Source organism: Pantoea sp. 9140 (genome assembly GCF_000745295.1).
GTDB lineage: Bacteria > Pseudomonadota > Gammaproteobacteria > Enterobacterales > Enterobacteriaceae > Pantoea > Pantoea vagans.
On the sequence record NZ_JQNO01000001.1, the window covers coordinates 909256 to 1024598 of the forward strand.

Below are 115343 nucleotides of genomic sequence, written 5' to 3' on the forward strand. Positions count from 1 at the left end.
AGACGGATTTGAGTATGTGATTAGTCTGGTACGTGCTGACATCCAGGCTTTTACTCTGGCAGTTAAACATGACGCGCAGCATTGCCGGGCGCAGCCCAATAAAAAAGGCCAGACTTTCGTCTGGCCTTTTTGCATGTCAGCGAGAAATTACTTCGCTTTACCCTGATTCGCAACGGCGGCGGCTTTCGCAGCAATCTCGTCCTGGTCGCCCAGGTAGTAGCGTTTCAGCGGTTTGAAGTTTTCATCGAACTCATACACCAGCGGAACGCCGGTAGGGATGTTCAGCTCGAGAATTTCATCTTCGCTCAGGTTATCCAGATATTTCACCAGCGCACGCAGTGAGTTGCCGTGTGCGGCAATGATCACTTTCTCACCGCTTTTGATGCGCGGCAGAATGGTGTCATTCCAGTAAGGGATAACGCGGTCGATGGTCAGCGCCAGGCTTTCGGTCGTTGGCAGCTGCTCCGGGGTCAGTTTCGCGTAACGCGGGTCATGGCCCGGGAAGCGCTCATCTGAACGATCCAGCTCTGGTGGGGTAACGGCAAAGCCGCGACGCCACTGCTTAACCTGCTCGTCGCCATATTTGGCAGCAGTTTCCGCTTTGTCCAGACCCTGCAGCGCACCGTAGTGACGCTCGTTCAGACGCCAGGTTTTCTCAACCGGCAGCCAGGCCTGATCCAGCTCATCCAGCACATTCCACAGCGTATGAATCGCACGCTTCAGTACGGAGGTGTAAGCGAAATCAAAAACAAAGCCCTCTTTCTTCAGCAGCTGACCTGCTGATTTGGCTTCGCCACGACCTTTCTCAGAAAGGTCAACATCATACCAACCGGTAAAGCGGTTTTCGTTGTTCCACTGGCTTTCGCCGTGTCGCACCAGAACCAGCTTAGTTACAGCCATAGCTTAACTCCTTAATACTGTGATGTTTCTGTGAGATTGGAAACCTGCTGCTGCCCGCCTGAAACACGAGCTGATTGCGCCATACCATAACGGAAAAGCGGGCAGCGCGTAAGCCTGTGTGTGACGCACTGCGCGTTTTTCAGCCGGAGGCTCAGCGTGGCGTGAAGCGATACCGCGTCACGGATTCCCAGCGATCTCCCGGCTGCAGCCAGCAATCCGGCTGAGGCCACTCAGCATGATTAGGCGAATCCGGTAAAAATTCACTCTCCAGCGCAATGCCCTGGAATGCAGTATAGCTCGCCTGCTCACGGGCACGCGTACCGGCCAGGTAGTTGCCGGTGTAGAACTGCAGTGCCGGTGCCGAGGTGGTCACGCTGAGCTGTAACCTGCCATCTTCTGACCAGAGTTCCGCCGCAGGCTGACTATCGTCGCCTGCACTGTTGAGCAGAAACGCATGGTCATAACCCTTCACCGCCCGCTGATCGTCGTCTGTCAGAAAATCCTGCGCCACGACTTTGGCGTTGCGGAAATCGAAACTGGTATCGGCGACGGCTTTCAGCGGGGCATTCGGAATCCCTTCGCTGTCGACCGGCAGATACTGGTCGGCGTGCAGTTGTAAGCGATGCTGGCGTGCGTCGCCATGATGCGCATCAAGGTTAAAGTAGGCATGGTTAGTCAGATTGACCGGGCAGGGCTGGTCGCAGCGCGCTTCATAGCGGATGCTCAGGCAGTTCTGGTCATCCAGCTGATAGTGCAGGTCGGCAATCAGATTGCCCGGATAGCCTTGATCGCCATCCGGCGAATCGATGCGGTAATGCACCTCGCTGTCGGACTGGCTGACAATCTGCCAGCGGCGTTTATCAAAGCCTTCCGGCCCGCCATGCAGCTGATGGGCACCCTGGTTTGGCACCAGCTGGCGGTTCAGCTTATTGAGCTTTGCTCCGGCGATGCGGTTGGCGTAACGGCCCACCGTGGCACCCAGATAGGCATCCTGATGCAGATAGTCAGAGGGTGTGGCGCAGCCGAGCAGCGCTTCACGCACGGTGCCATCCTGCATCGGGATGCGGGCAGAAAGCCAGGTTGCGCCCCAGTCCATAAAGGTCGCCAGCATGCCGTTGGCATTGCGCAGTACCGTTATGCGCCACGGCTGACCGTCGGGCGCATGGGAGTTGACGTCATTCAGCATTGGCCCGCTCCTTCAGAGGCTTTGCAGACGTAGAAGGTCTCTTTGATGCCAGTCGCGGCTTCATACTGCTCAGCAACGGCGGCTTTCACCTGATCGACGAGATCCAGTGGCATGAGTGCCACGATGCAGCCACCAAAGCCGCCGCCGGTCATACGCACGCCGCCGCGTTCACCGATCTGCGCTTTCACGATCTCAACCAGCGTATCGATCGGCGGCACGGTGATCCCGAAGTCGTCACGCATCGAGGCGTGTGATTCGGCCATCAGCTGGCCCATACGGGTCAGGTCGCCCTGAGTCAGCGCATCGGCCGCTTCCAGCGTACGGGCGTTCTCGGTCAGGACGTGACGCACGCGTTTTGCCACCTGCGGGTCGAGCTGCGCCTGCGCCGCTTCAAACTCGGTCAGTTCAACGTCACGCAGCGCCTTCTTGCTGAAGAAACGCGCGCCCGCTTCACACTGCTCGCGGCGGGTATTGTATTCGCTGCCGACCAGGCTGCGACGGAAGTTGGAGTTGATGATCACCACCGCAATATCTTCCGGCATCGACACCGGACGCGTGCCCAGCGTGCGGCAGTCGAGCAGCATGGCGTGATCTTTCTGCCCCAGTGCGGAAATCAGCTGGTCCATGATACCGCAGTTACAGCCAACAAACTGGTTCTCCGCTTCCTGACCATTCACCGCGATGGCTGCGCCATCCAGCGGCAGGTTATAAAGCTGCTGCACCACGGTGCCAACCGCGACTTCCAGCGAGGCGGATGAACTGAGGCCCGCACCCTGCGGCACGTTGCCGCTGATCACCATATCGATGCCGCCGAAATCAGCATGACGCTGCTGCAGATGTTTCACCACGCCGCGCACATAGTTAGCCCACATTGGTTCCTGCACGCTGACGATCTCTTCGTCCAGCGAGAAGGTGTCCTGCGCATTCTCATAATCAGCCGCGACCACGCGAATCTGGCGATCGTCACGGCGGGCGCAGGCGATCACCGTCTGGTAATCGATGGCGCACGGCAGCACGAAGCCGTCGTTATAGTCGGTGTGCTCGCCAATCAGGTTAACGCGGCCCGGCGCCTGAATGGTGTGGGTGGCGGCGTAACCGAAGGTGTCAGAGAAAAGCTGCTGCGTGATGGTTTTTAAGCTCATTGTTGTGCCTCACGGAAGTGAACGTCGCTGACAGAACGCAGACGTTCCGCCGCCTGTTCCGCCGTTAAATCGCGTTGGGTTTCGGCCAGCATTTCATAGCCAACCATAAATTTACGTACCGTTGCTGAGCGCAGCAGCGGCGGATAGAAGTGCGCATGCAACTGCCAGTGATCGTTGGCTTCGCCGTTAAAAGGCGCGCCGTGCCAGCCCATGGAGTAGGGGAAGGAGCACTGGAACAGGTTGTCGTAGCGGCTGGTCAGCAGCTTGATGGCTTTCGCCAGATCGGCACTCTGCGCTTCACTGAGATCGGTTAGCTGTTTAACGTGCGCTTTCGGCAGCATCAGGGTTTCAAACGGCCAGGCGGCCCACCACGGCACGACGGCCAGCCAGTGTTCGGTTTCCACCACGGTGCGGCTGCCATCCTGCTGCTCACGTGCCAGATAATCGACCAGCATCGGCGAGCCATGTTTAGCGAAATAGTCGCGCTGATGATCATCTTCGCGCTGCGCTTCATTCGGCAGGAAGCTGTTAGCCCAGATCTGACCGTGCGGATGCGGGTTAGAGCAGCCCATCGCCGCGCCTTTGTTCTCAAACACCTGCACCCACGGATAGTGCTGACCCAGATCGGCGGTCTGCGCCTGCCAGGTGCGCACCACTTCTTCCAGCGCGCTCAGTGACATCTCCGGCAGAGTTTTGCTGTGATCGGGCGAGAAGCAGATGACCCGACTGGTGCCGCGTGCGCTTTCACAGCGCATCAGGATATCGTCGCTCTCGGGCGCGTCAGGCGTGTCGGTCATCAGTGCAGCAAAGTCATTGGTAAAGACGTACGTGCCAGCATAGTCCGGGTTTTTGTCGCCGGTGATGCGGGTATTTCCGGCACACAGGAAGCAGTCCGGATCGTGCGACGGTAAGGTATTAACCGCCGGTGTTTCCTGCGCGCCCTGCCACGGACGTTTGGCCCGATGAGGTGAAACGAGAATCCATTGATCAATCAGTGGATTGTAACGGCGATGCGGGTGATCGACCGGGTTGAATTTTTCCATGTGAGATCCTGGTAAGCGTCAAAAGCCAGAGAGGCATCAGTAAAAAGTAGCACATCAGCGCGCCTGAAAGCGTGATCAAGTCTGGATAAATGGTATCGTTTACACAAGCTGAATATTCTTATTTCGTGGCATTGTATGCGGTAATGCGGCGTCGAAGGCAGGCAGGAATGGTAGCGATTACACAGATGTGTTTTTAAAACGCCGCGATGGCGGCGTTGAGGGGCGTTGTTAACGCGTTAGCGCAGCGTTTCCTGCTGAAAAGCGTAGCCGCCATCATCGGGAACAAAGCTCAGGCGATGCGTGATACAGGCGGGGGCATCTTCGGCATGGTGCGATACAAACAGCAGCTGAGTGCGTCCCTCGCCAATCAGCACGTCGACGAAGCGCCGTACCAGCTGACGGTTAATCGGGTCGAGGCCCTGGAGTGGCTCGTCCAGAATCAGCAGCGTCGGATGCTTAACCAGCGCGCGGGCAATCAGCACCAGCCGCTGTTGTCCCCATGAGAGCGAGTGGAACGGCGCATCGCCCAGCCGGTTATCCATTCCCAGCAGTGTCAGCCACTGTTGTGCCAGCGCTTTCTGCCGATCGGACGCCGCCTGATACAGACCGATGGAGTCGAAGAAACCCGACAGGATCACCGTCCGCACATTGGTGCTGACGCGATAATCGAGGTGCAGGCTGCTGCTGACATAGCCAATATGCTGTTTGATATCCCAGATGGTTTCGCCACTGCCGCGACGACGGCCAAACAGGGTGAGATCATTGCTGTAGCCCTGCGGATGATCGCCGGTTACCAGACTCAGCAGCGTCGATTTTCCGGCGCCGTTCGGACCGACAATCTGCCAGTGCTCGCCCACGTTAACTTGCCAGTTCAGCCCCTGAATCACCGGCTTATCATTGTAGGAGACGGTGCCGTTGCGCAGGATAACGCGCGGGGCATCATCCGCCAGTGAAGGCAGCTGATCCGGCACATCCGCTTCGGGCAGCGCCATACCCATCAGCTGCTCACTGTGTGCCAGCTGTGCCACCAGCGCTTCCGTTAAGATCGTCTGGCGCGGGCCACTGTGCGTGAGCGTGCACTCCGCCAGCACACCCACCTGCTGAACGAAATCGGGAATATCGTCAAAGCGATTAAGCACCAGCACCAGCGTAAACGCCGGATGCTGCAGATTGCGTAACGTGTCGGTCAGGCTGGCACGCGACGCCACATCCAGTCCGTCAAACGGCTCATCTAAGATCAGCAAATCTGGCTGGTTCATCAGGGCCTGGCAAAGCAGGGTTTTGCGGGTTTCGCCGGTTGAGAGATATTTGAAGCGGCGTGACAACAGCGGTTCGATGCCAAACTGCTGTGCCAGTTGTTTGCAACGTTCCGGCTGCTGCACTTCCGCCTGAATCACCTCTGCCACGATCAGCCCGGTATCCTCTTCGCCTTCGCTGAGCATATCGGTGTTGTTGCGCTGCCACTCCTGCGCCACCAGCGTCTGTAACTGCTCCAGCGACAGACGGACCGGCCTTGTGAAATCGCTGCTGACTGAACCCGCAAGCGGCGGCAGTTCACCGGAGAGTGCGCGCGCCAGTGAGGATTTACCGCTGCCGTTTGCACCGACAAAGGCCCAGCTTTCGCCGCGCTGAAGTTCCACCTGATTCAGCGTCAGTATCCGGGTATCGCTAAGTTGAAACGTGCCTTGCAAAATATGCAATGAAGCCATGATCTGTTCCATTTTCTGCATCGTGTCACTGAGTTGTAATCATTGGCTGTAATGATGTCAAATCAGCTGCTAGAGCAGGGTGGCGACGATGGCGTTCTCCGCATTGAAACTGGCGATCACCGCGTCGCCGGGCTGCAGCTTCAGCTGCTGTAGCTGTTCATTAGTAAGAGTGGCACACAGGGTTTCGCCACTGGCGAGCTGCATCAGCACCTCACTCATCTGCTCACCCGGTTCGATGGCAGTGACGGTGGCGGCCAGCTGATTGTCTTCCTCTGCGGCGTCACGACTGATGCGGATCCACGGCGCTTTGATCAGCACCAGCACCTCTTTACCCGCCGCCAGCTGCAGACGATCGGCGCTGCGCTGGGTCAGCGCCACATTGAGCTGAGTGACGCCATCAGCCAGCTGAATCAGCAGATGCTGAACCACCTGCTGCGCATCGTTGCTGACCACGGTGCCGAACAGCTGGTTGCGGGCGCTGGTCTGCAGTGAGAAGCGGGCGATGGCCGCCAGCAGGCTGTCGAGCGGCAGCGTATCCTTCTGCAGCGCATCGAAAGCTTTCTGCTGGATCTGCTCCATCAGATGAAACAGCTGAAGAAGGCGTTCACCGTAGCGGGTCAGCGTGGCACCGCCGCCGCCTTTGCCGCCGGTTGCCCGCGCCACCAGCGTTTCATCCGCCATCTGGTTCATCTCATTAATCGCATCCCAGGCACTTTTGTAACTGATACCAGCCAGTTTCGCCCCCTGACTGATCGATCCGGTCTGCTGGACGCGTTTCAGCAGCTCAATACGCCGCGGATCGGCAAACAGTTTCTGTTGTAAACGGATATGAAGGGATAGTTCAGCTTCCATGACAGCTCCGGCAAAGGGTTAAGGCGAAGGCCGATGATAGCGGCGTTTTATGACCAAAGTAAAAGCACGAAAAGGGCTGCGCAAAATTTTACTGACCCGTTACAATCACTTTTTTGTTAGCAGAGTGAGACTCTCCATGCTGGAATTACTGAAAAGCCTCGCCGTGGCCGTACTGATGGTCCCTGTGGTAATGGCGCTGATGCTGGGTATGATTTATGGCCTGGGTGAAGTGTTTAATATCTTCTCTAAAGTGGGTCATCGCGAAAAATCTTCAGCCCGTTCGCATAATTAATTTCTGCCACGCCCGCCATCCAGGCGGGCGTCGTCATTTTTGTCCCGCACCGATTCAACCTTCTCTGACGCCTGCCGATAATTTACTGAACCTCCCTGATATTGCGTTATATTATCCGCTACACAACGAATAGCCGGAGAGAATCATGTCATTTAATTACACCCGCTGGAGCGTCGCGGCGCTGGTTACCGTGTCGCTGGCCGGACAGGCCGTGGCCGCCGATAACATTACCGTGTTTGCCGCGGCTTCTCTGACCAATGCAATGCAGGATATTGCCAGTCAGTATCAGAAGGAAAAGGGCGTAACGGTCGTCTCTTCGTTCGCCTCATCCTCCACGCTGGCGCGTCAGCTTGAACAGGGCGCGCCTGCCGACCTGTTTATCTCTGCCGATCAGCAGTGGATGGATGATGCCGTAGCGAAGAAAAGCGTGATAACCCGCACCCGCTACACCCTGCTGGGCAACGACCTGGTACTGATTGCGCCACGCAGTGCCGCAGCTAAAGCGGTGACGCTGGATCCGCAGACCGACTGGAAAACATTGCTGCACGGCGAACGTCTGGCGGTTGGCGATCCGGACCACGTTCCGGCGGGAATTTACGCCAAAGAAGCGCTGCAAAAACTGGGCGCCTGGGACGGCGTTGCGCCCGCGTTAGCGCCCGCTAATAATGTGCGGGCAGCGCTGGCGCTGGTCGAGCGTAACGAAACGCCTTATGGCATTGTCTACGGTTCGGACGCCGTCGCCAGCGACAAAGTGCAGGTGGTGGGGCGTTTTCCGGCAGACAGCCATAAACCGGTGGAATATCCGATGGCGATCGTAAACGATCACGACACGGCTACCGTTAAAGCCTTTTATGATTACCTGAAAGGGCCGCAGGCTGCGGCGATTTTCAAACATTACGGATTCACACCAACGAAATGATACTCAGCGATCCCGAATGGCAGGCAGTACTGCTTAGCCTCAAAGTCTCTGGCATAGCCGTGCTGGGCAGTCTGCCGTTTGGCATCCTGATGGCCTGGATTCTGGTGCGCTGCCGTTTCCCCGGCAAAGCGCTGCTCGACAGCCTGATTCACCTGCCGCTGGTGCTGCCGCCGGTAGTGGTGGGGTATCTGCTGCTGGTTAGCCTGGGACGACGCGGGATCATTGGTGAAAAGCTGTTTGACTGGTTTGGTTTCAGCTTTGCGTTCAGCTGGCGCGGTGCGGCACTGGCGTCTGCCGTCATCGCCTTTCCACTGATGGTACGCGCCATCCGGCTGGCGCTGGAAGCGGTGGATAGCCGGCTGGAGCAGGCAGCGCGTACGCTGGGTGCCGGACGCTGGCGGGTCTTTTTCACCATTACACTGCCGCTGACGTTGCCGGGTGTGATCGCCGGAACGGTACTGGCGTTTGCCCGATCGCTGGGCGAATTTGGCGCCACGATCACGTTCGTTTCCAATATTCCCGGTGAAACGCGCACGCTTCCGCTGGCGATGTTTACCCTGATCGAAACGCCCGGTGCAGAGGGTGCGGCGGCGCGACTCTGCGTGATCGCTATCGTGCTGGCACTGGGTTCACTGCTGGCGTCGGAATGGCTGGCACGGGCAGGCCGTAAGCGGATGGGAAGCTGATGCTATCACTCAACTTTATGCAGCAGCAGGGCGATCATCAGCTTGAGGTCGATCTGCAGATCCCGGCCAAAGGGATCACCGCCATTTTCGGTGTTTCCGGTGCCGGTAAAACCTCACTCATCAACGCCATCAGCGGACTGACTCAGCCGCAGCGCGGGCGAATTGAGCTTAACGATCGCCTGCTGTTTGATGCAGAGCAGAAGATTGCGCTGCCGCCGGAAAAACGCCGCATCGGTTATGTGTTTCAGGATGCTCGGCTGTTCCCGCACTACCGGGTCCGGGGCAACCTGCAATATGGTATGGCGCCGTCAATGAAAGCGCAGTTCGACAGTCTGGCCTCGCTGCTGGGGCTGGAGGCGCTGCTGTCGCGCTTTCCGCTGTCGCTGTCGGGCGGTGAAAAGCAGCGGGTCGCGATTGGCCGGGCGCTGCTGACCGCACCGGATATGCTGCTGCTGGATGAGCCGCTGGCGTCGCTGGATCTGCCGCGCAAACGTGAACTGATGCCTTATCTGCAAAAGCTGGCGAAGCAGGTCGATATTCCGATGCTCTACGTCTCGCACAGTCTGGATGAAATCCTGCATCTGGCTGATAACGTGCTGGTACTGGATGCGGGCAAGGTTAAAGCCTTTGGTCCGCTGGAGCGGGTCTGGAGCAGCAGCGCGATGCGGCCGTGGCTGCCGGTGAGCGAACTGACCAGTGTGCTGCGGGTGCAGGTGCTGGAGCAGCATCCCGACTATCCGATGACCGCGCTGTCGCTGGGCGATCAGCACATCTGGGTCAGCCGGGTGAATCAGCCGGTGAAAACGCCACTGCGTATTCGCATCGCCTCATCCGATGTTTCGCTGGCGCTGCAACTGCCGCAGCATACCTCCATCCGCAACATTTTACCGGCACAGGTCGTTGAGCTGCTGGAGGTCGGAGACCAGGTGGAGGTGAAGCTGCGTATCGGCATCAGCGAACTCTGGGCGCGCATCACGCCGTGGGCGCGCGATGAACTGGGCATCCGGCCCGAACAGTGGCTCTATGCCCAGATTAAAAGCGTCTCCGTGACGCCCTGATTACAGGACGAACTGACGGAGAGTATCGGCAATACCGGTTTCAAGGTTAGTGCCGATCACCTTTTTCGCCCGTGCTTTGATCGCCTCGTCGGCATTGCCCATCGCCACGCCCAGTCCGGCCGTTTCCAGCATGCTGAGATCGTTGTAGTTATCACCAAACGCGATCACATCGGACATGCTCAGCCCCAGCGATTCAACCCACTGCGCCAGCCGTTTGCCTTTGCTGTTGCCGCCTTTGGCGATGTCCACCTGATCGTGCCATGACCATTCGCAGGCCAGCCCCAGCTCCGCCTCCACCGCAGTGGCGAACTGTTGCAGCTCCTGATGATTGTCGTGCGACAGGGCAAACTTCCAGATCGAACCGGCGTCACGTGCCGCCTGGGCTAAATCAGGCACCTGACGGAACAGCGGACGCTGATGCTCAGGCAGCGATTCGGCCCATTTCAGCGTGCGCATCACGTGACCGGTCGGCGTCTGATAGAGCATCGCATCATCCACGTAAAGCAAGCCGTGAATCTGCTGCTGATCCAGCCTCTCAATGACCTGTAACGCCAGCTGCGGGTCGAGAGGATCAGATGCCAGCACCTTTTTCGCCTGGTAATCATACAAATAGGTGCCATTACAGCAGATTGCGGGTGTATCCAGTTGTAGTGCCTGATAAAAAGGGTGGATAGCGCAGTGATGGCGTCCGGTCACAATAGCGACATGAACACCCGCCTGGCGGGCCTGGTTCAGTGCGTCAATTGACTGCGGCAGAATCGTTTTGGCTGGAGTCAGCAGCGTGCCGTCGAGGTCGAGGGCAATTACCCGGTAGCTCATTCATCCTCTCGTTTTTTCAGGTTTGCAGAGGCTGAAGTCTACACCTGTCCACGGTCCGGAGACAAAAAACAGGGCACAAATGATTCCAGCGCAGGCCAATAAAACACGCTACAGTGATTCACAGATCATGATCAGGCAGCAAAAAAGGAGAATGCATGAAACAGGTTGTTTACACCGCCAGTCCCGAGAGCCAGCAGATTCACGTCTGGCAGATGAATGATGAGGGTGCGCTGACGTTGCTTCAGGTGATTGATGTCGCCGGTCAGGTTCAGCCGATGGTGGTGAGTCCGAAACGCGATTTTCTCTATGTCGGCGTGCGTCCCAATTTTCGCGTGCTGGCGTTCCAGATTGCCGCCGATGGCACGCTGACCGAAGCCGGTCAGGCACCGCTGCCGGGCAGTCCGACCCACATTTCCACCGATCGCGAGGGTCGGTTCCTGTTCTGCGGTTCCTACAATGATGCCTGCGTCAGCGTCAGCCCGATTGGCGATGATGGCATTCCGCAGGCCCCGCTACAGGTGATCAACGGCCTGGATGGCTGTCACTCGGCCAATATCGATACCGATAACAAGACACTCTACGTACCGGCACTGAAGCAGGACCGTATCTGTCTGTTTGCGCTGGGCGCAGACGGTCAGCTGACGCCGCGCAAACAGGCGCAGGTCACGACGGTAGAGGGCGCAGGTCCGCGTCATATGCAGTTCCATCCGGGCGGGCAGTTTGCTTACTGCGTCAACGAGCTCGACAGCACGGTTGATGTCTGGGCATTAAATACCGGTGAAGGCGAAGCAGAAAGCGTGCAGACGCTGGATATGATGCCGCCTGACTTCAGCGGTACGCGCTGGGCAGCCGATATTCATCTGACGCCGGATGGCCGTTTCCTCTACGCCTGCGATCGCACCAGCAGCACGCTGGCAATTTTCAGCGTCAGCGAACTGGGCGATGAACTGACGCTGGAAGGGTTCCAGCCGACGGAAACGCAGCCGCGCGGGTTCAATATCGATCACAGCGGACGTTTTCTGGTGGCGGCGGGACAGAAATCGCATCACATCGAAGTGTATGCGATTAGCGAACCGAAGGGGCTGTTACAGCCGCTGGGACGTTATGCGGTAGGGCAGGGCCCGATGTGGGTGGTGATTCATCAGCTGCAGGCGTAACGCATCCTGAAAAACGCCTCTCCTGAGCGGGAGAGGCATTCAGACGATTGAAAAACTCAAATCAGGGTGCATCGGACAGCGATGGATTAGCTCAACACGCAGGGAATACAGTCAGAGGAGGAAAGCGTCCCGCGCCATGGACAAAAACGCCGGGAGCGTTTTTGAACAACGCAAAGCGTTGGCCCATTTACGGGCGCACCTCAGGGATGAGGTGCGTAATCACGCGGGCCGAGCGAGCCAGGGATTGGCGTAAGCGACTTTCCGATTTGACCGAATTTCCTGCGCTGGCTCGGTCTCACAGCTAACCGGGACAGACTTTTAAGTACATCTCTCCCGGGCGGGAAAGATATACTGAATTACTGATAATTCACGGTCAGCGAGGCGCTCGCCAGGGCGTGGAAATGCACATTAAAGCCGACCATTGCGCCACTGGCGCCTTCATCCACCTCAATCGTCTCCACATCCAGCGCATGCACGGTGAAAATGTAGCGATGGGTTTCGCCCTGTGGCGGTGCCGCGCCACCATAGCCCGCCTGACCGAAATCGGTGCGGGTCTGGATTGCGCCTGCTGGCAGTGACGCTTTGCCGGAACCGGCACCCTGCGGCAGTGACGTGGTGCTGGCCGGAATATTCGCCACGACCCAGTGCCACCAGCCGGAACCCGTCGGCGCATCAGGATCGTAGCAGGTCACCACAAAACTTTTGGTGCCTTCCGGTGCTGCTTCCCAGGCAAGATGGGGAGAAATATTCTCGCCCTGATAACCCATGCCGTTGAAAACATGCTTTTCTGGCATCTTCTCGCCGTCATTAAAATCCTGACTAAAAACGCGCATCACATCTCCTTAACTGTCGATGAATAGCCTTTCATCATAACCAAAAGCGCCACCAGTGCCAGTGGTCAGCCCGCTTCAGGCGGCAAAATGTTGCAAATGTTCCAGCGCACTGCCAATCGCCTGCACCAGCTGACTCAGTGCCTGGGGCGTGATGATGTAGGGCGGCATCAGGTAGATCAGACGGCCAAAAGGCCGGATCCAGACGCCCTGTTCAACAAAGAACTGCTGCAGGGCCGCCATGTTGACCACCTGATGGGTTTCCACCACGCCAATCGCTCCCAGCACGCGCACATCGGCCACCTGTGGGGAACGGCGCAGCGGCAGCAGCTCAGCCCGCAGTTGCTGTTCGATTGCGGCCACCTGACGCTGCCAGTGACCTTCCGCCAGCATGCTCAGGCTCTCCGCCGCCACTGCGCAGGCCAGCGGATTCCCCATAAAAGTCGGGCCATGCATAAAACAGCCTGCCGCGCTGCGGCTGATGGTGTCGGCGACGTCGCGGGTGGTCAGGGTCGCTGCCAGCGTCATCATGCCGCCGGTCAGCGCTTTGCCGACGCAGAGAATATCCGGGGTAATGCCTGCATGTTCACAGGCAAAGAGCTTGCCGGTGCGGCCAAAGCCGGTAGCGATCTCATCCGCTATCAGCAGCACGCCATAGCGGTCGCACGCTTCCCGGACCTGCTGCAGATAGCGCGGATGATAGAAACGCATCCCGCCCGCACCCTGCACAATCGGCTCCAGGATCACCGCTGCCAGCTGCCGGTGATGCTGTTCAATCAGCCGGGCAAAATCATCGAAGTCGCGTTCGTCCCATTTATCATCAAAGCCGCAGGCCGGGGCTGCCGCAAAGTGATGTTCGGGCAGGTAGCCGCGCCACAGGCTGTGCATCGAGTTATCGGGATCGCACACCGACATCGCGGCAAAGGTATCACCATGATAGCCGCGCTTCAGTGTCAGGAACTGCTGGCGCGTCTCACCGCGGCCCAGCCAGTACTGCAGCGCCATTTTCATCGACACTTCCACGGCCACCGAGCCGGAATCGGCCAGGAAGACGCACTCCAGCGCCTCGGGCGTCATCGCCACCAGCTGACGGCAGAGCGCCACTGCTGCCGGATGGGTAATGCCACCAAACATCACGTGCGACATCTGCGTGACCTGCTCCGTTAGCGCCCGGTTCAGTCGCGGGTGGTTGTAACCATGAATCGCCGCCCACCACGATGACATTCCATCCACCAGCTCACGGCCATCGGCCAGCTGCAGCTGAAAACCCTGCGCGGCGACGACCGGGTAGCAGGGCAGCGGATCCTGCATGGAAGTGTAGGGATGCCAGATATGCTGGCGATCAAAACGGGCATCATCGGAGGAGAAAACGGGGGTAGTCATCGGAGTTGTAAACCAAAATAAAAAAATATAGTTTACAAGTATACCCCTGCTTTCTGTCGGGATGACACCCTTTTCTGGAGTACGTAATGGCTCAACGCTGGACAATTGCACAGGCGCAAGCACTGTTTGATCAACCTTTTCTTGAACTGATGTTTAAAGCGCAGCAGGTGCATCGTCAGCACTTCGACCCGCGCCAGGTGCAGGTCAGTACCCTGCTGTCGATCAAAACCGGGGCCTGCCCGGAAGATTGCAAATATTGCCCGCAGAGCGCGCGCTACAAGACCGGCCTGGAGTCGGAACGTCTGATGGAAGTGGAGGAGGTACTGACCTCCGCGCGTCAGGCCAAAGCCGCCGGTTCGACCCGTTTCTGCATGGGTGCCGCGTGGAAAAACCCGCACGAGCGCGATATGCCCTACCTGGAAAAGATGGTCGAAGGCGTGAAGGCGATGGGAATGGAAACCTGCATGACGCTCGGCACGCTCAGCGATCAACAGGCGCAGCGGCTGGCGGGCGCGGGCCTCGATTACTACAACCATAACCTCGACACCTCACCGGAATTCTATGGTTCCATCATCACCACCCGCAGCTATCAGGAACGTCTGGATACGCTCGGCAAAGTGCGTGACGCCGGAATCAAAGTCTGTTCGGGCGGCATCGTCGGCCTGGGTGAAACCGTGAACGATCGCGCCGGTCTGCTGGTGCAGTTAGCCAATCTGCCGACGCCGCCGGAGAGCGTGCCGATCAACATGCTGGTCAAAGTCAAAGGCACGCCGCTGGCGGACAACGATGACGTAGAGCCGTTCGATTTTATCCGTACCATCGCGGTGGCGCGCATCATGATGCCGACCTCGCATGTGCGTCTCTCCGCGGGTCGTGAGCAGATGAGCGAGCAGACTCAGGCTATGTGCTTTATGGCCGGGGCGAACTCGATTTTCTACGGCTGCAAACTGCTGACCACGCCGAATCCGGAAGAGGATAAAGACCGCGTGCTGTTCCGCAAACTGGGGCTGAACCCGGAGCATACCCACACCCAACACGGCGATCAGCAGCAGGAAGAACACCTCAGCGAGCAGCTGTTCCATGCCGATACAGAACAGTTCTACAACGCGGCGCTGTAATGAGCTGGCAGCAACGACTTCAGCAGGGGCTGGCGCAGCGCCGTGCGGCCGATGGCTGGCGACAGCGTCGAATCATCGATCAGCAAGCCACCCGCACGTTAGAGAGCGGTGGCCGCCGCTATCTGCACTTCTCCAGCAATGACTATCTCGGTTTAAACCGCCATCCGGCGGTGATTGCGGGCTGGCAACAGGGTGCGGCGCTGGCGGGCGCGGGGGCGGGCGCCTCAGGTCACGTCACCGGTTATCACCGTCAGCACGCCGAACTTGAGGCGCAGCTGGCCGACTGGCTCGGCTATGACCGTGCGCTGCTGTTTATCTCCGGGTTCGCGGCCAATCAGGCGGTGATTCATCTGCTGGGCGAGAAAAACGATCGCATCCTGGCCGACAAACTCAGCCATGCCTCGCTGCTTGACGCCGCCAGCCACAGCCCGGCGCAGCTGCGCCGTTTCAGTCATAACGATCCGGAGAGCCTGACGGCACGGCTCGCGTCACCCTGTGAGGGGGAAACGCTGGTGGTGACCGAGGGGATTTTCAGCATGGATGGCGACAGCGCACCGCTGGCTGCGCTGGCGCAACAGACGCGTCAGGCACAGGGCTGGCTGCTGGTGGATGATGCGCACGGCATCGGCGTGGCAGGTGAGCAGGGGCGGGGCAGCTGCTGGCAGCAGGGCGTTAAGCCGGAACTGCTGGTGGTCACTTTTGGCAAAGCCTTTGGCGTCAGCGGTGCCGCGCTGCTGTGCGATGCGGATACCGCCGACTATTTCCTGCAGTTCAGCCGGCATCTGATCTATTCCACCGCCATGCCCGCTGCGCAGGCTGTGGCGCTACAGGCGGCACTGCGCGAAATTCAGCAGGGTGATGCGCTGCGCCAGCAGTTGCAGCAGAACATTGCGCATTTCCGGCGTGGCGCGGCCTCGCTGCCGTGGCAACTAATGGACTCAGCCAGCGCGATCCAGCCGCTGCTGATCGGTGAAAATGGCGATGCGATGGCGCTCTCGGCGCGGCTGGCGGAGGCGGGTTGCTGGGTCAGTGCGATTAGGCCACCTACCGTGCCGCCGGGAACGGCCCGGCTGCGCATTACCCTGACGGCGGCACATCACCCGGAAGATATTGATCGGTTACTGGAGGCGCTGCATGACGCTGCGGGTTGATAAGCAGGCGGTTGCGCGAGCCTTTGGCCGGGCGGCCAGCCATTACGATGCCCATGCGGCACTGCAACGACTCAGCGGCGATGCGCTGCTGGCACGCGCACCGGCTCACAGCGGGCTGCAGCTGCTGGATGCCGGGTGTGGCACCGGCTGGTACAGCAGGCTGTGGCGCGAACGCGGCAAACAGGTCACGGCGCTGGATCTCTCACCGCAGATGCTGCAACAGGCGCGGGACAACGACGCGGCGCAGCGCTATCTGGTGGGCGACATCGACGCGCTGCCGCTGGCGGATAACAGTATCGACATGGTGTGGAGCAACCTGGCGGTGCAGTGGAGTGAGGATCTGCCCGGCGCGCTGCGCCAGTTCCGACGGGTGCTGCGGCCCGAGGGCACGCTGCTGTTTTCCACGCTGGGCGACGGCTCGCTGCAGGAGGTGCATGAAGCCTGGTCCCATCTGGATGCGTTACCCCATGCTAACCGCTTTCTTAGCGAGCCGCAGATTGCGGCGGCCTGCCACGCAGAGCAACTGATTTGCAGCGCGGAAAGGGTGACGCTGCATTTTCCCGATGCGCTCAGTGCCATGCGTTCGCTGAAAGGGATTGGCGCGACCCATCTGCATCAGGGTCGCGACGGGCAGATACTCACCCGACAACGGCTCAACCAGTTAGAGGCACACTGGCCGCGCGATCGGCACGGCTATCGCCTGAGTTACCATTTAATCTATGGAGTCACGCTTTCATGAAACGGCTTTTTATCACCGGCACCGACACCGAAGTCGGTAAAACGGTCGCCAGCGGCGCACTGTTGCAGGCAGCCGCCGCAGCGGGCTACCGCTGTGCGGGCTACAAGCCGGTTGCGTCAGGCTGTGAGATGACGCCTGAAGGCATTCGCAACAGTGATGCGCTGGCGCTGCAGCGCTTCAGCAACGTGCCGTTAAGCTATCAGCAGGTCAATCCGCTGGCGTTTATGGAGCCGACCTCGCCACACATCGTCAGCGCCGAAGAGGGCAGGCCGATCACCCATCTGGCACTGTCAGCGGGTCTGGCGGCGCTGGAGCCACTGGCGGACTGGATTCTGGTCGAGGGTGCGGGCGGCTGGTACACCCCGCTGTCAGAGACGCACACCTATGCGGACTGGGTGGTCAGCGAACAGCTGCCCGTGATTCTGGTGGTGGGAATTAAGCTCGGCTGCATCAACCACGCCATGCTCACCGCCGAGGCGGTGCGTGCGTGCGGCCTGCCACTGGTGGGCTGGATCGCCAACACCGTCGAACCTCCCGGCAAACGCTATCAGGAATATCTCACCAGCCTGAAGCAGCGACTGCCTGCGCCCTGTCTGGGCACCATTCCGTATCTCACCGATGCGGCACAGCAGGCCTCCTGTGGACAGTATCTGACGCTGCCAGAGTAAAGCCTGACCCAACGGGCTTTATGCTTTGTCAGTCTGAGCCTGTGCAGTGCTCACCAGCCTGAACGTCAGGTTGTTGCGCGCTGCCTGCAATCCTGACGCCTGCCGTGGCAGGGACTCAGCGTCAGGCCACCGTCAGCCACTTATCCAAGGTGTGGTCATCGAGCTGCTCCATGCTGCCCTGCGCCACATTACGGCCACGGTGCAGCAGCAGGAAATAGTCCGCCACCCGCCGAATCAGCGACAGGCGCTGCTCCAGCAGCAGGATGGTCAGCCCGTAGTCGAGGTTAAGCCGGCGGATCAGGTTGCCCATCTCCTCTTCCAGCCACGGCGACATCCCATCAGTCGGCTCATCCAGAATCAGCAGTTTGGGCTGCAGCACCAGCGCGCGCGCCAGGGCCAGCTGTTGCTGCTGATCGATGGGTAGATCGCCGCTGCGTTGCTGGCGCAGGGAGTAGAGTGCCGGGAACAAATCAAAGACCATTTCGGGAATGGCGCGATGACGATCGCGCTGGCTGGCACCCGCCAGCAGGGCAATCAGCAGGTTATCTTCCACACTCATCTGGGTAAAAATGTGGCGGCCCTGTGGCACATAGCCGATGCCCATCTGCGCCCGCTGTTCGGCCGGTTGCAGCAGCAAATCTTCCGGCGGCGAGCCATCCTCTTTCCAGGAAATGGTGCCGCTGTTAATCGGCAGTCTGCCCATGATGCAGTTGACCAGCGTGGTCTTGCCCATGCCAGGACGGCCCAGAATGCCGGTGCAGGTGCCAGGCGACAGATCCAGGTCCACATCCCACAGGATATGGTTCTGACCGTAAAATTGATTTACCGAACGTAGACTCAGCATCTGACACTCTCCTTCCCGATCATTAGCCTGATTGCTTCCGCTCTTTGTCGTCTGGCAAACAAGTCATCAGCAACGGCAGCCTCACCATTGCAGCACAGTGCGCGTAAAGCGCGGTGACGTTACTGACTCCTGCAATTCCCAGGCCAGATCTTAAAACGGCCCTGTTTCCTGCTGAAGTGCGCTGTATCAGGGAGAAAAGGTGAGAAAAACTTATCAATTACCCATGGTCATCACGCGCCTGCACTTTTACAGTGCCTGCGGGCGCTGTTTGTGGTGCAGACGTGCTGCGGTAACGCAGAATGTCTGATTAAGAATCTTAGTGGAATGATGAAAATTTGCGTGCCACGCCAGGCGACAGATTAAAAATGCAGAATAATCCGTCAGCAGCCGACGCGAAATTTAACGCAAAAAAAATTATTTTCAACGAGGCGGGACGGCAGGGAAAAATTATACACAGCTGATGGCGGCGGGGCTGCCATCACTTATCCACTATTCCTGTGGATAACCTTGTGCATTAGGTAATGAAAACCGGTTAGAAGCGAGGAAATACGCGGCCTGGTAACATAATGACGAGATTCTGGCCTTATTAGCTTAAACCAGTAAAATCAGCTGGTTATCAAAAAACAAGCCTGCGAATTTTCTGTCAGATAACCGAACTGTAATTTTGTGACGTTCTATTGACAAATGTTAAATCCGATCCCGGTCTGGGGATAACATTGCGCAACAGGTTTTGCGATATCACGTATCTGAAGCAGGCGGGCTAAGTCTTACCCTGATAGCATAAACCTTGCACGATTACTGTTTTTATATCCAGTATTATTTTCTGGCAAAATCACCATAGCAGAGTAAAATAAGTGGCTGCCCGCCGACTTCTCCAGCAGGAACTGCATTCATGACCAAAGCTTTTAAACTCAATTCCGCCTTTAAACCTTCGGGCGACCAGCCTGAGGCGATCCGTCGCCTGGAAGAGGGGCTGGAGGATGGACTGGCCCACCAGACTTTATTAGGCGTGACCGGCTCCGGTAAAACCTTTACCGTCGCCAACGTCATTGCCGACCTCAATCGCCCGACGATGGTGCTGGCACCGAACAAAACGCTGGCGGCGCAGCTCTATGGCGAGATGAAAGAGTTTTTCCCGGATAACGCCGTCGAGTTTTTCGTCTCTTACTACGACTACTATCAGCCTGAAGCCTATGTGCCGAGCTCCGACACCTTTATTGAAAAAGATGCGTCGGTGAATGAACACATCGAACAGATGCGTCTGTCAGCGACCAAGGCGCTGCTGGAGCGGCGCGACGTTATCGTGGTGGCGTCGGTTTCGGCGATCTATGGTCTGGGCGATCCCGATCTCTATCTGAAAATGATGCTGCACCTGACACGCGGCATGATTATCGATCAGCGCAGCATTCTGCGCCGTCTGTCAGAGCTGCAGTACACCCGCAACGACCAGGCGTTTCAGCGCGGCACCTTCCGCGTGCGTGGCGAAGTGATCGATATCTTCCCGGCGGAGTCGGATGATATTGCGCTGCGCGTCGAACTGTTTGACGAAGAGGTTGAGCGTCTGTCGCTGTTCGACCCGCTGACCGGGCAGATCGATTCAGTAGTGCCGCGCTTTACCATCTATCCCAAGACGCACTACGTCACGCCGCGTGAGCGCATCCTGCAGGCGATGGAAGATATCAAAGTCGAGCTGGCGGACCGCCGCCGGGTGCTGCTGGAGAACAATAAACTGCTGGAAGAGCAGCGTATTACTCAGCGTACCCAGTTTGATCTGGAGATGATGAGTGAGCTGGGTTACTGCTCCGGCATCGAGAACTACTCGCGCTACCTCTCCGCACGCGGACCGGGCGAAGCGCCACCGACGCTGTTTGACTATCTCCCTGCCGATGGCCTGCTGGTGGTGGATGAGTCGCACGTCACCATCCCGCAGATTGGCGGCATGTACAAAGGGGACCGGGCGCGCAAAGAGACGCTGGTGGAGTATGGCTTCCGCCTGCCGTCGGCGCTGGACAACCGTCCGATGAAGTTTGAAGAGTTTGAGGCGCTGGCCCCGCAGACCATCTATGTCTCGGCAACGCCGGGCAAATATGAGCTGGAAAAATCGGGCGACGAAGTGGTCGATCAGGTGGTGCGTCCTACCGGTCTGCTGGATCCGATCATCGAAGTGCGTCCGGTCGGCACCCAGGTTGACGATCTGCTGTCGGAAATCCATCAGCGCGTGGCGATCAACGAACGTGTGCTGGTGACGGTGCTGACCAAGCGCATGGCGGAAGATCTCACTGAATATCTGACGGAGCATGGCGAGAAGGTGCGCTATCTGCACTCCGACATCGACACCGTAGAGCGTATGGAGATTATCCGCGACTTACGTCTGGGTGAGTTTGATGTGCTGGTGGGCATCAACTTACTGCGTGAGGGGCTGGATATGCCGGAAGTGTCGCTGGTGGCGATTCTGGATGCGGATAAAGAGGGCTTCCTGCGTTCCGAACGATCGCTGATTCAGACCATTGGTCGTGCGGCGCGTAACATCAACGGTAAAGCGATTCTCTATGGCGATAAAATCACGCCGTCGATGGCGCGTGCCATTGAAGAGACAGAGCGCCGCCGCGAGAAACAGCAGTTGCACAACGAAAAGAATGGCATTGTGCCGCAGGGCCTGAACAAGAAGATCACGGATATTCTGGAGCTGGGCAAGAATGTGGTGAAAACCCGCGGCAAAGCGAAACCGGCTCGTCCTGGCGAGGCTCAGGCACTGGCCGATTTCCAGCTGTTAACGCCGCAGGCGCTGCAGAAGAAAATCCACGAGCTGGAAGGGCAGATGCAGCAGCACGCGCAGAACCTGGAGTTCGAACAGGCGGCCAGCGTTCGCGATCAGCTGCATGAGCTGCGAACGCTGTTTATCGCGGCCTCGTAGTGCCGTCAAAGCTCTGAATGGCGTGTTCCAGCGCCACCCGTAACAGCTGGCGGTCGTGACGATATTTAATGTCGGCGGCCTCCAGCGGTTCACGGACAATCAGCCGGTTTTCAATGCCCTCTGTGGCGACCGACGGTCCGACCACTACGGCATCGATCACCCGCTTGCCGATATAACGTTCCATCATCTGAAGCTTGTCAGCCACTGAAAGACTGGCCGCGGCGGGGCTGAGCTCACGGCCCAGATTGCCGATAAACACCATAGTGGCAGGCGTGCGACGCAGGGCCTGTGCCATCTCTTCCATCAGCAGAATCGGCATCAGGCTAGTGTAGAAACTGCCTGGACCAATCAGGATCAGATCCGCTTCTGCAATGGCCTGCAGCGCTTCCCGCGTCGGCTGGACGTTGGGATGCAGCATCAGCTCCTGCGGCGGCTGCTTCATCTCATCGATGGCGGTTTCGCCGTAAACCATATTGCCTTCGGCATCCATCGCCACCAGGTCCACCGGCTGCTCCGACATCGGGATTAAAAAGGCGTCGACCTTCAGCAGGTTACGGATGATGTTGATCGCTTCCAGCGGGCGAACGCTCAGATGATCCAGCGCCCGTAGCATCAGATTGCCGAGGTTGTGACCGGCCAGTTCGCCGTTACCGGCAAAACGGTACTCGAACATCGCGGAGGCGACGCTGGGTTCTGCAATCAGCTGGTTAAGACAGTTGCGCATGTCGCCCCAGGCGATACCGCCTTCGGATCGACGAATGCGGCCGGTCGATCCGCCATTGTCGGTGGTGGTGACGATGCCGGTGAGACGGGAGCCCAGCGGGGAAAGGGCCGACATCACGCGGCCTAAACCGTGTCCGCCGCCCAGTGCCACAACGCGATCAAGATCGGCCAGTGTGCGATTCATACTTCTCCTTAACATCTCGTCGCGTAGCGTGGCTCTAAACGCTAATCCCGCGCGGATGACTTGCGTCAAAATCTGGATCGCATTTTAACGTATCCTGTCGCGAAAATGCGGTGAAAATTCGATATGTATAAGAATATATAGCGAAAAGAGCAAATGGAAGAGTGAGGAAATTCACGCTACCATCATGTTTACCGCGCTGATCAACGGGTCAGCGTACACTCAAGCCTGAATGCCTAAGTCTGCGGATAGGGGGTTCAGGCCGTAGCCATCGTGCTGCCAGGGTGCAGGAAGAAATGACTGCATCTCCCAATCTGGAAAGGTGTTCTGGTGTCACAATTTACTGATGCATACGCGCGTAAGTTCTATTACCTGCGCCTGTCGGTCACGGATGTCTGTAATTTCCGCTGTACCTATTGTCTTCCTGACGGCTACAAACCGCAGGGAATTCGTAACAAAAGCTTTCTCTCTCTGGATGAAATCCGCCGCGTCACGCGGGCTTTCGCCGCAGCCGGAACCGAAAAAGTGCGGCTAACCGGTGGTGAGCCGTCGCTGCGCCGTGATTTCACCGACATCATTGCGGCAGTGCGTGAAAACGCCTCTATCCGCCAGATCGCGGTCACCACCAATGGCTACCGGCTGGCGCGCGACGTGAAACAGTGGCGCGACGCGGGTCTGACCGCACTCAACGTCAGCGTCGACAGCCTGGACGCCCGTCAGTTTCACGCCATCACCGGCCAGGATAAATTCCATCAGGTGATGAGCGGCATCGACGCGGCGCTGGACGCCGGTTTTCGTCAGGTCAAAGTCAACAGCGTGCTGATGCGCGATCTCAACAGCCGTAATCTGGCCACGTTCCTCGACTGGATCCGCACCCGTCCGATTCAGCTGCGCTTTATCGAACTGATGGAGACCGGCGACGGCGGCACGCTGTTCCGCGATCAGCACGTTTCCGGCATGGTGATCCGCGAACAGCTCATTGCCCAGGGCTGGCAGCGGCGCGAAAGCGGACGCAGCGACGGCCCGGCGCAGGTCTTTTATCATCCCGACTATGTCGGCGAGATTGGCCTGATCATGCCTTACGCCAAAGATTTCTGTGCCAGCTGCAACCGTCTGCGCGTCTCGGCGCAGGGTAACCTTCACCTGTGCCTGTTTGGTGACGGCGGCATACCGCTGCGTGACCTGCTGGCGTCCGATGAGCAGCAGGCCGAACTGCAGGCGCGCATCGCCAGCAGCCTGGGACAGAAGAAGCAGACGCACTTCCTGCATCAGGGCAACACCGGCATCACACAGAATCTCTCTTACATTGGCGGCTAATTTCAGGAGGAAGTATGGGTAAACCAGCCAGCGAATTTCAGGCCGTGCAGATTGCGGTGATGACGGTGTCAGACCGTCGCGATGCCAGCAACGACACCTCCGGCGACTATCTGCGCGAGGCGGCGGCGGAAGCGGGCCATGAGGTGGTCGATCACGCCATCGTGCCGGATAACCTTTATCGCATTCGCGCCACCGTGTCGCGCTGGATCGCCAGTGACGATGTCCAGGTGGTAATCATTAATGGCGGCACCGGTTTTAACCTGAAGAACAGCACGCCGGAGGCGCTGCTGCCGCTGTTTGACCGCGAGATCGACGGGTTTGGCGAACTGTTCCGGATGATCTCCTATGAAGAGATTGGCGGCTCGACGCTGCAGTCGCGCGCCATTGCCGGTCTGGCTAACGGGACGCTGATTCTGGCCGTGCCGGGTTCGACCAGCGCCTGCCGCACCGCCTGGGAGCGGATTATCGCTGACCAGCTTGATGCGCGCACTGCGCCCTGTAATTTTGTCTCACATCTGAAGAAACGGTAAGTATGTCTCAACTCACACACATTAACGCCGCGGGCGAAGCGCACATGGTGGATGTTTCCGCCAAGGCTGAAACCATGCGCGAAGCGCGCGCCGAAGTGCTGGTGCTGATGCAGCCGGAAACGCTGCAGATGATTATCGACGGCAGCCATCACAAAGGGGATGTCTTCGCCACGGCGCGCATCGCCGGGATCCAGGCAGCAAAACGCACCTGGGAGCTGATTCCGCTCTGTCATCCGCTGATGCTGAGCAAAGTGGAAGTGAACCTCGAAGCAGAACCAGATCATAATCGGGTTCGCATCACCTCGCTCTGCCGCCTGACCGGCAAAACCGGCGTCGAGATGGAAGCGCTGACGGCAGCGTCAGTAGCCGCGCTGACCATCTACGACATGTGCAAAGCCGTGCAGAAGGATATCGTCATCGATCAGCTGCGCTTAATCAGCAAGAGCGGTGGCAAAAGCGGCGATTTCCAGGCGGTCACGCATGATTAAGGTGCTGTTTTTCGCCCAGGTGCGCGAGCTGATCGGCACCGCATCCCTTGAGGTTAACGCTGACTATCCGGATGTGGCGGCGCTGCGCGCTGCGCTGGCCGAACGCGACGATCGCTGGGCGCTGGCATTGGAGTCGGGCAAACTGCTGGCGGCTGTCAACCAGACGCTGGTGCCGATGAGTCACCCGCTGCACGCCGGTGATGAAGTAGCTTTTTTCCCGCCCGTAACCGGAGGCTGAGATGGAAACGCAGATTCGCGTCGGTCCCGAACCCTTTGATGTGGCGGAAGCGTATCGCTGGCTGGCGACCTGTGATGAAGATGGTGCGGTGGTGACCTTTACCGGCAAAGTCCGCAACCACAATCTGGGTGATAACGTGGCGGCGCTGACGCTGGAGCACTATCCCGGCATGACCGAAAAAGCGCTGCAGGAGATTGTTGATGCGGCGCGCGAACGCTGGCCGCTGCAGCGCGTCACGGTAATCCACCGCGTCGGCGAGCTGTTTCCCGGCGATGAGATCGTGCTGGTGGGCGTTACCAGCGCCCATCGCGGCAGCGCCTTTTCTGCCGCGGAGTTCATTATGGATTACCTGAAAACCCGTGCGCCGTTCTGGAAGCGCGAAGCGACAGAGCAGGGCGATCGCTGGGTGGATGCCCGCGATAGCGACCATCAGGCTGCCCAGCGCTGGGACTGAGGCATTTATGGCGCAAGCGGGCAGAAGTTTCTCCGCCCGCTGCGTTACCCTTACTCACCCGCGTCACAGCCCGCTAACACGCATACACAACGCCTACGGCTGCTTCAGCTGCTCTGCCGGACCAAAGCCGGTCTGACCGTGGCTGTGCTCACCGCCGCCATGAGTGCGCTTAAGCTGAATAACCTGACCCTTTTCCCAGGCGTTAGCACCCGGCGCCGCCGGATTGGCTACGATATCCGCCCGATCGGCACGGATTTGCTTGCTGTCCACGTCAAAACGGCGATCGCGATCCGCCAGCAGCCGTGAATCCATCTGACCATCCTGGGTAAAGCCCATCATCAGCGCCGGAATGCCGATCGGCAGCGTTTTGTCGCGATCGGTATGCCAGGTGTGCCAGGTTTTGCCATAGGTATTCACGATGCGGGTCATCAGCGCGTGGTCGGCAACTTTCGGTAAACCTGGCGCAATCAGCGTGCCCGATTTCACCTCATACTGATGGCTGTGCCACAGCTTTTTCTCTTCGGGCGGCAGGGTCTTAAACAGCCGTTCGCTGATGATGTACTCCACGCCCATCAGCCGCGCGTCGCGCGTGTTGCCGTCGTAAATCACCGCCTGCATCACATCGTCGTTCAGCACGGTGACATAGTGGTGCGCCTCCATCTGACCGTTTTTATCGCCGTTATAAAAATGGAAGCCATCGAGATAAGTATTGATGGCGTCGATAGGCGGACGGGACTGCATCACGCTGGCGCCGGTTTCCAGCACTTTCAGTGAGGAGGAGGTCGGCGCGCCCGGTGACTGCACCTGAGCAGGGGTATTACTGGCGCCGCAGCCGGTTAATAACAGGCTGAACGCCGCAACAGGCCAGAGTTTAAACATCGTAAGTTCCTTTAACGTTAAAAAAGGTAACCTTAGTTCAGTTCTCTCCTGCCTGTGAAACTCTGGCAATGGTAGAGTAGGGCTTTGGTTCATTCTGAGGACAGGCATGTCATCTACCCCGATTCTGCAACGTCTGACACTGGGCGCCGCCCTGGTGCTGGCGGGTTGTAGCAGCAAGAAAACTCCGGAGGCGCCGGTACGGCAGCCTGAAGATGTCAAAGCGCAAATCCAGCGGCTGCTGCCGTCGCACGTCAGCAATAAAGCGGCCTGGAGCGACGATATCTACACCACCTTCCGCACGCAGCAGATCGACCCCAGCGCCAGTAACCTGTGCGCGGTGATCGCCGTGGCGGATCAGGAGAGTAACTTCAGCGCCGAGGCCGCGGTGCCAGGCCTGCCAAAAATCGCCTGGGGCGAGATCAACCGCCGTGCAGCGCAGGTGCACGTCCCGGCCTTCCTGGTGCGCACCGCGCTGCTGATCAAATCGCCGACCGGAGAAAGCTACGCCGCCCGGCTGGACAAGGTGCGCAGTGAAAAAGACCTTAGCGCCATCTTCGATGATCTGATCGATATGGTGCCGATGGGCCAGACGCTGTTCGGCAATCTCAACCCAATTCACACCGGCGGGCCGATGCAGGTCAGCATCGCGTTTGCCGAAGCGCACGCCAAAGGCTATCCGTGGCCGATCGATGGCACCATCCGGCGTGAAGTCTTTACCCGTCACGGCGGGATCTACTTTGGGACGATGCACCTGCTCGGCTATCCGGCTGACTACAGCCAGCCGCTCTATCGCTTTGCCGACTACAATGCAGGCTGGTACGCCAGCCGCAATGCGGCGTTCCAGGCGGCAGTGTCAAAAGCCACCGGCATGAAGCTGGCGCTGGATGGCGATCTGATCCTCTATGGCTCAGACGCGGCGGGCGGCACCGAACTGGCGGTGCGGACGCTCTCGAAGCAGATCGACATGAGCAACAGCGCCATTCGCCGCGATCTGGAGAAAGGAGAGAAAGAATCGTTCAGCGACAGCGAACTCTGGAAACAGGTCTTTGCCCTGGCGGATAAAATGGCGGGTCGTAAGCTGCCGCGTGAAATGCTGCCGGGCATTAAGCTGGAAAGTCCGAAAATTACCCGTAATCTGACGACGGCGTGGTTTGCGCAGCGCGTCGACAGCCGTTATCAGCAGTGTCTGTCGCGGCGTTAACCAGCATGTTGTGGCACAGTTGAGCTGAGCTGTGCCACACTTAAATCTGGCATGGCTCCCGGCAGGGAGCTGTTCATCCGTTTAACAAGAGGTGCATCATGGACCGATATCCACGCAATGATTCCATCGTTCAACCCGCATCTCGCGGTTTACAAGCCTATATGGCGCAGGTCTATGGCTGGATGACCTGCGGTCTGTTACTGACCGCATTTGTCTCCTGGTTCGCGGCGCGTACGCCCGCAGTGATGGAGCTGGTGTTTGCCAATCGCATTACCTTCTTCGGGCTGATTATCGCGCAGCTGGCGCTGGTGTTCTTCCTGTCAGGCATGGTGCATCGTCTAAGCGGAGCCGTAGCCACCGGGCTGTTTATGCTCTATTCGGCGCTGACCGGCATTACCATGGCGAGTATCTTCCTGGTCTACACCTACTCCTCCATCGCCAGCACCTTCTTTGTCACGGCAGGGATGTTTGGTGCGATGAGCTTCTACGGCTATACCACCAAACGCGATCTGAGCCGTTTTGGCAGCCTGCTGTTTATGGCGCTGATAGGCATTGTGCTGGCGTCGCTGGTGAATTTCTGGCTGAAAAGCCCGGCGCTGATGTGGGCGATTACCTACATCGGTGTGGTGGTGTTTGTGGGATTAACCGCTTATGACACGCAGAAGCTGAAAAACATCGGTGAGCAGATTGATGCCCGCGACACGGAAAACCTGCGTCGCTATTCGATCATGGGCGCGCTGACGCTCTATCTCGACTTCATTAACCTGTTCCTGATGCTGCTGCGGATCCTCGGTAACCGCCGCTGATTTTCAGTGTAAAAGGGGAGGCGCGAAGGTTGCGCCTCCCTTTTTTTATTACGATTTCTGTAACTTCTGCTCGTTCTTCTGACGCAGATGCTTCGCCCGACTCTCCAGGCCCAGATAGAGCACCAGCGCTAACAGCAGCGGCAGGATAAAGTAGAGCACACGATAGGCCAGCAGCGCCGCAATGATGGTGCCATGCGAAGCGTGCTGACCGCTGAGCAGCGCCAGGAAAACCGCTTCCAGAACGCCAATGCCCGCCGGAATGTGAATGATTACCCCGGCAATACTGCTGATCAGCAGGACGCCCAGCACCATCGGATAGCCCACGTCGCGTCCCAGCAGCAGCCAGATAATCGCGCCCATCACCATCCAGTTGGCACAGGAAACCGCAAACTGCAGCAGCGCCATGCGCAGTGAAGGCAGCTGCAGCGTCTGGCCTTTAATCGTCCAGCGACGCTGTTTTGAGAAGGCACAGGCCCAGAGGTAAATCGCCACCAGCACCAGCAGAACCACGCCAATCAGCCGCAGCGTAGTCTCACCAATAAACCAGCCGCCGGGGATCGAGACCATGCCCGCACTGAACACCACGCCCGCCAGCAGAATATAGCCCAGCCAGTTAGTCGCGATGCTCAGGGAGAAGATGCGGGTGATGGTGCCGCTGTCGAGGCCCAGCCGGGAATAGAGCCGGTATCGCATCGCGACGCCGCCCACCCAGGTACTCAGCGTCAGGTTAAAGGCGTAACAGATAAACGACACCAGCATGACCTGCCGCTTCGCCAGCTTATGGCCGCAGTAGGCGCGGCCAATCAGGTCATAGCAGCCATACACCAGGTAACTCAGCACCACCAGTCCGGCGGCGGTCAGGACCACAAAGCGGTTGTAGTTAACGATGACCTCATAAACATCTTCCCAGTTCACTTTGCGGGCATAAACCACCAGCAGAACCACCACCGCGACGAAAAACAGCACGGTGAGGATTTTTTTTGCCAGCTGCCAGCGTGGATGTTTTTTTGCCATCAGGATTTTGCTCCCGGGTTGTCTGCTTCTATACGATCCTGCGTTTCCATTTCAGGCTGTACCGGCGCACTGACCTGAGCCAGCAGCGGCGTATGTGCCGGAAGCCAGCCCGCGATGGCCGGGAAATGACGCAGGAAATGGAATACCACCACGCTTTTGCTCAGTTGCCACCAGTTGCGCGGCGGCAGGCGATCCTCCTGCACGCGCTGGCAGTCGTTGGCCAGCAGCGCTTCGAGGTTGTCACGCAGCGTCTGGTTAAAAGGTCGGTCGTGGATGATCAGGTTAGCTTCCAGGTTCAGAGAGAGGCTCAGCGGATCGAGGTTGCTGGAGCCGACGGTCGCCCAGTAATCATCTTTTACAGCGATCTTGCCATGCAGCGGACGACGGATATACTCGTAGACTTCCACGCCACCATCGACCAGATAGTTGTAGAGCAGCTCTGCGCCCACTTTCACAATCGGCATATCCGGTTCGCCCTGCACAATCAGCCGCACCCGGACGCCACGCTGCGCGGCATTGCGCATCTCACGCAGCAGCCGGTAGCCCGGGAAGAAGTAGGCGTTGGCAATAATCACATCCCGCTTCGCCTCGCGCAGCATCTCCAGATAGTGCACTTCGATGTCGTCGCGGTGCTCGTCATTATCGCGGTAAACGTAGAGTACCTGAGCATCGCCGGGTTTAGCATTCACCGCCGGACGATGAGAACGCGATCCCCACCAGCGGCGGGTATGCTGTTCGCTGCCAATGGCCTGTTGCAGATAGCGTGCGATGTCAGCCACGACCGGGCCTTTGACCTGTACCGCGTAATCCTGTTTCGCCTCCGGGCCATAATCAGTGTTGTGTTCAGCCGAGAAGTTGATGCCGCCGACAAAGGCGACCACGTCATCCACCACCACCGTTTTACGGTGCAGGCGGCGGAAGACGTTGGTGCGCATCCCCATCACCAGCGGGCGCGGATCGTAGTAGATGAAACGCACACCCGCGCTGGTCAGGCTGTTCACAAATTGGTCGGAGAGTTCAGCGGAGCCGTAGCCATCGACCATCACTTCGACCCGCACGCCGCGCTGGGCCGCTGCCAGCAATTCGCGGTGCAGGGCGTTGCCGACGTCATCCTCAAACAGAATAAAGGTTTCGATCAAAACTGAGCGTTCTGCCCGCTGAATCGCGCCAAAGACGCGCGGGAAAAACGCTTCACCATTTTCCAGCAATAGCAGCCGGTTGCCTTCCTGCCAGTTAAAATTCATAGATGAATCTCCACCGCCAGCGGCGCGTGATCGGAAAGATGGGACCAGGGCTTACGCGGCAGCGCCCACGGATGACTCACGGTGGCGTTGCGGACATAGATGCGGTCAAGCCGCAATAGCGGGAAGCGCGCCGGGAAGGTGCGCGCCGGGCGTCCGGTCTTCATACTGAATACCTCTTTCAGGCCTGCGCCCTGTTTTAAAATGGCGTTAGCGCGTCGCTGCCAGTCGTTAAAATCGCCTGCTACGACGACCGGCGCGTCGGGCGGCAGCGAGTTGACCATTTCACAGATCTTCTTCATCTGCGTGTGACGATGTGTCTCTTTCAGACCCAGGTGAACACAGATGACATGCAGCGTGCCGTGCGGCTCGGGCAGGGCGATCTGACAGTGCAGCATGCCGCGGTTTTCACTGCCTGCCACCGAGATATCCCGGTTCTCATAGTCAGTTATCGGGAAGCGTGAAAGCACGGCATTGCCGTGATGTCCCTCCGGATAGACCGCATTGCGGCCGTAGGCGAAATCGTTCCACATGGTGTCAGCCAGAAACTCATAATGAGGCGATTCAGGCCACTCTTCATGGTTAAGGGAGTGGATGGCATGGGTGCCCATTACCTCCTGGAGAAAGACCACATCCGCCGAGGTTGCGCGAACGGCTTCGCGCAATTCCGGCAGGATGAAGCGGCGATTAAACGGGGCAAACCCCTTGTGTGTATTGATCGTCAGGACTTTTATTGAAAATCCTTGCGCATTTTGTGGCATACTCGCGACGCACTCCTTTTCATCATCAATAGAATCAAAGTGTAGTCTTTGTCACAAATGGGTGGTGAGAGAGCGCGATATTTAGGGCGTTATCCGAAAATTGTTTTACATTGAGGAAACCGTTTCCGGCTTGTGCCGGTAGCACTTGGGCGACCTGTTGGGTCTGCCAGGAGAATTGAATGAAATGGTCTAATCGTATTCAAATCATCACGGGTCAGACGTTGTTGCATATCGCTATGCATCTGCTGGTGATCGCTGCGCTGATCTGGGGCTGGAAACACAAGGCGCTGGTTGATGTCTGCAGCACGCTGGTGGCGATGTACGCACTGGTTTTTGTTGCCATGCTGGTGACACAGCGCATCGCCCGTTTACGTACGCTCGGCGATTATCTTGAAGAAGCGACCACCACTTACTACTTTGGCGCCGCCATGATGACACTGTTCCTGGTGTCGCGGATTTACCACAACAACCTGCTGCTGGCCTGTCTCGGCGTAGTGATGTTGCTGGGTCCGGCGCTGGTTTCGCTGCTGGCGAAAGAGCCACCGCGGCGCATCGAAAATAAACGTAGTTAAGTTGAAGGCCACCGCGAGGTGGCCTTCCTGTTTCTGCGCAGTTAAGTTATGTCAGTAAATGTGAGCTATCTCGCACACTTCATTTAAAGCTGCTACACTCGCCCGCTTACGCATCGTAGTTTGTGCCCTTTTCACGCGTCAGCCCCAGCTGCCGTCACTATCCCTCTGAAAACTACACCGTGAATCACGGCCAGAGCGGACCGGAGTAAACCACGTAATGTCATTTGACTCTCTCGGCCTGAGTGCCGATATTTTGCGCGCGGTTGCCGAACAAGGCTACAGCGAACCTACACCTATCCAGCGCCAGGCGATTCCTGTGGTGCTGGCAGGCCGCGATCTGCTGGCGAGTGCCCAGACCGGCACCGGCAAAACGGCCGGCTTTACCTTACCGTTGTTACAGAAACTCTCTGCCACCGCGACGCCCGTGCGCGGTCGTCGCCCGGTGCGCGCCCTGATCCTGACCCCAACCCGTGAACTCGCGGCGCAGGTCGGCGAAAACGTCAGCGACTACAGCAAATATCTCTCGCTGCGTTCGCTGGTCGTGTTTGGTGGCGTCAGCATCAATCCACAGATGGTTAAGCTGCGTGGCGGCGTCGATGTGCTGGTGGCCACGCCAGGTCGCCTGCTGGATCTGGCGCAGCAGAATGCTGTTGACCTGTCTCAGGTCGAAATTCTGGTGCTGGATGAAGCGGACCGTATGCTGGATATGGGCTTTATCCACGACATCCGTCGCGTGCTGGCGCGTCTGCCGGCTAAACGTCAGAACCTGCTGTTCTCAGCCACCTTCTCGGATGAGATCAAAGGTTTGGCGGAAAAACTGCTGACCAACCCGGAAATGATTGAAGTGGCTCGCCGCAACACCGCTTCTGAGCAGGTGGCGCAGCAGGTGCATTTCGTTGATAAGAAGCGTAAGCGGGAACTGCTGTCGCAGCTGATCGGCGAAGGTAACTGGCAGCAGGTACTGGTCTTTACCCGTACCAAACACGGCGCTAACCACCTTGCCGAGCAGCTGGGCAAAGATGGCATCACCGCCGCCGCGATCCACGGCAACAAGAGCCAGGGTGCCCGTACCCGTGCGCTGGCCGACTTTAAGTCAGGCGGCATTCGCGTGCTGGTTGCGACCGATATCGCGGCCCGTGGCCTGGATATCGAAGAGCTGCCACACGTCGTGAACTACGAGCTGCCTAACGTCGCCGAAGATTACGTTCACCGTATTGGCCGTACCGGCCGTGCGGCTGCAACCGGTGTCGCACTGTCGCTGGTCTGCGTCGATGAGCACAAACTGCTGCGTGATATCGAACGTCTGCTGAAGCGTGAAATCCCGCGTCTGGCGATTGAAGGCTATGAACCGGATCCAAGCATCAAGGCGGAGCCGATCATCAATGGTCGTCAGCAGCAGTCTCGCGGCGGTGCAGGTGGCGGCGGCGGCCGTGGTCGCAGCCAGGGCGGTCAGGGTGCAGGCGCATCGCGCTCATCTTCATCCGGCGACAAACGTCCTCAGGCGCGTCGTCAGAGCCAGGCGGCACCTCAGGGCGATAAGCCCGCAGCCCGTCCACGTCGTCCGGCTCCGAAGCGCACCGGAAACGTCTGAGTATGAGGGTTTTACTGGCTCCGATGGAGGGCGTGCTGGACTCACTGGTGCGCCAGCTGCTATCGGAAGTGAACGACTACGATCTCTGCATCACTGAGTTTTTGCGCGTAGTCGATCAACTGCTGCCGGTAAAATCCTTCACCCGTCTCTGCCCCGAACTGCATCACGCCAGCCGTACGCCATCCGGCACGCGGGTGCGGATGCAGCTGCTGGGGCAGCATCCCGAATGGTTAGCCGAGAACGCCGCACGCGCGGTGGAGCTGGGTTCCTGGGGTGTTGATCTCAACTGTGGTTGTCCCTCTAAACTGGTCAACGGCAGCGGAGGCGGCGCAACCCTTCTGAAAGATCCCGATCTGATTTATCGCGGCGCGAAAGCGATGCGTGAAGCGGTGCCTGCCGATTTGCCGGTAACGGTAAAAGTGCGGCTCGGCTGGGATTCCAGTGCCCGCAGCCTGGAGATTGCCGACGCGGTCCAGCAGGCCGGTGCCAGCGAACTAACAGTGCATGGACGGACCAAAGAAGAGGGCTATCGCGCAGAAGCGATCAACTGGCAGGCGATTGGCGACATTCGTCAGCGGCTGCGCATTCCGGTGATTGCTAATGGCGAGATATGGGACTGGCAAAGCGCGCAAAACTGTATGGCGGTCACCGGCTGCGATGCGGTAATGATTGGCCGTGGTGCACTGAACATCCCCAACCTGAGCCGGGTGGTGAAATACAACGAACCGCCGATGGCCTGGCCCGATGTGGTGCGGTTATTGCAGAAATACAGCCGGCTGGAAAAGCAGGGCGATACCGGCCTCTATCATGTGGCGCGGATCAAACAGTGGCTCGGTTATCTGCGCAAAGCGTATGGCGAAGCCGATGGCTTATTCAGTGAAATCCGTGCGTTAAAAAACTCGGGCGACATCGCATTGGCGATTGACCGTCATGCACATGTTCATGGTTTGTGATAAAAAATCAGGCGACCCTTTAACCGCCTGACGGTATAGTGGGCAAAATTTCCCACACCACAAGCCTGCTATGTCTGACACCGCTGTGTTGAGCAACAGTCAGCTCAACAAACGAATCCTCTCAGTTATCATTTTCACTTTCTTCTGCTATCTCTCCGTCGGACTGCCGCTGGCCGTACTGCCGGGCTTCGTCAAAAATCAGCTTGGCTTCAGCTCCTTTATCGCAGGTCTGATTATCAGCATCCAGTATTTTGCAACGCTGCTCAGCCGTCCGCAGTCGGGCCGTCTCGCCGATCGCCTGGGGCCAAAACGGGTGGTGATGCTGGGACTGCTCTGCTGCGGCATGAGCGGGGTGCTGACTATCGTGGCGGCGCTGCTGAGCAGCTGGCCGTGGCTGAGTCTGGCGCTGCTGGCTATCGGGCGACTGTTTCTTGGCGTGGGCGAAAGCTTCAGCAGCACCGGTTCCACGCTGTGGGGCATGAATATCGTCGGGCCGTTGCAGACCGCGCGCGTCATCTCCTGGAACGGTGTCGCCACCTATCTGGCGATGGCTGTTGGTGCGCCGCTGGGTGTGCTGCTGAACAGTCAATTTGGTATGAGCGGATTTGCCGGACTGATTGCGCTGATGGGCGTCGTTGGGTATCTGATGGCCAGCCGCAAACCGGCGGTCACCGTCAGTGTGGGCGAGCGCATTCCGTTTCATCGCGTCTTCTCCCGCGTCTGGCTTTATGGCCTGGCGCTGGGCTTCGGCACCATCGGCTTTGGCGTCATCGCCACCTTTATCACCCTCTATTTTGCCAGCCGCGACTGGCAGGGCGCGGCCTATGCGCTGACGCTGTTCAGCCTGGGGTTTGTGCTGGTGCGGCTGGGTTTCGGTCGCTTTATTACCCGCTTTGGCGGACTGCGCGTGTCGCTGTTCTCTTTCCTGCTGGAGTGTCTGGGACTGCTGATTATCTGGCAGGCGGACAGCGCCTGGCTGGTGGGCGCGGGCGCGTTCCTCACCGGCAGCGGTTTCTCGCTGGTCTTCCCGGCGCTGGGCGTTGAGGCGGTAAAAAGGGTTGAGCGCCAGGATCAGGGCTCGGCGCTGGGCACCTATTCCGCCTTTCTCGATCTGGGACTCGGTTTAACCGGCCCGGTGGCGGGCTTGTTTATCGGGCACTGGGGGATGCAGTCGGTCTATCTGGCTGCCGCCGTGATGGTGCTGGGCGCGCTGCTGATTACGCTGCGGCTCTATACGCAGCAACGGCTCACCACCTGACCGGTGGTGAGCACTGACTATCAGAAATGGGTAAACACCCAGTAGAGCAGGGCAGAAAGCAGAATGGAGACTGGCAGCGTCAATACCCAGGCGACAGCCAGATTTCGCAGAGTCGAAAACTGCAGGCCTGAGCGGTTGGCCGCCATGGTGCCCGCCACGCCGGACGATAGCACATGGGTGGTCGACACCGGCAGGCCAAAGCCATCGGCTGCGCCAATAGTCATCATCGCCACCAGCTCGGCGCTGGCACCCTGGGCATAGCTCAGATGGGTTTTGCCGATTCGTTCTCCCACCGTTACCACAATTCTGCGCCAGCCGACCATGGTGCCAAGCCCCAGCGCTATCGCCACCACCACTTTCACCCACATCGGAATAAAGCGGGTGGCGCTGTCGAGTTCGGTTTTCACAGCCTTAAGATTGCGTTCGGTCTCCTGCGGCAGCGTCACCTTCGCGGTCTGCAGATGCTTGATCGACTCCGAAGCCAGATACATCTGGTTGCGGGTATTGGTCACCGCCTGGGCAGGGATATTATCCATCGAGCCGTAACGGCGAATCTGATCGCCCACTTCGTTAAGCGTCCGCGCCAGCGCCGGTAACACCTCGGCGTTCATCTGGTTGCTGCCGACAAAGCCGGTCAGCACGTCGCGGGCCGCCGGGGGATGCGCCGTCGCCGGTTGCAGTTGCAGTAGCTGATGGGCGGTCACTTCAGTCAGTGCGGCCACACGCGGGATCTGATCGGCCGGCAGCGATCGGTTCAGGGCGTAGGCGATCGGCATGGTGCCCACCAGGATCAGCATAATCAGCCCCATTCCTTTCTGGCCGTCGTTGGAGCCGTGCGCAAAGGAGACGCCGGTACAGGTCAGGATCAGCAGACCACGGATCCAGACCGGCGGTGGCTGGTCACTTTTCGGGGCCTGATAAAGCTGGCGATTACGGATAAACATCTTCATCACCCAGAGCAGCAGCCCGGCGCAGACAAAACCCACCACCGGCGACAGCAGCAGGGCATAGCCGACCTTGAGTGCCTGATCCCAGTCCACGCCGCTCAGTCCGCTGCGCCCATGCAGCATGGCGTTAGCCACCCCGACGCCGATAATCGAACCAATCAGCGTATGCGATGACGACGAGGGCAGGCCAAAATACCAGGTGCCGAGATTCCAGATAATGGCGGAGAAGAGCAGCGCATAGACCATGGCGAAGCCGTTGCCGCTGCTGGCCTGCAGGATCAGCTCGACCGGCAGCAGCGAGATAATGCCAAAGGCCACCACGCCGCTGGAGAGCAGTACGCCCATAAAGTTACAGAAACCGGACCAGACCACGGCCACGCCAGGCGTCAGCGAATGGGTGTAGATCACCGTGGCGACCGCATTGGCGGTATCGTGAAAGCCATTGACGAATTCAAAACCGAGCGCAATCAGCAGCGCCAGTCCCAGCAGAAAGAACGGCAGATAGCTGGTGACCGGGGTGTTGGTTTCTTCAACATCATTGACCAGGTTAAGTCCGGCGAAGGCCAGCCCGGCGATCAGCAGAATGAAAAACAGCGGTTTGCTGAAGCGGCTGCCCTTGCCGTTGAAATCGGGGCGTCCCTGGGCTGATGAGGAGGAGAGACTGTTTTCGCTCATGGTGTACCTCACGTGGCTGATGCCGGATGCTGATTTGCATCGGGTTAACGGAGTGTGATACGCGCTTTATATGACAGATTAATGATGGTCACGCGGGGAAGGAGGGCGGAAATGTTCGGTAATTTGCCTTAATCCAGGCAATAAAAAAGCCAGCGACACGCGCTGGCTTTTTAGAGCAGGGCGGCGATTACGAGTTGGTATTGGCCGCTGCTGCAGGTGCTGCAGGTGCTGCTGGTGTGACCGGTGCGGCCTGCTCAGTGGCGGGCTGCTGTGGCTGTGCAGCATCACTGTTTGCACCCTGCGGGGTCACTGGCGTCATCGGCTGTTCCTGTGGTACAGCCTGCGGGTTTTCCGGCATTGGTACAGGTGCAGTCTGGATGTTGTTTTCCACACCGTTCACTTTTACCGGCATACCGGTACGGCCCTGAATGGCGCCGTTAACCTGATCCTGATTGACGCTGGCATCAACCAGCACTTTGCTTACTGCCTGCGTCAGCGTAATCGGCACCAGCTCGCGCGAGTTGAACTGCTCTTCGGTAGTAGACAGCGGGTTATGCACTTCAACATAACGTGAACCGTCTGGCTCTACGGTCGCTTTTACCGGCTGATCGACGAACTGGACGCGGGTTCCGACCGGCACGTTCTGATACAGCCATTTAATATCGTCAGCGCGCAGACGCACACAGCCGTGGCTCACGCGCAGGCCGATACCGAAGTTGGCGTTGGTGCCGTGAATCGCATAGAGACGACCGATATAGAGCGCGTAAAGACCCATCGGGTTATCCGGGCCTGCCGGGAACACGGCTGGCAGCGTTTCACCGCGTGCCGCATAGTCCGCATGCATACCTTTGGTTGGCGTCCAGGTCGGGCCATCTTTCTTACGTTCTACCGCTGTGGTCCAGTTAATCGGGGTATCTTTACCCAATTCACCGATACCAATTGGCAACACCACCACGGTTTTGCTGCCTTTCGGGTAGTAGTAAAGACGCATCTCTGCGCTGTTAATCACAATACCTTCACGCGGTGCGTCAGGCAGAATCAGCTGCTGTGGGATGATCATTTTGCTGCCAGCTTTAGGCAGATAAACGTCAACACCCGGATTGGCTTCCAGCATATTGCTGAGGCCCATCTGGTACTGCGCCGCAAAAGCTTCCAGCGGCAGCTTGCTGTCTTCAGGAACCGTAATTTCAATATTTTCCCCGATCAGACGGCTGTTGGCCGGCGGTAACGGGTAAACCACAGCAAAGGCTGACTGGCTGAATGCCGCCAGAGCCAGAGCGATTGAAGCGAAAGCGCGAATAATTTTCATATTTTACAAGTCTTTATCGCCATATTTCAGGCTGGTCTATGTGTCGAATTCATGCTGGCCAATGTGACCTGCTGCGCATTATATGTTCATTAATCTGACGTTGTGAATCGGGAATTTAACCTGCCTGTAATACTTTACGTAAATTCACCGCGGATGTTAGCGCATTTCCGGAAAGCAGGGCGTGTAAAATGCGGCTTTCCGGGGGCAGTCCTGATTAAGGTTGCCACTGCGTCTGTTCACCGCTGAGTTTGCGATTCAGGAAAAAGGCGGCACTGATTAACGCCAGATGCGTCAGCGCCTGCGGCGTATTGCCCAGCGCATGACCGTGGCTGTCAAACTCCTCGGCGTACAGGCCCAGCGGATTGGCGTAGCTCAGCAGCTTCTCAAATTCAAAATGCGCTTCCTGAATCCGGCCCGCGCGCGCCAGACACTCGACATACCAGAATGAGCAGGCACCAAAGGAGCCTTCCGATCCCTTGAGGCCATCGGCCGGTGTTTCATGCGTATTGTAACGCCGCACCATACCGTCGCTGACCAGATTGGTTTTGATCGCGTCCAGCGTGGCAATCCAGTCCGGGTCGGTGGCACCGACGAAGCGCACCAGCGGCATCAGCAGCATGGAGGCGTCAAGATGTTCACCATGACGGGTGGCAGAGAAATGGCCGCGTTCACTGTTCCAGAAGTTTGCCCAGATATCTTCGCGGATCTCGCGACGCGCCCGATCCCAGCGTTCATAAGGCATCGGCAGAGATCGCTTCATGCCGAGACGCAGCGCACGATCCATTGCCACCCAGCACATCAGACGCGAATGCAGGAAGTGTTCCGGCTCGCCGCGCATCTCCCAGATACCCGCATCGGGTTGATCCCAGTGATCACACAGCCAGTCGATCATCTTAACCACATGCTCCCAGCCGCGCTGCGAGATCGCCTCACCATATTTATTGGCCAGATAAACCGCATCCATCAGCTCGCCATAGATATCGAGCTGGGTCTGCTGCCAGGCATCATTGCCGATGCGCACCGGACGGGAGTCGGCATAGCCGGAGAGATTGAGTAATTCCATCTCATGCAGCTCGGTGCCGCTGTCCAGCCGGTACATCACCTGCAGGCGCATCTCATCGTGATGGCTGTTTTCAACACAGCGGCCGACCCAGTGGGTAAAGTGTTTGGCTTCATCAACGTAGCCCAGCCGCATCAGAGCATACATGCTGAACGAGGCGTCGCGGATCCAGGAGGCGCGATAGTCCCAGTTGCGTTCGCCGCCCAACTCTTCCGGCAGGCCAAAGGTGGCCGCCGCCGCAATCGAGCCGTGCTGATGTGAAGTCAGCAGCTTCAGGACCAGTGCCGAGCGCTGCACCATCTCGCGCCAGCGTCCCTGATAGGTGCTCCGGGCGCTCCAGCGCCGCCAGTAGTTTAGTGTCTCTTCAAAGCAGTGCTCGGTGGCCAGCGCTTCGATATGTGCATCATCCACGCTGCCAAATTCGAACTGCGCATGTTCGCCAGGCTGTAACGTGAAGTGGGCAGTGGCGCTGTCGTCTTCAAGCGTCATGACCACGGAGGCTGCCAGGCGCAGCGACGGCTGACCTTCAGCATGAAAGTCGATGCAGCCGTTGTTCGCTTCGGCCCGGGTCTGCGCCCGGGCGTAGTCATGACGCGGTGAACAGCGCAGCTGAAAGGTTGCGCTGCCGCGAACCATCTTGACCCGGCGGATCAGGCGCGGCAGTTTGTTCTTATCATCACAAATCGGCATGTAGTCGGTGATTTCCGCCACGCCTTCATCATCCAGCCAGCGGGTCTGCAGGATATTGGTGTCAGGCAGGTAAAGCTGCTGACGCCGCGCATTGGGCCAGTCAGGTGCGAGGGAGAAAAGGCCGGCATCATCGCTGTCAAGCAGGGCGGCAAACACCGACGGGCTGTCGAGTTCAGGCCAGCAGAGATAATCAATAGTGCCGTCGTTAGCGACCAGCGCACAGGTGCGCAAATCGCCGATGACGCCGTGGTCTTCAATCTTACGTTTTACCTTACTCATTCTTATCTCCCTGTCAGTGTCCATCCTAACTATAGCTGAGCCATCCGATGCGGCTTCGTTTGGGCACAGATGGTTAACGCGCGATTGAATAAGGAAGGAGAGTGGAAGGTGGGCGGGTGAGACTCACGTCATCGTCAACAGGTCGCCAGACGCTTTTCAGCGTCTGGCGACCTCTGTGTAATCAGGAGAAGACGCCATTCGTTTATTGCTGATCGGCCCGGCGGTTGTGCCAGCGACGGATCACCCAGCGCAGCACAAAGGCAAAGACGACCGCCCCGACCAGCCACAGCAGATGTTTCAGATGCTGGTCGAGTTTATGCAGCCACGGCGCGATGATGCCGCCTGCGAAATAGCCCAGCGTCACAAAGATCAGCGACCAGATAGCCGCCCCGATGACGTTAAGAATAAAAAACTTCATCGGGTTAAGGCGGCTGGCACCGATGATGATGGGACCAATAAGCCGAAAGCCATACATAAATCGCACGCCAATCACGAACAGGCTGGGGCGGCGTTTGATCAGGCGGTTTGCCTTCACCACTTTGTCCTGATGCTTTTTAAAGCGGCGAAGGATCCGCGTGCCCCAGCGGCGACCGACCCAGTAGAGCAGCTGATCGCCAACAATGCCGCCACCCATTGCCGCCAGCACGACCCCCACATAATGCAGCAGCCCCTCATGCGCGGCCACGCCGCCCAGCAGCGTAAATGTCTCCCCCTCGGCAATACAGCCAATAAAAAGTGCCAGATAACCGTACTGCGTAATTAATGCGTTGATATCCAGATGCAAAATGACTCTCCCTGTTCGGTGATGATTTCTTTCAGTCTATACGCGATTTGGCTTCGCTTCCGCCCGGCCACCACATCTGTTTATTTATGCTGTTTTTTTGTCCGGTCACCACGAAAATTTCACTGCCGTTTATACTTGAGGAGACGCTGCCCCTAAAGACGCATGCATCACCGGGCGGCCCATCGCATCAGAGGAGTGACTGTATGAACCATGTCTGGGGACTTCTGGCGCATCCGAACCAGGAAATGCGTCATATCAAGCAGGAAAATGAGAGCGTCTCGCACCATTACACCCACCATGTTCTGCTGATGGCGGCGATCCCGGTGATCTGCGCCTTTATCGGTACAACTCAGCTGGGCTGGAATCTGGGCGAGGGGCAATATGTGCAACTTAACCTGGCAACCGGCATCGGGCTGGGGATTCTGTTCTACCTGATTATTCTGGGCGGTGTCGCGGTTATGGGGCGCGTGATCCACTGGATGGCGCGTGATTATCCGCAGCGTCCCGGCGTCCAGCGCTGCACCGTGTTTGCGGGATACGTGGCGACGCCGCTGTTTCTGAGTGGGCTGGTGGCACTCTATCCGCTGGTCTGGCTCTGCGTACTGGCAGGGGCGCTGGCGCTGCTCTACACCGGCTATCTGCTCTATATTGGCATTCCCCTGTTTCTGAATATCGATCGCGAAGAGAGCCTGCGTTTTTCCGGCTCAACGCTTGCCATCGGCGTGCTGGTTTTTGAAGTGTTACTGGCATTAACCGTGGTGCTGTGGGGATATGGACCGCATCTGTTCTGACTGACCGCTGCCGCCGCTCTGGCGGCAGTTCTCTTTTTACGCCCGGAAACAATCTCACCAGGAAATTTCTTAACCTAAAGCGTATGATGCTGCTGCCAGCCCGCGCGCCGACGTGACTGAAGCGGGCGGCCTGTGTCGGTCTGACACAGTACACAATCATAACCGGGTTTTTTTCTACGATGCCTGCAAAAATTCGCTCCACCCTGCTTTCGCTGGCGCTGCTCGTTTCCGGGCAGATTGTTTCACTTCCGGCGCAGGCGACGACTTCATTGTCGCAACTTACGCCTATTGCTCAGCCGCAGATCGCTTCTGGCAGTGCGATGATTGTCGACCTCACCACCAATAAAGTGCTCTTCTCCAGTCACCCGGATCGGGTCAGGCCCATTGCGTCTATCACCAAGCTGATGACCGCGATGGTGGTGCTGGATGCGCATCTGCCGATGAATGAGATGATTAACGTCGATATCAGCCAGACGCCGGAAATGCGTGGCGTATTCTCGCGCGTTAAGCTCAACAGCCAGATCAGCCGCCGCAATATGATGTTACTGGCGCTGATGTCTTCAGAAAACCGTGCCGCCGCCAGCCTGGCCCACGCCTATCCGGGCGGTTATCACGCCTTTATCCAGGCAATGAATGCTAAAGCGCGGTCACTCGGCATGAAACAGACCCGCTATGTGGAGCCAACCGGCCTCTCAACGCAGAACGTCTCCAGCGCGCAGGACCTGGTGAAGTTACTCAAAGCGACGCGGGAATATCCGATGCTTGGGGCGCTCAGCACCACAAAAGAAGAGACGGCCGTGTTTGCCCATCCGAGCTACGCGCTGCCGTTCCGCAATACCAACCATCTGGTCTATAAAAATGACTGGCATATTCAGCTGACCAAAACCGGTTATACCGACGAGGCCGGCCACTGCCTGGTGATGCGCACGATGATTAACAATCGTCCGGTGGCGCTGGTGGTGCTGGATGCCTTTGGCAAATATACCCACTTCGCCGACGCTAACCGTCTGCGCAGCTGGATTGAGACCGGCAAAGCCGCGCCAGTGCCTGCCGCTGCGCTGGCGTATAAAAAGCAGAAGTCGGGCCAGGTTGCCAGCAATGGTGCCGGCAGTGCCGACGTTGAGTAGAAAATAGCCGGTGTTGCGCACGGCGCGCACCGGCATTGCCTGCAGGCTGAGCAGGTAGCCGGGAAGAAACAGGCAGAGGCATACAGCGATGTTCATGCCGCTGCCTGTCCCGAATCAGCCCGAAAATGCCCGTTATTCCTATATTGCCATCCCTTGCAAAGCCCTAAACTTACGCGCGACTGGCGAGGGAAGATCGCCTGATTTAAGCTGCCGGAATCTTACACATATGTTTATACGATCCCTTTTTGCATTGTTAATGCTGGCGCTGGCAGGGTTTGCCCCGGCGCTGGCGCTGGCCGCGGATGATACGGCCGGTGCTGCTCAGGAACAGGATGCTCCGCCGAAGCTGAATGCCGCGGTTGAACTGCCGAAAATGCAGAAGATCCTCGACAAAATTAAAAGTCAGGTTTCTGTCGATGCTGGCGAAAACAAGCTGACGCAGCTGAATGAAATGGCGCTGGAGCTCTCCGGTAATGCCGATACGCTGGGTCAGGCGCTGGTTCCCGATCGCCAGCAACTGGAAGCCCAGCTGCAGGTGCTGGGTCCGGCCCCGAAAGCGGACAGCGGCGTCAAAGAGACGCCGGAAGTGACGCGCAAGCGTAACACGCTGGAGAGTCAGAAAAGCAAACTCGACGACCAGATTAAGCAGGCTGAAGGCATTAAAAATGGCGCACTGATGCTCTCCTCGCAGATTGTTAACCTGCGTCGCGATCAGCTGAAAAGCCAGCTGGCGCTGAACTCCGGCAGCATCCTCGGGGCGCGCTTCTGGTCACCGTTGCTCAGCACACAGGATCTGGATGGCGAGAAAATTGGTGAGTTTCTGCAGGAGTTGCAGGACACCGCTGCGCTCTCCTGGGAGCCGGGCTGGCGCGTGGGCAGTGTCTTCTGGCTGCTGGCGGCGCTGCTGGTGATGACGGTGGGCCGTCGTTACAGTGAAGAGTTTCTGGCCTGGGTCAGCATTAATAAACTGCCGGAAGGGAAGCTGCGTCGCAGTTTCCTGGCGGCAGCGATAGCGCTCACCACGCTGGTGGCGGTTGTCCTCACCTTTAACTTTATCTCCCTGGCTTTCACCCGCCGTGATGAGGTCTCTGAAAACGTTCAGGACTTTGTGGATCAACTGGTTCGGCTCAGCGTCTTTTGTGGCCTGATTGCCGGACTGGGACGCGCGTTCCTTTCTACCCGTCGGCCCAGTTGGCGATTACCAACCATCTCTAATGAAGTGGCGATGGCGTTAAAACCGTTTCCACCGATTACTGCGGTGCTGGTCTTTATCTTCCAGACGGTCGAGGCGTTCAATTACAGCGTCGGCACCAGCCTGAATACCACCATTTTTGCCAACGGGCTGACAGCTCTGCTGATTGGCTGTACTGCGCTGGCGATCAGCATGCGCACCAACCGTGTGCGTCGTCGCATGACGCTGGCAGGCACCCCGCCTGAAGCGCGCTCAACGCTGGTCGGTCTGATTCAGATGGGCCTGACGCTGACCGCAATTGCGATCCTGGTCTCGCTGCTGATTGGCTACGTTACGCTGGCGCGCTTCCTGAGTTATGAGTTGATCTGGTGCGGCTTGCTGTTTGGCTCGTTCTACTTCCTCAGTCACCTGCTGAAAGATGGCTGTGAGAGCCTGTTTTCGACCAGTAACCCGACCGGTCGCCGCATCCAAAGTTCACTTAACATTAATGAGCGTCACCTGCAGCAGACGGCCACGCTGCTGACGGCCATCGGTAAAACCTTCCTGGTGCTGGTTGTGGCACTGGCGCTGGTCAACGGCACCTTTGCCTCCTCTACGCCGCTTGAGCTGCTGCAGAAAGCGATTGAATTCTGGGGCGGTAAAGGCCTTGAATCCCTGAACATCGTACCGGCACACATGGTGAATGCGATAATCTGCCTGATTGTCGGAATCTATGTGCTGCGCTCGGTGCGCCGCTGGCTCGACACCGATTTCCTGCCAAAAACCACCATGGATGCGGGGATGCGCGTGTCGCTGGTGACGCTGTTCAGCAACATCGGTTACGTGCTGATTATCCTGCTGACCCTGTCGATCATGGGTCTGCAATGGAACAAACTGGCGTGGATTGTCAGTGCGCTGTCGGTTGGTATCGGTTTTGGCTTACAGGAGATCGTGAAGAACTTTATCTCGGGGCTGATTCTGTTAACCGAGCGTCCGGTGAAAGTCGGCGATCTGGTGAGCATCAGCGGCATTGAAGGGGACATCCGCCGCATTAACGTGCGCGCCACCGAGATTCAGCTGGGCGACAAGTCCACGGTGATTGTGCCGAACTCGCAGTTTATCTCGCAGAACGTGCGCAATGCGACCATGGGCAATGCGCAGGGGGTGGTCACGATTACGCTGACTTTCCCGCTGGATATCGATCCGGTGAAGGTGCGCGATATTCTGCTGGAAGTTTACAACGAGAACGAACGTATTCTGGAAACGCCGGAGCCGTCTGTTTCGTTTAAAGATCTGACTCAGCAGGGCATTATTCTGAGCGTCACGGGTAACGTAGCGGGTCAGCGCCAGATCTCAGGGGCGAAGAGCGACCTGCTGTTCGATATTCTGACGCGTCTGCGTAAAGAGGGCATTCTGCTCTCCACACCGCAAACCATGATTATCGAGCGCCGTCAGATGCCGGGTGTGGAGCCGGTACCCGAAGAGAAGCGGGTTTAGGTGTTAAAGGGGCCGACTTCTGTCGGCCTTTTTTATGTTCAAAACGCTGGTTTCCCGGCCTGTTTTCTCACTCTCGCTTACTACAAAGTTTCCACGCGGCTGGTGCGCTGCCCGTCGCGGCTCACTGAGCGGATTGCCACGGCACCGCTGACCTGCGGCGGTCTGTTGGCATCATAGCGCTGCCAGTTAACCCCCTTGTTCAGACTGTACTCCAGCGTTACCCCAGGCAAGGCCACGTTCATCGACAGGATGCCATCAACGATTTTTGCTCCCGGCACCGGCAGGCGATAATCGATACCCGCCTTATCCAGCTTCGCCAGTTCCCGCTGTCCCAGCAGGTTGGCAAATCGCTGCCAGTCATGCAGGCGTGCCTGCTGATCGACGAGATGGGTTTTGCCTCCCGTGTATTCCTGACCTGGCTGGTAATCCCGCTCCCAGCTGGCGCGGTGCCAGCTTCGTTCCGCGACCGCAAACAGGCGCGGATAGATCATGTACTCCATCTGGGCATCTGTTCGCACGGTTTCGCTCCACAGCTGGGCCGACATGCCATAAGCACCGCGCCACGGCTTCTCTGATTTAGCGCTGAAAACGTTGCCGTCGCGATCCAACGAGGTTTCCGCATTCTGCGGCAGGTTGTCCGGTGCGAAACCAAAAATTTTACGCTCGTCGTTGAAACGCGTGCCCCAGTAGTAGCCGCGCTCCAGCGGGTTCACCTCATACGGGAAGTCCAGGTAGAGGTAGTCGGGACTGGAGATCACCACGTCGTAACCTTTCTGTGACCAGTCAGCTGCACTGTCAAAACCGCCCCAGTAGAGCGTGTCCCAGAAGTTGACCGCAACCCGCGGGGTGGCGAAGGCTGCGGCATTTCTGGCATCTTTTAAACCATCCTGCCACGCCTGCATTTTGCCAATGCCGTGCCGGTTAACAATCTCACTGACGGTCAGGGCAAAATAGCTCGGCAGGCGTGCCAGATCTTCCACTTTGCCGCTCTTCACCAGTGCCTGGCAGACCTGCGATTTTGCCCACGGCAGATCTTCACGGCGCCAGTCGCGCAGGCCAGTGCCAGGTTTGGGATTATTTTTGTCAGAGTAACCTGCACCCAGCCGGATGTTTTTCGCCTCGTCGCCGCCAAAATGCCAGACATCGAGCGGCTGTCCCGCCTCCTGATGCATCGCCTGAACTTCACCGATCACCTTGTCAACAAAGCGCTGTGAGCCGTCAATGCAGGGATTAAGATAGCTGGTGCGGTCATAGAGCTGCACCGAGGTAGTATTGGAGTCGTCAGTGGGATCAATCAGGCGATACGCGCTGGCCTGTTCAGACTCTCCCTCCTTCATCAGCCGCTGATAGCGTGCTTCCATGGCGATAACCGCCGCACGGGCATGGGCGGGCATATCGATTTCCGGGATCACCTGAATGTGGCGCGCCTGCGCATATTTCACAATATCGATGTAATCAGCACGACTGAAAAAGCCGCTACCATTGTTATCGCTGAACGGACCGGAACCGAGCTGCGGCAGCAGACAACGCTGTTCAGTCAGGTCATGACAGCGCTTAGCGCCCACGTCAGTCAGTTCGGGTAAGCCAGGAATTTCAAGCCGCCAGCCCTCATCGTCACTCAGGTGAAAGTGAAAGCGGTTCATCTTCCACGCCGCCATTTGATCAAGCAGCCGCATCACCGCCTGCTTACTGTGAAAGTTACGGGCAACGTCAAGAAACGCGCCGCGATAAGCAAAGCGCGGCGCATCATGGGTTTCCAGCGCGGCGATACGCGCCGCACCCTCGCCAGGGACCAGTGACAGAATCGACATCAGACCGTAGAAAGCCCCGGCAGCATCGTAGGCCATCACAATGGCGCGGCGGGGCGTGATATCCAGATTGTATGCGCCCGATTGTGCCGTTTTGCCGCTGAAGTGGCCTGGCTTGATCTGTGTCGTGATGGCGAATCCATCGGGTGCTTCTTTCAGGCCGAGCAGGGTGAGGCGCTGTTTTACCGCCTCACCGGTTTCAGGTGTCAGCCCGGTAAGCATCAGCCTGACGCCGCGGCTGAGATCGGCATCCTGCGGGCGGAGCTTCACCTCAAGCGGCGTGGGGGTGATTTGACCGCGCAGCGCAGAGACGGGCAGGGCAGCAACCTCGCTGTTTTTATCAAACCGGCTGGCGGGCTGCATCAGGACATTGTGGTCATCGGCACTGCGTCGCCAGTGGTCACCCAGCGGTGATACAAACTGGCTGGGGTCTTCATGGTCGGTGCTGGCAATAATTTTGGGCGCTGCCTGCCCCGACGTAACATACCAGCGCGGCATCACATCAGTGACAAACAGTTGCCAGTATTCGTTAACGATGGGAATCTGCACCGACTCACCTGCACCAATGCCGGTAAACTTCTCCGTCGGCTCCAGCCGGGTTAAGTCGCCTACCAGATGCGTCATTTTAAACTGATCGTTTTCGACCCGCAGCGTCTGGTGAACGTTGCTCATGTAGATGGCCCAGTGTTTGTCGGTCAGTGCCGGGCCATTATTGGTCAGGGTAATAGTGGCGCGATTGCAGGCGGCATAGTCGGCTCCCAGCGCGGCGCAGTCGGTGCCATTCAGAGCGGCCTTGTTGTCATTCACTTCATAAGTAATGCCAAACTGGCTGATTTGATTCACCACCTGCTGCTCTGACGGGCTGGCGTGGCCTGTGACTGCAACGCCCAACAGAGTGAGCGCGATAAGACTTAATTTTAACATGTTGATTTTTATCCTTGCTGGTGAAGAGATATCCGTAAGTCCGCAGGGCATCAGAACAGCGTAAACGGCACGATAACCATAAATTTGATGTCCTTCTCGTCCTGGAAAATGTTGCCGTAACCGCCGCTGTAACTGGGCAGATCGCTGTGATTGTCGTAGCGGGTGTAGTGCAGTTTAAACAGGGTATCTTTGGCGCGGCCCTGCTGGATTTGATAGATCAGATCGAGGTTCCAGGCGGACTCTTTCAGCCGCTGGCTCTGGTCAACCGTAGGCAGGTTGGCGGGTCTGGCATCCCAGCCCCAGACGTACGATGCACCCACTTTCCATCCCGCCAGCTGCCACGGTGTTAGGTCGAGCATCGCACCGGCAAAGATCGCTTTTTCACCATTGGCGTTCCAGTCGGAACGGGCATCCCACCAGATATCCAGTCGGCCATTGGAGCTGGCATAGCCGGGCGTCATGCGCTGCAGGAAGAAGCCCTGATTGCCCTCTGCTTTGACCCAGCTGCCTTCGAGGCGCAGATCCACCGGGCCAACGTTGTAACCGATCGTGATTGCCTGTAGCCAGGCGAGGCCATCATAGACATCGCGGGGATTAGCGGCACCGCCCTGCACGTTGTCGTGCGCGCCGTAAAACTGATAGCTGGTGGAGAGTGCATTGCCGTAAGGCGTGGCCGACCAGGAGGCTTTGGCAAAATACTGATCCATATAATCCGCCGCCTGGCCAAATGCACCTTCCAGCACCAGTTTATTTTTGAAGTCATATTTCATGCCGAATGAGTGCAGATAGCTGATATGCGTTTTGCCATCAGCCTGTCGGAAATCATATAAATTACGATACCAGGGTGCCTTATATTTATCGCTCCACATCCATGAGAGTGATAATGCTCCGGCTTCCTGGAAATCATATAGCGCACCCACTTCGATGCCGCGATAGGTGCCGGGTAAGAAACTCCAGTGCGGCGCAAGGATGGTCTGGCCGGTGGGCTGAATATATCCGGCGCGTAACCAGTAATCGTTATATTTAAACTTCAATGCGGCTTTATAAACTGATGCGCCGCCGCTGTCGCCATTCCATTTTTCATCCCAGCGGGTACGTGCCTTACTGAAGCCAATTTCGTTGGGAGCGGCGGGGCCGCTGTTGGCGAGTTCGGCAGCGCCAAAAACCGCGAGGTCCAGACCCATCCACTCTCCGGCGTAGCCTGACTGGAAGTCGAGATTACTGTTGAGTGAGGCGTGATGTAAATTAGCCCGATACTGCCCCTGATAGTCACTGGTGGGATCGGTGTCTCTGCGATCCCGCTGACGCTGCCAGTAAAATACATTGCCTTTTAACGATGAGTCATCAATAAAACCGGCCGCATAAGCGGGAGATAAATTTATTGCTGACAGGGCTATTATCACAGTGGCTATTTCTGTTAACGCTAACGCATAATTATTTTTACGCATGGTCATCCCTCCCTGAATGAAATAAAGGTAATTACACAACTTTTAGTTTTAATGGCGATAATCTATTTTTCGCGACGCGAATTATCAATTAGCAGGATGATGATTTGTGAGATGTTGCGCAGAACCCAATGAGAGAAAATAAAGAAGGTGCAATCTGGGAAGAGGAATTAATTTTTTGATGAAGTTGTTAGTAATAAATATGGGCCGTAAAGGGGAGTGAGCGGGTCAAAAAGAAGTGTGACGATCAGCCTGCTCTGACCGGCAGGCTGACCAATAACGCGATTAAACCTGCTTCACCGCCCAGCCTTTTTGCTTGCTGGTTTTGCCAATGCCAGGATTGAAACTATTGGTCGGATCGAGCTGGCGATAGAACGCCGCCAGCTGCGGTTTCGCCTGATAAAGATGGCCGACATTATGCTCCGCGGGATATTCCGCCCCGCGCGCCTGCAGGATCTCCAGCATCTGTGCTTTAAGTGCATGCACATCCACCCCTTTTCTGACGATGTAATCCTGATGGAAGACATGACAGAAGAAGTGACCATAGTAGAGGCGATGGCTTAATGATGCACGGATTGCATCAGGCAGGGTTTCGAACCAGTCCGCATCGTTGCGACGCAGGGCGATGTCCAGCGCCAGAATATCTTCGACCTCATCTGCATGGACTGCGTGGTAGCGCACCGCCGCGCCCGCTGCCGCAAAGCGATGCAGAAACGCGTGCGCACCTTCTTTGCCTTCACACTCGAAGAACTCGCCACCGCCTTCACGGAAGTAGTCGCGCAGATAGTTACGCGCTTCTGCCACGCCGTCGCCCGACATCTTCAGCATCAGATGATGTTCATATTTGTCGCGATACTGCTTCATGCGTTTGGGCAGATGCGCCGGGAACAGTTTGCTCAGGCGCTGCAACAGCCGGTCGCTGAAGTGCGGTTTAACGAAGGAGAGCTTGCTCAGCCAGGCATCAACCCGACCCTTCAGCGTGAAAAACAGCGGCATCTTGTCGGTGCCCAGCTTGTCGATCATCAGGAAGGTGTCTTTGCCGTAAACTTCCGCAATGTCATAAATGTCGCGGTGCATATATTCGCCCGCCACCGGCAGATGGGTGAAATGTGCCAGGATGTGACGGCGGATATCGTTAAGCACGCCGGGTTCGTTGGTGCCGATGTAAAACACCTGCTGCTGCGGTTCACTGGGGAACGTATCGAGTCGCACCGCGAAGACCGCCAGTTTCCCGGCACAGCCGGACGCTTCAAACAGGCGACGCGCATCGGCGTTATAACGGGCGGGCGTATCCGCATCGACTTCACGGACCCGGTCGGCATATTCATGATCGGAGGCGTGACGGCCATCGTGCTGCACATCTTTGGGCTGCCAGCGATCGTCATCCAGCCGTCCCAGAATCTCTTCAGGCGAGGTACCCAGATCGATACCCAGATGGTTCACCAGCTTCAGTCTTCCCTGTGCATCAATCTGCGCATACAGGGCCATCTCACTGTAGGCCGGACCGCGCTTGATCAGCGATCCGCCGGAGTTATTACAGATGCCACCCAGCACCGAAGCCCCAATGCATGAGGAGCCAATCACCGAGTGGGGTTCACGTCCCAGCGGCTTCAGCGCTTTTTCCAGCTGATAGAGTGTGCTGCCGGGGAACGCCAGCACCTGCTGGCCTTCGTCGATAAGCTGAAGCTTATCCAGTCGCAGAGTACTGACAATCACCAGCGGACGGTCGTAATCATTGCCATGCGGCGTTGAACCTTCGGTCAGGCCGGTATTCGCCGCCTGCATCAGGATGATGACATCCGCCTTCACCAGCGTCTGCAATACCCGCCAGAGCTCCAGCAGCGTACCGGGAAACGCCACGGCCAGCGCCTCACCTTCGCCGGAGCGAAAGCCTTTGCGATAGCGAGCAGTCTGTTCAGGTTCTGTCAGCAGATGGGCAGGGCCGACCAGGCGGCGCAGGTCAGAAAGCAGGGCAGAGGTTTGTATCATGAGCAATTCCCTTGTCTTATCAGTGCGTCCTAACTGTAGCACGTCAACTGACCTCAACGCAGTGTGACAGCGGCAGCTACCTGCTATTCTCATCTTGTGGCACACTGCCGCCTGTTTATTCGATATTGCGCAGTTACTTAAGAGAACCCAACCTGATGAAATGGATTTACTCTGTTAGTCTCGCTGTTTCCCTCGCGATGCAACCCGCACTGGCTGAGACAGTGCCAGGTAACCACCCGATGACCGAACAGGCGCGTGATGCCTTCGTTAACCAGCTGCTTAAAAAAATGACGCTGGATGAGAAGATCGGTCAGCTGCGTTTAATTAGTGTCGGACCTGATAATCCGAAAGAAGCCATTCGCGACATGATTCAGAAGAGTCAGGTTGGCGCGATTTTTAACACGGTCACGCGTCAGGATATCCGCGCTATGCAGGATCAGGCGATGCAGCTCAGCCGCCTCAAAATCCCCCTGTTTTTCGCCTTCGACGTGATTCACGGTCAGCGCACTATTTTCCCGATCCCTCTGGCTCTGGCGGCCAGCTGGGATCTGGATGCGGTTAAAGAAGTAGGGCGCGTTTCCGCCTATGAAGCGGCCGACGATGGTCTGAATATGACCTGGGCGCCAATGGTCGATGTCAGCCGTGAACCGCGCTGGGGCCGTGGCTCCGAGGGCTTCGGTGAAGATACGTATCTCACCAGCGAAATGGGTCGCAGCATGGTGCAGGCGATGCAGGGCAAAAGTGCCGCCGATCGCTACAGCGTGATGACCAGCGTGAAACACTTCGCGCTCTATGGCGCCGTTGAGGGTGGGCGCGATTACAACACCGTGGACATGAGCCCGCAGCGCATGTTCCAGGACTATCTGCCACCGTATAAAGCCTCACTGGATGCGGGCAGCGGCGGCGTGATGGTGGCGCTGAACTCGATCAATGGCGTCCCCGCTACGGCGGACAGCTGGCTGCTGAAAAATCTGCTGCGCGATAAGTGGAAATTCAAAGGCATCACCATCAGCGATCACGGTGCCATTAAAGAGCTGATCAAGCATGGCGTTGCCAGCGATCCGCAGGAAGCGGTGCGCATCGCCCTGAAGTCGGGCGTTGATATGAGCATGAGCGACGAATATTACAGCAAGTATCTGCCGGACCTGGTGAAGAGCGGCGATGTCACGATGGCCGAAATTGATGATGCGGCGCGTCATGTGCTTAACGTCAAATATGACATGGGCCTGTTTAACGATCCCTATAGCCATTTAGGTCCGAAAGAAGGCGACCCGCAGGACACCAATGCGGAAAGCCGTCTGCATCGCGCTGAAGCACGCGATGTGGCGCGTAAAAGTATCGTACTGCTGAAAAACCGGCTGGAAACCCTGCCGCTGAAAAAATCGGGCACCATTGCGCTGATTGGTCCGCTGGCAGACAGTCAGCGCGACATTATGGGCAGCTGGTCCGCAGCAGGTGTAGCGAAGCAATCCGTTTCGCTGCTACAGGGCATGCGCAATGCCACGGAAGGCAAAGCGACGCTGCTTTATGAGAAGGGCGCTAACGTCAGCGACAACAAAGGGATTCAGGACTTCCTGAACCTCTATGAGCAGGCGGTTTCCGTGGATACGCGTTCAGCTGAGCAGATGATCGATGACGCGGTTGCCAAAGCGAAGCAGGCCGATGTGGTGGTTGCCGCCGTGGGCGAAGCGCAGGGGATGGCGCACGAAGCCTCCAGCCGCAGCGACCTGGTGATCCCGCCGAGCCAGCAGAAGCTGTTAGCGGCACTGAAAGCCACCGGTAAGCCGCTGGTGATTGTCCTGATGAACGGACGTCCGCTGTCGATAGTGAATGAAGATCGCATGGCTGATGCGGTGCTGGAAACCTGGTTCAGCGGCACCGAAGGTGGTAACGCCATCGCCGATGTGCTGTTCGGTGACTACAACCCGTCGGGCAAACTGCCGGTCTCCTTCCCGCGTTCAGTGGGTCAGATTCCGATCTACTACAACCATCTGCCAACCGGTCGTCCTTACAACTTTGCGAAGCCGAACAAGTACACCTCGCATTACTATGATGCGGTTAACGGCCCGCTCTATCCGTTTGGTTACGGTCTGAGCTACACCAGCTTCACCGTGTCGCCGGTAAAAATGTCCTCACCGACCATGCCGCGCGACGGCAGCGTTGAGGCCAGCGTGACAGTGACCAACAGCGGTAAGCGCGATGGTGCGACGGTAGTGCAGATGTATCTGAACGACCCGGTCGCGTCCATCAGCCGTCCGGTGCAGGAGCTGCGTGGCTTTAAGCGCATCATGCTGAAAGCAGGTGAGTCGCAAACCGTGACCTTTAAAATTGACGTGGATGCGCTGAAGTTCTGGAACCAGCAGATGCAGCACGTTGCAGAGCCCGGCAAATTCAACGTGATGATTGGACTCGATTCCGTTCGTACTGAGAATGCGCAGTTCAGCTATCAATAACCGTCAGCCTTTTCCCTGAACTCAGGGGAAGGTGATGCGGCGCGTCGGGAGCGTCCTGTTACCGCGCGCCGCATCATATCCACTATCAGAGCCGCCATGATTAATCTGCGTGACCGCATTCAGCAGCAGGTCTTCCGCCTTAACGGCCTGTCGATGAATGAATTTGACCTCTCTCAACCGCCTGGCGATCCCGGCCTTTTTGGCCCGGACAGCGTAATCTGGCGCGTCCATGGTGACTTCACCTCCATGATGTGCGGCGGGATCAGTGCGCTGCTGTTGCAGATGCTGCATCCGGCGGCGCTGGCGGGCGTCTGGGATCACTCTAATTTCCGCGAAGATATGATGGGCCGCCTGCGGCGCACCAGTCAGTTTATCGCCGTCACCACCTACGGTAATTCGCAGGATGCACAGACGCTGATTGACCGGGTGAAACGCATTCACCTGAAAGTCAGCGGCGTCGACAGCGCGGGCAAACCTTATTCCGCCAGCGATCCGCATCTGCTCACCTGGGTGCATGTGGCGGAGACCAGCCGTTTTCTGGCGGCTCATCTGCGCTACAAAAATCCGCAGCTTACCCGGGCGGAACAGGATCAGTACTATCAGGAAGCGGCACTGATTGCCGAAGCGCTGGGCGCGGAGAAGGTGCCAAAAAGCGTTGTCGATGTGGCGGATTACCTGCAACAGATGCGTCCGGAGCTGCGCTTTGATGAACGCACCGCCGAGGTGACGCGATTGCTGATGAATGCCCCTGCACCGAGCTGGCAGGCGAAACCGGTGATGAAAATCATGCTGAAATCAGGATTTGGGCTGATGCCCGCGTGGGCGCAGGCGATGTCCGGCCGTGAGACTGGACGTTTTGAGCAGGCGATGATTGACCGGAAGATTAATGCGATTGCGTTAGGGTTGAGGTGGTCAATTCAGCGCGGGGCCTGGAATCGGGCAATGGTGAGGATGGGGAGGCTGGGGTGAGAGGTTCACGGGTAAAAGGGTGGATTGCTTTAGCCCATAAAGGATTACGCAACTGGAGTGGTTGATATCTGCACCTGGATACGTGCTTTGTTAAGGAAAGCTAAATTATGAGGAATGCACAAAAGCCTCTGATCCACACGATACCGGGAACTGCCGTAATGCTATTGATGCCTCTCTCCACGGCGGCTCTTTTACAAAGCGTCCCAATAAAAGTTGGTAAATTCAGACGAGCCGCCGCCTGGCGGTTTGTTTTTGTGCCCTTCTGCGGACATCAGATATAACGCCCGTTTTGTTAGCCACTCAAAGGCAGATGCAGGTCACAATTGACATTGTTCTACCAAAAAGCAATAGTTAATTTTTAGAATCAAGTGGATCTACTATATTCGCACATAAGGAATGGAGTTCTCATGTCATATAGCTGCTATTTACTTCTCAATCGGCGTGAAATGACCAGCCTGAGCTGCCCTGGTATTGGTACATTCCCTGCTTTTTCTGGTCAAAAGAAGGCCGTAATAATCCAGAAAAAACAAACGTACCCGATATAGGCCCAATAGTTCGTGGCCGTTACTTTATTGTAGAACGACCTTCAGGCGGAAGATTGGGGCCGTTTAGAGAACGGTTGTTGAAAGACATATACGGTACGGATCGCTCAACATGGTTTGGACTATTTCGTGACAATGGAAAAATTGATGACTACACATTTGTACAAGGCATCAGGCGGGGTAATTTTCGTCTGCACCCTATTGGGCCATCAGGGCTGAGTGAAGGCTGCATAACACTTCAACATCCTCTTCAGTTCAATTACATGCGCGACATGTTCCTTAAATCTGGCCCAACGCTTAACATCCCAGGCAGCCAGCTCAAAGCCTATGGAACGGTAAAGGTATACTAACGATGCGCTTAATTTTAACTATTTTTCTGTTTTTTTTTGTGCGATTGCTATTTCAAAAGCTATTGCTGTCATAGTGCCGGTAACATTTTTTTATGCCGTCGCAGGTTTTTTCAATATTAATGGCGATGAGGCAATCATCGACTTTGTACTCTCAGCCAACATCATTATTTCTATTATTATGTCTGTTGCGCTTTTATGGGTGCTGAAAGGTTTTTTTAAAAAGCCTTAAACAGGACTCAATTAGTACCATCGATTAGAAAAGCCAGTCTTCTGGCTTTAGTGAACGCTACAATCAACACCATATCCGGTTAACTTTGTGGGGCAGTGCATCGCACTCCTTTTCTGCATCCACCCGTTACTGTAAGAGCATTATCAGACCGTGATGGTATGAGTATGCTGCCGGATGGGCCTCTGCTCCCGCCAATTGCGCCTGCTGTACTCTTCACTGCACTCCAACCCCCACACTTTGAGACTATTACCCTTGTCTCAGCGTGCGGCAGCCAGGATCCTGCTCTATTCTCGGGGAAAATGGATTCCTCCAGGCTTTGTCGAGGCACTATGACGTACAAATCCCTGATTGCCGAAGTCCACAATCAGCAGCGCACCCTGACCGCCATTGTCGAACAGGATGAGCGCACCGCCTATTTTTACATCTGGCCAACCGACCTGTTCCGCAGTCAGTATGCGGTGCGCGGCTGCTGGCTACGCAACCTGCTGCCTGCACCGGCACAGGAAGATCGTGAGGCGATGGAGCAGGGCATCGCGCCGCTGCTCAGCGCCGAGTATTGCCGTAATCTGGAAGCGGAGCCCGCGCTGGACCCGGCGGGTCTGCAGGTCCTGTGGGAGCCTTCTGATGATGGCGCGGCGCTGTGGTATTACGGCCAGCTGCTGGCGGTGATCCCCGGCTGGAGCCTCTATCAGGAGAAGCAGGTGAGCTTCTCTGCGGGCTGCATCAAAAAGAACCGACTGACGGCCCCGCTGGGCTCGGCATCGACCAACGACTACTACGCCCGTGCGGAGCATCAGCGTCAGTTCTGGCGCGAATGGCACGACGGCAGCGAGTGGGACAGGGTCCAGCAGGATCTTATGGCCTGCTATCAGGCGCGTTTTGGCGAGTCAGTGAAATATTACGCAATCGATCAGGGCAGCTGGCCGCCGATGGCGATCTCGCAGCACTGGCATCAGGGCGTCTGGGTTTTCCTGACGCTCGGCATGAGCATCCGGCCCATGCCGCAGGTCGATTACCTGTTTGATGAGCTGGCACCGCAGTATCGCCGTATCGAACTGGGCATGGCGGTCGACGGTGAAATCATGACCGAAGGCAACGCGGTGCAGATGGCGAGTGCACTGGCGGAGTTCGTGCATCTGCCGTGGGCGCGGCTCACCTGGCTGGGCGAGGGCCACACGCTGGCGTCGGAAGTGGCACCGGTCGGCTTTGAAAGCTTCCTGCTGGCGAATGAACTGGCAACCGAACACGCGCAGTTCAAGCTGCCCAAGCGCGATGGCGATCGGCCGACGCTACTCTGGACCACGCCTGTCACCGAAGCGGAGCGTCAGTTCGCGCAGGCCGATGAACATGGCGGCCAGAAGTTACGGGAATTGTTAACAGCGGAGGGCAACGATCATGTCTTCCGTCCGCGCCAGCAGGTGATCAATCCTGAGGAATAGGCCAGCAATAACGCGCCTGTTCACGCGATCCCCGGCAACAGTCGGGGACGTGATAGTCCCGTCTTGAAATTAAATTTTTACAAAAATCAAACATTTCTCAAATATGTGATCCCGCTCATCTCAAGTTCCTGTTTAGTGAGCCGTTAACCCGGATCAGGCAATCGCGCCGCACCAGGTTCAGGGGAACTAAGATGTTTAAAACAACACAATCCCGCTTCACCGCAACAATGATCGCGTTCTTTGTTGCGCTTTTACTCGTTACAGTTTGGGTCATCAATCAGTTTGTCGCGCCACAGCTGGTCGACAGCGAAAGTCGTCTGGTCCGCTATCAGGTCGATTCACTCGCCTCCGGCATCGTTGAACAGATGAACCGCGTGCAGGCACAGCAGCGTGCGATTACCGAAGCCGCCTCTGTCATGGACAGTGCTACTATCGACACCCTGTTACCAACGCTGGTGAACCAGTATCAGGACAGCAACGTGTTTGGTGGCGGTATCTGGCCACTGCCAAACCGTCGCGATCCGGCCAAAGAGAAAGACAGCAGCTTCTTTGCCCGCAATACCAGCAATGAACTGCAGGTCAACACCTACTGGAACTCCGACGCCGCCGATAAATACTGGGAGCAACCCTGGTACAAAGATGGTCTGGCTGCTGCGAAAGGGCAGTGCGCCTGGGCAAAAGCCTATCAGGATGCCGCCAGCCCGCAGCCGCGTACCAACTGCGCCATGGCTATCTACCGCAACGGCTCAGCCTGGGGTGTTGCCACTATCGACGTGACCCTGGGGTTCTTTAACCAGCTGGCGAAGCAGATGGGTGAAACTATTCACGGCAATGTGCTGATCGTCGAAGCCGACGGCAAAGTCGTGGGCAATGGCGCGCTGGTGAATGCCGCGCCGAAGCTGGAGAACCTGGCTGACGTGCAGATGTCGATGGCCGCACCGCTGAAAACGCTGCTGAACGGTGTTGGCAATCAGCCGCTGGAAACCACCTATGACAGCAGCGAAGGCGAGCAGACCCTGTTCGTGCAGGCCATTCCTGGCAGCCCGTGGTATCTCGCCAGCAGCCTGCCAACCAGCCTGCTGAAAGCGCAGTCGCACAACATGCTGACTCGCCTGGGTCTGGTGCAGATCCCACTGGCGGTCATTCTGCTGCTGGTGTCGCTGGGCTTTGTCCGCGCCATGATGAAACGCCTCAACGTGCTGAACAGCAACATCGAAGCGCTGTCGACCGGTGGTGCCGATCTGACGCAGCGGCTGCCAGCCAGCAACAGCCCGGAGTTCAACGCTGTCGCGCAGAGCTTTAACCAGTTCATCAGCTATCTGCAGGGACTGTTGCAGCAGGTGGGCGACAGCGCACTGGCGATTACCGCTGCATCGCGCGAAATTGCCAGCGGCAACGCCAATCTCTCCTCCCGTACCGAAGATCAGGCCAGCTCGATTGTTGAAACGGCCGCGTCGATGGAGCAGCTGACCGGCACCGTGCGTCAGAACGCCGACAACGCCACTCACGCTAACCAGCTGGCGGGCGATGCCTCGCAGGTGGCCGCGCGTGGCACCGAAGTAGTCCGTCAGGTGGTCACCACGATGGGTGAGATTCATCACTCGTCCCGTAAAGTGGTCGACATCATCAGTGTGATCGACAGCATCGCCTTCCAGACCAACATCCTGGCACTCAACGCTGCGGTAGAAGCTGCCCGGGCCGGTGAACAGGGCCGTGGTTTTGCGGTAGTTGCATCGGAAGTACGTAACCTGGCGCAGCGTTCAGCTAACTCGGCGCGTGAGATTAAAAAGCTAATCGAAGAATCCGTGGCAAACATCGATACCGGCAGCGCGCTGGTTGAGCAGGCGGGTCAGACCATGGATGAGCTGATGAAGGGGGTAAGCAGCGTAACGACCCTGATGAGCGAAATCATGTCCGCCAGCCGCGAGCAGAGCCTGGGTATCGAACAGGTTAACGTGGCGATTACTCAGCTGGATGGCACCACACAGCAGAACGCCGTGCTGGTAGAGCAGGTTTCTGCTGCCGCGCAGGCGATGGAGTCGCAGAGCACCCAGCTTGAGCAGGTGGTTCAGAGCTTCCGACTGTAATCCTCTTTCAGGCCAGCCTTGCTGGCCTGATTTTCTCTCTGCTTCATCTGCTTATCTCCGCCTGAGACGCGCAAAAATTCCGCGATGTTCCCCCCAGACTGCTTATTCTGTGCCAGAATAGTTGGGAATAATCTCAAGGAAAAGCCATGTCTGCTATTGAAGTTATCCTCGTTGACCACCTCGATCGTCCCACCGGCAAAATGGAAAAGCTGGAAGTGCATGAAAAAGGATTACTGCACCGCGCGGTGACGGTCTACGTCTTCAATTCCCGGCAGGAGCTGTTACTGCAGCGGCGTGCCAGCGATAAATATCACTGTGGTGGCTTATGGAGTAATACCTGCTGTGGTCATCCTTATCCGCATGAATCGACCCGCGACGCCGCCGAGCGCCGTCTGCGTGAAGAGATGGGGATGATCGTGACGCTGACGCCGGTATTTGAGCTGAGCTATAACCTGAAGCTGAGCAACGGCCTGACCGAGCATGAATATGGTCACGTCTTCTTTGCCGTCTGCGACAGCCTGCCGCAGCTGAATCCGCAGGAAGCTGACGCCTTTGATTATCGTCCGATGGCGCTGATCGAGGAGCAGATGCAGCAGCAGCCACAGCAGTTCACGCCGTGGTTTTTGCATACCTTCCCGCGTATCCCGGACTATCTGGAGCAGTTTCCTTTCCCGGCCGTAACGGCATAAAAAAACCGCACCGAGGTGCGGTTTTCCTGCGCTCTATTTACGCCCTGACCGCTGTTTAACGCGGCAGCTCAAAATCCTCTGCATCCACATCATAGCCTGATGGTTCCCAGCGGATCGCCAGCAGTGCCAACAGTCCGGCCAGCGGGGCCAGGAAGATCACCCAGAACACACCAGTGCCCAGCGCGGCAACCAGCACCGGGAACAGAAACAGCGACACAGTCGAACTGCCGCGCATCAGCGTCTGGTTGAAGCCGACGCCCACGCCGCGCAGCGAAGTCGGGTAGCTCAGCGACGCAAAGGTCATAGTGTGCGAACCCGGCCCGAAGCCCTGACCAAACAGGAACAGCGCCAGCATGCCGATCGCCAGCGCGGCTTCCTGACCGCCTTCCGGACGACCAATCAGCGCCAGACCCAGCAGCGCCACGCACTGACAGCCATAACCCGCCACCGACATCTTCCACGCACCCAGACGCGGCACCAGTCGTACCGCCAGAATCCCGCCGACAAAGGCGAACAGCAGATTCAGCGCCAGCGACACCAGAATGGTGGTGAGCATCGACTGAGCAAAGAAGCTGGAGATAATCACCGGCAGACCAAACGCCACCGCGTTATAGGCAAACGACGAGGCGATAGAGGTGATGGTCGCCAGCAGCGTGCGGCGGCGATAAACGCCCTGCAGCAGCGCGCCATAGTTGCGCCAGCTCGCCTTGCGCACCGGCGTGGCAGCGGTCAGACCGGCGTCGGGAGCCACCTGCGCGTTGATGTTCCAGGCACTGCGTAAAATCGCGGCGGCCCCGTTCAGATCGCCCTGATTAGCTGCCCATACCGGCGATTCACTCATATAACGGCTGCGGATGGCGATGATAACAATCGCCGGAACGGCCCCAAAACCGAGGATCAGCCGCCAGAGCCAGTCGGTGAGGCTTTCAGGCAACACCGCATAAAGCAGCAGCACCAGCAGATAGGAGATACTGATTGCCGCGTACCAGGTCGGACACCACATCGCGACGCTGGCGGCTTTATTCCCCTTGCCACGCAGCTTAGAAAACTCCGCCAGGAATGCCATCGCCACCGGCAGATCGATCCCGACGCCCAGCCCCATCACAAAGCGCGCGCCAGCCAGCACAGACTCATTCGGGGCAAACGCACAGGCGATAGCGGCCACCACGAAAAAGAACATATCGGCCATAAAGACCCGATAACGGCCAATTTTGTCGGTGAGATAGCCGCCAATCAGCGCGCCGATGATCGCGCCGAAGGTGATGGCCGAGGCGACCATGCCGGTGCCGGTCGGAGTGAGACTAAACTCGCGCGTGATGTCTTTAATGCCAAACGCCAGCGCGCCCAGGTCGTAGGCGTCAAGGAACACGCCGCCCAGTGCAATCGCCACCACAATACGGGCATTGTTACGGGCGCTGTCGCCGCTGTTCACTAAACGGGAGACGTCAGCTGCGCTGCGAATCCACTGTGTTTCGCCACCGGGCGAACTCCCTGCTGTTGCCACATGGGCGGAAGAGGTCAGGTCGGACATGATGTTGTACGTCTTTTATTATAAAAACAGATTTTCGAGAATAGCCGTTTAGACGCCCAGACGTAAATTCATTTCGGTTATAGATAATAATTTTTTAATCCCAAATCGTTATCAATTTGCGATAAAGTCAGCTGCATCGCCGCCGCGCCAGGCTACGCTTTTAAGGCAGATTATTTCCGCTGCACGCCTTGTCAGTCTCCTTCTCAGCGGCAGGCGAGCAGCCTCAACGCTAAGGCGTCTCATGCCTTGCGAGTCATCACGCGAAAACATCATGCAAAAACAACAAACTGCGATAAGGAAAAGACCATGGTCAGAATTCGGGGTTGGGTGGGAATCAGCGCGTTGCTGCTCAGTATGGGGATGGCACAGGCGGCGGATCCGGTGCGGGTCGGCTCCAAAATTGATACTGAAGGATCACTGCTGGGCAACGTAATCCTTCAGGTGCTGGAAAAGCACGGCGTAAAAACCGTCAATAAAATCCAGCTCGGCACAACGCAGGTGGTACGCGGTGCCATCACGGCGGGCGAGCTTGATATCTACCCCGAATATACCGGCAACGGCGCGTTTTTCTTCAATGATGAAAAAGACAGCGCCTGGAAGAATGCCGCCGCTGGCTACGAAAAGGTGAAGAAGCTGGATGCGGAGAAAAACCATCTGGTGTGGCTGACACCGGCTCCGGCCAACAACACCTGGACCATTGCCGTGCGTAAAGACCTGGCGGAGAAAAACCAGCTCACCTCGCTGGCCGATCTCAGCGCCTTTCTGAAAAAGGGCGGCACCTTCAAACTGGCCGCCTCAGCCGAATTTATCGAACGCAGCGATGCTTTACCGGCCTTTGAAAAAGCCTACGGCTTTGACCTCAAGCAGGATCAGCTGCTGTCGCTGGCGGGCGGCGATACTGCTGTGACCATCAGCGCGGCGGCGCAGCAGACCTCTGGCGTTAACGCGGCGATGGCCTACGGCACCGACGGTCCGGTGGCGGCACTGGGTCTGCAGACGCTCAGCGATCCCAAAGGTGTTCAGCCGATTTACGCGCCGACGCCGGTGATCCGCGAATCAGTACTTAAAGCCTATCCGCAGATTGCCGACTGGCTGAAGCCAGTGTTCAGCGCGCTTGATGAGAAAACGCTGCAACAGCTCAATGCCAAAATTGCGGTCGACGGCCAGGACGCCAGCAGCGTAGCGACCGAGTGGCTGCAGCAGAAAAAGCTGCTGTAACCGATGCAGATATCGCGGGACGCGATACGCCGTCCGGCTCAGCAGCCGGTGGCTTTGCTGCTGCTGACGCTGCTGAGCCTGGCGCTGGTGACCTTGCCGTTCCTTAACTTCGCCCCGAATCGTCTGGTGGCGGGTGAACCCCTGATGGGCTGGCAGATAAACCGCTTCGGGCTGTTGCTGCTGCCGCTGGTGACGCTGTGGCTGCTGCTGTGGCGTCAGCCCGGGCGCGTCACGCTGATGGTGGCGCTGCTGGCGGCTGAACTGATGCTGGCGGCGATCATCTGGCTCAGCGGTCATCAGGCGACGTTGCTGAGTCAGCAGGGCAGCCGTCTGGCGCGCACCAGCTTTGCCAGCGGCCTGTGGTGCAGCGGTGCGCTGATCCTGCTGCTGATCACCGATCAGGTGCGGCAGCTGACCCCGCATCGGTTGGCACAGCTGCTGCTTAATCTGCAGGTCTGGCTCCTGCCGCTGTTGCTGCTGTTCAGTGGCCAGCTCGCCGATCTCTCCCTGCTGAAAGAGTATGCCAACCGTCATGCGGTGTTTGATGCGGCGCTGAGCCGTCATCTTACGCTACTGGCCGGTACGGTCTTGCCTGCGTTAATGATTGCGCTGCCGCTGGGCGTCATGCTGTTCCGGCGACCCGGCTGGCAGGGAAGCGTCTTCGGTGTACTGAATGTGATTCAGACGGTGCCGTCAGTGGCGCTGTTTGGTCTGCTGATTGCGCCGCTGGCCGGTCTGGCTCAGCATTTTCCGTGGCTCGGTGACTGGGGTATCAGCGGCATTGGTATGGCCCCGGCGCTGATCGCCCTGGTGCTTTATGCACTGTTGCCGCTGGTGCGCAGCGTGGTCGTAGGTTTACAACAGGTGCCGCAGGAGGTGCGCGAAAGCGCGCGCGGTACGGGCATGAGCGGCTGGCAGCAGTTTATCGCGGTGGATGTGCCGCTGGCGCTGCCGGTCTGGCTGGCGGGCCTGCGTGTCGTCGTCGTGCAGACGCTGGGCATGGCGGTAGTGGCGGCGCTGATTGGCGCGGGTGGCTTTGGGGCGATTATTTTCCAGGGGCTGTTAAGCAGTGCGCTGGATTTGGTGTTGCTGGGCGTTATCCCGGTGATTGCGCTGGCGGTCGTCATTGATGCGCTGTTCCGCCTGCTGATCTCACTGCTGGAGAGAAAAGATGATTGAGTTTGATGGCGTTTCCCGCGCCTTTAACGGTAAAGCGGCGGTAAAAAATCTGTCGCTGCAGGTAGCAAAAGGGGAATTCTGCGTACTGCTCGGTACCTCCGGCTCCGGCAAATCGACCACGCTGAAAATGATCAACCGGCTGGTGGAGTTTGATAGCGGTGAGATCCGCTTTGCCGGTGAGTCGATTCGCCAGCTCGATGCCCGTATATTACGCCGACGCATGGGCTATGCCATTCAGTCGATTGGCCTGTTTCCGCACTGGACGGTGCGGAAGAATATCGCCACGGTGCCGGTCCTGCTGGGCTGGTCCAGAGCGCAGATCGATGAGCGCATCGCGGCGCTGCTGGCGCTGCTGAACCTTGACGCGCAGCTACTGAATCGCTATCCACATCAGCTCTCCGGCGGGCAGCAGCAACGGGTGGGCGTGGCGCGGGCACTGGCGGCTGACCCGGAAGTGTTGCTGATGGATGAGCCGTTCGGCGCACTCGATCCGGTGACGCGCGGCGTGCTGCAGCAGGAGATGCTGCGTATTCATCGGCTGTCGGGCCGCACCATCGTGCTGGTGACGCATGACATCGACGAAGCGCTGACGCTGGCAGATCGCATCGTGCTGATGGATAACGGTGAAATTGTCCAGCAGGGCAGGCCGGCAGAGCTGCTGACCCAGCCAAAAAATGACTTTGTGCGCGACTTCTTTGGCCGCAGCGAGATGGGCGTCCGGCTGCTGTCGCTGGAACAGGTCGGAAATGCGGTACGGCGTGGAGAATGGTTTGCAGGCGAACCGATTGCTGCCGCACTGACGCTGCGGGATGCGCTATCGCAGTTTATCGCCCGGCGCACTGATAAACTGCCGGTCGTTGACGATCGGCAGCAGCCGCTGGGCGTGCTCCACTTTGGCGACCTGCTGCAATTGCGCGAGGGCTTAACATGCGCAGGCTAAGGGATCCGCTGCTGTGGCTGGTGCTGTTCTATGGCGCGCTGCTGACCCTGATGCCTTACAGCGGGCCGCTGTTTCACCGCTGGTTTCCCGAACTGGCACGGCCACTCTATCAGCAGGAGAGCTTCTGGCAGCTGACGCTGGCGCATCTGTTTCTGGTGGTCACCGCCAGCCTGCTGGCCATTGTTATCGGCATTGGCAGCGGTGTGCTGGTGACCCGGCGAGCGGGGCGCGCTTTCCGGCCGCTGATGGAAACTATCGTGGCGGCGGGGCAGACTATTCCGCCGGTGGCGGTATTGGCGATTGCGGTGCCGGTAATGGGCTTTGGCGCGTGGCCGGCGGTGGTGGCGCTGCTGCTGTACGGATTACTGCCGATTTTACAGGGTACGCTGGCGGGCATTGATAGCGTACCCGCCAGCAGCCGGGAGATTGCCATCGGGGTCGGCATGAGTAGCTGGCAGCGGTTGTGGCAGATTGAACTGGCGCTGGCTGCACCGGTGATCATCGCCGGGATACGCACGTCGGTAATCATTAACATCGGCACCGCGGCTATCGCTTCGACGGTGGGCGCGAAAAGTCTGGGGTCGCCGGTGATTATCGGCCTGAGCGGGTTTAATACAGCTTATGTAATTCAGGGAGCACTACTGGTGGCGCTGCTGGCAATAGTGAGCGATCGCCTGTTTGAACGCCTGCAGCGCTGGCTTAGCGTGAGTGAACAATAAGAGAGTATCCCACCAGCATCAGACCGCTGGTGCCGCCGAGAGCCATAATGAAAAACAGCGTGGCGAAAAAGGCTTTTTTGACATTCATGGATGAAACCTGAGCTTGTTAACAGTGAGGCGGGGATAATAGCGCGCGCAAGGCAGGAGGCAAAGTGCCCGGCGTGCGTTTTTATTATCAGGCCGGTTCGTGTAACCGCACGCCATAGCCCTGTTCCTGCCAGTGTGACAGCTGCTCCTGCTGACGACGGGTCAGTTTTTTACCGGTAAAGACAAACATATTCATGCCGGGAAAGAGTTCAGGGCGGGGAACATCCAGCGGTTCTGCCAGTACATCAATCCGCCAGCCATGCTGTGACAGACGCCAGCCTTCCAGCCAGATACGTGTCCGATCGTCGATGCCCCAGCCAATAATCAGCGCATCTTTACCCGATTTTTTGCGACTGGCGGTCAGGCAGAATGCAACATAGTCGATCAGCAGACCATCAAGCAGACTGCACATGGTGCGGGCCGTGTTCTGATCCAGACTCAGCTTCTGGCGCACCGGCATGAAAACGTGATCAATCAGCGCATCAATAGGATGTTCGCGACCAATCGCGGCAATTTTATTACGAAGTTTAGCAGGTCTGACGTGGCGCAGTACGCTAATCAGCTCATCCTGCAGTGTGGTCCAGCCATCGTGTGCATCAACATCGCCACCTTCCAGCAGTGCCTTCACTTTACCGACCGGCACGCCACTTTCAATCCAGCGCATAATCTCTTCGATGCGCTGCACATCCTCTTCGTCAAACTGACGATGTCCGCCTTCGGTACGTTGCGGCTTCAGTAAGCCATAACGACGCTGCCAGGCGCGTAGGGTGACTGGGTTTATGCCACAGCGCTCGGCGACGTCACCGATACTGTATAAGGTCATAAATTCCTCTTTCGATTGGTCTGAGTGCGATTACCATAACGAAGCAAACTAAGTTGTACAATACATTTCTCAATGTACAACTTGACTGATACGGCTTTTCCAGGCTATATCTCAATAAAGAGAATTATTCCCAAAAATGAGAAAAACCCATGACGGAGCTGAATACGGAGCAACGACTGGCGGTGCGGCTGGCGGAATTACGCCTGCAACGCGGCTGGTCTCTTGATGAATTGTCTGTCGCTACCGGCATCAGCCGCGCGACATTATCGCGCATTGAGCGAAGCGAGACCAGTCCCACGGCTGCATTGCTTAATCGTCTGTGTGTCGCCTACGGCTTAACGATGTCGCGTCTGCTCAGTGAAGTGGAAGAAGAGTCCAGGCTGCTGGTCAGAAATGAGCAACAGCCGGTGTGGCAGGATGACGCCAGCGGCTTTGTCCGCCGGAATATTTCACCACCTGCCGTTCATTTTAGATGCGAACTCGTAGAGGGCAAGTTACGGCCTGGTGCGCGTATCGATTATGATGCGCCACCCATTCAGGGGCTGGAGCAGCATATCTGGCTGCGCGAGGGTGGTCTCACCGTCACGATGGGGTCTCAGGCGTGGACGCTACAGCCCGGCGACTGCCTGCGGTTTCATCTGATCGGAAAATCGGCTTTTGAGGCGCACCTGACTGACGGCGCGCGTTACTTACTGGTGGTGGCGAAACCATGACGGATTACGCAACGCTCAGCGCGACCCAGGCGCAACAGCTGCTGGGCGAACTGACCGACGTTTTGCAGGGCTGCGTGGCAGACGGTGCCAGCGTCGGCTTTATTGATCCCGAAGATAGTGAGGTGATGGTGCGATTCTGGCAGCAGCGGATCGCCAGCATCACCAGTGGCGACAGCGAACTTATCGTCGCGCGTCAGCACGGTCGCATCGTGGCCACGGTCATCCTCAGCCGTAGCGGCATGCCTAATGGCCGCCACCGCGCAGAGATCAGTAAACTGCTGGTGCATCCGCAGGCGCGCCGTCAGGGTATCGCCCGTGAACTGATGCAGCGTGCGGAGCGGCGAGCACGCGCGCAGGGCAAAACCCTGCTGGTGCTGGATACACGCAGCGGCGATGTCGCGAGCGACCTCTATCGCTCGCTGGGCTGGCAGGTAGCGGGGTCGATTCCCTGTTATGCCGAATCCATCGCAGGCGTGCTGGATGCCACCACCTATATGTACAAAGTTCTGGCGTAAAACACCGCCGTCGGACAATCGCTGAAATTTACGACACGGCACGAAAAATTCGGCGCGAAAGCTGACGTCGCCAGGATACTGTGTAAAAATACAGGCCATTTTTTCGGTGTGGTAACGCAAATCATGGCCCTGACAGTCGCAGTAAAAAGCCAGATAGCGCAGTGGTATAAAGCGCTTCAGCAGCAGGTGCCTGATTTTATTCCGCGTGCGCCGCAGCGCCAGATGATCGCCGAAGTAGCGAAATGCCTGGCGGGTGACGACGCGCGTCATCTGGCGGTCGAAGCGCCGACCGGCGTGGGAAAAACCCTCTCTTATCTGATTCCGGGCATCGCAGCCAGCCGCGCTCAGGAAAAGCAGCTGGTGATCAGCACCGCCAACGTGGCGCTGCAGGATCAAATCTTCACCAAAGATCTGCCGCTGCTGAAGAAAATCATCCCCGATCTCACTTTTACCGCCGCCTTTGGTCGCGGGCGCTATGTCTGTCCGCGCAATCTGGCGGCGATGGCGGCCGATGACGATCAGCAGGGCGATCTGCTGCTTTATCTGGACGATGACGCCGTCAGCAGCACCAAAGAAGAACAGACGCAGTGTGGCCGCTTACAGAAATCGCTGGATCGCTACCAGTGGGATGGTCTGCGCGATCACAGCGAGGAGAACGTCAGCGACAGCCTGTGGCAGCGACTCTCTACTGATAAAGCGAGTTGTCTGGGTTCGCACTGCCACTGGTATCGTGAATGTCCGTTCTTTGTGGCGCGGCGCGAAATCGAGCAGGTGGATGTGGTGGTGGCGAACCATGCGCTGGTGATGGCGGCGATGGAGAATGAGTCGGTGCTGCCACCCGCTAAAAACCTGATGCTGGTACTGGATGAAGGACATCATCTGCCGGAAGTGGCCCGCGATGCGCTGGAGATGAGCGCCGACATCACGCCGGGCTGGAGCAGCCTGCAGCTCGACCTGTTTATCAAGCTGGTCGAGAGCATCATGACGCAGACGCGGCCAAAATCGCCGCCGCCGCTGGCGAATCCGGAACGGCTGAAGGCGCACTGCGATGAGCTGCGCGAACTGCTGACTATTACCGCGCAGGCGCTGAATCCGTTGCTGCCGCCCAATAATCAGCCGGGCGAATTTCGCTTTGTGCTGGGCGCGCTGCCGCAGGAGCTGCTGGATCTCTGCGCCCGGCTGTTTAAACTTAGCGATGCCCTGCGGGGACTGAGCGAAGGCCTGATTAATGCGCTCAGTGAGCAGACCGGCAAGGTCGATATGGTGCGGCTGCATCGCAACCTGCTGCAGCTCAACCGGCAGTTTGGCTGGTTCGAATCGGTAAGCAAGCTCTGGCGGCTGGCGGCGATGGAAAAAGCCTCTGGCGCGCCGGTATCGAAGTGGATTACCCGCGAGCTGCGCGAAGGTCAGGCGCATCTGCTGTTTCACTGCGCCGGCATCCGCGTCAGCGACCAGCTGGAGAAGATGCTGTGGCGTAAAATTCCGCATGTCGTAGTCACCTCCGCCACGCTGCGATCGCTCAACAGCTTCAATCGCCTGCAGGAGATGTCGGGGCTTAGCGAAAAAGCGGGCGACCGCTTTGTGGCGCTCGACTCACCGTTTAACCATGTGGAGCAGGGCAAGCTGGTGATCCCGCAGATGCGCCTTGAGCCGCTGATGACGCACGAAGCGGAGCACATCGCCGAGATGGCCGGTTTCTTCCGTCAGCAGATGGCGGAGAAGAAGCATAAGGGCGTACTGGTGCTGTTTGCCAGCAACCGGGCGATGCAGCAGTTTGTCGCCTGTCTGCCCGATCTGCGGCTCTCAATGCTGGTGCAGGGCGATCAGCCGCGCAGCCGCCTGGTGGATCTGCACCGTCAGCGCGTTACCCAAGGTAACACCAGCATTCTGATTGGCCTGCAGTCCTTTGCTGAGGGGCTGGATCTCAAAGGCGATTTGCTGAGTCAGGTGCATATTCACAAAATCGCTTTTCCCCCGGTGGACAGTCCGGTAATTTTGACCGAAGGCGAATGGCTGAAAAGCCTGAAGCGCTATCCGTTTGAGGTGCAGAGTTTACCCAGCGCCTCATTTACCCTGATTCAACAGGTCGGACGCCTGATTCGTAGCCATCAGTGTTATGGCGAAATCGTGATTTACGACCGCCGTCTGCTGAGCAAAGCCTACGGCAGCCGGTTGTTAGCCGCACTGCCGATCTTCCCGATTGAGCAGCCGGAAACGCCAGAGCCGGCAGCGATACCGGCCACCGTGGTGCCAAAGCACACCGTGCGTAAACGCCGTCCCACGCGGCGCTGAGCCGCGCACTTAACCGGAAGCGAGTGATGGAACTGAATAAAATCATTAAAGAGGTGGGGCGCGGTAAAAATCATGCCCGCAATATCGACTTTGATACTGCCGTGGCGCTCTATGGCGCGATGCTGGCGGGCGAAGTGCCGGATCTGGAGTTGGGCGCTATTCTGATTGCGCTGCGTATTAAAGGCGAAGGTGAAGCCGAAATGCGCGGCTTTTATCAGGCGATGCAGGCGCAGATGATGCAGCTGCGTGCGCCGGAAAACCGCCCGATGCCGGTGGTGATCCCCAGCTACAACGGCGCACGCCGGCAGGGAAATCTTACACCGTTGCTGGCGTTGCTGCTGGTGAAACTTGGCTTCCCGGTGCTGGTACACGGCGTCAGCGACGACGCGACACGCATCACCAGCGAAGCGGTGTTTGCCGCGCTGGGTATCGCCCCCGTCACCACCGCAGAGGCGGCGCAGGCAAAACTCAATCAGGGCCTGGCATTTATCACCATCGATCATCTCTGCCCGCCAATGGCGAAACAGCTATCGCTGCGCTGGCGGATGGGCGTGCGTAACAGCGCCCACACGCTGGCAAAACTGGCCACGCCGTTTGCGGAGCGGGCGGCGCTGCGGCTGTCGAGCGTCTCGCATCCTGAATATGTACCGCGTGTGGCGAAATTCTTCAGCGACATTGATGCGCCTGCAATACTGCTCAATGGCACCGAGGGGGAAGTCTATGCCAATCCCCAGCGCTGCCCGGCGATCAGTATGATTCAGGGTGCAGGCGCGGAAGCGGAAGTGTGGGTGGAGCGTCAGCCAGAAGTGGCCGTTGAACTGCCGGCAGACAAGACGGCAGAGGTGACGGCGCGCTGGACCGAAGAGGTGCTGAATCAGCAGCGCCCGGTGCCTGCGTCACTGCGACTGCAGCTCGCCTGCTGCCTGCGCGCCAGCGGCCAGTGCGACTCGCTGGCAGCGGCAGAGCAGCAGATCTTCGCCGCCGGGTACTGACTCAGGCTACCGGCAGCGCCTGTTCAACCAGGTTCTGCCAGAAACGGATGCCAATCGGCAGCAGCGCGTCGTTGAAGTCATAGCGGGCGTTGTGCAGCGGCGCGGAAGGCGCTTCGCCGTCTGCGCCCAGCCAGAAGTAAGCGCCGGGACAGGCTTCCATCATGCAGGCAAAATCTTCTGACGCCATCGATGGATTAACCTGCCAGTGAACCTGTTCAGCACCCAGTGTTGAGAGCGCCACCTCGCGCACCTGCTCAGCCGGGGCCACATGGTTGGCGGTGACCGGATAGCCCGGCAGCCACTCAATCTCACCGCTCACGCCAAACGGACGCGGCAGGGTTGCGACAAACTCATCAATCAGCCCGCGCACTTTTTCGCGCACGCTGGTCTGCAGGCAGCGCACCGTGCCGCGTAAAACAATCTGCTCCGGGATGACGTTAATCGCTTCACCACCGTGAATCTGCGTCACGCTGACCACGGCTGACGCCAGCGGCGAGAGCCGGCGGGACGGAATGGTCTGCAGCGCCAGAATCAGCTCGGCCGCCACCACCATCGGGTCGGCACCGCTTTCCGGCATCGCCGCGTGGCAGCTTTTGCCGTGCAGCGTAATTTCAAACGAATCCAGCGACGCCATCATCGCGCCAGGGTTGACCGCCAGTGAGCCGAGCGGCAGTCCCGGCCAGTTGTGCATGGCGTAGATCACATCCATCGGAAAACGCTGGAACAGCCCCTCTTCCACCATTTTGCGTGCCCCGCCCAGATTCTCTTCGGCAGGCTGAAAGATGAAATGCACCGTGCCGCTGAACTGACGTGTGGCGGCCAGCTGGCGGGCGGCAGCCAGCAGAATAGCGCTGTGGCCGTCGTGTCCACAGGCATGCATCACGCCTGGCGTCGCAGAACGCCACTCGGCATCACCTTTTTCCGTAATCGGCAGCGCATCCATATCTGCACGCAGCCCGATAACCGGGCCGGGACCATTTTCCAGTGTGCCGATGACGCCGGTGCCCGCCAGGCCACGGAACACCTGCAATCCCGCCCGCGCTAACTCTTCCGCAATAAACTGGCTGGTTTGCTGTTCCTGGTAACCTAATTCGGGGTGGCGATGAAACTCACGACGCCAGCGCAGGGCATCTTCAAGCAGGGCAGGGGAAAGGGTCATGCAGAGTCGCGCTCCATACAGAATGAGAAGATTTCACTTTAGTGGTCGGGTGATGCGGCGTCTATCGCCGTCAGGACTAAATCTGGCTATAGGCTAAATCAAAATGGAATAAGTAATAAGGAAGTGATGTTTATGCCAGAGGGTAAGAATGGAATAGCGGGGGAAAACGGGGCAAGCTGCTGCTCGCCCCGGTCAAAGGATTACTTCTGCATAGGCAGGTTCAGGCCATGTTCAGCCGCGCACTGCTGTGCCAGCTCATAACCCGCGTCGGCATGACGCATCACACCGGTGGCCGGGTCGTTCCACAATACGCGACCCAGACGCGCATCAGCTTCTTTGCTGCCGTCACAGACAATCACCACACCGGAGTGCTGTGAGAAGCCCATGCCGACACCGCCGCCATGATGCAGGCTGACCCAGGTTGCGCCGCCAGCGGTATTCAGCAGGGCGTTGAGCAGCGGCCAGTCAGAGACCGCATCGGAGCCGTCTTTCATCGCTTCGGTCTCACGGTTAGGAGAGGCGACCGAGCCGCAGTCGAGATGGTCGCGGCCAATCACGACCGGCGCTTTCAGCTCGCCGTTGCGGACCATTTCGTTGAACGCCAGACCGGCAAGATGCCGTTCACCCAGTCCCAGCCAGCAGATACGGGCAGGCAGGCCCTGGAAGGCGATGCGCTCCTGCGCCATATCCAGCCAGCGATGCAGCGTTTTGTGGTGCGGGAACAGCTCTTTGAGTTTGGCGTCGGTCTTGTAGATATCTTCCGGATCGCCGGAAAGCGCGACCCAGCGGAACGGGCCTTTGCCTTCGCAGAACAGCGGACGGATATAGGCTGGCACAAAGCCAGGGAAATCGAACGCGTTGCTGACACCCTCGTCCAGCGCGACCTGACGAATGTTGTTGCCGTAATCCACGGTCGGGATGCCCATATGGCAGAAGTCGAGCATCGCCTGGACATGAACCGCCATAGAAGCACGGGCTGCTTTCTCAACGGCTTTCGGCTGTGAGACGCGCTCCTGCTGCCAGCGCGCCAGATCCCAGCCAATCGGCAGATAGCCATTAATCGGGTCGTGCGCCGATGTCTGGTCGGTCACGATGTCCGGCTTCGGTCCACCCGCCTGGGCGCGTTTCACCAGCTCCGGCAGGATCTCAGCGGCATTGCCCAGAAGGCCGACCGAAATCGCTTTTTTGGCGGCGGTGGCTTCGCTGATTAACGCCAGCGCTTCGTCCAGCGTGGTGGCTTTGTAGTCGACGTAACGGGTACGCAGACGGAAATCGATGCGTGACTCCTGGCACTCAATCGCCAGCACACAGGCCCCGGCCAGTACACCCGCCAGCGGTTGTGCGCCGCCCATGCCGCCCAGCCCGGCGGTGAGGATCCAGCGGCCGCTGAGGTCATTGTTATAATGCTGACGGCCCGCTTCCACGAAGGTTTCATAGGTGCCCTGCACGATGCCCTGCGCACCAATATAAATCCAGGAACCGGCGGTCATCTGGCCGTACATCATCAGGCCCGCTTTATCCAGCTCATGGAAGTGATCCCAGGTCGCCCAGTGCGGCACCAGGTTGGAGTTTGCCAGCAGCACGCGCGGCGCATCTGCGTGGGTGCGGAAGATGCCGACCGGCTTGCCGCTCTGAATCAGCAGCGTCTCATCCGGCTGCAGCGCCCGCAGCGAACGCAGGATCTGCTCGAAGCATTCCCAGTTGCGTGCTGCCTTACCGATGCCGCCGTATACCACCAGATCTTCCGGACGTTCGGCGACATCGGGATCGAGGTTGTTCTGAATCATGCGGTAAGCCGCTTCAATCAGCCAGTTGGCGCAGTGCAGCGTAGTACCGTGTGGTGCACGAATCTCACGTGCCACAGCCTGAGAAAGAGTTTCGCTCATGAAGTATTCCTTAATTCAAGAAGTTGGGCGCATGCTCGGCAGCAGCGCGGTCAATGCCTGAGGCCAGTCAGTGCGACTTGCCCACTGACGCATTGCCTCGATATCGGGTGCCAGCAGACGATCTTCCTCAAGGAAGGCGACCTGCTCGCGAATGGTGTCGATGGCCTGCTCAATCAGCGTGGAGCTTTTGAGTGGCCGGTTAAATTCGATGCCCTGCGCCGCAGCCATCGCCTCGATGCCCACTACGGCGGCGCTGTTAAAGCACATGCTGCCGAGACGGCGGGCGGCGTAAGTCGCCATGGAGACGTGGTCTTCCTGATTCGCTGAGGTCGGCAGACTGTCGACGCTGCCCGGATGGGCCAGCGATTTGTTCTCAGAAGCCAGCGCGGCGGCGGTGACCTGGGCGATCATAAAGCCGGAGTTTACGCCGCCGTCACGCACCAGGAAGGGCGGCAGACCGGATAAGCCGCTGTCCAGCAGCAGCGCCAGTCGCCGTTCCGAAATGGCACCCACTTCGGCAATTGCCAGCGCCAGGATGTCAGCGGCAAAAGCCACCGGCTCAGCGTGGAAGTTGCCGCCGGAGATCACATCGCCGCTGTCGCTGAATACCAGCGGGTTGTCCGAGGCGGCGTTCGCTTCGATTTCCAGAATTCGCGCCGCGTGGCTGACGTTGTCCAGGCAGGCGCCCATTACCTGGGGCACGCAGCGGATGGAGTAGGGGTCCTGAACGCGGCCGCAATGGGTATGGGACTGCAGAATTTCACTGCCCTCAATCAGGGTGCTGACGGCTGCCGCGACGGCAATCTGGCCCTGCTGGCCGCGCGCCTTGTGGATGCGGGCATCGAACGGTTTCAGCGAGCCTTTGATCGCTTCCAGCGACAGCGCACCGGCCATCAGACCGGCGGCAAACAGGTTCTCACCTTCAAACAGGCCGCGCAGCGCCAGCGCAGTCGAAACCTGGGTGCCGTTGAGCAGCGCCAGGCCCTCTTTCGGACCGAGCACAAACGGCGACAGGCCAACGCTTGCCAGTCCCTCGGTTGCCGGGATTAGCGTGCCATTGACCCGTACCTGACCTTCGCCCAGCAGCATCAGCGACATGTGCGCCAGCGGTGCCAGATCGCCAGAGGCGCCGACCGAGCCTTTTTCCGGAATGCAGGGCATTACGCCCGCGTTGAACAGCGCCAGCAGCGCCTCAACCAGTTCGATACGCACGCCAGAGTGACCGCGCGCCAGGCTGATGATTTTGGTGGCGACCACCAGGCGGGTGACATTGTCGGGCAGCAGATCGCCCAGCCCGACGCTGTGTGACAGCACCAGATTGCGCTGCAGATCCGCCAGCCGGCTGGCCGGGATTTGCGTCTGTGCCAGCTTGCCAAAGCCGGTATTAATGCCATACACCACGTTGCCGGAGGCGACAATCGTCTCCACGGTCTGCTGCGCCGCCGCAATCGCCTGACGCGCACTGTCGTCAAGACTCAGCGTGACGTTACCCTGATAGATAGCGCGTAATGTGGCGAGGTCCACCTCGCCGGGCACCAGGCGCAATGCCTGAAACGAACCTGACATAGTCTACTCCTGTCTATACAAGTGTGCTGGCAAGGCTAAGCTGCTTTCCATGCCCTGAACCAGCGGAATAATGCGAGTGAAACATAAGCGTTAATTCTTGTCTATGCTTGTCTATACAATCAAACAGACTAAGCAAGTGCCGTGCCAGACCGATCACAAAAATCGAATGTCCACCTGGCGCGGGTCGCGGGTTAAACACGACGGAGCGAGTGCACCATCAGGATGCGCAGACTGCACCAGTGAGGCACGGCGCGCGCTACTGGATGTATATACATTCACGCAGTGAGACAGTAAACTTAAGGGACTTTCAGCATAAGGAACAGCAAATGGTCGAGCATACGGCACTGGCACAACTGGCGGCGGCAATGAGCGATGAACCCGCCCCGATTTATCAGCGGGTGAAGCAGGCCATCGTCAGCCAGATCCGTGAAGGGTTGTGGAAAGCGAATCAGCGTGTGCCATCAGAAAGTGAACTGGTGAATGAGCTGGGCGTCAGCCGCATGACCATTAACCGGGCGCTGCGCGAACTGACCAGCGAAGGTTTTCTGGTGCGGATGCAGGGCGTCGGCACCTTCGTGGCGGAGATGAAAGGCTATACCGCTATGCTGGAGGTGCATAACATCGCCGATGAGATCGCTCAGCGCGGTCATCAGCACAGCTGTAAAATTCTCGCTATCGGTCAGGACAAAGCCGATCCTGAGCAGGCCGCCGTGCTGGGGCTCACCACCGGACAGACGCTCTACCATTCGCTGATTGTGCATTACGAAAATGATCTGCCGGTGCAGCTTGAGGACCGTCTGGTCAATCCGCTGGTCGCGCCCGACTACCTGACGCAGGATTATCAGCAGATGACGCCCTATACCTATCTGATGCGGGTCGCGCCGCTGACGGCAGGCGAGCACATTGTTGAAGCGGTGCTGCCCGATGCGCGTCAGCGTAAACATCTGTCGCTGGATGAACATGAACCCTGCCTGCTGATTCGCCGTCAGACCTGGAGCGACACGAAAATCGTCACCTATGCGCGACTGCTCTATCCCGGCTCACGCTACAAACTGCTGGGCCGCTTCAGGGGACACGGTTAAGCCGGGTAAACAGCAGCCGGGCATCCGGCTCGCACGGGCTGAGTTGTGTTTCTTCATCGACCCACCACGCGCCCTGTTGCGCGGTCAGCCTTTCCCCGTCAGCGGTCTGCCACGCCCCCGCCAGCACCCAGGCGACGCCGTGCAGACTACTGACCGGCGCGGTAGCCACCTCCACCGTAGCCTGCCATTCACCGCGTCGGGTCATGATATTAAAATCTTCGCTGACGCTACCCTGCAGTTGCGCTGTTAAGGCAAGTTCTCCGGCAAACGCCCACGGCTTGTGCGGGGTTAAAAGGTGCTGCACGCCGGGCGCGGTTAACAACACCGGATCGCCATGCAGCAGGGTAATCACCCGATCGATGTCCGGAAAGGCGGAAAAGGGACCATCCTGCGCCAGGGTCGCAATGCTGGCGCGCCAGCCGAAATGCTCCGCGCCGGGCGGGAAGCTGATGATTTCGCGGGTTTCGCCGCCGCCGTTGCGCCAGTGGCTGACCGCCAGATCGTCGTACCTGAACCGGGCGATCATCGCAGCGCCGCCATCGCCTGAGCAAAGCGTGCAGCACACGCCGCCTGCTGCGGATGCACCCCATCTTCAACCACGGCCTTACCCGCCACATAAACGTCCCGAATCTGATCGCGCTGTCCGGCAAACAGCCAGCGGTTCAGCACCGCATGTGAATCCACGCTGCCGAGCCATGCATCATCGCGCAGCACCAGCCAGTCGGCACGTTGTCCCACCGCCAGCGCGCCCTGCTGAATGCCGCACGCCTGGGCTCCGCCCGCCGCGGCCTGCTGCCACAGCAAATCGCCCACCGACGGCTGGCCGGGCAGGGTAATCCGGTTGCGGCGCTGGTCGCGCAGCCGCTGCGCATACTCCAGCCAGCGCAACTCTTCCTGGGCGCTCAGCGAGACGTGACTGTCGGAGCCGATGCCCCAGCGTCCGCCCTGCGCGATATACTCCACTGCCGGAAAGATGCCGTCACCGAGGTTGGCTTCGGTGGTCGGACAGAGACCCGCTACCGCGCCACTTTGCGCGAGACGCGACAGTTCGCTCTCATCCAGATGGGTGGCGTGGATCAGGCACCAGCGCGCATCCACCGCAAAGCGGTTCAGCAGCCAGGCTACCGGACGCTCGCCGCTCCACGCCAGCGAGTCATTGATCTCTTTCTGCTGTTCAGCCACATGAATATGCACCGGCAGTGCCGGATCGCTGGCCGCCAGCACCTCATTCATCTGGCTTTCGCTTACTGCCCGCAGCGAATGGAAACAGATGCCCCGGTTCAGCAGGGGCCGCCGCTGCTGCAACGCATCCAGCCGCGCCTGCTGTTGCAGGTAGTGGTCAGTCTGCTGGATAAAACGCTTCTGACCCGCCGCCGCAGGCTGGCTGCCAAAGCCGCTGTAGCTGTAGAGCACGGGCAACATTGTCTGGCCGATACCGGCAATCTCCGCCGCTTCAATCAGCTGTTGCAGCATCGCGTCATCGCTGTAGGGCGCGCCGCTGGGGTCGTGATGGAGATAGTGAAACTCTGCTACCTGGGTGTAGCCGCCTTTCAGCATCTCGATGTAGAGCAGGGCGGCAATATCACCCACCTGCTCTGGCGTCAGGCGCTGCACCATGCGGTACATCAGGTCCCGCCATGTCCAGAAGCTGTCCTGTGGATCGCCCGCCACTTCGGCCAGACCCGCCATCGCCCGCTGGAAGGCGTGCGAGTGCAGGTTGGCGATGGCCGGGATCACCTCGCCGTTGAGGCGGATGGCCTGATCGGCGTGGCTGTCCGGGGAAATAGAGTCGATAAAACCGGCCTGATTGACCGTAATACGTACCTGCTGCTGCCAGCCCTCCGCCAGCAGTGCGCGCGGGGCAAAAAAAGTCGCCATGGTTGATCCTCATCGGATGTGGTTGTATATACATATACATACTTTGAGGCACAGTGTAAACGGTGGAGGCATGAGGCAGCGATGACAGAAGAGATGCGCGTAGAGGCGGTGTGGACGGGGGCCGACCTGGTCACCATGCGTGACGGAAAGTACCATCTGATCCCACAGGGCGCACTGGTGGTGCGGGCGGGCAGGCTGGTGTGGGTCGGGCCTGAAGCGGAGATGCCCGCCTTCGTCGCCGATCGGCATCATCGTCTGCCAGGCGGTATCGTGACGCCGGGGCTGGTGGATTGTCATACTCACCTGGTGTTTGGCGGCGACCGCAGCCAGGAGTTTGAACAGCGTCTGAATGGCGTCAGCTACGCAGAGATTGCCGCGCAGGGCGGGGGCATTCTCTCCACCGTGCGCGCAACCCGCGCGGCGACGGAAGAGGAGCTGGTGGCCTCGGCCCGCTGGCGACTCGACCGCCTGCTGGCCGAGGGTGTCACCACCGTGGAGATCAAGTCCGGCTATGGTCTGGATGAAGAGAGCGAATTGCGGATGCTACGGGCGGTTCGTCAGCTGGGCGAGAGCGTGGCCGCCGATGTCCACGCCACCTGCCTGGCGGCGCACGCCTTTCCGCCGGAGTTTAAGCACGACCCGGATGGCTGGGTCGATATCATCTGCGACCGTCTGCTGCCGCAGGTGCAGGCGCTGGGGCTGGCGGATGCGGTGGATGCCTTCTGCGAGCATCTCGCCTTTTCCCCGGAGCAGGTGGCGCGGGTGTTTGACCGGGCGGTGGCGCTGGGCATGCCGGTGAAACTGCATGCAGAACAGCTTTCCGCGCTGGGTGGTGCTGCACTGGCGGCCCGCTATGGTGCGCTTTCAGCTGATCATCTTGAATATGCCACCGAAGAGGATGCCAGGGCGATGGCGCAGCATGGCACCGTGGCGGTGCTACTGCCCGGTGCGTTTTATCTGCTGCGCGAAACCCAGCGTCCGCCGGTGGATCTCTTCCGCCGCCACGGCGTGCCGATGGCGCTGGCCAGCGATGCCAATCCCGGCACGTCGCCCGCGCTGTCGCTGCGTCTGATGCTCAATATGGGCTGTACGCTGTTTGGCATGACGCCGGAAGAGGCGCTGGCGGGCGTCACCCTGTGGGGGGCAAAAGCGCTGGGGCTGGCGGAGAGTCACGGCTCGCTGGAGGCGGGTAAAGTGGCAAACTTCGTCCACTGGCCGCTGGCACGTCCGGCAGAACTGGTTTACTGGCTGGGTGGTGAACTGTCCTGTACTGTTATCTATCGTGGAGAACCGCAATGAACCCTTTCTATTTTTCCCAGGGCAGCCTGCCGCTGCTGGTCAGCATTCCCCACGCCGGTACTGAACTGACGCCTGAGGTGGACGCCGGATTGAGCGAGGCCGCGCGCGGCCTGCCTGACACCGACTGGCACATCCCGCTGCTGTATGATTTTGTGCGTGACCTCGGGGCCAGTGTGTTAATCGGCCGCTATTCCCGTTTTGTGGTCGATCTTAATCGTCCGCCCGATAATCAGCCACTCTATACCACTGCCACCACCGGCCTGTTCCCGGAAACCCTGTTCGACGGCACGCCGACCTTTGCACCAGGCAAAACGCCCGATGCCACGGCGCGTCAGGGCTACATCGATCAAATCTGGCAACCTTACCATCAGCAGATTCAGCAGGAGCTGTCGCGGCTTAAAGCGCAGCACGGCTATGCGCTGCTGTTTGACGCCCACTCCATCGCCAGTGAAATCCCCCGCCTGTTTGAGGGGCGGCTGCCCGATATCAACATCGGCACCAACGACGGCGCGAGCTGCACGCCTGAAATGAGCGTGGCGATTGAGGCGGTGTGTGCGGCCCAGACCGACTACAGCTGGGTGCTCAACGGCCGCTTTAAAGGCGGTTACATCACCCGCGCCTATGGCCAGCCTCAGCAGCAGATTGAGGCAGTTCAGCTGGAGCTGGCGCAGCTGAACTACATGGATGAAACCCCGCCTTATGCCTGGCAGCAGGCGCGTGCCGCGGGGTTACAAAAAGTGTTAAAGGCGATGATCCACACCATGCTGGCACAGGCCAGACCGCAATAAATCTGCGATGCGCCGCCCTGGTGCAGCGCTGCGCTAATCGGGTGCAGGTGAGAGCAGCCTGTCTGGCTGCTCCCTTGCTTCCGCCTCCATTCGTCGCTTTTGCAGAGCTGGCATAACCTTTGCTTGGTTGTATGTACAAGTGCTGCAGCGCGTGCTCAATCTGAATAAATCCCGTCTGGCTCACAAAATGATAAAGCCGGCAATGAACTGCACTGCGTTAACTTGTATATACATGACATATCATCCTGTGAAATTTATGTTAAATCTCGCAGGGCGATCACCAGGCCGCTACTTTCAGGAGAACCGTATGATGCACCCTCTGACCCTTCGTCGTTTATGTCTCACTACGCTTGTTTCCAGTCTGCTGCTCTGTGGCGTCAGCGCCCAGGCTAAAGAGTGGAAGTCCATCACCATTGCCACTGAAGGCAGTTATGAACCCTGGAACCTCACCCTGCCGGGCGGCAAGCTGGGCGGTTTCGAACCAGAGCTGATGGCGGATCTCTGCCAGCGCATGGCGATTCAGTGCAAGCTGGTGGTACAGAACTGGGATGGCATGATCGCCGGACTGAATGCCGGAAAATATGACGTGATCATGGATGCGATTGTGATTACGCCCGACCGCAAAAAAGTGGTGAATTTCACCGTCCCTTACGCCTCCACGCCCGCCACCTTTATCACGGTAAAAGGGTCACTGCTGCCCGCCGACAGTAAGATCATCAAACTTACCGACGATGAAAAAACCATAGCGCCTGCCATTGCACCCCTGAAAGCCGCGCTGAAGGGCAAAACGATCGGTATCGCCTCCGGCACGGTCTACACGCCGTTTATCGACAAATACTTCAAAGATGTGGCGGATGTGCGCGAATACACCAGCTCAGCCGATGCGATCCTCGATTTGCAGGCCGGACGCATTGATGCGGTGTTTGATGATGTGACCTTTGCGCAGTCGATGCTGGCGCGACCGGATAACCGTAACCTCAGTTTCAGCGGTCCACAGCTGGGCGGCCCGATCTGGGGTGAGGGCGAGGCGTTGGGCGTGCGCATGGCAGACAACGATCTAAAAGCCCGACTGGATCAGGCGATCAAAGCCGCGCTGGCCGACGGCACAGTGAAAAAGCTGAGCGAGAAATGGTTCAAAACTGACGTCACACCCTGAGAGAGGTAACGGATGATAAGCCTGCTGAGTTTTGGCCCGGACGGCTGGGGACGGTTGATTCTGAGTGCCACGCTGACCACGCTGCTGCTGTCGTTTGCCGCACTGCTGGTTGGCGCGGTGGTGGGGTCGGGCGTTGCTGCCGCGAAGTTATCGCCGCACCGGGCGGTGCGCTGGCTGGGGGAAGGTTACTCGGTGATCTTCCGTGGCATTCCTGAGCTGCTGGTGATCTACCTGTTCTACTTCGGCGGATCGGGGTTGATCACGCAGATCGGACAGCTGTTTGGCGCGGACGGTTTTATCGAAGCGCCGCCATTTCTGATCGGGGCGCTGGCTATCGGGCTTATCTCCGGCTCTTACCAGGCGGAAGTCTACCGCGCCGCACGACTGGCACTGGCGAAAGGGGAGATTGAAGCCGCTGTCGCGATTGGCATGCCGCGCTGGCGCATCCGGCAACGCATTCTGCTGCCGCAGGTGGCGCGCTATGCGCTGCCCGGCCTGTCAAACGTCTGGCAGATGAGCCTGAAAGATTCGGCGCTGGTGTCGGTGACCGGCATTGTCGAGCTGATGCGGGCCAGCCAGATTGCGGCCGGTTCGACCCGTGACTACTTCTCCTTTTACCTGGTGGGCGGAGCCTGTTACCTGCTGCTGACGCTGCTGTCGAACCGCGCCTTTCTGCGCGCCGAATCCCGTCTTGGCCGCGCCTGGCAAAGCCGCACCGCTGCGCAGCATTAAGGAGACTTATGATCGATTTTGCGTTCCTCACTGACACCTTCCTTAAACTCAGCGCTGCACTGCCGGTCACGCTGGGCCTGTTTATCAGTGCGTTTTTCTGCGGAGGCGTGCTGGCAGTAGGTATTCTGGCACTGTCGCTCTGTACCGCTGCCTACACCGCGGAGATTCTGCGTGGCGCGCTGCTGGCGGTGCCGCCCGGTCAGGTGGAAGCGGGCATGGCCTGCGGTATGTCGCGTGGGCTGCTGCTGCGACGGATTATCGCGCCGGTGATGCTGCGTTACGCGCTGCCTGCGTACTCTACCGAAGCGATCCTGCTGGTGAAATCGACCGCGCTGGCCAGCCTGGTGACGGTCTGGGATGTTACCGGCGTGGCGCAGCAGATCATTCAGCGCACCTACCGCACCATGGAAGTGTTTCTCTGTGCGGCGGCGATCTACCTGATCCTCAACTTCATTATTGTTCAACTCTATGCCCTGCTGGAGCGGCGTCTGACGCCGGTACATAAACCGGAAAAAAAGCCGTTACTGACCGCTAAGCCGATTACCGGAGGAGAGAAAAATGTCTGAACTGCAACCCGTCACGCTGTCGGCCAGCGATATCCATAAATCTTTTGGTGCCATGGAGGTGCTGAAAGGCATCTCGCTGCAGGCGCACAAGGGCGATGTCATCTCCATTCTTGGTGCCAGCGGGTCGGGCAAAAGTACGCTGCTGCGCTGCATTAACCTGCTGGAGACGCCCGATTCCGGCGTGGTCAGCGTCGGCGGTGAAACCATCGAGATGAAGCGCCATGCACGCGGGCATCAGCTGGCAGCCAATCCGCGGCAGATTGAACGGCTGCGTTCCCGACTGGGGATGGTGTTTCAGAGCTTTAACCTCTGGTCGCATCTCACCGTGCTGCAGAATGTCATTGAAGGGCCGCACTACGTGCTGAAGCGCGATAAAAAAGCCTGCATCGCCCAGGCGGAACAGCTGCTGGATCGGGTTGGTCTGCTGAATCGCAAAGACTTCTATCCCGCCCAGCTTTCGGGGGGGCAGCAGCAGCGGGTGGCAATCGCCCGTGCGCTGGCAATGGATCCGGAGGTGATGCTGTTTGATGAGCCGACGTCAGCCCTGGACCCGGAACTGGTGGGCGAGGTGCTGAAGGTCATGCGCAGCCTGGCGGAAGAGGGGCGCACCATGCTGGTGGTTACACATGAGATGGGTTTTGCCCGCAACGTCTCTAACCGGGTGGTGTTTATGCATCAGGGCACGATTGACTGTCAGGGCACGCCAGAAGCGATGTTCGGCGAGGCGGGATCGACGCGCTTTAAGCAGTTTATCTCCAGTCATCATCAGGTGGAGCCGGTGGTATGAGTGACGTGACGAAGCAGACGCGGGTCTGGGGCGATGGTCCGCTCAGGTGGCAGGAACTGGTGCAGGTTGCCCGGCACGGTGCCACCCTGACGCTGAGCGACAGCGCCTGGCAGCGCATCGCCCAGAGCCGTGAAATCGTCGGCAACATCGTGGCGGCGGGGCAGGTGGCGTACGGTATCAATACCGGGCTGGGGGCGCTCTGTAACATCACGCTGTCTGAAGATGAGCTGGGCCAGCTGTCGCGCAATACTCTGATGAGCCATGCCTGCGGCGTCGGGCCGGTGCTGAAAAAAGCGGAGGTGCGCGCCATTCTGTGCGCCGCGATTGCTAACTACAGCCACGGCAAATCGGGTGTCTCAGTGGCGCTGGTGCAGCAGCTGCTGGCGCTGCTGAATCTGCAGATTACGCCACAGGTGCCGTCGCAGGGATCGGTGGGCTATCTGACCCATATGGCGCATATCGGCCTGGCGCTGATTGGTATTGGCGAGGTGGAGTGGCGTGGCGAAATCATCCCGGCGCAGCAGGCGCTGGAACAGGCGGGGTTAGCCCCTTACCGGCCTGGCGCAAAAGAGGGGCTGAGCCTGGTTAACGGCACGCCCTGCATGACCGGCTTAGCCTGTCTGGCTCTGGACGATGCTGAACGTCTGCTGGACTGGGCGGATGTTACCGGCGCAATGAGCTTTGAGGCGCTGCGCGGACAGCTGGTGGCCTTTGACCCTGAGGTGCTGGCGCTCAAGGCCAGTCCGGGGATTCAGCGCAGCGGCGAACGTCTGCGCCAGTTGTTACGTGACAGCCCGCTGCTGAACGCGAGCGTCGGCATCCGGACTCAGGATGCGCTGAGCCTGCGGTCGATGCCGCAGGTGCACGGTGCCTGCCGCGATCAGTTCGACCATGCCGCCCGTCAGGTGGAGACCGAACTCAACGCCTGTACCGACAATCCGCTGGTTCTGGGCACGCCACAGGCCTGGCGCGTGGTGTCGCAGTCACATCCGCACGGTGAGTCGGTGGCGATGGCCTGCGACCTGCTGGCGATTGCGCTGGCGGAGCTGGGCAGTATTGCTGAGCGACGGCTGGATCGGCTGGTCAATCCGCTTGTCAGCGGCCTGCCGCCGTTTCTGGTTGCGGAGCCTGGCGTCAATTCCGGCATGATGATTGCGCAATATGTGGCGGCCTCGCTTTGCGCGGAAAACCGTCAGCTGGCGCAGCCTGCGGTGCTCGACAACTATGTGACGTCGGGATTACAGGAGGATCATCTGAGTCTCGGCACCGGGTCGGCGCTGAAACTGCTGAAGCTGGTCAGCAATGTCGATCACATTATCGCGATTGAGTATCTGCTGGCGTCGCAGGCGCTGGAGTTTCATGGTGAATCAGAGCTGGCAGCGGGCACGCGGCGCGCCTGGCAGCTGTTGCGGCAGGTGGTTGATCGCTGGCAGCAGGATCGCTGGCTGGCCCCCGATATCGCCCGCGCGGTGGCGCAGATAAAAGCGCACCGGGCCGATGCGCTTATGGAGTGAGGATTATTTGCGGCGTGCGTCCGGGCGGACTAAATCAAAGCGCTGCGCTTCACTGATCCCGTAATAGGCACTGGGTCCGCCCGCGCGCAGAATCGGCTCGGCTTTGGCGGTCTGATAGATGCCCTCTTCAAGCAGCGATTCATCGATGTGGATCGCCACCGCTTCACCCATCACCAGCCAGCTGTCGAGCAGGTTACCGCTGGCATCCTGCAGCTGAATGAGTTGCGTCAGGCGGCACTCGAAGTTGACCGGGCTTTCCGCTACCAGGCTGGCACTGACCTGTGAAGCGGCCAGCGGCGTTAGCCCGGCAAAGGCGAACTCATCCTGATCGGCAGGCAGCGAGGCAGAACTTTCATTCATCGCTTCGGCCAGCGGACGGGTCGCCAGGTTCCAGACAAACTCTTTGGTCTCTGCAATATTCCGCACGCTGTCTTTCCAGCCGCTGCTGGCGAAACCGATAACCGGCGGATGATAGTTGAAGCAGTTAAAGAAGCTGTAAGGGGCCAGATTGTGTTGACCGCTGGCACTGACAGAGCTAATCCAGCCAATCGGGCGCGGCCCGATGATGGCATTCAGCGGATCGTGCGGCAGTCCATGACCAGCACGGGGTTGATAGGAATAGCGTTTCCGGGTCATAACGTCTCCAGCAGATGATTTTATTTATCTTAGCCCGACAGCATCACCCGACGGAATCGGAAAGAGGTAAGCGGATTGTGCGGGTTTATTTTCCGGCGCCTACAGCGTATTGTACGCGCGCCTGAATAATTGAGAGAACGTATGAAAAAGTCAGCCAGCACGTCGCCCTTCCACGCCCGCAATCGCCATCAGGGCGAATACGATTTTGCCGCGCTAACCGCTGCCCATCCGCCGCTGGCGGCGAAAGTCCGGCCTAACGGTTATGGCGTGCAGTCCGTGGATTTCGCGGACCCGGAGGCGGTAATGCTGCTGAACCAGGCGCTCATCAAACTGTTTTATGACATCGACTGGCAGCTGGCCCCCGGCTCACTCTGCCCGCCTGTGCCAGGGCGCGCCGATTATCTTCACTACCTGGCCGATCTGCTGGCGCTGGACAACAACAGCGCGATCCCGGCGGCGGACGTGCTGGATATCGGCTGCGGCGCAAACTGCATCTATCCACTGATTGGTGCGGCGGAATATGGCTGGCGCTTTACCGGCACCGAAATTGATGAAGCCGCCATCAAAGCCGCTAACCGCATCGTCGCGGCTAACCCACGCCTGACGCGCCAGATCCGTCTGCGTCGTCAGAAAAACAGCGATGCGGTGCTGGCGGGCGTGGTCAGCAAAAATGAATTTTTCAGCGCGGTGATGTGTAACCCGCCGTTCCACGCGTCGGCTGAAGAGGCGTCCTCGGGATCGCAGCGTAAAGTGCGCAATCTCGGGCTGGATAAAAGTGCGCCACTTAACTTTGGCGGGCAGCACAATGAGCTGTGGTATCCCGGTGGCGAAAAGGCGTTTATCGGCAAGATGATCGCCGAGAGCGTGGCGTTTGGTCGCCAGATTGGCTGGTTTACTTCATTAGTTTCGCGCAAAGAGAATTTACCGGCGCTGGAAAAACAGCTGCAGGCGCTCGACGTCGAAGAGGTGCGGGTGGTGAATATGGCGCAGGGTCAGAAGCAGAGCCGCTTCCTGGCGTGGAGTTTTATGCCTGCCGCACAGCGCAGCAAGCTGCTGAGTCGGTTGGGTAGCTAAGTCATGTCTTAACGCGGGTAACGAGTTTAGCTGCGGACGAAGAGGAAAAAAAACGGGCCGCTAAGCGGCCCGTTTTGATTGTTGACAACGTCAGACTCGGTGGCGGTAAGACCGAGCTGGCACAGGGAACACGGTCAGATCGGAAAGACGCAAAGGCTGTCATCCATGACATGCTCGGCCCGCGCCGTCCCTGGCGCGGGACGCTTTCCTCTTCTGACCGTGTTCCCTTTGCTTCGGGTTTGTTCGTTGCTGCCAGATTTATCCTGGTTTAGGTTGTCATCAGGCTTAACGGGCCGCTTAGCGGCCCGTTTTGATCAGGAGACGTGCTGCAGGAATTCGCGCAGACGTTCGCTGGGGGGATTGCTGATCAGACTGTCGGGATCCCCATCTTCCGCAATCCGGCCTTTGTCGATAAAGATCAGACGCGAGGCGACCTTCTGCGCAAAGCCCACTTCGTGCGTCACAATCACCATCGTCATGCCTTCTTCCGCCAGATCCTGCATCACTTTCAGTACTTCGTGACGTAACTCCGGGTCCAGCGCAGAGGTTGGCTCATCAAACAGCATCATCTTCGGCTTGACCGCCAGCGCACGGGCAATCGCCACACGCTGCTGCTGGCCGCCGGACAGCTCGGACGGGAAGTGATGCGCACGCTCTGCCAGACCTACTTTGCCCAGCAGCTCTCGCGCCAGCTGGCGTGCTGCCTCTTTACTGGCACCGCGCACCCGGATGGGACCAAAGGCGACGTTGTCCAGCGCACTCATCTGTGGGAACAGATGAAACTGCTGAAACACCATCCCGGCTTCCTGACGGATCAGGCGGTCGTCGACTTTCGGGTCGTTAACGCGCAGGCCATCAACAATCAGTTCGCCGCTGGTGATCTCTTCCAGCTTATTAATGCAGCGCAGCAGCGTCGATTTACCGGAACCGGATGGGCCGATAATCACCACCACTTCACCCTGGTTAATCTTCAGATCGATATTGTGCAGCACCTGGGTCTGGCCAAAATGCTTGGAGACATCTTTAAATTCAATCACAGGATTTTCACCCTTTTCTCAATGCGGCGCAGCACAAAGCTCAACACCAGCGTAATCACCAGATAGATGATCGCGACGGCGCTCCAGATTTCCAGAGCGCGGAAGTTACCGGCAATAATCTCCTGACCCTGACGTGTCAGTTCGGCCACGCCAATAACGATAAACAGTGAGGTATCTTTGATGCTGACAATCCACTGGTTGCCCAATGGTGGCAGCATACGACGCAGTGCCAGCGGCATAATCACGTAGCGCAGCGTCTCGCGGCTCGACAGGCCAAGCGCCAGTCCGGCTTCACGGAATCCCTTGTTGATCGACAGCACCGCACCACGGGTGATCTCGGCAATATACGCGCCGGAGTTAATCATGATGGTCACCACGGCGGCGGTGAAAGGATCAATACGCAGGTCAGGGAATGCCATCGGCAGCGCAAAGTAAATAAACATCACCTGCACCACGATAGGGGTACCACGGATGATTTCGATAAACACCAGTGCGATGTTATTGGTGATCCAGCCACCGTAAGCGCGGGCAAAACCGGCCACCAGCCCGATAAACAGGCCGCCAACCAGGCCAATGATTGAGATAATTAAGGTCAGTTTGGCGCCTTCGAGCAGCGCTGGCATGGCGGGCCAGATGACGCTCCAGTCAAACTCCATGGTGTCACTCCAGATATGTTGCGATGGAAAAAAGCAGGGAAAAAGTTTCCCTGCTGAAATCAGATAACGGGCAAATTATTATTTAGGTTCAGTGCCGAACCATTTTTTATAAAGCGTGTTGTAGGTGCCGTTCTCTTTCAGGGTTTTCAGTGCGCCGTTTACCTTCTCACGTAAATCGTCGCTGCCTTTCGGGAAGGCGATGCCATACTGCTGCGCTTCAATCGAATCGCCTACCGCTTTAAAGCGGCCTTTACCCGCGGTGTGGATGAAGTACAGGATGTTTGGCGTATCATGCAGCACCGCGTCTGCACGATTGGTGCCCAGCTCCATGTAGGCGCTGTCGATGTTCGGGAACTGACGCAGATCTTTCGATTTGATGTTGGCTTTGGCGTACTCCACAGAGCCGGTGCCGCTTTTCACTGCGACGACTTTGCCGTTCAGATCGCTGATGCCTTTGATGTTGTTTTCATTGTTACGCACCATCACCTGCAGACCGCTTTTGTAATAGCCATCAGAGAACTCGATCGCTTTTTTACGTTCTTCGGTAATGGTGATACCCGCCAATGCCAGATCGACATTGCGCGTTTGCAGTGCAGGGATAATGCCGCTGAAGTCCATTGGCTTCAGGGTGTAATCGAGCTTCAGCTCTTTCGCAATGGCATCCCACAGATCCACGTCAAAACCGACATATTTGTCACCCTGTTTGAATTCAAACGGAACAAAGGCGGTATCGGTAGCGACGACCAGCTTCTTTTCTGCTGCAGTGGAAGAGAGGGAGAAGGCCAGCGCCAGCGCGGCCACAGAAACTTTTAACAGTGAGTTCATCATTTTTCCTTTTTTTACTACCAGGCGGCAGGGCCTGCGTTTGCGGCTTGTCATATGAAAGAATTATGCCAACTTTGCAAAATCCGCGAAATCAGAGAGTTAAATAACACAGCTGACACGATTTTGCAGTTAAATCTGCCATTGCACCTTATTGGCGCTCAACTTTGGTGCAGATAACTGTTTTGGTGCAAGCGGTAGTTTGCCTCAGATGTTAAGGCTGTGAAGCGGGGGAGGGAAGAACTGTTAACAGGGTCATAAAATTGCGGTAACACAGACGTAAAAAAGGCGGGTTTCCCCGCCTGATTGAGTGCAATACGTGTTATTCAATGTTGGCTTCGATGAACCACAGGAATTTGTCCAGATCGCGCGATGCCGCAGTAAAGATGTCAGCGGTATCTTCGTCTTTTACTTCTGAAATCGCTTTACGGGTATCGTTCGCCACAACGCTATAACGGTCTGCCAGCGCTTTCAGATGATCCTGCACACTGTGGATATTCAGCGGATAGCTTTTCAGCGGAGTCTTGTCATTCACAACCTGCGTGGTGCCCAGCGCCACGCCACCCAGCTGAACCACACGCTCGGCAATGGTGTCCTGATGGTCAGTAATCGTAGTGCGGAAGCCATCCAGCATCTCATGCACACCGATAAAATTAGCACCGCGCATGTTCCAGTGCGCCTGCTTAGTGATCAATGACAGGTCAATAAACTCGACTACCAGACGGTTCAACACCGCGATGGTGGCTTTCTTCTCATCTTCGGCCACGTCGTTGCGGGTATAAATCAGGTCAGAAGATTTCGTTTTAACCAATTTAGCGGTACTCATCGTTTCAGTCCTCTCTTTGATGGTTGTCCTAATCAAGTACCGGATAAGTATAGCAGCGCTTTTGAGCTTTGCAGAAACGACTTTGACGATGGATGAAATAGCGTGTGTCTTTATTAAAGGCCGGGCTGGACGGGTAAGGTTAAAGCTATGTTAAAATATAACTATTATTAAATAGTCATTTAAATCATAACATTATAAGCAGTTGTAAATAACAGGTAAGTGACTGTTTCAAAATAGGATGAGCCGTAAAGCGCAGCGGTTAAGAATAATTCTCATGCTGAGCAAGATTGTTATTTCGCCCGCCAGCGTGGCGGGCTGAAATCGCTTATTTATGCCTGTCGTCTGATAATTCAACGCTGCTTAACTGATTCTTTTTCGGACGCATAGTCAGTGTTGAACCGGCTGAGGCGATGATGATGGCCAGCAGCGCCAGCCACTGAAGTCCGGTCAGCGTTTCCCCCAGAAACAGCATGCCGGAAAAGGCGGCCATGGCGGGTTCAAGACTCATCAGCGTGCCGAAAATGCGCGCCGGTAAGCGGGTGAGGGCGATCATCTCCAGTGAATAGGGAATGGCGCTGGAAAGCAGCGCGACCAGCAACGCGATTGGCATCACCGCCCATGTCCAGATGCCGCTTTCGGCGAACGTCAGCCCGAGCGGCACAAAAATGACCGAGGCGATCAGCGAACCGATGGCTACGGTTGCGGGGCCATGCTCTGCACCCGCCCGTTGTCCCGCCAGGATATATATCGCCCAGCAGGCACCTGCACCCACTGCCAGCGCTGCGCCCAGCGGGTCAATCGCAGTCATGTCTGTACCAAACGGCAGCAGGAACCACAGGCCAATCACCGCCAGTAACACCCAGACAAAATCCAGTGGCCGGCGCGATCCAAACAGCGCCAGCGCCAGCGGGCCGGTAAATTCCAGTCCCACCGCCACGCCCAGTGGCACGGTACGAATTGCCAGATAAAACGTGAAATTCATGGTGCCCAGAGCCAGTCCATACATCAGCAGGGGCAGACGCTGCTCCCGGCTGAACCGTAAACGCCAGGGCTTGAAAATGACGCAGAGTATCAGGGTACCAAAGCCTAAGCGCAGTGCGGTAATCCCGGTGGCACCTACAGAAGGAAACAGGCTTTTTGCCAGCGAAGCGCCGCCCTGCAGCGACAGCATCGCAATCAGTAGCACGGCAATCGGCATGACTATCGGGGCAAGATTTTTGGAAGCGGGAGAGGCAGACATCCTGTGTACTTTTCCTGGTCAAAAACGTAATGAGTCAGCCAGTGTAAAGGAAATAGCGGGCAAAGAATCACGAAATCGCGTTTTAAATCTGACTTAACTGAGCAAATTTTGGCCAGAATCAGGGCCATTTAGGTAAAGAAATGTCAGGATTTTTTAGGATTTAACTTAAAGCACGAAATGAGCACAAAATGATTATTGCAGAAAGATGACGGATTTTATAAGAAAAATGAATGACATAGGATGTCGCATTAACTTCCTGTTACACCAAACTTTCTGTTAGACAACAAAATCCGGGCAGAGTTTCTCGCTATTTTTTGTTATATTTTCAGCGTTGTCAGGAGAGAAGTATTTTCACATTTGAGGTGGTTATGAAAAAAATTGCATGTCTTTCAGCATTAGCCTGTGTACTGGCAGTATCTGCAGGTTCAGCAATGGCACAGAGCACCGTAACTGGTGGCTATGCTCAGAGCGACTATCAGGGCGTGGCTAACAAAGCTAACGGCTTCAACCTGAAATACCGCTACGAAGACGGTTCTAACCCACTGGGTTGGATCGGTTCATTCACCTACACTGAAAAAGATCGTACCGAAGCTGGCATCTACAATAAAGGCCAGTACTACGGTGTGACCGGTGGTCCAGCTTTCCGTCTGAACGACTGGGCTAGCATCTACGGTGTTGTGGGTATCGGCTACGGTAAATTCCAGCAGAACGATACTGCATCACGCGCTAAAACTGATTCAAGCGACGTAGGCTTCTCCTACGGTGCAGGTCTGCAGTTTAACCCAATTCAGGACGTTGCGCTGGACGTTGGTTACGAGCAGAGCCGTATCCGTAACGTTGACGTTGGCACCTGGATTGCTGGCGTAGGTTACAGCTTCTAAGTTTAGCTTAGCTGACCTGCAAAAAAACGGCCCCTTGTGGGCCGTTTTTTATTGTGCTGATTTTACCCCTCCCGCCTTTCACCCCGAACCGATCTCCAATGGCTTCTGCTATCCACAGCCGATAACCAGCTGTAGCTGTTAATGTCGTAAGGCATACAGATTTCGTAGGCAAATAAGAAAAGGGATGAAGAAAGAGGGAAGTGAGCCTCTCAGTCGCTGGCTGAAAGGCGCTGAAGCAGGATTAGCCGCGCCAGATCAGATTCTGGCAGCGACGATCGGCAGGCTTATGGCCCAGCAGTTTCTCAATTAACATCAGACGCAGTGTGAACGGGGAACGCGTCAGCAGGCACAGCCAGGATTTCATCTCCGTGGTTGTTTTTTTCTCAGCCTGGAAGCATTTGCTGCAATCTAAGCAACATTTCAGGGTGCTCATAGAATCACCTCCCAATCATTGTCGACGCGGTAGTAAGCAGCCTGCGGTGAGAAACGTCATCACACCGGCGCAACGGAGGATCAACCGGGATCCCGCCTTTTGCTGCTTACATTATCAACAAATATAGCACTGGCTATATTGTTTAGCCAAGCCTAATGACGAAAAATTTGAGCTTCTTTGCGGCTGGTTTACAATGAGCGCAGCTAAATCCGTATAGCAGTGTCAATACGGGAAATAATAATGAGGAAGCTGAATGAGTCGTCGTGCTAAAAGCGTGGTTTCTGCGCCGAAAGGACCACTGAAAGATATTGAAGAGCATGTCGAAGGTTTTCGGCAGGTGCGTGAAGCGCATCGTCGGGAATTAATTGATGACTACGTTGAGTTAATCTCTGATTTGATTGGTGAATTTGGCGAAGCGCGTCAGGTTGATATGGCGGCCCGCCTGGGTGTTTCGCAACCGACCGTGGCGAAAATGCTGAAGCGGCTTGGCAGTGCCGGGCTGGTTGAGCAGGTGCCTTACCGCGGTGTTTTCCTGACCGGTGAAGGCGAGAAGCTGGCAGAGGAGAGCCGTGCCCGTCATCATATTGTTGAAAGTTTTCTGCTGGCGTTAGGCATCAGCCCCGAAACGGCCCGACGCGATTCAGAAGGTATTGAGCATCACGTCAGTGATGAAACGCTGGCTGTGTTTAAGAAGTTCTCCGAAACCCGTTAACGCTAAGGCGTACCCTCACCATGCCTCAACTGCTTCGATCTTTTTTGCATGACTCTATTTTGCATTTATTAATCGTGATTGGTGTAGTTCTGGCATTTCTGGCGGATTTCCGCTGGGCCGATCTGCCCGGTGCCGTAGACTGGCATACCATCATCACGCTCACCGGGTTATTGATTCTGACCAAAGGGCTGGAAACCAGCGGCTACTTTGACGTGCTGGGGGGACGGCTGGTTGCGCGTTTCCGGCATGAACGGGCGCTGGCACTCTTTATGGTGCTGGCTGCGGCGTTGCTCTCGACGTTTTTAACCAACGATGTGGCGCTGTTCATTCTGGTGCCGCTGACGCTGACGCTGCGTAAGTTCTCCCGTTTACCGATCTCGCGACTGATTATTTTTGAGGCGCTGGCGGTTAATGCCGGATCGCTGCTGACGCCGGTTGGCAATCCGCAGAACATTCTGTTGTGGAGCCACGGCAAGCTGAGCGTGGTGGCATTTATCGTGCAGATGCTGCCGCTGGCCGCCTGGCTGCTGCTGAGTCTGGTGGTGTTAACCTGGTTCAGCTTTTCAAAGCGGTCGATTGATAAGCATGACAACCCGGAGCAGCCGCAGTGGCAGAAGCCGCTTTTTATCGTCAGCGTCGTGTTGTACCTGCTGTTTATTGCCGGTCTGGAGCTTGAGATCACCGGCTGGATACTGCTGCTGATCCTCGCCACTTTCCTGGTGATGGCACGTCCGGTGCTGCTGCGCATCGACTGGAGCCTGCTGGCAGTATTTATCGCCATGTTTATTGACGTCTTCCTGCTGACGCGTCTGCCGGTGATGCAGGCGCACTTTGATGCGGTGGCGCATTTTGGCCAGGGACAGCTCTATCTGCTGGCGATTGGGCTGTCGCAGGTGATCAGCAACGTCCCGGCAACGATTCTGCTGTTGCAAAAAGTACCGCCGACGGATGTGCTCGCCTGGGCCGTTAACATTGGCGGATTCGGTCTTCTGCCGGGATCGCTTGCTAACCTGATTGCCCTGCGCATGGCGAAAGACAAAGCTGTCTGGTGGCAATTCCATCTCTTTTCCCTTCCTCTGCTGGTCTGGTCAATGGCCAGCGGCTGGCTGCTGTTGCAGTTACTCCATTAGCCCGGACGCATCCTGCTACGCCCATCAAGTGGCAGGATGTGCGCCATTCCTCAAGTTTCGTAAAGTTGCACTGGATTTTGTCAATTTCCGAGATAAGGTTAACAGGACCTTTATGCCCGGAATCAGGGCCTTAGCCAGTGATGGGAACTATGAGCGAGAATAACCAACGCGATCAACACCAGCAGGACGCAGATAACGCGACGGATAAAAGCCGTCAGTCAGAGGAAAATCAGGACAACGACCAGCAGCCTGAGCGTAAACGCCCCGGTAAAAAGCCGCTGATTATTCTGGCGGTGGTGGTGGTGGTTATGCTGATTGTCGGCTTCTGGTTCTGGTTCTCTACCCGTAATATTGAAACCACCGATGACGCCTTTACTGAAGGCGATGCCGTTACCATTGCGCCTAAAGCGTCCGGCTATGTTGTGAAACTGCTGGTAAAAGATAACCAGCGGGTGAAGAAGGGCGATCTGCTGGTGGAAATCGATCCCAGTGATAACCGTGCTCAGCGTGAACAGGCTAATGCGCAGCTTGGCTTAGCGGTCGCACAACTGCATCAGGCGCAGGCACAGCTGGCGCTGTCAAAAGTACAGTATCCGGCACAGCGCGATCAGGCGCTGGCGGATCAGGCGAAAGCAGAAGCGAACCTGCTGAATGCGCAGGCGGATTATCGTCGCCAGCGTGGCGTTGACCCGCGTGCGACCAGTCAGCGTAATATTGACAGCGCATCCGCGCAGTTACGGTCGGCGCAGGCGCAGTTACAAAGTGCGAAAGCGCAGGTTGAAGTTGCGTCACAGGTCGCCCTGCAGATTCGTCAGCAGGAGACCAATGTTGAAGCGCGTCAGCAACAGGTTGAGCAGGCAAAGGCGCAGTTAAGTACAGCCGATCTGAATCTCTCCTATACCCAGGTTCGTGCGCCTTATGACGGATTCATCACTAAACGTAACGTTCAGCTGGGCACCCTGGTGCAGGCCGGTTCCTCTCTGTTCTCGCTGGTCTCACCTGAGATCTGGGTCACGGCGAACTTCAAAGAGTCTCAGCTGCAACGGATGAATCCGGGCGACAAAGTGGACATCAGCGTCGATGCCTGGCCGGATATGAAGCTGGAAGGGCATGTCGACAGTATTCAGATGGGTTCCGGTTCGCGCTTCTCAACCTTCCCGTCAGAGAACGCCACCGGCAACTATGTGAAAATCGTTCAGCGCGTGCCGGTGAAAATCGTTATCGATAAGGGCCTTGATCCGAACCATCCGCTGCCGCTGGGTCTCTCGGTTGAACCGAAGGTAACCGTGGAATGAGTACGGCGCAGAGCTGGAAACCCGCCAGTAATCCGTGGTTAGTGGCGATCACGGTGACGCTGGCGGTGTTTATGGAGATCCTCGACACCACCATCGTTAACGTGGCGCTGCCGCATATCGCTGGTTCGCTCTCTTCCAGTTACGATGAGTCAACCTGGGTGCTGACCTCCTATCTGGTGGCGAACGGCATCGTGCTGCCTATCTCTGCGTTCTTCAGCCGGCTGTTTGGCCGTAAACAGTTTTTCCTGATCTGCATCGTGATGTTCACCATCTGCTCTTTCCTGTGCGGCATTGCCACTGAACTGTGGCAAATCATTCTGTTCCGCGTGCTGCAGGGCTTTTTTGGCGGCGGGTTGCAGCCGGTTCAGCAGTCCGTGCTGCTGGACTACTTCAAGCCGGAAGATCGCGGCAAGGCCTTTGGTCTCTCCTCTATCGCGATTATTGTCGCGCCGGTCATTGGCCCGACATTAGGTGGCTGGATTACCGACAACTACAGCTGGCGCTGGGTCTTCTTTATCAACATTCCGGTCGGCGTGCTGACCGTGCTGGCCATTTATCAACTGCTGGAAGATCCACCGTGGGAGCGTAAATGGGCCAAAGGCAAACTGAAGATCGATTACATCGGTATCAGTCTGATTACGCTGGGGCTGGGTTGCCTGCAGGTGATGCTGGATCGTGGAGAAGATGAGGACTGGTTCGCTTCACACTTTATCGTGCTGTTCGCGGTGCTGGCGCTGGTCGGTATCGTCGGGGCCATCTACTGGCTGATGTATGCCCGTAAGCCGGTGGTCGATATTCTGGTGATGAAAGACCGCAACTTCTGGGTGGCTGGCCTGCTGATGGCTGGGATGGCGATGATTCTCTATGGCAGCTCCGTGGTGTTGCCACAGCTGGCGCAGCAGGATCTCGGGTACACCGCCACCTGGTCAGGGCTGGTGCTGTCGCCTGGCGCGGTGCTGATTGTATTGACGATTCCGCTGGTGCTGAAACTGATGCCGATTGTGCAGACGCGATACATCATCGCGTTTGGCTTCAGCTGTCTGGCCGTGGCGTTTCTCTACTCCTCCACCTTAACGCCCAATGTCGATTTTAAAACATTGGTGTTGATGCGCAGCGCACAGTCTATTGGGCTGGGTTTCCTGTTTGTTCCGCTTACGACTATCGCCTTTGTCACCATTCCACAGCGGCTTAATGCTGATGCCTCGGCGCTGTTTACCATGTTCCGAAACGTGGCCGGATCGATTGGGATCTCGCTGTCGACCGCGGCCATCACCGAACGCGAGCAGGTACGCTCGGCGCATATGGTGCATAACATGACGCCGCTGAACGAGCCGTTCAACATTACGCTTCAGCACTGGGCGCAGGCGATTCGTGATTTTACCTCGGCGGTGGGTGATCCCGTTACGCTGGCAACCGGACAGCTTTATCAGGAGATGATTGCGCAGTCGCGCATCCTCGCTTACATCGATGTCTTCTCAGGCCTGAGTATTGTCGCCCTGATTCTGATTCCATTTTGCTGGCTGCTGTCGCCGATTAAGAGCGAAGGCAGTGCAGGAGCACACTAACATGAAGGTTTATTTCTCTCATCGCCTGAAACCCCTGAGTTTACTGCTGGCCCTGGGGCTGGCAGGCTGCGCCGTCGGACCTGACTATGAGGCACCGAAACCCGCCGTGCCGGGCAGCTACAACACGCTGGATTCGCAGGAGGCGTCAAAACCGCAAACTGCCGCCATTAATTCACGCTGGTGGCGTAGCTTCAACGATCCACAGCTCGACAGCCTGATTGAGCGGGCGATCGCCGGCAACCTGAGCCTGCAGCAGACGGTGCTGCGCATTGCCGGGGCGCGTGAACAGCTGACGCAGGCGCAGGGGAGTCTGTTCCCGAGTCTGAGCGGTTCGGCCAAAGTGACGCGACAGCAGCTCGGACTTAAAGGCTTGCTGGAATCCAATGGCGCGACCGATCAGCTCGACAGCAATGTGGCCAGCCAGCTCAATGGCCTGACCCAGCCGGTTAACCTTTATCAGGGTAGCTTTGATGCCAGCTGGGAACTTGATCTGTGGGGCAAAGTGCGCCGTCAGGTTGAGGCCGCTAATGCCCAACAGCAGGCGGCGATAGAGCAGCGCAACGATGCGCTGGTCTCACTGGAAGCCGAAGTAGCGCGAGCCTGGCTGCAGCTGCGAGGCGCGCAGAGCACCATTCAGACGCTGCAGCAGCAGATTGAGGTAGCGCAGCAGACCACCGAGCTTACGCAGAGTCAGCAGCAGAATGGACTGGCACCGCTGACCGATGTGGAAAATGCCCGAGCCCAGCTCAGCACGCTGCAGGCGCAACTGCCGCAGTATCAGTCACAGGCACGACAGGCGATGAACGGGCTGGCGGTGCTGCTTGGTAAAACGCCGGGTGCGCTGGATGCTGAACTCAGTACGCCAAAAGCGTTACCACCGCTACCGCAGTTTGTCCCGGTGGGTATTCCTTCCACGCTGGCACGTCGTCGCCCTGATATTCGTCAGGCTGAAGCGACGCTGCATGCTCAAACCGCAGAGATTGGCGTGTCTGTGGCGCAGCTTTTCCCGAGCCTGTCACTGACGGGTCAGCTGGGCGTGCGCAATACCGACGTCAGCTATCTGGATAACTGGAGCAGCCATTTCTACAGTTACGGTCCGTCGCTGTCGATTCCGATTTTCCAGGGTGGGCAGCTGGTGTCGAGCGTCAAACTCGCCCGGGCACAGCAGGCCAGCGCCGCACTGGATTACCGTCAGACGGTGCTGACGGCATTGCAGGATGTGGAGAATGCGTTGGTCAGCTATCGCGCCGATCAGCAGCGTGTCACTGCGCTGGATGAGACGACAGGTGCCCTTCAGCGCGCCTTTGATCTCGCCAGCGACAGTTACCGGCAGGGGCTTTCAACCTTCCTCGAGGTGCTGGATGCACAGCGTCAGCTGGCGCAGGCACAGGAGCAGGCGACACAGGCGCGGATGCAGAGCGCGCTTGATTTAGTTGCGCTCTATAAAGCGCTGGGCGGCGGTTGGGAAACGTACCAGAACGTTGAAATGCCGCAATATCCGGTATTTGGCCCGGCCACCCAGGCAAATTAGTCCTCTGGCGGTCGCTGCCTCTGTGCAGTAACCGCCCTTAATCGTTCTTCCTGTCAGCATTACGTCAGAGGCTGACAGCCTCTCCCGGCGATTGATGATTATCTAACCTGTTGAATAACCGGGTGTCTCACCGACGCTCTGCCCGACACAGGCAGCAGAAAATAAACGCGTGATAAGCACAGGGTTATTTTCAGCAACCGAGAAGCAACGTTATTTTTATGTTGCTGGTCTATTCTGATTCAGCTTTTTGAACTCTGTCACCTTTCTGAATTTATTTCCTGAACGGATTTTTTAAGTCGCCTCATGAGCAGGCAGGTAACCCGGGCGCAACTATTCCTCCGCCTGCGTCAGGCAGAACTGTTATTGCACAGCTGAGGGAACTGCGAATAATCTGACTCTGCTGCTAAACGCAGCGGCAAAAAAAAAGTTAACAGATAGCAGCGGGCATTATTAAAAATTCATCAGGGCGTTAATTATTTTGGGCTATTTAACGGCCTGGAGGGCGATTTTTATGCATAATCTGTAAGCTGGTGTGACTGAGATCGCGATCAGAGCACGTTTTTAATCTGCTATCAGCAGGTGCGCATCCGTAAATAATGATGCTGTAAAAACCCACTTTAGTAGATAAGGTAAACGGTCAGCTTTCGGTATAAAGCCTCTGAAATCGTTTTCAACAATGGAACCGGAGCACGATTTGTTGTTAATTCAGCGTTAATAAAACGTCAGGCACTGCCGATTTTAATAGTGCTGTTTTGTCTGAATTAATACTTAAGAATTATCTGTAGCGTAAAAATAATTTATTTTTTTATTTGAATTAGGTAATCTTGGCGCTACAGTTTTATTAACCCCCCTTAATCAAGGACATTGTGATGAGTGACGCATTTAAAGTACTGAACAATATTCGCACATTACGTGCCCAGGCTCGTGAACTGCCACTGACCGATCTTGAAGAGATCCTGGAAAAATTAACCGTTGTTGTTACTGAGCGCCGCGAAGAAGCAGAAGCGGAAGAGACGCAGAATCGCGAAAAAGAAGAAAAGCTGTCTAAATATCGCGAAATGCTGCTGGCTGACGGCATCGATCCTAATGAATTATTAGGTGCGCTGGAAAGCGGAAAAAAACGCACCAAGCGTGCGCCGCGTCCGGCTAAATATTCTTACACCGATGAAAACGGTGAGCAGAAATCATGGACAGGTCAGGGGCGCACCCCGGCAGCGATTAAAAAAGCGCTGGATTCCGGTAAAAGCCTGGACAGTTTCCTGATCGATTGATCAACACAATCCTTGTAAGTGGGAGCCGGGGGGCCATTAGGGTCCTCCGGCTTTTTTATTTCTGTCGGGATATCAATCACCCCGCCAGGAATCCACGCCTGACGCTGGCGTGCGCTGCGTCACATCTGGCATAATAGCCGCCGTTTTTTCATCCATTCTCTTCACAAAGGTCAATGCCGTGTTAGTTAGCAGCAATATCACCATGCAGTTTGGCAGCAAGCCACTGTTCGAAAATATCTCCGTTAAATTTGGCGGCGGTAATCGTTACGGTTTAATCGGTGCGAACGGCAGCGGAAAATCCACCTTCATGAAGATTTTGGGTGGCGATCTGGTGCCTTCAGGCGGCAACGTCTCTTACGATCCCAACGAGCGCATCGGTAAGTTACGTCAGGATCAGTTCGCCTTTGAACAATTCAGCGTGCTGGACACCGTTATCATGGGTCACCATGAATTATGGGAAGTAAAGCAGGAGCGCGACCGCATTTATTCTTTGCCAGAAATGAGCGAAGAAGAGGGGTATAAAGTCGGCGATCTTGAAGCGCTTTACGGTGAGATGGATGGCTATAGCGCCGAGTCGCGTGCCGGTGAATTATTACTCGGCGTCGGCATTCCGGTTGAACAGCATTATGGCCCGATGAGCGAAATCGCTCCGGGCTTTAAATTGCGTGTGCTGCTGGCGCAGGCACTGTTTTCTAATCCGGATATTTTGTTACTCGACGAACCGACGAACAACCTGGACATCGATACGATTCGCTGGCTGGAGCAGGTGCTGAACGAGCGTGACAGCACCATGATTATCATTTCGCATGACCGTCACTTCCTTAATATGGTCTGCACCCACATGGCCGATTTGGATTATGGCGAGCTGCGGGTTTATTCCGGTAATTATGACGAATATATGACCGCAGCAACGCAGGCACGTGAACGTCTGTTATCTGATAATGCCAAAAAGAAAGCGCAGATTGCTGACTTACAATCGTTCGTCAGTCGTTTTAGCGCCAACGCCTCTAAATCACGTCAGGCGACTTCACGTGCTAAGCAGATGGATAAAATTAAACTGGATGAAGTGAAAGCCTCCAGTCGTCAGAACCCGTTTATCCGTTTTGAGCAGGACAAGAAACTGTTCCGTAATGCGCTGGAAGTGGAAGGATTAACCAAAGGATTTGATAACGGTCCGCTGTTTAAGAATTTAAATCTGCTGCTGGAAGTGGGCGAGAAGCTGGCGGTAATCGGTGCCAACGGTATTGGTAAGTCAACACTGTTGAAATCGCTGGTGGGTCAGCTTACGCCAGATAATGGCACGGTTAAATGGTCAGAGAATGCGCGTATTGGTTATTATGCTCAGGATCACGCCGATGATTTTGCCAATGATCTGACGGTATTTGACTGGATGAGTCAGTGGAAACAGCCGGGCGATGATGAGCAGACCATTCGCGGTATTCTCGGTCGTCTGCTGTTTTCGCAGGATGATATTAAGAAGCCGGCAAAAGTGCTTTCCGGTGGTGAGAAGGGTCGTATGCTGTTCGGTAAGCTGATGATGGAAAAACCGAACATCCTGATTATGGATGAGCCGACCAACCACCTCGATATGGAGTCGATTGAATCGCTCAATATGGCGCTGGAGATGTATGAAGGCACGCTGGTGTTTGTTTCGCATGACCGCGAATTTGTCAGCTCGCTGGCAACCCGCGTGATTGAGCTGAAAGCAGACAAGGTGGTGGACTTCACCGGTAATTACGAAGATTACCTGCGCAGTCAGGGTATCGTCTGATAAAAACGGGGTGGCGCAGGCCACCCCGTTTTTTTTGGCCTGTGGTGCTGAGAATTTCATTGCTTATGACCCAGCAGTTAAGGGTTATAAGCGGGTTGACGGGAAGTTCAGCATAGGCTCAGGGAGCATACGCCTTTCGCAAAGACGCAAAAGACGCCATCCATGGCATGCTCAGCGCGGGCGAATACGTACCTCATCCCTGAGGTGCGCCCGTTACCGGGCCAACGCGTTGCGTTGTTCAAAAACGCTCCCGGCGTTTTTGTCCCTGGCCCGCTATGCTTTGCTACAGGCATATGCTCCCATCGCTTTAAGTTTTGAGCTGTCTGTAAGTGGATTGAGCGTGGTTTTGGAGCTCAACGCAGGCCCTTCATGTAAAGCCAGTTCAGAGTGAATTTGGCTGCAACGCAAATGTTCAAGGCGCAGGGAACATGGTCAGAGGAGGAAAGCGTCCCGCGCCAGGGATGGCGCGGGCAGAGCGCCCAGGGATGGTTTAAGCGACTTTCCGATCTGACCGTGTTTCCGAAGCAGGCCAGGCATCACAGCTGTGCGAGCTTCAGGAAGCTGATGTTTTGCTAGCCCCACCGCCACACACTTCACAATGCGCGTCCTGCGCCACTTTCATGCTGCGGAACTCCGCGCTCATCGCATCGTACATCAGCAACCGGCTGGCGGCGGGCGTGCCAAAGGATGTCAGCACTTTAATGGCTTCCATCGCCTGCATCGCACCAATCACACCCACCAGCGGGGCCATAACGCCTGCTTCCACGCAGCTCAGGGTCTGTTCGCCAAACAGGCGGCTGATGCAGCGATAACAGGGGGTGCCAGGCTGCCAGTTGAATACGCTGATCTGACCTTCCATCCGAATTGCGGCGCCTGAAACCAGTGGTACCCGCTGCTGTCGGCAGAGCCGGTTAAGCTGCTCGCGAACCGCAACATTGTCAGTGCAGTCCAGCACCACCTGCTGTTGGGCAATCAGCGCCAGCAGCGCCGCATCGGCCAGCTGTCCATTAACCGGATGCAGCTGGCAGTGCGGATTGATGGCGGCCAGGCTTTGTGCGGCCGAGTCCACTTTAGCGCGGCCGATATCCGCGTCATGATGCAGGATCTGCCGTTGCAGGTTCGAGTGCGACACGGTATCGAAGTCCAGCAGCGTCAGATTGCCGACGCCGGCAGAAGCAAGGTAGGGCGCAGCCGCGCAGCCCAGCCCGCCCAGCCCGACGACCAGCGCGTGACTGGCTTTCAGCCGCTCCTGCCCCTCAAAATCAAAGCCGCGCAGAACAATCTGTCGGTTGTAGCGCAGCATCTCCTCATCACTTAATTCAGGCAGCATTTACGCCTCCAGCAGGGCGTTGAACGGTTCCACCTCAACCCATTCACCCGGTTCCACGTTGCCGCGATCCCGTTCCAGCACAATAAAGCAGTTCGCCTGGGCGAAAGAGCTGAAGACGTGCGAACCCTGCATTCCGGTGGTCTCCACCTCCAGTTCACCCTGTGCGTTCTGGCGCAGGATGCCGCGCTGGAAGTCGAGCCGGCCCGGTGACTTTTTCAGGCGCGAGGCGCAGCGCACTTTCTGACGGGGTGGCAAGGCGGATTTCTGCTGGCCCGTGAGGGTGGCAAGCAGCGGCTGCACCAGTTGATAGAAAGTGACGGCGGCGGAGACCGGGTTACCCGGCAGGCCACAGAACCAGCTGCTGTTAAGGCGGCCAAAGGCAAACGGCTTGCCGGGCTTGATCGCCAGCTTCCAGAAACTGATGGCACCGAGCTCTTCCAGCATGCTTTTGGTGAAATCCGCTTCACCCACAGAAACGCCGCCGGTGCTGATCACCACATCGGCCTGCCGATCGGCTTCCTCAAATGCGGCGCGCAGAGCAGCGGGATCGTCTTTGATAATGCCAAGGTCGATGACTTCGCAGCCCAGCTTATGCAGCATCAGCGAGACGGCAAAACGGTTGGTGTCATATATCTGACCGTCTGCCAGCGGCTCACCGACCGGCTGAAGTTCATCACCGGTGGAGAATATAGCCAACCGCAGTTTTCGTAGCACGCTGACCTGGGCGATACCCAGCGAAGCGAGCAGCGGCAGCTCGGCGGCACCCAGACGCGTACCCGCTTCCAGCACCACATGGCCCGGCTGAATATCATCACCGGTCAGGCGAATATTCTGTCCCTGACGCACCGGCGCGGTAATGACAATCGCATCGCCCTGAGCTTCGGTCTGCTCCTGCATTACTACCGCTTCACAGCCTGCGGGCACCGGCGCACCGGTCATGATGCGAATCACGCTGCCCTGCGGCCACTCACCACTGAACGGTGCGCCAGCAAAGGCCTTGCCTGCCACGGGAAGCGGTTGTCCGCTGCTGACATCGGCCAGCCTGACGGCGTAACCGTCCATCGCGGAGTTATCAAAGGGCGGCACGGCAATCGGTGAGGTGACTGCGGTTGCGGTGATGCGCCCGACCGCCTCGGCCAGCGGCACGCTCAGTGAGTCGGTGACGGGCGTCAGCTGTGACAACATTTTTTGTTGCGCCTCCTCAAGGGAGATCAAACCTGCAGTAAAACTTTCCATGAACAGTCCAGCCTGGTTATTTCAGATGCTGCCTATTATGGTGGGAATTGGTCGCTGAGTCACATCGGCGTCGGCCGGGCCTGCCGGTCATTGCGACCAAAGTGAAATATGGCGGTAAGAAAAGGTTATAACCACAGGAACAGTTTCCGCTTTACAACACTTAGCAGGCTTTCTATAGTCAAAAATCACCAAAAATGGGTGAAAACCATTTTAAATCAGTGTTTTTCGTCCTGATGCAATTACAGGGTAGAGCGTTATGGTCAATGCAGTGATCGCCATTCACGGCGGCGCAGGTGCGATTTCGCGCGCAGCAATGAGCGCTGAAAAGGAACAACGCTACCGTCAGGCGCTCCACGATATTGTCACTCAGGGTCAGCAGATACTGGCTCAGGGCGGCAGTGCACTCGATGCGGTAACCGAGGCCGTACGACTGTTGGAAGAGTGTCCGCTGTTTAACGCGGGCAAAGGCGCGGTCTTCACCCATCAGGGTACCCATGAACTTGATGCCTGCATTATGGATGGCCGCACGCTGGAAGCGGGCGCGGTCGCAGGCGTAACGCGATTACGTAATCCGGTCCTGGCGGCACGTGCCGTGCTGGAAAAAAGCGAGCATGTGCTGTTTATCGGGGAAGGCGCGGAGCAGTTTGCCGTGGCGCAGGGGCTGGAAACGGTCGAACCTGATTACTTTTCGACGCCGGAACGCTGGGAGCAGCTGCAGCGCGCGCTCAACAGCGCTAACGCGGTGCTGGACCATGATGGTGCCGCACACAGCGACGACCCGCTCGACCCGGACCGTAAGTTCGGCACTGTCGGGGCGGTCGCGCTGGATCTGGCGGGCAACCTCGCTGCAGCCACGTCAACGGGCGGGATGACTAACAAGCAGGCCGGACGCGTCGGCGACTCGCCGCTGCCGGGCGCGGGCTGCTACGCCAGCAACGACAGCGTGGCGGTCTCCTGTACCGGCACCGGTGAAGTTTTTATGCGGACGCTGGCGGCTTACGATGTGGCCGCGCAGATGCGCTACGCCGGACGCTCGTTGCAGCAGGCAAGTGTTAACGTTATTCATGACAGCGTGCTGGAACTGGGCGGCAGTGGCGGCTTAATTGCCGTCGATCGCGCAGGCAACGTGGCGCTGCCGTTCAACAGCGAAGGCATGTACCGGGGCGTTGCGCGGGTCGGCGAGGCGGCTGACGTCGCTATTTATCGCGAAAGTTAAGGATGCAGAAATGAGCGACAGGCAAACGCTACCGCCGCTGGCCCCTGATCAGGTGCTGGCGGTGCGCGATCTCAATGTGCGTTTTCAGCACGAAGCCACCGTCACAGACGCGGTGCGTCATTTGTCACTCGATCTTTTTCGCGGCGAAACGCTGGCGCTGGTAGGCGAGTCAGGTTCAGGAAAATCGGTCACCTCGCTGGCGCTGATGCGACTGATTGAGCAGGCTGGCGGCAGGGTGAGCGGTGAGGTGCAATTACGTCGTCGCAATGGCGAGGTACTGGATCTGATGCGCGCTTCAAAAAGTCAGATGCGTCGGGTGCGCGGCGCGGATATGGCAATGATCTTTCAGGAGCCAATGACCTCGCTGAATCCGGTCTTCTCCGTGGGCGAGCAGATTGCTGAATCCATCCGTCTTCATCAGGGGCTGAGCCACGCCGGGGCACTGGCAGAGGCGCGCCGGATGCTTGATCTGGTACGCATTCCCGATGCGCACAATGTCCTGTCTCGTTTTCCGCATCAGCTCTCAGGCGGAATGCGTCAGCGCGTGATGATTGCGATGGCGCTCTGCTGCAAACCGGCGCTGCTGATTGCCGATGAGCCGACCACCGCACTTGACGTCACTATTCAGGCGCAGGTTCTGCAACTCATCCGTGTGCTGCAAAAAGAGATGCAGATGGGGGTGATTTTTATCACGCACGATATGGGGGTGGTCGCTGAAATGGCCGATCGCGTTCAGGTCATGTATCGCGGCGATGTGGTGGAGAATGCGCCCGTCGCCGAACTGTTCAGCGCACCGCAGCAGCCCTACACCCAGGCGCTGCTGGCGGCTGTGCCAAAGCTAGGTTCGATGCAGGGGCAGCCCCTGCCGGCCAAGTTTCCGCTGCTGCATAGCGACGCCGTTGATGACGTGCCGCAGGATACGGTTCGCCGCCTGCAGCCCCCCATTCTGCAGGTACGCGATCTGGTCACCCGCTTCGATATTCGCGGCGGCCTGCTGAATCGCGTCAAAAGCCGGGTTCATGCCGTCGAAAAAGTCAGTTTTGATCTCTATGCCGGAGAGACCCTGGCGCTGGTGGGGGAGTCGGGCTGTGGTAAATCGACCACCGGACGCTCGCTGCTGAAGCTGGTTGCCAGCCAGGGCGGCACGCTGACATTTGACGGACAGCGCATCGACCATCTCTCAGGTGCTGCGCTCGCCCATCTGCGGCGCGATATTCAGTTTATTTTCCAGGATCCCTATGCCTCGCTTGATCCCCGTCTGACGGTTGGCTTCTCAATAATGGAGCCGCTGCTGGTTCACAAGGCGATGCCGCGTCGCGAGGCGGAGCAGCGCGTCGCCTGGTTACTGGATAAAGTCGGTCTGCTGCCGGAACATGCTCAGCGCTATCCGCATGAATTTTCCGGCGGGCAGCGCCAGCGTATCTGTATTGCCCGCGCGCTGGCGCTGAATCCGAAGGTGGTCATCGCCGATGAGTCCGTCTCGGCGCTGGATGTGTCGATTCAGGCGCAGATTATTAATCTGATGCTCGACCTGCAGCGCGAATTTGGCATCGCCTTTCTGTTTATTTCTCACGATATGGCGGTTGTGGAGCGTGTCAGCCACCGCGTGGCGGTAATGTATCTCGGTCAGATTGTTGAGATAGGGCCGCGTCAGGCGGTGTTTGAACAGCCACAACACCCCTATACCCGAAAACTCATGGCCGCGGTGCCGGTAGCCGATCCGGCGCACCGGCGTCGTGAACGCGCCTTACTGGTCGATGAGATCCCCAGCCCGATTCATGCGTTAGGGGATGAACCTGAAGTGGCGCCGCTGATGGAGGTGGCTCCGGGTCATTTCGTCGCCCGCCACGTTATCAGCGCGACCTGAACAGTGAAGATGTCGCCCCGGCGACCAACCCGACAGGGATTACAGGAGAACAAGATGCAGATTACGATGCGTAAAGGGTTACTGGCGGCTGGCGTGTTAAGCAGCGCAATGACATTGCCCGCCTGGGCAGCACAGGATGCGGTGATTGCCGTCGCGTCCAACTTCACCACGCTCGATCCCTATGATGCCAATGACACGCTGTCGCAGGCGGTGGCGAAATCGTTTTATCAGGGGCTTTTTGGCTTCGATAAGGATATGAAACTCACCAACGTGCTGGCGGAGAGCTACCAGGCCAGCGCCGACGGCCTGACGTACACGATTAAGCTGCGCTCCGGGGTTAAATTCCAGGATGGCACGGACTTCAATGCGGACGCGGTGAAGGTCAACCTCGATCGCGCCAGCAATCCGGATAACCATCTTAAGCGCTACAACCTGTTCAAACGCATTGCCAGCACCGAAGTCGTCGATCCGACCACGGTGAAAGTGACGCTGAAAGAGCCGTTCTCAGCCTTTATCAACAATCTGGCCCATCCGGCGGCAGCAATGATTTCGCCTGCCGCGCTGAAAAAATATGGCAAAGAGATCGGCTTCCATCCGGTGGGCACCGGTCCGTTTGTGTTTGAAACCTGGAATCAGACCGACTTTGTGAAGGTGAAAAAGTGGGATGGCTACTGGAAACCGGGCTATCCGAAGCTGGACAGCATTACCTGGCGACCGGTGGTGGATAACAATACCCGCGCGGCCATGCTGCAGACCGGCGAAGCGAACCTTGCGTTCCCGGTGCCTTATGAGCAGGCAAAACTGCTGGAGAAGAACAGTAAGCTCGATGTTGTGACCACGCCTTCGATTATGCAGCGTTACATCAGCCTTAACGTGACGCAGAAGCCGTTCGACAATCCGAAGGTACGTGAAGCGCTCGAGTATGCCATCAACCGTCAGGCGCTGGCGAAAGTGGCCTTCGCCGGTTACGCCACGCCTGCGACCGGCATCGTGCCGCCCGCCATCGACTTTGCGCAGACCTATCCGGCTATCAGCTACGATCCCGCTAAAGCGAAAGCGTTGCTGAAAGAGGCAGGCTACCCGAACGGATTTGAAACTACGCTCTGGTCGTCGCACAACCACAGCACCGCGCAGAAGGTGCTGCAGTTCACTCAGCAGCAGCTGGCGCAGATTGGCGTGAAGGTAAAAGTCACGGCGATGGATGCAGGTCAGCGTGCTGCTGAAGTCGAAGGTAAAGGCCAGAAAGAGAGCAACGTGCGCATGTTCTACACCGGCTGGTCCGCCTCAACCGGTGAAGCCGACTGGGCGCTGACGCCACTGTTTGCCACCGCAGCCTGGCCACCGGCAATCTTTAACACCGCGTTTTACAGCAATCCAAAGGTCGATAAAGATCTGGCCGATGCGCTGAAAACCACCGACCGTGCTGAAAAAGCGCGTCTCTACAAAGAGGCACAGGACACCATCTGGCAGGACCATCCGTGGATCCCGCTGGTGGTTGAGCAGCTGGTTTCTGCCAACAGCAAAAACCTGACTGGTTTTTATGTGATGCCCGATACCTCATTCAATTTTGATGAGGCCACACTGAAGTAACGGAGCCGGTCAGCCCGTGTGGCTGGCCGCGACTGCAGGATGTTGCATGTTTAACTACTTTCTCAAACGACTGTTTGGGCTGATCCCCACGCTGCTGATCGTGGCGGTGCTGGTATTCCTGTTTGTTCACCTGCTGCCGGGCGACCCGGCGCGCCTGATCGCCGGGCCGGAAGCGGATGCCTCGGTGGTGGCGCTGGTGCGTCAGGAGCTGGGTCTGGATCTGCCGCTGCCACAGCAGTTCTGGCACTTTATGCTGAATGCGCTGCAGGGTGATTTCGGTCAGTCGATGGTCTCAAAGCGGCCGGTTGCGGATGAGATCGCCTCACGCTTTATGCCGACACTGTGGCTGACGCTTGCCAGCATGATCTGGGCAGTGATTTTTGGCATGACCATCGGCATCGTTTCGGCGGTCTGGCGTAACCGCTGGCCCGACAGGCTGGGGATGACGCTGGCGGTGTCGGGCATTTCGTTTCCCGCCTTTGCGCTGGGGATGCTGCTGATGCAGGTCTTCTCGGTTGAGCTGGGCTGGCTGCCCACCGTCGGCGCTGAGAGCTGGAAGCATTACATTCTGCCCTCCATCACTTTAGGTGCAGCGGTCGCCGCGGTCATGGCACGGTTTACCCGCGCTTCGTTCGTGGAGGTGATGCAGGAAGATTACATGCGTACCGCCCGAGCCAAAGGGGTACGCGAGTCGCTGGTAGTGGTGAAACATGGCCTGCGCAACGCGATGATCCCGGTGGTCACGATGATGGGGTTGCAGTTTGGTTTTCTGCTGGGTGGCTCAATCGTGGTCGAGGTGGTGTTTAACTGGCCGGGCCTGGGGCGTCTGCTGGTCGACTCCGTGGCGATGCGCGACTATCCGGTTATTCAGGCCGAAGTACTGCTGTTTTCTCTGGAGTTTATTCTGATCAATCTGTTTGTCGACATGCTCTATGCGGTGATTAACCCCGCTATTCGCTTCAAGGAGTCGCGATGAAAAACTGGCGACGTGAAGCGGCCCTGAAAACGATGCCGCTGATAGCGGAGAACCGGGTGCGTACGCCGTGGCGTGAGTTCTGGCGACGCTTCCGGCGTCAGCCGGTGGCGCTGCTGGCCGGGGTGTTTGTGCTGATACTGATTGTACTGGCGGTGATCGCCCCCTGGATTGCGCCGTTCGACGCAGAGAACTACTTCGATTATGACCGGCTCAACGACGGTCCGTCGCTGATGCATTATTTTGGCGTCGATTCGCTGGGTCGCGACATCTTCAGCCGCGTGCTGGTCGGCACGCGCATTTCTCTGATTGCGGGCTTCTTCTCGGTGGTCATTGGCGCAGTGATTGGCACACTTTTCGGGCTGTTAGCCGGCTATTACGAAGGCTGGTGGGACCGTATCACCATGCGTATCTGTGATGTGCTGTTTGCTTTCCCCGGCATTCTGCTGGCGATTGCGGTGGTGGCGATTATGGGCAGCGGCATGAGCAATGTGATCGTGGCGGTCGCTATCTTCAGTATCCCGGCCTTTGCCCGTCTGGTACGCGGTAACACGCTGGTGCTGAAGCATCAGACCTATATTGAGTCGGCACGCAGCATCGGCGCGTCTGACTGGACGATCCTGATGCGGCATATTCTGCCGGGCACGGTATCGCCGATTGTGGTCTATTTCACTATGCGGGTTGGTACCTCCATCATTACCGCCGCCAGTCTGTCGTTTCTCGGACTGGGCGCGCAGCCGCCCACGCCGGAGTGGGGCGCCATGCTGAATGAGGCGCGGGCCGACATGGTGATTGCCCCGCACGTGGCGATTTTCCCCAGTCTGGCGATTTTCTTCACGGTTCTGGCATTTAATTTGCTCGGTGACGGGCTACGTGACGCACTTGATCCTAAACTAAAGAAATGAAACCTTTCGATTATGATCAGGACTTCAGCACGATCGACTTCCGCCAGCATCCCGAGCTTTATCAGGTCGGGCGAGGTGAGCAGGGTGTGCTGATGGTCGAGCCTTATAAAGGCGAAATTCTGCCGCACTGGCGTTTTCGCACCGTTCCCATTGCTGAAGAGTCGGCTGAAAAAATCATGGCGCTGTTTGAGGATTACCGGCGTCAGGACGATTTTGTCGGCATGGATATGGCGCGCAAATTTATCCAGATGGGGTACACCCGGGCGCGGCGTTACAGTAACCACAAAGGCGGCCGCAAATATGACGCGGACGGCAAGGAGCTGCCGCGCGGCGTCAATGAGGAAAAGGCCGCTGCGGCGGCTATCTTCAAAGCTTATTGGGACAAACTGCGTGAGGATGAGGATTATCTGCGCCGCAAAAAAGCGCATCAGCAGCAGTATGGTTAAGCCCTAAATCTCTTCCCCCGGCCACTTCCACCGTGGCTGCCATCATTGCCTGAACCCGCCCGGCTCGTTCTTCGGGCGTTATCCTGCTCCCCTTTGTCAGCCCTGAAAGGCCAGATGCAAATGAGAAATCTTTGGTTTCGGTCAAACTGCGACGTAAAGTAGTGAAAAAACGCGTAAAAGCCGGTCCACGACCCGGACAAAAAAAGCGGGTAGGTCACACGCTGCCTTTTCCGGTAACGTCCCGCGCTGTAAAAAGAAATCGGATCCGAAAACGCTGGATAACGGATAAGCGAAACGCTGACGATGACAGCCGTTCAGCGCTGTCCGAAAAACGCGGGTTGATATTCACTTGTTTTCATTAATAATAAACCAGCAAACCCCACTGAGGGGGCTATGCCCCTCAGGTAATGAAATGGATAATGTGAGAGCTAAATAATGAAAGAGATCATCAACGGATTTCTGAATTTCCAGCAGAATGTGTTTCCTGAAAGGAAGGATCTTTTCAAAAGCCTGGCGTCAAATCAAAATCCGAAAGCGCTGTTCATCTCCTGTTCAGACAGCCGTCTGGTGCCGGAACTGGTGACGCAGCAGGAGCCAGGAGAGCTGTTCGTTATCCGCAATGCGGGCAACATCGTTCCCTCATTTGGCCCGGAGCCGGGCGGTGTCTCCGCCACGATCGAATATGCTGTGGTCGCGCTGGGCGTCTCAGATATCATCATCTGCGGTCACTCCAACTGCGGTGCCATGAACGCCATCGCGTCCTGCGCCTGCATGGATACCATGCCTGCGGTTGAGCACTGGCTACGCTATGCCGATGCAGCAAAAGCGGTAGTTGAGCAGCGTGAATATGACTCGCCAGAGAAGAAGCTGAACGAGATGGTCAAAGAGAACGTGATCGCTCAGCTCAACAATATGAAGACTCATCCGTCGGTCTCCGTTGCCCTGCGTAACGGCAAGCTGCGTCTGCACGGCTGGGTTTACGACATCGAAACCGGCACCATCATGGCGCTGACTCAGGGCGGTAAGCAGTTCATCACCCTGTCTGATAATCCTGATGCCAGTTTTGAGTAATGCCTTTCACCCGCTGCGTCATGCAGCGGGTATTTTCCGATCTTCCGCACAGATAACCCTTTAAAACGACGCTTATTTTCAGCATTTCCCCCGTGATTTATCTATGCTTGCTTAAACCTTCCTGACACAAGCGAGTTGATCATGCGTAAAACGTCCGTTGCTGCTCTGCTGGCAGTCTCCGCACTGTTGCTCAGTGGATGTACTTCTCATGTTGCAGACAAGCAGCACTATTCGGGTTTCCTGGCGGATTACAGCCAGCTGAAGCCCTCTGAATCGGCCAGCGGGGAACCGACTCTGCGCTGGATTTCTCCCGACTATAAGAGCAGCCAGTATCAGGATGTGCTCTATACACCGGTCGTGTTCTATCCGGCTGCACGGCCCACGGCTCGCGTCAGTCAGCAGACGCTGGATCAGATACGCAGTTACACCGATATTCAGTTGAAAGGGGCGATTGCCACCCGTCTGCCACTGGTTAATCAGGCTTCGCCACATACTCTTAAAGTGCGTGCCGCGATCACCGCCGTCTCGGCAGAGAACGAGGGCGTACAGTTTTACGAAGTGGTGCCGATTGCGGCAGTCGTCGCCAGTACGATGGCGGCATCAGGCCACCGAACTCAGAACAGTGAACTGTTCCTGGAAATCGAAGCCAGCGACGCCGTGACCGGCAAACCGTTGATCCGGGTTGTGCGAAAAGCCTTTGGCAAAACGGTCAGTAACAGCACGACGCCAATCACCTTTGATGATCTGAAGCCGGGTATTGATACGCTGGTTCGTGACACGGTCAGTTTCAACGCGCCATAACCTTTCGGGGCGGCACATCCTTGTCGCCCTGTTTAATCTTTTGTAAATCCTCAGGTTCACCACGCAGCGGATGACTACGCTTAAGGGCACGCTATCCCGTCAGGAGAACCTTATGTCCCGTTTTTCGACTGCTCTTGTGCTCGGCGGCGCGCTGCTGTGCGCCTCGCCACTGTTTGCCGCCGACGTAAAGGTCGAGGTATTGCAGGATAAGTTACAACATCCATGGTCTGTTGCCTTCCTGCCCGACAACAAAACGCTGCTGATTACCGAGCGTAGCGGAGCGCTGCGCAGCTGGAGTCCGGAGAGTGGCCTGTCGCAGCCGATTCAGGGTGTGCCAAAGGTCTGGGCAGAGCGTCAGAGTGGTCTGCTGGACGTGGTGCTGGCACCCGATTTTGCGACCAGCCGTCGCGTCTGGCTCAGCTACACCGAGGCGAACAGCAGCGGCAAAGCAGGTGCCGTCGTGGGCGTCGGCACGCTGAGTCCGGATAACCGGCAACTTAGCGATTTCCGCGAGGTAGTCCGGCAGACGCCGATGCTCTCCAGCGGCAACAATATCGGCACCCGGCTGGCGTTTGATACTCAGGGCTACCTCTGGATCGCGTTCGGCGATAATTTTGTCAGCAGCGCCGCGCAGGATCTCGATAAGCTGCAGGGCAAACTGCTGCGGCTCAACGCCGATGGCAGCGTGCCGGATGATAATCCGTTTGTAAAAAAGCCCGGCGCGCGGCCAGAGAT

General features: G+C 57.6%; 103 protein-coding genes and 1 riboswitch (1 of these 104 running past the window's edge). Of the genes, 64 read left to right on the top strand and 39 right to left on the bottom strand.

All coding sequences use genetic code 11. The features are described from left to right. Positions 1 to 147 precede the first annotated feature (147 nt). From gpmA to modE, 6 genes are all read right to left on the bottom strand, one after another. Positions 148 to 900: a 2,3-diphosphoglycerate-dependent phosphoglycerate mutase gene (gene gpmA, locus FA92_RS04315; RefSeq protein WP_003851893.1), complete on the bottom strand. Its 753-nt coding sequence runs from the start codon at positions 898 to 900 to the stop codon at positions 148 to 150. A 151-nt stretch (positions 901 to 1051) separates the two neighbouring features. Then, on the bottom strand, positions 1052 to 2086 hold the full coding sequence (galM, locus tag FA92_RS04320) for a galactose-1-epimerase (RefSeq protein WP_013357167.1): 1035 nt from the start codon (positions 2084 to 2086) through the stop codon (positions 1052 to 1054). Next, positions 2080 to 3228, bottom strand: a complete 1149-nt coding sequence (galK, locus tag FA92_RS04325) for a galactokinase (RefSeq protein WP_033782356.1) — start codon at positions 3226 to 3228, stop codon at positions 2080 to 2082. Before galK ends, galM begins: the two co-directional genes overlap by 7 nt. Continuing rightward, entirely contained in the window at positions 3225 to 4271 is a 1047-nt protein-coding gene (gene galT / locus FA92_RS04330) for a galactose-1-phosphate uridylyltransferase (protein ID WP_013357169.1), read from the bottom strand. Before galT ends, galK begins: the two co-directional genes overlap by 4 nt. Before the next feature lie 236 nt (positions 4272 to 4507). Continuing rightward, a complete protein-coding gene (gene modF, locus FA92_RS04335) occupies positions 4508 to 5980 on the bottom strand; it encodes a molybdate ABC transporter ATP-binding protein ModF (RefSeq protein WP_033784532.1) in 1473 nt (490 codons plus the stop codon). A 69-nt stretch (positions 5981 to 6049) separates the two neighbouring features. After that, positions 6050 to 6832 (bottom strand): molybdenum-dependent transcriptional regulator, encoded by a 783-nt coding sequence (gene modE / locus FA92_RS04340; RefSeq protein WP_033782357.1) that lies wholly within the window; start codon positions 6830 to 6832, stop codon positions 6050 to 6052. Between the two features lie 136 nt (positions 6833 to 6968). On the opposite strand from modE, the gene FA92_RS22465 reads away from it, so the two are divergent. The 4 genes from FA92_RS22465 (at position 6969) to modC (ending at position 9787) form a co-directional block, all read left to right on the top strand. After that, on the top strand, positions 6969 to 7124 hold the full coding sequence (locus FA92_RS22465; RefSeq protein ID WP_033731900.1) for an AcrZ family multidrug efflux pump-associated protein: 156 nt from the start codon (positions 6969 to 6971) through the stop codon (positions 7122 to 7124). A 145-nt stretch (positions 7125 to 7269) separates the two neighbouring features. Further along, positions 7270 to 8043 (top strand): molybdate ABC transporter substrate-binding protein, encoded by a 774-nt coding sequence (gene modA, locus FA92_RS04350; protein WP_033782358.1) that lies wholly within the window; start codon positions 7270 to 7272, stop codon positions 8041 to 8043. Next, the gene (gene modB / locus FA92_RS04355; RefSeq protein WP_013357173.1) at positions 8040 to 8729 is read left to right on the top strand and encodes a molybdate ABC transporter permease subunit; all 690 of its coding nucleotides are present in this window, start codon (positions 8040 to 8042) and stop codon (positions 8727 to 8729) included. Before modA ends, modB begins: the two co-directional genes overlap by 4 nt. Then, on the top strand, positions 8729 to 9787 hold the full coding sequence (gene modC / locus FA92_RS04360; protein WP_033782359.1) for a molybdenum ABC transporter ATP-binding protein ModC: 1059 nt from the start codon (positions 8729 to 8731) through the stop codon (positions 9785 to 9787). The genes modB and modC overlap by 1 nt, the downstream gene beginning before the upstream one ends. Here modC and FA92_RS04365 read toward each other — a convergent pair whose 3' ends face one another. Beyond that, positions 9788 to 10606, bottom strand: a complete 819-nt coding sequence (locus tag FA92_RS04365; protein ID WP_013357175.1) for a pyridoxal phosphatase — start codon at positions 10604 to 10606, stop codon at positions 9788 to 9790. It lies immediately after the preceding gene. Between the two features lie 155 nt (positions 10607 to 10761). On the opposite strand from FA92_RS04365, the gene pgl reads away from it, so the two are divergent. After that, entirely contained in the window at positions 10762 to 11763 is a 1002-nt protein-coding gene (gene pgl, locus FA92_RS04370) for a 6-phosphogluconolactonase (protein ID WP_013357176.1), read from the top strand. A 356-nt stretch (positions 11764 to 12119) separates the two neighbouring features. Here pgl and FA92_RS04375 read toward each other — a convergent pair whose 3' ends face one another. Both FA92_RS04375 and bioA read right to left on the bottom strand, forming a co-directional pair. Then, positions 12120 to 12596, bottom strand: coding sequence for a kinase inhibitor (locus FA92_RS04375; RefSeq protein WP_013357177.1), 477 nt, complete (start codon positions 12594 to 12596; stop codon positions 12120 to 12122). 75 nt (positions 12597 to 12671) lie between these two features. Then, on the bottom strand, positions 12672 to 13976 hold the full coding sequence (gene bioA, locus FA92_RS04380) for an adenosylmethionine--8-amino-7-oxononanoate transaminase (RefSeq protein ID WP_033782360.1): 1305 nt from the start codon (positions 13974 to 13976) through the stop codon (positions 12672 to 12674). Between the two features lie 86 nt (positions 13977 to 14062). On the opposite strand from bioA, the gene bioB reads away from it, so the two are divergent. The 4 genes from bioB to bioD are packed head-to-tail and all read left to right on the top strand — an operon-like array spanning position 14063 to position 17652. Then, positions 14063 to 15094, top strand: a complete 1032-nt coding sequence (gene bioB / locus FA92_RS04385) for a biotin synthase BioB (protein WP_033782361.1) — start codon at positions 14063 to 14065, stop codon at positions 15092 to 15094. Next, positions 15094 to 16245 (top strand): 8-amino-7-oxononanoate synthase, encoded by a 1152-nt coding sequence (bioF, locus tag FA92_RS04390; RefSeq protein ID WP_033782362.1) that lies wholly within the window; start codon positions 15094 to 15096, stop codon positions 16243 to 16245. The genes bioB and bioF overlap by 1 nt, the downstream gene beginning before the upstream one ends. Continuing rightward, the gene (gene bioC, locus FA92_RS04395; RefSeq protein WP_033782363.1) at positions 16229 to 16984 is read left to right on the top strand and encodes a malonyl-ACP O-methyltransferase BioC; all 756 of its coding nucleotides are present in this window, start codon (positions 16229 to 16231) and stop codon (positions 16982 to 16984) included. Before bioF ends, bioC begins: the two co-directional genes overlap by 17 nt. Then, positions 16981 to 17652, top strand: coding sequence for a dethiobiotin synthase (gene bioD / locus FA92_RS04400; RefSeq protein ID WP_033782365.1), 672 nt, complete (start codon positions 16981 to 16983; stop codon positions 17650 to 17652). The genes bioC and bioD overlap by 4 nt, the downstream gene beginning before the upstream one ends. Before the next feature lie 121 nt (positions 17653 to 17773). Here the strand turns inward: bioD and FA92_RS04405 are convergent, their stop codons facing one another. Beyond that, positions 17774 to 18496, bottom strand: a complete 723-nt coding sequence (locus FA92_RS04405) for an ATP-binding cassette domain-containing protein (RefSeq protein WP_033782367.1) — start codon at positions 18494 to 18496, stop codon at positions 17774 to 17776. 892 nt (positions 18497 to 19388) lie between these two features. Here FA92_RS04405 and uvrB point away from each other — a divergent pair. Further along, complete coding sequence (gene uvrB, locus FA92_RS04410; protein WP_033731912.1) at positions 19389 to 21410, top strand: excinuclease ABC subunit UvrB; 2022 nt, start codon at positions 19389 to 19391, stop codon at positions 21408 to 21410. Here the strand turns inward: uvrB and yvcK are convergent. Further along, entirely contained in the window at positions 21394 to 22317 is a 924-nt protein-coding gene (yvcK, locus tag FA92_RS04415) for a uridine diphosphate-N-acetylglucosamine-binding protein YvcK (protein WP_033782368.1), read from the bottom strand. The genes uvrB and yvcK overlap by 17 nt on opposite strands. 204 nt (positions 22318 to 22521) lie before the next feature. After that, a riboswitch (molybdenum cofactor riboswitch) is annotated at positions 22522 to 22655 on the top strand. On the opposite strand from yvcK, the gene moaA reads away from it, so the two are divergent. The 5 genes from moaA to moaE all read left to right on the top strand — a co-directional run bounded on the left by moaA (position 22645) and on the right by moaE (position 25341). Further along, positions 22645 to 23631 (top strand): GTP 3',8-cyclase MoaA, encoded by a 987-nt coding sequence (moaA, locus tag FA92_RS04420; RefSeq protein WP_033782369.1) that lies wholly within the window; start codon positions 22645 to 22647, stop codon positions 23629 to 23631. Its footprint overlaps the riboswitch before it by 11 nt. 14 nt (positions 23632 to 23645) lie before the next feature. Next, positions 23646 to 24161, top strand: coding sequence for a molybdenum cofactor biosynthesis protein B (gene moaB / locus FA92_RS04425; protein WP_013357188.1), 516 nt, complete (start codon positions 23646 to 23648; stop codon positions 24159 to 24161). 2 nt (positions 24162 to 24163) lie between these two features. Further along, the gene (moaC, locus tag FA92_RS04430) at positions 24164 to 24649 is read left to right on the top strand and encodes a cyclic pyranopterin monophosphate synthase MoaC (protein WP_033782370.1); all 486 of its coding nucleotides are present in this window, start codon (positions 24164 to 24166) and stop codon (positions 24647 to 24649) included. Beyond that, positions 24642 to 24887 carry a molybdopterin synthase sulfur carrier subunit gene (gene moaD / locus FA92_RS04435; RefSeq protein WP_013357190.1) on the top strand — a complete coding sequence of 82 codons (246 nt, stop codon included), beginning with the start codon at positions 24642 to 24644 and terminating at the stop codon, positions 24885 to 24887. Before moaC ends, moaD begins: the two co-directional genes overlap by 8 nt. A gap of 1 nt (position 24888) precedes the next feature. Continuing rightward, positions 24889 to 25341, top strand: coding sequence for a molybdopterin synthase catalytic subunit MoaE (moaE, locus tag FA92_RS04440; RefSeq protein ID WP_033782371.1), 453 nt, complete (start codon positions 24889 to 24891; stop codon positions 25339 to 25341). A gap of 93 nt (positions 25342 to 25434) precedes the next feature. On the opposite strand, the gene FA92_RS04445 is transcribed toward moaE, so the two are convergent. Next, complete coding sequence (locus tag FA92_RS04445) at positions 25435 to 26220, bottom strand: OBAP family protein (protein WP_033782372.1); 786 nt, start codon at positions 26218 to 26220, stop codon at positions 25435 to 25437. 106 nt (positions 26221 to 26326) lie between these two features. Between FA92_RS04445 and FA92_RS04450 the strand changes: the two genes are divergently transcribed. After that, complete coding sequence (locus tag FA92_RS04450; protein WP_033782373.1) at positions 26327 to 27421, top strand: DUF1615 domain-containing protein; 1095 nt, start codon at positions 26327 to 26329, stop codon at positions 27419 to 27421. Between the two features lie 98 nt (positions 27422 to 27519). Beyond that, on the top strand, positions 27520 to 28227 hold the full coding sequence (locus tag FA92_RS04455) for a Bax inhibitor-1/YccA family protein (RefSeq protein WP_013357194.1): 708 nt from the start codon (positions 27520 to 27522) through the stop codon (positions 28225 to 28227). A 48-nt stretch (positions 28228 to 28275) separates the two neighbouring features. Here FA92_RS04455 and FA92_RS04460 read toward each other — a convergent pair whose 3' ends face one another. From FA92_RS04460 to FA92_RS04470, 3 genes are read right to left on the bottom strand one after another with little or no spacing between them, the layout of a single operon-like run. Further along, positions 28276 to 29241 carry a lysylphosphatidylglycerol synthase domain-containing protein gene (locus tag FA92_RS04460; RefSeq protein ID WP_013357195.1) on the bottom strand — a complete coding sequence of 322 codons (966 nt, stop codon included), beginning with the start codon at positions 29239 to 29241 and terminating at the stop codon, positions 28276 to 28278. Then, on the bottom strand, positions 29241 to 30485 hold the full coding sequence (gene clsB, locus FA92_RS04465) for a cardiolipin synthase ClsB (RefSeq protein ID WP_033782375.1): 1245 nt from the start codon (positions 30483 to 30485) through the stop codon (positions 29241 to 29243). Before clsB ends, FA92_RS04460 begins: the two co-directional genes overlap by 1 nt. Beyond that, the gene (locus tag FA92_RS04470; RefSeq protein WP_033782376.1) at positions 30482 to 31243 is read right to left on the bottom strand and encodes an endonuclease/exonuclease/phosphatase family protein; all 762 of its coding nucleotides are present in this window, start codon (positions 31241 to 31243) and stop codon (positions 30482 to 30484) included. The genes clsB and FA92_RS04470 overlap by 4 nt, the downstream gene beginning before the upstream one ends. Positions 31244 to 31422: 179 nt before the next feature. Between FA92_RS04470 and FA92_RS04475 the strand changes: the two genes are divergently transcribed. The 4 genes from FA92_RS04475 to FA92_RS04490 all read left to right on the top strand — a co-directional run bounded on the left by FA92_RS04475 (position 31423) and on the right by FA92_RS04490 (position 35617). Next, a complete protein-coding gene (locus FA92_RS04475) occupies positions 31423 to 31815 on the top strand; it encodes a YbhQ family protein (protein ID WP_031594396.1) in 393 nt (130 codons plus the stop codon). Between the two features lie 217 nt (positions 31816 to 32032). Continuing rightward, positions 32033 to 33406: an ATP-dependent RNA helicase RhlE gene (gene rhlE, locus FA92_RS04480; RefSeq protein ID WP_033782377.1), complete on the top strand. Its 1374-nt coding sequence runs from the start codon at positions 32033 to 32035 to the stop codon at positions 33404 to 33406. Between the two features lie 2 nt (positions 33407 to 33408). After that, the gene (gene dusC / locus FA92_RS04485) at positions 33409 to 34359 is read left to right on the top strand and encodes a tRNA dihydrouridine(16) synthase DusC (protein WP_013357200.1); all 951 of its coding nucleotides are present in this window, start codon (positions 33409 to 33411) and stop codon (positions 34357 to 34359) included. 70 nt (positions 34360 to 34429) lie between these two features. Continuing rightward, on the top strand, positions 34430 to 35617 hold the full coding sequence (locus FA92_RS04490; protein WP_033782378.1) for an MFS transporter: 1188 nt from the start codon (positions 34430 to 34432) through the stop codon (positions 35615 to 35617). A gap of 20 nt (positions 35618 to 35637) precedes the next feature. Here FA92_RS04490 and FA92_RS04495 read toward each other — a convergent pair whose 3' ends face one another. The 4 genes from FA92_RS04495 to FA92_RS04510 all read right to left on the bottom strand — a co-directional run bounded on the left by FA92_RS04495 (position 35638) and on the right by FA92_RS04510 (position 41361). Then, positions 35638 to 37239 carry an inorganic phosphate transporter gene (locus tag FA92_RS04495; protein WP_033782380.1) on the bottom strand — a complete coding sequence of 534 codons (1602 nt, stop codon included), beginning with the start codon at positions 37237 to 37239 and terminating at the stop codon, positions 35638 to 35640. A gap of 187 nt (positions 37240 to 37426) precedes the next feature. Beyond that, entirely contained in the window at positions 37427 to 38548 is a 1122-nt protein-coding gene (locus FA92_RS04500) for a L,D-transpeptidase family protein (protein ID WP_033782381.1), read from the bottom strand. 214 nt (positions 38549 to 38762) lie between these two features. Beyond that, positions 38763 to 40577: a glycoside hydrolase family 15 protein gene (locus tag FA92_RS04505; protein WP_033782383.1), complete on the bottom strand. Its 1815-nt coding sequence runs from the start codon at positions 40575 to 40577 to the stop codon at positions 38763 to 38765. A 202-nt stretch (positions 40578 to 40779) separates the two neighbouring features. Then, positions 40780 to 41361, bottom strand: a complete 582-nt coding sequence (locus tag FA92_RS04510) for a DedA family protein (RefSeq protein WP_033782384.1) — start codon at positions 41359 to 41361, stop codon at positions 40780 to 40782. A gap of 203 nt (positions 41362 to 41564) precedes the next feature. Here FA92_RS04510 and FA92_RS04515 point away from each other — a divergent pair, with 203 nt between their 5' ends. From FA92_RS04515 to FA92_RS04525, 3 genes are all read left to right on the top strand, one after another. After that, positions 41565 to 42152, top strand: coding sequence for a Yip1 family protein (locus FA92_RS04515; RefSeq protein WP_033782385.1), 588 nt, complete (start codon positions 41565 to 41567; stop codon positions 42150 to 42152). Between the two features lie 179 nt (positions 42153 to 42331). Then, positions 42332 to 43279, top strand: coding sequence for a D-alanyl-D-alanine endopeptidase (gene pbpG, locus FA92_RS04520; RefSeq protein ID WP_033782386.1), 948 nt, complete (start codon positions 42332 to 42334; stop codon positions 43277 to 43279). A gap of 226 nt (positions 43280 to 43505) precedes the next feature. Continuing rightward, on the top strand, positions 43506 to 45947 hold the full coding sequence (locus FA92_RS04525) for a DUF3772 domain-containing protein (protein ID WP_033782387.1): 2442 nt from the start codon (positions 43506 to 43508) through the stop codon (positions 45945 to 45947). Positions 45948 to 46027: 80 nt separating this feature from the next. Here the strand turns inward: FA92_RS04525 and FA92_RS04530 are convergent, their stop codons facing one another. The 3 genes from FA92_RS04530 to dld form a co-directional block, all read right to left on the bottom strand. Then, on the bottom strand, positions 46028 to 48679 hold the full coding sequence (locus FA92_RS04530) for a beta-N-acetylhexosaminidase (RefSeq protein WP_033782389.1): 2652 nt from the start codon (positions 48677 to 48679) through the stop codon (positions 46028 to 46030). A 50-nt stretch (positions 48680 to 48729) separates the two neighbouring features. Beyond that, on the bottom strand, positions 48730 to 50127 hold the full coding sequence (locus FA92_RS04535; RefSeq protein WP_033784533.1) for an OprD family outer membrane porin: 1398 nt from the start codon (positions 50125 to 50127) through the stop codon (positions 48730 to 48732). A gap of 282 nt (positions 50128 to 50409) precedes the next feature. After that, positions 50410 to 52113, bottom strand: a complete 1704-nt coding sequence (gene dld / locus FA92_RS04540) for a D-lactate dehydrogenase (RefSeq protein WP_033782392.1) — start codon at positions 52111 to 52113, stop codon at positions 50410 to 50412. Positions 52114 to 52268: 155 nt separating this feature from the next. Here dld and bglX point away from each other — a divergent pair, with 155 nt between their 5' ends. From bglX to idi, 6 genes are all read left to right on the top strand, one after another. Next, a complete protein-coding gene (gene bglX, locus FA92_RS04545; protein WP_033782393.1) occupies positions 52269 to 54566 on the top strand; it encodes a beta-glucosidase BglX in 2298 nt (765 codons plus the stop codon). Positions 54567 to 54662: 96 nt separating this feature from the next. Then, positions 54663 to 55535: an oxygenase MpaB family protein gene (locus FA92_RS04550; protein ID WP_033782394.1), complete on the top strand. Its 873-nt coding sequence runs from the start codon at positions 54663 to 54665 to the stop codon at positions 55533 to 55535. A gap of 550 nt (positions 55536 to 56085) precedes the next feature. After that, complete coding sequence (locus FA92_RS22475; protein ID WP_343251856.1) at positions 56086 to 56427, top strand: DUF2778 domain-containing protein; 342 nt, start codon at positions 56086 to 56088, stop codon at positions 56425 to 56427. A 558-nt stretch (positions 56428 to 56985) separates the two neighbouring features. Continuing rightward, positions 56986 to 58095 carry a suppressor of fused domain protein gene (locus FA92_RS04560; RefSeq protein WP_033782395.1) on the top strand — a complete coding sequence of 370 codons (1110 nt, stop codon included), beginning with the start codon at positions 56986 to 56988 and terminating at the stop codon, positions 58093 to 58095. Positions 58096 to 58286: 191 nt separating this feature from the next. Next, positions 58287 to 60182, top strand: a complete 1896-nt coding sequence (locus FA92_RS04565) for a methyl-accepting chemotaxis protein (RefSeq protein WP_033782397.1) — start codon at positions 58287 to 58289, stop codon at positions 60180 to 60182. A gap of 146 nt (positions 60183 to 60328) precedes the next feature. After that, positions 60329 to 60871 (top strand): isopentenyl-diphosphate Delta-isomerase, encoded by a 543-nt coding sequence (idi, locus tag FA92_RS04570; RefSeq protein ID WP_033782399.1) that lies wholly within the window; start codon positions 60329 to 60331, stop codon positions 60869 to 60871. Between the two features lie 55 nt (positions 60872 to 60926). Here the strand turns inward: idi and FA92_RS04575 are convergent, their stop codons facing one another. After that, entirely contained in the window at positions 60927 to 62402 is a 1476-nt protein-coding gene (locus tag FA92_RS04575) for an MFS transporter (RefSeq protein ID WP_033782401.1), read from the bottom strand. 306 nt (positions 62403 to 62708) lie between these two features. Between FA92_RS04575 and FA92_RS04580 the strand changes: the two genes are divergently transcribed. From FA92_RS04580 to FA92_RS04595, 4 genes are read left to right on the top strand one after another with little or no spacing between them, the layout of a single operon-like run. After that, entirely contained in the window at positions 62709 to 63620 is a 912-nt protein-coding gene (locus FA92_RS04580) for an ABC transporter substrate-binding protein (RefSeq protein ID WP_033782403.1), read from the top strand. Between the two features lie 3 nt (positions 63621 to 63623). Then, the gene (locus FA92_RS04585; protein ID WP_033782405.1) at positions 63624 to 64799 is read left to right on the top strand and encodes an ABC transporter permease; all 1176 of its coding nucleotides are present in this window, start codon (positions 63624 to 63626) and stop codon (positions 64797 to 64799) included. Then, positions 64792 to 65739 carry an ABC transporter ATP-binding protein gene (locus tag FA92_RS04590; protein ID WP_033782408.1) on the top strand — a complete coding sequence of 316 codons (948 nt, stop codon included), beginning with the start codon at positions 64792 to 64794 and terminating at the stop codon, positions 65737 to 65739. The genes FA92_RS04585 and FA92_RS04590 overlap by 8 nt, the downstream gene beginning before the upstream one ends. Continuing rightward, on the top strand, positions 65727 to 66458 hold the full coding sequence (locus FA92_RS04595; protein WP_033782410.1) for an ABC transporter permease: 732 nt from the start codon (positions 65727 to 65729) through the stop codon (positions 66456 to 66458). The genes FA92_RS04590 and FA92_RS04595 overlap by 13 nt, the downstream gene beginning before the upstream one ends. Here FA92_RS04595 and FA92_RS23550 read toward each other — a convergent pair. Together FA92_RS23550 and FA92_RS04600 are read right to left on the bottom strand one after the other, a co-directional pair. Then, positions 66439 to 66546, bottom strand: a complete 108-nt coding sequence (locus FA92_RS23550; protein ID WP_013357227.1) for a hypothetical protein — start codon at positions 66544 to 66546, stop codon at positions 66439 to 66441. The two genes, FA92_RS04595 and FA92_RS23550, sit on opposite strands and share 20 nt — an antisense overlap. Positions 66547 to 66633: 87 nt before the next feature. Continuing rightward, positions 66634 to 67368: a MerR family transcriptional regulator gene (locus FA92_RS04600; protein WP_013357228.1), complete on the bottom strand. Its 735-nt coding sequence runs from the start codon at positions 67366 to 67368 to the stop codon at positions 66634 to 66636. Between the two features lie 149 nt (positions 67369 to 67517). On the opposite strand from FA92_RS04600, the gene FA92_RS04605 reads away from it, so the two are divergent. From FA92_RS04605 to ybiB, 4 genes are all read left to right on the top strand, one after another. After that, positions 67518 to 68081, top strand: a complete 564-nt coding sequence (locus tag FA92_RS04605) for an XRE family transcriptional regulator (RefSeq protein ID WP_013357229.1) — start codon at positions 67518 to 67520, stop codon at positions 68079 to 68081. Continuing rightward, entirely contained in the window at positions 68078 to 68596 is a 519-nt protein-coding gene (locus FA92_RS04610) for a GNAT family N-acetyltransferase (protein ID WP_013357230.1), read from the top strand. Before FA92_RS04605 ends, FA92_RS04610 begins: the two co-directional genes overlap by 4 nt. Positions 68597 to 68719: 123 nt before the next feature. Continuing rightward, positions 68720 to 70888: an ATP-dependent DNA helicase DinG gene (gene dinG, locus FA92_RS04615; protein WP_033782412.1), complete on the top strand. Its 2169-nt coding sequence runs from the start codon at positions 68720 to 68722 to the stop codon at positions 70886 to 70888. 26 nt (positions 70889 to 70914) lie between these two features. Then, positions 70915 to 71880 carry a DNA-binding protein YbiB gene (gene ybiB, locus FA92_RS04620; protein ID WP_033782413.1) on the top strand — a complete coding sequence of 322 codons (966 nt, stop codon included), beginning with the start codon at positions 70915 to 70917 and terminating at the stop codon, positions 71878 to 71880. A gap of 1 nt (position 71881) precedes the next feature. On the opposite strand, the gene FA92_RS04625 is transcribed toward ybiB, so the two are convergent. The 3 genes from FA92_RS04625 to hutH (FA92_RS04635) form a co-directional block, all read right to left on the bottom strand. Beyond that, on the bottom strand, positions 71882 to 73039 hold the full coding sequence (locus FA92_RS04625; protein ID WP_033782415.1) for a M20 aminoacylase family protein: 1158 nt from the start codon (positions 73037 to 73039) through the stop codon (positions 71882 to 71884). 200 nt (positions 73040 to 73239) lie between these two features. Then, complete coding sequence (hutU, locus tag FA92_RS04630; protein ID WP_013357234.1) at positions 73240 to 74925, bottom strand: urocanate hydratase; 1686 nt, start codon at positions 74923 to 74925, stop codon at positions 73240 to 73242. 15 nt (positions 74926 to 74940) lie between these two features. Beyond that, positions 74941 to 76491, bottom strand: a complete 1551-nt coding sequence (hutH, locus tag FA92_RS04635) for a histidine ammonia-lyase (protein ID WP_013357235.1) — start codon at positions 76489 to 76491, stop codon at positions 74941 to 74943. Positions 76492 to 76817: 326 nt separating this feature from the next. Between hutH (FA92_RS04635) and hutC the strand changes: the two genes are divergently transcribed. After that, positions 76818 to 77573: a histidine utilization repressor gene (hutC, locus tag FA92_RS04640; protein WP_013357236.1), complete on the top strand. Its 756-nt coding sequence runs from the start codon at positions 76818 to 76820 to the stop codon at positions 77571 to 77573. On the opposite strand, the gene FA92_RS04645 is transcribed toward hutC, so the two are convergent. Together FA92_RS04645 and FA92_RS04650 are read right to left on the bottom strand one after the other, a co-directional pair. Further along, positions 77557 to 78099 carry a HutD family protein gene (locus FA92_RS04645; RefSeq protein ID WP_033782417.1) on the bottom strand — a complete coding sequence of 181 codons (543 nt, stop codon included), beginning with the start codon at positions 78097 to 78099 and terminating at the stop codon, positions 77557 to 77559. The two genes, hutC and FA92_RS04645, sit on opposite strands and share 17 nt — an antisense overlap. Next, complete coding sequence (locus tag FA92_RS04650; protein WP_033782420.1) at positions 78096 to 79451, bottom strand: formimidoylglutamate deiminase; 1356 nt, start codon at positions 79449 to 79451, stop codon at positions 78096 to 78098. Before FA92_RS04650 ends, FA92_RS04645 begins: the two co-directional genes overlap by 4 nt. An 81-nt stretch (positions 79452 to 79532) precedes the next feature. Between FA92_RS04650 and hutI the strand changes: the two genes are divergently transcribed. From hutI to hutH (FA92_RS04685), 7 genes are all read left to right on the top strand, one after another. Further along, positions 79533 to 80750 (top strand): imidazolonepropionase, encoded by a 1218-nt coding sequence (gene hutI, locus FA92_RS04655; protein ID WP_033782422.1) that lies wholly within the window; start codon positions 79533 to 79535, stop codon positions 80748 to 80750. Next, positions 80747 to 81538: an N-formylglutamate deformylase gene (gene hutG / locus FA92_RS04660; protein ID WP_033782425.1), complete on the top strand. Its 792-nt coding sequence runs from the start codon at positions 80747 to 80749 to the stop codon at positions 81536 to 81538. Before hutI ends, hutG begins: the two co-directional genes overlap by 4 nt. A 307-nt stretch (positions 81539 to 81845) precedes the next feature. After that, positions 81846 to 82694, top strand: coding sequence for a transporter substrate-binding domain-containing protein (locus FA92_RS04665; protein WP_033782427.1), 849 nt, complete (start codon positions 81846 to 81848; stop codon positions 82692 to 82694). Positions 82695 to 82706: 12 nt separating this feature from the next. After that, the gene (locus FA92_RS04670; RefSeq protein WP_013357242.1) at positions 82707 to 83426 is read left to right on the top strand and encodes an ABC transporter permease subunit; all 720 of its coding nucleotides are present in this window, start codon (positions 82707 to 82709) and stop codon (positions 83424 to 83426) included. 8 nt (positions 83427 to 83434) lie between these two features. Continuing rightward, positions 83435 to 83992 carry an ABC transporter permease subunit gene (locus FA92_RS04675; RefSeq protein WP_033782429.1) on the top strand — a complete coding sequence of 186 codons (558 nt, stop codon included), beginning with the start codon at positions 83435 to 83437 and terminating at the stop codon, positions 83990 to 83992. Next, positions 83985 to 84779, top strand: coding sequence for an ATP-binding cassette domain-containing protein (locus FA92_RS04680; protein ID WP_013357244.1), 795 nt, complete (start codon positions 83985 to 83987; stop codon positions 84777 to 84779). Before FA92_RS04675 ends, FA92_RS04680 begins: the two co-directional genes overlap by 8 nt. Next, entirely contained in the window at positions 84776 to 86293 is a 1518-nt protein-coding gene (gene hutH, locus FA92_RS04685) for a histidine ammonia-lyase (RefSeq protein WP_033782430.1), read from the top strand. Before FA92_RS04680 ends, hutH (FA92_RS04685) begins: the two co-directional genes overlap by 4 nt. Before the next feature lie 3 nt (positions 86294 to 86296). Here the strand turns inward: hutH (FA92_RS04685) and FA92_RS04690 are convergent, their stop codons facing one another. Continuing rightward, positions 86297 to 86929, bottom strand: coding sequence for a flavin reductase family protein (locus tag FA92_RS04690; protein WP_033782432.1), 633 nt, complete (start codon positions 86927 to 86929; stop codon positions 86297 to 86299). Between the two features lie 141 nt (positions 86930 to 87070). Between FA92_RS04690 and rlmF the strand changes: the two genes are divergently transcribed. After that, positions 87071 to 88003: a 23S rRNA (adenine(1618)-N(6))-methyltransferase RlmF gene (gene rlmF / locus FA92_RS04695; RefSeq protein ID WP_033782434.1), complete on the top strand. Its 933-nt coding sequence runs from the start codon at positions 87071 to 87073 to the stop codon at positions 88001 to 88003. Positions 88004 to 88317: 314 nt separating this feature from the next. On the opposite strand, the gene glnQ is transcribed toward rlmF, so the two are convergent. The 5 genes from glnQ to rhtA form a co-directional block, all read right to left on the bottom strand. Further along, positions 88318 to 89040, bottom strand: coding sequence for a glutamine ABC transporter ATP-binding protein GlnQ (gene glnQ / locus FA92_RS04700; protein WP_010254327.1), 723 nt, complete (start codon positions 89038 to 89040; stop codon positions 88318 to 88320). Next, complete coding sequence (glnP, locus tag FA92_RS04705) at positions 89037 to 89696, bottom strand: glutamine ABC transporter permease GlnP (protein WP_013357248.1); 660 nt, start codon at positions 89694 to 89696, stop codon at positions 89037 to 89039. The genes glnQ and glnP overlap by 4 nt, the downstream gene beginning before the upstream one ends. Positions 89697 to 89774: 78 nt before the next feature. Next, complete coding sequence (gene glnH, locus FA92_RS04710) at positions 89775 to 90521, bottom strand: glutamine ABC transporter substrate-binding protein GlnH (RefSeq protein ID WP_033782436.1); 747 nt, start codon at positions 90519 to 90521, stop codon at positions 89775 to 89777. 319 nt (positions 90522 to 90840) lie between these two features. After that, a complete protein-coding gene (gene dps / locus FA92_RS04715) occupies positions 90841 to 91344 on the bottom strand; it encodes a DNA starvation/stationary phase protection protein Dps (protein ID WP_013357250.1) in 504 nt (167 codons plus the stop codon). A gap of 325 nt (positions 91345 to 91669) precedes the next feature. After that, positions 91670 to 92584 carry a threonine/homoserine exporter RhtA gene (rhtA, locus tag FA92_RS04720; RefSeq protein WP_013357251.1) on the bottom strand — a complete coding sequence of 305 codons (915 nt, stop codon included), beginning with the start codon at positions 92582 to 92584 and terminating at the stop codon, positions 91670 to 91672. A gap of 368 nt (positions 92585 to 92952) precedes the next feature. Here rhtA and ompX point away from each other — a divergent pair, with 368 nt between their 5' ends. Further along, the gene (gene ompX, locus FA92_RS04725; protein ID WP_013357252.1) at positions 92953 to 93465 is read left to right on the top strand and encodes an outer membrane protein OmpX; all 513 of its coding nucleotides are present in this window, start codon (positions 92953 to 92955) and stop codon (positions 93463 to 93465) included. A 241-nt stretch (positions 93466 to 93706) separates the two neighbouring features. On the opposite strand, the gene FA92_RS23825 is transcribed toward ompX, so the two are convergent. After that, entirely contained in the window at positions 93707 to 93898 is a 192-nt protein-coding gene (locus FA92_RS23825) for a hypothetical protein (RefSeq protein ID WP_033782439.1), read from the bottom strand. Between the two features lie 253 nt (positions 93899 to 94151). On the opposite strand from FA92_RS23825, the gene mntR reads away from it, so the two are divergent. The 7 genes from mntR to FA92_RS04765 all read left to right on the top strand — a co-directional run bounded on the left by mntR (position 94152) and on the right by FA92_RS04765 (position 103173). Next, entirely contained in the window at positions 94152 to 94610 is a 459-nt protein-coding gene (gene mntR, locus FA92_RS04735; RefSeq protein WP_010254350.1) for a manganese-binding transcriptional regulator MntR, read from the top strand. Positions 94611 to 94630: 20 nt separating this feature from the next. After that, the gene (locus FA92_RS04740; protein WP_033782442.1) at positions 94631 to 95740 is read left to right on the top strand and encodes an SLC13 family permease; all 1110 of its coding nucleotides are present in this window, start codon (positions 94631 to 94633) and stop codon (positions 95738 to 95740) included. 149 nt (positions 95741 to 95889) lie between these two features. Beyond that, positions 95890 to 97035, top strand: a complete 1146-nt coding sequence (locus FA92_RS04745) for an HlyD family secretion protein (protein ID WP_033782445.1) — start codon at positions 95890 to 95892, stop codon at positions 97033 to 97035. Continuing rightward, the gene (locus FA92_RS04750; RefSeq protein WP_013357256.1) at positions 97032 to 98600 is read left to right on the top strand and encodes a DHA2 family efflux MFS transporter permease subunit; all 1569 of its coding nucleotides are present in this window, start codon (positions 97032 to 97034) and stop codon (positions 98598 to 98600) included. The genes FA92_RS04745 and FA92_RS04750 overlap by 4 nt, the downstream gene beginning before the upstream one ends. Before the next feature lies 1 nt (position 98601). Then, positions 98602 to 100131: an efflux transporter outer membrane subunit gene (locus tag FA92_RS04755; protein WP_033782449.1), complete on the top strand. Its 1530-nt coding sequence runs from the start codon at positions 98602 to 98604 to the stop codon at positions 100129 to 100131. A gap of 869 nt (positions 100132 to 101000) precedes the next feature. After that, complete coding sequence (locus tag FA92_RS04760; protein ID WP_003850507.1) at positions 101001 to 101402, top strand: H-NS family nucleoid-associated regulatory protein; 402 nt, start codon at positions 101001 to 101003, stop codon at positions 101400 to 101402. Between the two features lie 178 nt (positions 101403 to 101580). Beyond that, complete coding sequence (locus FA92_RS04765) at positions 101581 to 103173, top strand: ABC-F family ATPase (RefSeq protein WP_033782451.1); 1593 nt, start codon at positions 101581 to 101583, stop codon at positions 103171 to 103173. 553 nt (positions 103174 to 103726) lie between these two features. Here the strand turns inward: FA92_RS04765 and moeB are convergent. Together moeB and moeA are read right to left on the bottom strand one after the other, a co-directional pair. Next, complete coding sequence (gene moeB / locus FA92_RS04770; protein WP_033782452.1) at positions 103727 to 104503, bottom strand: molybdopterin-synthase adenylyltransferase MoeB; 777 nt, start codon at positions 104501 to 104503, stop codon at positions 103727 to 103729. After that, complete coding sequence (gene moeA, locus FA92_RS04775) at positions 104504 to 105739, bottom strand: molybdopterin molybdotransferase MoeA (protein WP_033782455.1); 1236 nt, start codon at positions 105737 to 105739, stop codon at positions 104504 to 104506. Between the two features lie 256 nt (positions 105740 to 105995). On the opposite strand from moeA, the gene FA92_RS04780 reads away from it, so the two are divergent. The 9 genes from FA92_RS04780 to FA92_RS04820 form a co-directional block, all read left to right on the top strand. Next, positions 105996 to 106955 (top strand): isoaspartyl peptidase/L-asparaginase, encoded by a 960-nt coding sequence (locus tag FA92_RS04780; RefSeq protein ID WP_033782457.1) that lies wholly within the window; start codon positions 105996 to 105998, stop codon positions 106953 to 106955. 10 nt (positions 106956 to 106965) lie between these two features. Beyond that, the gene (locus FA92_RS04785) at positions 106966 to 108822 is read left to right on the top strand and encodes a dipeptide ABC transporter ATP-binding protein (protein WP_033782459.1); all 1857 of its coding nucleotides are present in this window, start codon (positions 106966 to 106968) and stop codon (positions 108820 to 108822) included. A 54-nt stretch (positions 108823 to 108876) separates the two neighbouring features. Beyond that, on the top strand, positions 108877 to 110412 hold the full coding sequence (gsiB, locus tag FA92_RS04790; protein WP_033782461.1) for a glutathione ABC transporter substrate-binding protein GsiB: 1536 nt from the start codon (positions 108877 to 108879) through the stop codon (positions 110410 to 110412). Positions 110413 to 110458: 46 nt separating this feature from the next. Continuing rightward, the gene (gene gsiC, locus FA92_RS04795) at positions 110459 to 111388 is read left to right on the top strand and encodes a glutathione ABC transporter permease GsiC (protein WP_013357265.1); all 930 of its coding nucleotides are present in this window, start codon (positions 110459 to 110461) and stop codon (positions 111386 to 111388) included. Further along, positions 111385 to 112290, top strand: a complete 906-nt coding sequence (gene gsiD / locus FA92_RS04800) for a glutathione ABC transporter permease GsiD (RefSeq protein WP_013357266.1) — start codon at positions 111385 to 111387, stop codon at positions 112288 to 112290. The genes gsiC and gsiD overlap by 4 nt, the downstream gene beginning before the upstream one ends. Beyond that, on the top strand, positions 112287 to 112736 hold the full coding sequence (locus FA92_RS04805) for a DUF4385 domain-containing protein (protein ID WP_013357267.1): 450 nt from the start codon (positions 112287 to 112289) through the stop codon (positions 112734 to 112736). Before gsiD ends, FA92_RS04805 begins: the two co-directional genes overlap by 4 nt. A 435-nt stretch (positions 112737 to 113171) precedes the next feature. Beyond that, positions 113172 to 113807 (top strand): carbonic anhydrase, encoded by a 636-nt coding sequence (locus FA92_RS04810; protein WP_013357268.1) that lies wholly within the window; start codon positions 113172 to 113174, stop codon positions 113805 to 113807. 141 nt (positions 113808 to 113948) lie between these two features. Continuing rightward, positions 113949 to 114608 carry a DUF3313 domain-containing protein gene (locus tag FA92_RS04815; RefSeq protein WP_033782464.1) on the top strand — a complete coding sequence of 220 codons (660 nt, stop codon included), beginning with the start codon at positions 113949 to 113951 and terminating at the stop codon, positions 114606 to 114608. Between the two features lie 112 nt (positions 114609 to 114720). Then, positions 114721 to 115343, top strand: the 5' portion of a protein-coding gene (locus tag FA92_RS04820; RefSeq protein ID WP_033782466.1) for a PQQ-dependent sugar dehydrogenase. It continues 514 nt past the right edge of the window; the window shows 623 of its 1137 coding nt (coding positions 1–623); its start codon is at positions 114721 to 114723; the stop codon falls past the right edge of the window.

Bases quoted from the DNA above. Each gene is read 5' to 3' on its own strand.
- FA92_RS04525 (WP_033782387.1), top strand. From the start codon at position 43,506: ATGTTTATACGATCCCTTTTTGCATTGTTAATGCTGGCGCTGGCAGGG.
- FA92_RS04675 (WP_033782429.1), top strand. From the start codon at position 83,435: ATGATCGATTTTGCGTTCCTCACTGACACCTTCCTTAAACTCAGCGCT.
- FA92_RS23825 (WP_033782439.1), bottom strand. From the start codon at position 93,898: ATGAGCACCCTGAAATGTTGCTTAGATTGCAGCAAATGCTTCCAGGCT.
- bioA (WP_033782360.1), bottom strand. From the start codon at position 13,976: ATGACTACCCCCGTTTTCTCCTCCGATGATGCCCGTTTTGATCGCCAG.
- FA92_RS04580 (WP_033782403.1), top strand. From the start codon at position 62,709: ATGGTCAGAATTCGGGGTTGGGTGGGAATCAGCGCGTTGCTGCTCAGT.
- FA92_RS04450 (WP_033782373.1), top strand. From the start codon at position 26,327: ATGTCATCTACCCCGATTCTGCAACGTCTGACACTGGGCGCCGCCCTG.
- pgl (WP_013357176.1), top strand. From the start codon at position 10,762: ATGAAACAGGTTGTTTACACCGCCAGTCCCGAGAGCCAGCAGATTCAC.
- glnP (WP_013357248.1), bottom strand. From the start codon at position 89,696: ATGGAGTTTGACTGGAGCGTCATCTGGCCCGCCATGCCAGCGCTGCTC.
- FA92_RS04740 (WP_033782442.1), top strand. From the start codon at position 94,631: ATGCCTCAACTGCTTCGATCTTTTTTGCATGACTCTATTTTGCATTTA.
- FA92_RS04585 (WP_033782405.1), top strand. From the start codon at position 63,624: ATGCAGATATCGCGGGACGCGATACGCCGTCCGGCTCAGCAGCCGGTG.
- FA92_RS04600 (WP_013357228.1), bottom strand. From the start codon at position 67,368: ATGACCTTATACAGTATCGGTGACGTCGCCGAGCGCTGTGGCATAAAC.
- FA92_RS04750 (WP_013357256.1), top strand. From the start codon at position 97,032: ATGAGTACGGCGCAGAGCTGGAAACCCGCCAGTAATCCGTGGTTAGTG.
- gpmA (WP_003851893.1), bottom strand. From the start codon at position 900: ATGGCTGTAACTAAGCTGGTTCTGGTGCGACACGGCGAAAGCCAGTGG.
- galM (WP_013357167.1), bottom strand. From the start codon at position 2,086: ATGCTGAATGACGTCAACTCCCATGCGCCCGACGGTCAGCCGTGGCGC.
- bioF (WP_033782362.1), top strand. From the start codon at position 15,094: ATGAGCTGGCAGCAACGACTTCAGCAGGGGCTGGCGCAGCGCCGTGCG.
- modA (WP_033782358.1), top strand. From the start codon at position 7,270: ATGTCATTTAATTACACCCGCTGGAGCGTCGCGGCGCTGGTTACCGTG.
- bioC (WP_033782363.1), top strand. From the start codon at position 16,229: ATGACGCTGCGGGTTGATAAGCAGGCGGTTGCGCGAGCCTTTGGCCGG.
- FA92_RS04535 (WP_033784533.1), bottom strand. From the start codon at position 50,127: ATGCGTAAAAATAATTATGCGTTAGCGTTAACAGAAATAGCCACTGTG.
- FA92_RS04550 (WP_033782394.1), top strand. From the start codon at position 54,663: ATGATTAATCTGCGTGACCGCATTCAGCAGCAGGTCTTCCGCCTTAAC.
- FA92_RS23550 (WP_013357227.1), bottom strand. From the start codon at position 66,546: ATGAATGTCAAAAAAGCCTTTTTCGCCACGCTGTTTTTCATTATGGCT.
- bioD (WP_033782365.1), top strand. From the start codon at position 16,981: ATGAAACGGCTTTTTATCACCGGCACCGACACCGAAGTCGGTAAAACG.
- rlmF (WP_033782434.1), top strand. From the start codon at position 87,071: ATGAAAAAGTCAGCCAGCACGTCGCCCTTCCACGCCCGCAATCGCCAT.
- FA92_RS04565 (WP_033782397.1), top strand. From the start codon at position 58,287: ATGTTTAAAACAACACAATCCCGCTTCACCGCAACAATGATCGCGTTC.
- dinG (WP_033782412.1), top strand. From the start codon at position 68,720: ATGGCCCTGACAGTCGCAGTAAAAAGCCAGATAGCGCAGTGGTATAAA.
- uvrB (WP_033731912.1), top strand. From the start codon at position 19,389: ATGACCAAAGCTTTTAAACTCAATTCCGCCTTTAAACCTTCGGGCGAC.
- moeA (WP_033782455.1), bottom strand. From the start codon at position 105,739: ATGGAAAGTTTTACTGCAGGTTTGATCTCCCTTGAGGAGGCGCAACAA.
- FA92_RS04530 (WP_033782389.1), bottom strand. From the start codon at position 48,679: ATGTTAAAATTAAGTCTTATCGCGCTCACTCTGTTGGGCGTTGCAGTC.
- clsB (WP_033782375.1), bottom strand. From the start codon at position 30,485: ATGAATTTTAACTGGCAGGAAGGCAACCGGCTGCTATTGCTGGAAAAT.
- yvcK (WP_033782368.1), bottom strand. From the start codon at position 22,317: ATGAATCGCACACTGGCCGATCTTGATCGCGTTGTGGCACTGGGCGGC.
- hutI (WP_033782422.1), top strand. From the start codon at position 79,533: ATGACAGAAGAGATGCGCGTAGAGGCGGTGTGGACGGGGGCCGACCTG.
- FA92_RS04405 (WP_033782367.1), bottom strand. From the start codon at position 18,496: ATGCTGAGTCTACGTTCGGTAAATCAATTTTACGGTCAGAACCATATC.
- gsiC (WP_013357265.1), top strand. From the start codon at position 110,459: ATGTTTAACTACTTTCTCAAACGACTGTTTGGGCTGATCCCCACGCTG.
- idi (WP_033782399.1), top strand. From the start codon at position 60,329: ATGTCTGCTATTGAAGTTATCCTCGTTGACCACCTCGATCGTCCCACC.
- rhlE (WP_033782377.1), top strand. From the start codon at position 32,033: ATGTCATTTGACTCTCTCGGCCTGAGTGCCGATATTTTGCGCGCGGTT.
- FA92_RS04500 (WP_033782381.1), bottom strand. From the start codon at position 38,548: ATGAAAATTATTCGCGCTTTCGCTTCAATCGCTCTGGCTCTGGCGGCA.
- bioB (WP_033782361.1), top strand. From the start codon at position 14,063: ATGGCTCAACGCTGGACAATTGCACAGGCGCAAGCACTGTTTGATCAA.
- FA92_RS04670 (WP_013357242.1), top strand. From the start codon at position 82,707: ATGATAAGCCTGCTGAGTTTTGGCCCGGACGGCTGGGGACGGTTGATT.
- FA92_RS04475 (WP_031594396.1), top strand. From the start codon at position 31,423: ATGAAATGGTCTAATCGTATTCAAATCATCACGGGTCAGACGTTGTTG.
- FA92_RS04470 (WP_033782376.1), bottom strand. From the start codon at position 31,243: ATGCCACAAAATGCGCAAGGATTTTCAATAAAAGTCCTGACGATCAAT.
- hutH (WP_013357235.1), bottom strand. From the start codon at position 76,491: ATGTCAGGTTCGTTTCAGGCATTGCGCCTGGTGCCCGGCGAGGTGGAC.
- gsiB (WP_033782461.1), top strand. From the start codon at position 108,877: ATGCAGATTACGATGCGTAAAGGGTTACTGGCGGCTGGCGTGTTAAGC.
- FA92_RS04745 (WP_033782445.1), top strand. From the start codon at position 95,890: ATGAGCGAGAATAACCAACGCGATCAACACCAGCAGGACGCAGATAAC.
- moaB (WP_013357188.1), top strand. From the start codon at position 23,646: ATGGGTAAACCAGCCAGCGAATTTCAGGCCGTGCAGATTGCGGTGATG.
- modF (WP_033784532.1), bottom strand. From the start codon at position 5,980: ATGGCTTCATTGCATATTTTGCAAGGCACGTTTCAACTTAGCGATACC.
- FA92_RS04505 (WP_033782383.1), bottom strand. From the start codon at position 40,577: ATGAGTAAGGTAAAACGTAAGATTGAAGACCACGGCGTCATCGGCGAT.
- moaD (WP_013357190.1), top strand. From the start codon at position 24,642: ATGATTAAGGTGCTGTTTTTCGCCCAGGTGCGCGAGCTGATCGGCACC.
- FA92_RS04645 (WP_033782417.1), bottom strand. From the start codon at position 78,099: ATGATCGCCCGGTTCAGGTACGACGATCTGGCGGTCAGCCACTGGCGC.
- FA92_RS04495 (WP_033782380.1), bottom strand. From the start codon at position 37,239: ATGAGCGAAAACAGTCTCTCCTCCTCATCAGCCCAGGGACGCCCCGAT.
- dps (WP_013357250.1), bottom strand. From the start codon at position 91,344: ATGAGTACCGCTAAATTGGTTAAAACGAAATCTTCTGACCTGATTTAT.
- glnH (WP_033782436.1), bottom strand. From the start codon at position 90,521: ATGAACTCACTGTTAAAAGTTTCTGTGGCCGCGCTGGCGCTGGCCTTC.
- FA92_RS04805 (WP_013357267.1), top strand. From the start codon at position 112,287: ATGAAACCTTTCGATTATGATCAGGACTTCAGCACGATCGACTTCCGC.
- moaC (WP_033782370.1), top strand. From the start codon at position 24,164: ATGTCTCAACTCACACACATTAACGCCGCGGGCGAAGCGCACATGGTG.
- FA92_RS04625 (WP_033782415.1), bottom strand. From the start codon at position 73,039: ATGACCCTTTCCCCTGCCCTGCTTGAAGATGCCCTGCGCTGGCGTCGT.
- pbpG (WP_033782386.1), top strand. From the start codon at position 42,332: ATGCCTGCAAAAATTCGCTCCACCCTGCTTTCGCTGGCGCTGCTCGTT.
- FA92_RS04755 (WP_033782449.1), top strand. From the start codon at position 98,602: ATGAAGGTTTATTTCTCTCATCGCCTGAAACCCCTGAGTTTACTGCTG.
- FA92_RS04560 (WP_033782395.1), top strand. From the start codon at position 56,986: ATGACGTACAAATCCCTGATTGCCGAAGTCCACAATCAGCAGCGCACC.
- FA92_RS04650 (WP_033782420.1), bottom strand. From the start codon at position 79,451: ATGGCGACTTTTTTTGCCCCGCGCGCACTGCTGGCGGAGGGCTGGCAG.
- bglX (WP_033782393.1), top strand. From the start codon at position 52,269: ATGAAATGGATTTACTCTGTTAGTCTCGCTGTTTCCCTCGCGATGCAA.
- FA92_RS04460 (WP_013357195.1), bottom strand. From the start codon at position 29,241: ATGGCAAAAAAACATCCACGCTGGCAGCTGGCAAAAAAAATCCTCACC.
- FA92_RS04785 (WP_033782459.1), top strand. From the start codon at position 106,966: ATGAGCGACAGGCAAACGCTACCGCCGCTGGCCCCTGATCAGGTGCTG.
- FA92_RS04375 (WP_013357177.1), bottom strand. From the start codon at position 12,596: ATGCGCGTTTTTAGTCAGGATTTTAATGACGGCGAGAAGATGCCAGAA.
- FA92_RS04760 (WP_003850507.1), top strand. From the start codon at position 101,001: ATGAGTGACGCATTTAAAGTACTGAACAATATTCGCACATTACGTGCC.
- moaE (WP_033782371.1), top strand. From the start codon at position 24,889: ATGGAAACGCAGATTCGCGTCGGTCCCGAACCCTTTGATGTGGCGGAA.
- moeB (WP_033782452.1), bottom strand. From the start codon at position 104,503: ATGCTGCCTGAATTAAGTGATGAGGAGATGCTGCGCTACAACCGACAG.
- FA92_RS04490 (WP_033782378.1), top strand. From the start codon at position 34,430: ATGTCTGACACCGCTGTGTTGAGCAACAGTCAGCTCAACAAACGAATC.
- rhtA (WP_013357251.1), bottom strand. From the start codon at position 92,584: ATGTCTGCCTCTCCCGCTTCCAAAAATCTTGCCCCGATAGTCATGCCG.
- hutG (WP_033782425.1), top strand. From the start codon at position 80,747: ATGAACCCTTTCTATTTTTCCCAGGGCAGCCTGCCGCTGCTGGTCAGC.
- FA92_RS04690 (WP_033782432.1), bottom strand. From the start codon at position 86,929: ATGACCCGGAAACGCTATTCCTATCAACCCCGTGCTGGTCATGGACTG.
- FA92_RS04680 (WP_013357244.1), top strand. From the start codon at position 83,985: ATGTCTGAACTGCAACCCGTCACGCTGTCGGCCAGCGATATCCATAAA.
- FA92_RS04445 (WP_033782372.1), bottom strand. From the start codon at position 26,220: ATGTTTAAACTCTGGCCTGTTGCGGCGTTCAGCCTGTTATTAACCGGC.
- FA92_RS04515 (WP_033782385.1), top strand. From the start codon at position 41,565: ATGAACCATGTCTGGGGACTTCTGGCGCATCCGAACCAGGAAATGCGT.
- FA92_RS04610 (WP_013357230.1), top strand. From the start codon at position 68,078: ATGACGGATTACGCAACGCTCAGCGCGACCCAGGCGCAACAGCTGCTG.
- FA92_RS04365 (WP_013357175.1), bottom strand. From the start codon at position 10,606: ATGAGCTACCGGGTAATTGCCCTCGACCTCGACGGCACGCTGCTGACT.
- FA92_RS04810 (WP_013357268.1), top strand. From the start codon at position 113,172: ATGAAAGAGATCATCAACGGATTTCTGAATTTCCAGCAGAATGTGTTT.
- modB (WP_013357173.1), top strand. From the start codon at position 8,040: ATGATACTCAGCGATCCCGAATGGCAGGCAGTACTGCTTAGCCTCAAA.
- FA92_RS04590 (WP_033782408.1), top strand. From the start codon at position 64,792: ATGATTGAGTTTGATGGCGTTTCCCGCGCCTTTAACGGTAAAGCGGCG.
- hutU (WP_013357234.1), bottom strand. From the start codon at position 74,925: ATGAGCGAAACTCTTTCTCAGGCTGTGGCACGTGAGATTCGTGCACCA.
- FA92_RS04665 (WP_033782427.1), top strand. From the start codon at position 81,846: ATGATGCACCCTCTGACCCTTCGTCGTTTATGTCTCACTACGCTTGTT.
- FA92_RS04605 (WP_013357229.1), top strand. From the start codon at position 67,518: ATGACGGAGCTGAATACGGAGCAACGACTGGCGGTGCGGCTGGCGGAA.
- ompX (WP_013357252.1), top strand. From the start codon at position 92,953: ATGAAAAAAATTGCATGTCTTTCAGCATTAGCCTGTGTACTGGCAGTA.
- FA92_RS04815 (WP_033782464.1), top strand. From the start codon at position 113,949: ATGCGTAAAACGTCCGTTGCTGCTCTGCTGGCAGTCTCCGCACTGTTG.
- dusC (WP_013357200.1), top strand. From the start codon at position 33,409: ATGAGGGTTTTACTGGCTCCGATGGAGGGCGTGCTGGACTCACTGGTG.
- modE (WP_033782357.1), bottom strand. From the start codon at position 6,832: ATGGAAGCTGAACTATCCCTTCATATCCGTTTACAACAGAAACTGTTT.
- gsiD (WP_013357266.1), top strand. From the start codon at position 111,385: ATGAAAAACTGGCGACGTGAAGCGGCCCTGAAAACGATGCCGCTGATA.
- mntR (WP_010254350.1), top strand. From the start codon at position 94,152: ATGAGTCGTCGTGCTAAAAGCGTGGTTTCTGCGCCGAAAGGACCACTG.
- FA92_RS04595 (WP_033782410.1), top strand. From the start codon at position 65,727: ATGCGCAGGCTAAGGGATCCGCTGCTGTGGCTGGTGCTGTTCTATGGC.
- ybiB (WP_033782413.1), top strand. From the start codon at position 70,915: ATGGAACTGAATAAAATCATTAAAGAGGTGGGGCGCGGTAAAAATCAT.
- FA92_RS22465 (WP_033731900.1), top strand. From the start codon at position 6,969: ATGCTGGAATTACTGAAAAGCCTCGCCGTGGCCGTACTGATGGTCCCT.
- FA92_RS04575 (WP_033782401.1), bottom strand. From the start codon at position 62,402: ATGTCCGACCTGACCTCTTCCGCCCATGTGGCAACAGCAGGGAGTTCG.
- hutC (WP_013357236.1), top strand. From the start codon at position 76,818: ATGGTCGAGCATACGGCACTGGCACAACTGGCGGCGGCAATGAGCGAT.
- hutH (WP_033782430.1), top strand. From the start codon at position 84,776: ATGAGTGACGTGACGAAGCAGACGCGGGTCTGGGGCGATGGTCCGCTC.
- dld (WP_033782392.1), bottom strand. From the start codon at position 52,113: ATGATACAAACCTCTGCCCTGCTTTCTGACCTGCGCCGCCTGGTCGGC.
- modC (WP_033782359.1), top strand. From the start codon at position 8,729: ATGCTATCACTCAACTTTATGCAGCAGCAGGGCGATCATCAGCTTGAG.
- galT (WP_013357169.1), bottom strand. From the start codon at position 4,271: ATGGAAAAATTCAACCCGGTCGATCACCCGCATCGCCGTTACAATCCA.
- galK (WP_033782356.1), bottom strand. From the start codon at position 3,228: ATGAGCTTAAAAACCATCACGCAGCAGCTTTTCTCTGACACCTTCGGT.
- FA92_RS04780 (WP_033782457.1), top strand. From the start codon at position 105,996: ATGGTCAATGCAGTGATCGCCATTCACGGCGGCGCAGGTGCGATTTCG.
- FA92_RS04455 (WP_013357194.1), top strand. From the start codon at position 27,520: ATGGACCGATATCCACGCAATGATTCCATCGTTCAACCCGCATCTCGC.